The organism is Amycolatopsis australiensis (assembly GCF_900119165.1).
GTDB classification, from domain to species: Bacteria; Actinomycetota; Actinomycetes; order Mycobacteriales; family Pseudonocardiaceae; genus Amycolatopsis; species Amycolatopsis australiensis.
Genome location: NZ_FPJG01000006.1, coordinates 336,330 through 446,634 on the forward strand (window position 1 = coordinate 336,330; position 110,305 = coordinate 446,634).

Consider the following 110,305-nt stretch of genomic DNA (forward strand, 5'->3'; position numbering starts at 1 on the left):
AGGTACGGCATGACTTCCCGCGTCCGTGACGCCGGGCAGAACACCGGCGTGGCGCCGGAGTTCACCGTGGACCCCGCGATGCTCGACGCGATCAGCCCCTCTGGCGACCGCGGCGGCATCGTGCTCGGCTCGGGCCTGAAGGGCGAGCCGCTGACGATCTCGGCGCTGCGCTCGGCCCCGACGCGCATCGTGCTGGTGGGCGGGCTGTACCTGGCCCGCCAGGTGGCCATGCGCGCGATGGCCGTCGGGGCGTGGGTCGTCGTCGCGACCGGCCGCCCGACCGAGTGGCAGGTGCTGTCCCGCGCCGCCGGCAGCCGCGACGGCCGCCCGTCGCCTCTGGTGCAGATCCGCCGGCTCTCGCCGGTCGAGCTGCCGCGGCCGTCGGAGGACGCGCCGCTGCTGGTCGTCACCGACGGCGGCCCGACCCCGCAGGACCTGTTCCCGCCCCGCTCGCCGTGGCAGACGACGGTCTACGTGCTCCCCTACCTGCACCCGCAGGCGGGCGCGACGGCGAACGCGGCCGACCTCGTGCTGATGCAGCGGCTCCCGGCCGGCCAGGCCGAGCTGGCGGCCCGTATCTGGCGCCTGCCGCCCCAGATGATGCGCCAGCTGACGACGTTGAAGGACGACCAGGTCGTCGCACTGGGCCGCAACCTCTGGCGCCCGCTGCGCCTGGTCACCACCGCCAAGGAACAGCAGCTCCTGGGCCCGGTCCGCCGCGGCGACTGACCTGCCCGCGGCAGTGAGTGAGAAACAGGGTCAGCACACTGTTTCTCACTCACGAGCGGCCGGGGAAGTGCGGACGTTGCGGGTTTGCTCGGCGCGAGCGGCCAGCTCGGCGTCCGGCGGGTAGTCCACGCCCAGCAGCGTGAGGCCGTGGGCCGGGGCCACCGCGCTGTCGCGGATGCCGCTCGCCAGCACCTTCGCCGGCCACGCGTCGCTGCGGCGGCCGTCGCCCACCAGGAGCAGCACGCCCACCAGGCTGCGGACCATCGAGTGGCAGAACGCGTCCGCCGACACCCGCACCTCCAGCAGGTGCTCGTCCACCCGCTCCCACTCCAGCCGCTGCAGCTCACGGATCGTCGTGCCCGTGTCACGCTGCTTGCAGTACGCGGCGAAGTCGTGCAGCCCCAGCAGTTCCTCGGCCGCCGCGTTCATCGCGTCCGTCGACAGTGGACGGTTCCACGCCAGGGTGTCGTGGCGGCGCAACGGGTCGACACCCCACGGCGCGTCCGACACCCGATAGCGGTAGTGACGGCGGATCGCCGAGAACCGGGCGTCGAAGCCCGCCGGCGCGACCCGGGCGCCCAGCACGCGGACGTCGCCCGGCAAGAGGCGGTTCCAGCGGCCCGTCATGCGCGTCAGATCCGGGATGCCTTCCGGGGAAACGGGAATCCGGCCGGAAGGGGAAGCCAGCGGCACGACGTCGACGTGCACGACCTGCCCGGTCGCGTGCACTCCGGCGTCCGTGCGGCCCGCCACGACCGCGGACTTGGCCACCGAGGCTCCCGGCGGCTGCCGGTGCAACGCCTCCTCCAGCACGCCCTGGACCGTGCGACGGCCCGGCTGGCGGGCCCACCCCGAGAAGTCCGTGCCGTCGTAGGAGACGTCCAGGCGCAGACGAACGAGCCCGCCCTCCCCGGTGGGGGTGGCGGGCTCGTCCGGTGTCGAATCGGCCGTCAGGACTCAGTCCTTCTTGGCGTCCGCGTCGGTTTCCTCCGAAGCCGGAGCTTCGGTGGTCTCCTCGGCCTTGGCCTCCTCGGCGGCCGGGGCCTCTTCGGCGGCCGGCGCCTCGGTGGTCTCCTCCGCAGCGGGAGCGGCGGCCTTCGGCTCGTCCTTGGCGAACTTCGTCTTCCGAGCGCGCTCGGCTTCCGACGTCACCGTCTTCTCGGCCACCAGCTCGATGACGGCCATGGGCGCGTTGTCACCCTTGCGCGGCATCGTCTTGGTGATCCGGGTGTAGCCACCCGCGCGCTCCGCGAAGTGCGGGCCGATCTCGGCGAACAGCTTGTGCACGACGTCCTTGTCACGGACGACCTTCTGCACCTGACGACGGTTGTGCAGGTCGCCCCGCTTCGCCTTCGTGATCAGCTTCTCGGCCAGCGGACGGACCCGCTTCGCCTTCGCCTCGGTCGTCGTGATCTTGCCGTGCTCGAACAGCTGCGTGGCCAAGTTGGCCAGGATCAGCCGCTCGTGCGCGGACGACCCGCCGAGCCGGGCTCCCTTGGTAGGGGTGGGCATTGGTTCTCCTAGTTCAGCTCACAGCGTCCAGGCACAGGGCCTCAGAGCTGCTCGGTCTCTGCGTAGTCCTGGCCATCGTCGTGGCCGTCCGAAATCCCGTCGGCAATGCCGCCCACACCCTCGGACCAGCCTTCACCGTCGTAGCTGGCGGCAGCCGCGGTCGGGTCGAACCCGGGCGGGCTGTCCTTCAGCGCGAGGCCGAGGCCGACGAGCTTCAGCTTGACCTCGTCGATCGACTTGGCGCCGAAGTTGCGGATGTCGAGCAGGTCCGCCTCGCTGCGCGAGACCAGCTCGCCCACCGTGTGGATGCCCTCGCGCTTGAGGCAGTTGTACGACCGGACGGTGAGGTCCAGGTCCTCGATCGGCATCGCGTAGGCGGCGATGGTGTCCGCCTCCTGCGGCGACGGGCCGATCTCGATGCCCTCGGCGTCGACGTTCAGCTCGCGGGCGAGACCGAACAGCTCCACCAGCGTCTTGCCGGCCGACGCGACGGCGTCGCGCGGCGTGATCGACGGCTTGGTCTCGACGTCCAGGATCAGCTTGTCGAAGTCGGTGCGCTGCTCGACACGGGTGGCCTCGACCTTGTAGGTCACCTTGAGCACCGGCGAGTAGATCGAGTCGACCGGGATCCGGCCGATCTCCGCGCCCGCCTGCTTGTTCTGCAGGGCCGGAACGTACCCGCGGCCGCGCTCGACGACGAGCTCGATCTCGAGCTTGCCCTTGCCGTTCAGCGACGCGATGTGCAGATCCGGGTTGTGCACGGTGACACCCGCCGGCGGCACGATGTCGGCCGCCGTGACCTCACCCGGGCCCTGCTTGCGCAGGTACATGGTGACCGGCTCGTCCTCTTCCGAGGACACCACGAGCTCCTTGAGGTTCAGGATGATGTCGGTGACGTCTTCCTTCACCCCGGGAACGGTGGTGAACTCGTGCAGCACGCCGTCGATGCGGATGCTCGTCACGGCCGCGCCGGGGATGGACGACAGCAGCGTACGACGCAGCGAGTTGCCGAGCGTGTAACCGAAGCCGGGCTCCAGCGGTTCGATGGTGAACCGGGAGCGGGTCTCGTTGACCGTCTCTTCGCCGAGAGCCGGCCGCTGGGAAATCAGCATTCCTTGTTTTCCTTTCCAGACGGCGCCCGCCATATGACGCCGAAGGGATGGCGAGGCGGCGGCGCACTGGGGGCGCCGCCGCCCGTAACTCGATTACTTCGAGTAGAGCTCGACGATCAGCTGTTCCTGAACCGGAACGTCGATCTGCGCGCGCTCCGGCAGCTGGTGGACCAGCACGCGGAGGTTCGACGGGACGACCTGCAGCCACGCCGGGACCGGACGCTCGCCGAAGGACTCCTTCGCCACGACGAAGGGCAGCATCGAGAACGACTTCGGCCGCACGTCGATGATGTCCCACTTCGAGACCTGGAACGATGGGACGTTGACCTTCTTGCCGTTGACCAGGAAGTGGCCGTGGCTCACCAGCTGACGCGCCTGGCGGCGCGTGCGGGCGATGCCGGCGCGGTAGATCACGTTGTCCAGGCGGGACTCGAGGATCTGCAGCAGGTTCTCACCGGTCTTGCCCGGACGCCGGACGGCTTCCTTGTAGTACCGGACGAACTGACGCTCGAGAACGCCGTAGGTGTAGCGAGCCTTCTGCTTCTCCTGCGACTGCAGGAGGTACTCGGACTCCTTGATGCGCCCGCGGCCGTGCTGGCCCGGCGGGTAGGGGCGACGCTCGAAAGCCTGGTCGCCGCCGATGAGGTCAACCTTGAGGCGACGCGAGATACGCGTCGCGGGGCCGGTGTAACGAGCCATTTCTTCTTACTCCTCCCCGTTCCTCAGACCCGGCGCCGCTTGGGCGGGCGGCAGCCGTTGTGAGGCTGCGGGGTCACGTCCTGGATGGTGCCGACCTCGAGGCCGGCCGCCTGCAGCGAGCGGATCGCCGTCTCGCGGCCCGAACCCGGGCCCTTCACGAAGACGTCGACCTTCTTCATGCCGTGCTCGGCGGCCTTGCGCGCGGCGTTCTCGGCGGCCATCTGCGCGGCGAACGGGGTGGACTTGCGCGAGCCCTTGAAGCCCACGTGCCCACTCGACGCCCACGCGATCACGGCACCGGTCGGGTCCGTGATCGAGACGATGGTGTTGTTGAAGGTGCTCTTGATGTGCGCGTGACCGTGCGCAACGTTCTTCTTTTCCTTGCGGCGGACCTTCTTGGCCCCGGCCGCAGTACGAGACTTCGGTGGCATGTTCTGAGGGATCTCCTGTTAGCGCGCGTTCTCTTGGTGAGCGGCGACCGCTTCGGCCTGGCCGCGCCGGATGATCGAACCGGCGTCGGTGTACAGGTTGCGGAGCGCCATCGGGCGGGCGTAGAGCGCCTTGGGCGAGACACAAGCCGAGCCGCGGCGGTGAACGCCACCCATCTGCACGACCTTCTTGCCCTGGACGCTCACTTCTTGCCAGCCTTCTTCTTGCCGGCGACCGTCTTCTTCGGACCCTTGCGGGTGCGGGCGTTCGTCTTGGTGCGCTGACCACGGACGGGAAGCCCGCGGCGCCAGCGAAGACCCTCGTAGCACCCGATCTCGATCTTCCGACGGATGTCGGCGTTCACCTCGCGGCGAAGGTCACCCTCGACCTTGAAGTTCTCTTCGATGTACGTACGCAGCTTGGCGAGATCGTCATCGCTGAGGTCTTTGACGCGGGTGTCCGCGTTGATCTCGGCAGCCTTGATGAGCTGCTTCGAGCGGGTACGGCCGATGCCGTAGATGTACGTAAGCGCGATCTCCACCCGCTTTTCGCGGGGAAGGTCCACGCCAGCGAGTCGTGCCATTGGCGCTGATGCTCCTTCATAGATTTCGTCTTCAGGTCTGCTCCCCGTCCGGTTCCGGGACCGACTCGCCTGTCGTGCCCTCGGCTTGCGCTTCGGGTGTCCCGGCCCCGGCCTGAAGCCCGGGGGTGAACCGGACCGCTTGCGTGGCCCGGCAGGTGCGGGGAGTTGTGTTAGCCGTCAATCACTCTGGTCGAGTGCCGGCGATCAGCCCTGCCGCTGCTTGTGCCGCAGGTTCTCGCAGATCACCATGATCCGGCCGTGGCGGCGGATCACCTTGCACTTGTCGCAGATCTTCTTGACGCTCGGCTGGACCTTCACGTCTTCTGCTCTCCTGCTTCTGAGCTGCTCGTGATCACTTGTAGCGGTAGACGATGCGACCACGAGAGAGGTCGTAGGGCGAGAGCTCCACGACGACCCTGTCCTCCGGCAGGATGCGGATGTAGTGCTGCCGCATCTTGCCGCTGATGTGTGCCAGGACCTTGTGACCGTTCTCCAACTCGACGCGGAACATCGCGTTGGGGAGCGGCTCGACTACGCGGCCTTCGACCTCGATGGCCCCGTCTTTCTTCGCCATGTCCTCCGCATTTCCTTGGTCGACACTGCCTGTCGCTACACTGTGTGATCGAGTCGAGCACTAGTGCTGGGTTGGGTGGTGCGTCGACACACTGGTGCCCGACTCCCAAGACCGTGAATTCACGAGCGCGCAGGATCCGGGCGCGATAAGTGCGCCGACTTGACAGTGTACGCAACCCGTGTCGCGACCCCCAAACCGGGGGTGACCATGGTAGGAGATCACTGCGTTGACCCGGCGCCAACGAACGAAAGCGCAGGTCAGGCGTCTTCGGGGGCGGTGAGCACCCAGGGACCGTCCTCGGTGACCGCCACCGTGTGCTCCCAGTGGGCCGCGCGCGAGCCGTCGGCCGTGACGACCGTCCAGCCGTCGTCCAGCTCACGCGTCTCGCCGCCGCCACCGGTCAGCATCGGCTCGATCGCCAGCGCCATGCCGGGCTTGAGCCGCGGGCCCTTGCCGGGCTTGCCGACGTTCGGCAGGAACGGGTCCATGTGCATCTGGCGGCCGATGCCGTGGCCGCCGTACTCGACGATCATCCCGTAGTCGACGCCGTCGTCCCGGCCCGCGCGTTCGGCGGCCGTCTGGACGGCGTGGGAGATGTCGGTGAGCCGCCCGCCGGCGGTGACCGCCTCGATGCCGGCCCACATCGCCGCCTCGGTGGCCGCGGACAACGCCAGGTCGGCGTCGGAGACCTTGCCGATGGCCAGCGTGACGGCGGAGTCGCCGTGCCAGCCGTCGAGGATCGCGCCGCAGTCGACCGAGATGAGGTCACCGTCGGCGAGGACCTGCGTCTTCGCCGGGATGCCGTGGACGATCTGCTCGTTCACCGACGCGCAGATCGACGCCGGGAAGCCGTGGTAGCCCTTGAACGACGGCACCGCGCCCGCGTCCCGGATCGTCTGCTCGGCCAGCTCGTCGAGCTCGGCGGTGCTGACACCCGGTTTCGCGGTGGCACGGACGGCCGCCAGCGTACGGGCCACGACGAGCCCCGCGGCGCGCATGGCTTCCAGCTCGCCGGGGGTCTTGACCTCGATCATGCGCCCGCGGCGGAGCACTTGCAGAACACGCAACCCTCCGAGATTCACGTGCGGTCGCGCAGCGCTTTCAGCACCCGGCCGGAGATCTCCTCGACGCTGCCGACCCCGTCGACGGTCACCAGGATGCCGGCGTAGTACTCCAGCAGCGGCGCGGTCTCCGACACGTAGATCTGCTGGCGGCGGCGGATGACCTCTTCGGTGTCGTCCGCGCGGCCGCGCGACATGAGCCGGGCGACGACGACGTCCTCCGGGACCTGCAGCTGGATCACCGCGTCGAGCGTGACGTCGGCCTCGCCGAGGATCTCGCCGAGAACCTCGGCCTGCTTGGTGTTGCGGGGGAAGCCGTCGAGCAGGAAGCCGGCCTTCGCGTCCGGCTCCGCCAGGCGCTCGCGGACCATTTCGTTGGTCACCGAGTCGGGCACGAGCTCACCCGAGTCCAGGTAGCGCTTGGCCTCCTGGCCGAGCGGCGTCTCCTGGCCGACGTGGGCGCGGAACAGCTCACCCGTGGAGATGTGCGGGACGCGCAGCTGCTCCGACAGGGCCACCGCCTGCGTACCTTTGCCCGCACCGGGCGGGCCGACGAGAACCAGGCGCGTCACTTCAAGAACCCTTCGTAGTTGCGCTGCATCAGCTGGCTTTCGATCTGCTTCACGGTGTCGAGGCCGACACCGACCATGATCAGCACAGCCGTGCCACCGAACGGGAAGTTCTGGTTGTTCCCGCTACCGGTCACCGACAGGAAGAAGTTCGGAAGGATCGCGATGATGCCCAGGTACAGCGAGCCGGGGAGGGTGATCCGGCCGAGCACGAAGCTCAGGTACTCCGCGGTCGGACGCCCGGGACGGATGCCCGGGATGAACCCGCCGAACTTCTTCATCTCTTCCGCACGCTCGTCCACGTTGAACGTGATCGTGATGTAGAAGTACGTGAAGAAGATGATCAGCGCGAAGTACAGCAGGATGTGGACCCAGTTGCCCTGGTTCACGATGTAGTTCTTGATGAACACCTGCCAGCCGGAGTTGCTGTTCTGGTCGCCGACGAGGCGGCTGATCAGGTCCGGCAGGTACAGCAGGGACGAGGCGAAGATGACCGGGATGACGCCGGCCTGGTTCACCTTGATCGGCAGGTAGGTCGACGTGCCGCCGTACATCCGGCGGCCGATCATGCGCTTGGCGTACTGCACCGGGATCCGGCGCTGCCCCTGCTCGACGAAGATGACGCTCGCGATGATCACGAGCCCGAAGACGCAGATCATCGTCAGCGCGATGCCGCCGCCGTTGGACAGGATGTTCCCGCCCTCGACCGGGATGCGCGCGGCGATGTTCAGGAAGATCAGGACCGACATGCCGTTGCCGACGCCGCGCTCGGTGATCAGCTCGCCCAGCCACATCATGACGGCGGTGCCCGCGGTCATGGTGATGACGATGATCGCCAGCGAGTAGACGCTGTTGTCCGGGATGATCGGCGACTGGCAGTCGGGGAAGAGCTGCTTGCGGTCCGCGAGCGCGACCACGCCGGTGGCCTGCAGGATCGCCAGCGCGATCGTCAGGTACCGGGTGTACTGGGTCAGCTTGCCCTGGCCGGACTGCCCTTCCTTCTTCAGCTCCTCGAACCGCGGGATGACCACGGTGAGCAGCTGGATGATGATACTCGCCGTGATGTACGGCATGATGCCGGTCGAGAAGAGCGACAGCTGCAGCAGCGCACCGCCGCTGAACAGGTTCAGCAGCTGGTAGACGCCCTCCTGCTGCGCCTGGGAGCTACAGGCCTGGACGGCTCCGTACGAGATCCCGGGTGCCGGAATGGTCGCACCGATTCGGTAGACCGCGACGATGGCTAGCGTGAACAGGATCTTCTTGCGTAGATCCGGCGTCGCGAGAGCCGAGCGGAAGGCGCTGAACACGCGGGGGACCTCCTCGGCGTCGTCGGCCGTCCTCAACCGACGATCGGCTTGGCCGGCACGGGGCCGGCGGGAACACACAGCACTACTGGCACGCAAGCCAGGAACGCTTCGGGGCACACTCGTCCCGAAGCGTGTCGCCGACTCTAACAGCTTCACACGGCGTGTCCGCAGTGCGTGTGCGTTTTCCGTACCAAGGTTGCTCCGGCGGGTTGATCCACATCGTCGTCTTGGCTCAGAACCTTGACAGGAAGTGGATCACGCGTTCGACGTCGCGAGCACGCCGGCGAGCCCGACGAGGACCACTCCGGTGCCGCGGTCGACGTTGCGCCGGGCCCGCCGGGTCAGCTCCGCCGACTTCACGGCCGCGCCGACCCCGACGTAGACCGAGCCGGCCAGGAACTCGGCCAGCAGGTAGACCGCGCCCAGCAGTGCGATCTGGGCCGGAAAGGGCCCGTGAGCTGCGTCGATGAACTGCGGGACGAACGCGGTGAAGACGAGGATGGCCTTCGGGTTGGTGATCGCGACGCCGAACTCCTTGCGCGCGACCCGCCAGGCCGTGGTGGGCTCGGCGAGCGGCCGGACCGTGCCGGTTTTGTCCCGGAAAGTCGACCAGAGCAGGCGCACGCCGAGGAAGAGCAGGTAGCCGGCGCCGGCCCACTTGATGATCGTGAGCGCGGTCTCGGACGCGGCCAGCAGCTGCCCCAGCCCGGCCGCGACGGCGGCGATCAGCAGCGTGAAAGCGGTCAGCCTGCCGGCCAGCCCGGCGAGGCCGCGGCGAACACCCTGCGTCATCCCGTGGTGGAGCCCGAGCAGGTTGTTCGCTCCCGGCGTAAGCGCGATGAGCACCGACGCGGAGAAGAAGAGCAGCAGCCAGGACACGTTCCCACGGTAGCGGGCGCCGGCGAGCGATTATTTCGCCGCGCTCACCCGCGAACCGGCCGGGGCGTCCCGGGTAAGCCGGGGCCGCACGGCTGCGGTCATTCGTCGTCGGGCGGCAGGACGGTGATGGCGACGCCGTCGGGCGGGGTCGGGGTGTCGGCGTAGGCGAGGGCCGGGTCGGACCAGTTGTCGCCGGCGTGCCACCACGCGGGCAGGTGGGCCAGGACGGCCGCGGCGGCGGCGAGGACGGCCGCCCCGATCAGCAGCCACATGCCGGTGGCGGTGACGACCTCCAGGTCGATGCCGCCGGAGAGCGCGCCCCACCCGACCCCGCTCATGCCGATGGTGACGACGACACCGGCGGTGAAGAACGCGCCGGCGGAGACGAGCCACCGGGCGAGGCCGCGGCCGGGCCGCGAGAACCCGGCGAACGCGGCGGCGGCCAGCACGACGACGGCGAGGACCACGGGGATCCCGACGGGCGCGGCGGCCTGGTCGATGACCTGCCCGGGCACCTCGGTGTGGGTGGCCCAGGCGGTTTCGGTGACCGTGAGCCGGTCGCCGAAGAAGATCCGCGGGGCGTGCGGGTTCGGCTGCAGCCGGAAGAGCGGCAGGAAACAGCCCCCGACGGCCATCAGGGCGGCCACGGCGGTGAGAAGGGGCGGGAGGAGGCGTGCGGGGCCGGACGGGGCTTCCTGGGCTGGGAAAACGGGGATCTGGGCTGCCTGAGCCGGGGGCGGTGCGGGGTGTCCGGGTAGTTGGGCGACCGGGAACGGCGGGGACTGCGCCTCCGGCCGGGGTGCGGTGCCGTCGGCTGGGAAGGTGGGTGGCTCCGCGGCCTGTGGGCTCGGTGGTGCCTCGGGCCGGAAGGGCGGTGGAGCGGGCGTGGGCTCGGCCGGGAACGCCAGCGGACCGCCCGCCGGCTCAGCCGAGGCGCTCAGCGGCCCCGCGAGAAAGCCAGGCGCCGCCTCGGCCGGGAACGACGGCGACTCCCCCACCTGCCCAGCCGAGGCGCTCGGCGCCCCGGCGCCCGGCTCGACGCCCTCGATCTTCGGCGGTTCGACCGGGAAGCTCAGCGGGGACTCCGGGCCTTCGGGTGGGTCCTGCGACGGTCTGTCCACCTCGTGATCCTCCGTCCGGATCCGCCCCGCGGCAAGGAACCTGTCCGGCCGGGAACGCCGAAGGCCCGCCTGGCAGAGCCAGACGGGCCTTCGTACGTGTACCGCTCAGTTGGTGGTGGCGGAGCCACCGGCCGCTTCGAGCTTCTCCTTGGCGGAGCCGGAGAACGCGTCCGCGGTGACGTCCAGCTTGACGCCGTTCACGTCGCCGTTGCCGAGGACCTTCACCAGCTTGCCCTTGCGGACCAGACCGCCCTTGACGAGTTCCTCGGCGCCGATCTTGCCGCCGTCCGGGAACACGCGGGCGATGTCGCCCACGTTCACCGGCTGGTACTCGGTGCGGAAGCGGTTCTTGAAGCCACGCAGCTTCGGGAGCCGCATGTGGATGGGCATCTGCCCACCCTCGAACCCGGCGGGCACGTTCTTCCGGGCCTTGGTGCCCTTCGTACCGCGACCGGCCGTCTTGCCCTTCGAACCCTCACCACGGCCCACGCGGATCTTGTCGCGCTTGGCGCCCGGAGCCGGACGCAGGTGGTGGATCTTGATGGCCGTCATGCCTGGACCTCCTCGACCTCCACCAGATGGCGGACGGTGTGGATCAGGCCGCGCACCTGGGGGGTGTCTTCACGCACGACGCTCTGGCGGATCTTGCGCAGCCCGAGGGTGCGCAGCGACTCGCGGTGAGCGTGCTTCGTGCCGATTTTGCTCTTGACCTGGGTGACCTTGAGCTGAGCCATGAGATCAGACCCCCTGGCCGGCACGCTGGCGCAGCATCCGGGCCGGGGCGACGTCCTCGAGCGGCAGGCCACGGCGGGCCGCCACCTCCTCCGGACGCTGCAGACCCTTCAGAGCCGCCACGGTCGCGTGCACGATGTTGATGGCGTTGTCGGAGCCGAGCGACTTCGACAGCACGTCGTGGACACCCGCGCACTCCAGCACCGCGCGCACCGGGCCACCGGCGATGACGCCGGTACCGGCCGAAGCCGGACGGAGCAGCACGACACCGGCGGCCTCCTCACCCTGGATCGGGTGCGGGATGGTGCCGCCGACGCGCGGGACGCGGAAGAAGTTCTTCTTCGCTTCCTCGACGCCCTTGGCGATGGCCGCGGGAACTTCCTTGGCCTTGCCGTAGCCGACGCCGACCTGACCGTCGCCGTCACCGACGACCACCAGGGCGGTGAAGCTGAAGCGACGACCGCCCTTGACGACCTTGGCGACGCGGTTGATCGTCACGACCTTCTCGAGGTGCGGGGTCTTGTCCTGGGCCGCCCCGCCACGGCCGCTGTCGCGCCGGTCCCGGCGGTCGCGACGGTCACCGCGGTCGTTGCCGCCCTGCCCGCCGGGTCCGCCCTGGCCGCCGCCGAATTGCCGTGTACGTCCCGGCATCAGGCTGTCCTTCCCTGCTTCTGCAACTGCGTCATTCTCAGAACTCCAACCCCGCCTCGCGGGCGGCGTCGGCGAGCGCGGCGATGCGGCCGTGGTAGGCGTTGCCGCCACGGTCGAACACCACAGCCGAGATCCCGGCGCTCTTGGCACGCGCGGCGACGAGTTCCCCGACCTTGGCGGCCTTGGCCTTCTTGTCGCCCTCGAGCGCCCGGACGTCCGCCTCGAGGGTGGACGCCGACGCCAGGGTGTGACCGGCGAGGTCGTCGATCACCTGCACGGCGATGTGCCGCGAGGACCGCTTGACGACCAGGCGCGGACGCTGGTCCGTGCCCGAGACCTTCTTGCGGAGGCGGAAGTGCCGACGGGCCTTCGCGACGCGGCGGCGGGTCGAGATGTCCTTGCCCACCGGCTTGCGCTTCGTAGTCGTGTCGCTCATGATCACTTACCCGTCTTTCCGACCTTGCGGCGGATCTTCTCACCCTCGTACCGCAGGCCCTTGCCCTTGTACGGGTCCGGGCGCCGCAGCCGGCGGATGACCGCCGAGATCTGGCCGACCTTCTGCTTGTCGATGCCGGAGACCGAGAACCGGGTCGGGCTCTCCACCTTGAAGGTGATGCCTTCCGGGGCCTCGATCTTCACCGGGTGGCTGTAGCCGAGGGCGAACTCGAGGTCCGAGCCCTTGGCCTGCACGCGGTAACCGACGCCGTGGATCTCGAGCTTCTTCTCGTAGCCCGAGGTCACCCCCACGACCAGGTTGTTCACCAGCGTGCGGGTGAGGCCGTGCAGAGCCTTGCTGGTGCGCTCGTCGTCCGGGCGCTTGACCACCAGCGCGCCGTCCTCGCCGCGCTCGACCGTGATCGGCTCGGCGACGGTGTGCTCCAGGGTGCCCTTGGGACCCTTGACCGTGATGTGCTGACCGTCGATGGTCACCTCGACCCCGGAAGGGACGGCGACCGGCAGCTTTCCGATGCGTGACATGCCTGTACCCCCTTCCTTACCAGACGTAGGCGAGGACTTCGCCGCCCACGCTGTTGCGCTTGGCCTGCCGGTCGGTCTGCAGGCCCGAGGACGTCGAAATGATCGCGATGCCCAGGCCGCCGAGCACGGACGGCAGTTCGGTCGATTTGGCGTAGACCCGCAGGCCGGGCTTGGAGACACGCCGGAGGCCGGCGATGCTCCGCTCACGGTTGGGGCCGTACTTGAGCTCGACGACGAGGTTCTTGTGCTTCTCGCCCGGCTCGTCGCGGTAACCCGCGATGTAGCCCTCGCGCTTGAGGATCTCGGCGATGTTCGCCTTGAGCTTCGAGTGCGGGAGCTTGACCTCGTCGTGGTACGCCGAGTTCGCGTTGCGCAGACGCGTCAAGAAGTCTGCGATGGGGTCGGTCATCGTCATGGTGACCTGTCAACCTTTCTCGCCCTGGTTCCCCGCCCGCCGGAGCGGGCGGGGCCTGTGGCGAAGTGGAGTTTTAAAAAGGCTCTTACCAGCTGGACTTGCGGACGCCGGGCAGCTCGCCCGCGTGTGCCATCTCGCGAAGGCAGATCCGGCAGAGCCCGAACTTGCGGAACACGGCGTGCGGGCGGCCGCACCGCTGGCAGCGGGTGTAGGCGCGCACGGCGAACTTCGGCTTCTTCGCGGCCTTGTGGACCAGTGCTTTCTTGGCCATCGGCTCAGTTCTCCTTGAACGGGAAGCCGAGCTTGCGCAGCAGCGCCCGGCCCTCGTCGTCGTTCGTAGCGGTCGTGACGACGGTGACGTCCATGCCGCGCGGGCGGTCGATGGAGTCGGGGTCGATCTCGTGGAACATCGACTGCTCGTTGAGACCGAACGTGTAGTTGCCGTGGCCGTCGAACTGCTTCGGCGAAAGCCCGCGGAAGTCGCGGATACGCGGCAGCGCGATGGTCAGCAGCCGGTCGAGGAACTCCCACATGCGGTCGCCGCGCAGCGTGACGCGCGCGCCGATCGGCTGGCCCTCGCGCAGCTTGAACTGCGCGATGGACTTGCGGGCCTTGCGGACCTCGGGCTTCTGGCCGGTGATCGCGGCGAGGTCGCGGACCGCGCCTTCGATCAGCTTGCTGTCGCGGGCGGCGTCGCCGACGCCCATGTTGACGACGACCTTCACCACGCCCGGGATCTGGTGGACGTTGGCGAAGGAGAACTCCGCCTGCAGCTGGCCCTTGATCTCGTCGCGGTAGCGCACCTTGAGGCGCGGCGCGACCTTCTCTGCGGTGGTCATCAGATGTCCTTACCGTTCCGGCGCGAGATCCGGACCTTCTTGCCGTCCTCGCCGATGCGGTAACCCACCCGGGTCGGCTTGCCGTCCGAGTCGACCACCATCACGTTCGAGACGTGGATCGGCGCCTCCTGCGTGACGATGCCACCGGACTGCGCGCCGCGCTGGGTCTGGGTGATCCGCGTGTGCTTCTTGATCCGGTTCACGCCCTCGACCAGCACCCGCTGACGCTCCGGGTAAGCCTGGATGACCTTGCCCTTGGCGCCCTTGTCCTTGCCGGCGATGACGACGACCGTGTCGCCCTTCTTCACCTTCATCACAGCACCTCCGGCGCGAGCGAAATGATCTTCATGAACTTTCGGTCGCGCAGCTCGCGGCCCACCGGGCCGAAGATGCGGGTGCCCCGGGGCTCGTTGTCGTTCTTGATGAGCACGGCGGCGTTCTCGTCGAACCGGATGTAGGAACCGTCCGGACGACGGCGCTCCTTGACCGTGCGGACGATGACGGCCTTGACGACGTCGCCCTTCTTCACCCCGGCAGCCGGGATGGCGTCCTTCACGGTGGCGACGATGATGTCGCCGATGCCGGCGTAGCGCCGCCCGGAGCCACCGAGAACCCGGATGCAGAGGATTTCCTTCGCACCCGTGTTGTCGGCTACCCGAAGCCGCGACTCCTGCTGGATCACGTCAACTCCTGTATGTCGCGCCGGTTCTCGCCCGCTTGTGAGGTCCACATTGGCGAGCCTTGCGGAACTAAAGACTCCTGAGAGCCCTGCTTACTTGGCCTTCTCCACGATCTGCACCAGGCGCCAGCGCTTCGTCGCCGACAGCGGACGGGTCTCCATCAGGGTGACCCGGTCGCCCACGCCGGCCTCGTTGTTCTCGTCGTGCACCTTCACCTTGGAGGTGGTGCGGACGACCTTCGAGTAGCGGGGGTGCTTCTTGCGGTCCTCGAGCTCGACCACGATCGTCTTGTTCATCTTGTCCGAGACGACGTAGCCCTCACGAACCTTGCGGTAGTTCCGGGCCGTCGCCTCGGTGGTGGGCTCGCTCATGCGGCACCTTCACTCTCGGCGTCGGGGGCAACGGACAGGCCGAGTTCACGCTCGCGCATGACCGTGTAGATCCGCGCGATGTCCGTGCGGACAGTGCGCAGACGGCGGTTGTTGTCGAGCTGCCCGGTCGCCATCTGGAAACGGAGGTTGAACAGCTCCTCCTTGTACTCCTTGAGACGCAGGACGAGCTCTTCCGCGGTGAGCTCACGCAGCTCCGATGCCTGAACGGCTCCGCTCGCCATCAGAACTCACCACCTTCACGGGTCACGATGCGGCACTTCATGGGCAGCTTGTGGATCGCGCGGCGGAGCGCCTCACGGGCGGTCTCCTCGTTCGGGAACGAGATCTCGAACATCACGCGGCCCGGCTTCACGTTGGCGATCCACCACTCGGGCGAACCCTTACCGGAACCCATGCGGGTCTCGGCCGGCTTCTTGGTCAGCGGGCGGTCCGGGTAGATGGTCGTCCACACCTTGCCACCACGCTTGATGTGACGGGTCATGGCGATACGAGCGGACTCGATCTGCCGGTTCGTCACGTAGCTGTGCTCAAGCGCCTGGATGCCGTACTCGCCGAAGTTGACCTTCGTGCCACCCTTGGCGGCGCCGTGGCGCTTCGGGGAGTGCTGCTTCCGGTGCTTGACCCTGCGCGGGATGAGCACGTCTCAGCCCTCCGTCTTTTCTGCGGTCTCGGTGGCCGGGGCCGCCGGGGCCTCGGTCGTGGCGGCAGCGGCCGCACGACCGGCTTCGGTCGAGGTGGCGGTCGTGCCCGAGGCGCCGGAACGACGCGGACGGGACGGCCGGTCGCTGCGGTCGCGGTCGCGACGCGGCGCGCGCTCGGCGGCGTCACGCGCTTCGCGGGCCTTCAGGCCACCGACGAGCTCACCCTTGTAGATCCACACCTTGACGCCGATGCGGCCGAAGGTCGTCTTGGCCTCGAAGAAGCCGTAGTCGATGTCGGCGCGCAGCGTGTGCAGCGGGACCCGGCCGTCGCGGTAGTGCTCGGAACGGGACATCTCGGCGCCGCCGAGACGACCGCCGCACTGCACGCGGATGCCCTTGACCTGCGGCGAGCGCATGGAGGTCTGGATCGCCTTCCGCATCGCGCGGCGGAACGCCACGCGGTTGGACAGCTGCTCCGCGACCGCCTGGGCGACCAGCTGGGCGTCGGCCTCGGGGTTCTTGACCTCGAGGATGTTCAGCTGGACCTGCTTCTTGGTCAGCTTCTCCAGCGCGCCGCGGATCCGGTCGGCCTCCGCGCCGCGGCGGCCGATGACGATGCCCGGCCGGGCGGTGTGGATGTCGACGCGGACGCGGTCACGCGTGCGCTCGATCTCGACCTTGGAGATGCCCGCGCGCTCCATGCCGGTGGCGAGGAGCTTGCGGATCTTGACGTCCTCGGCCACGTACTCGGCGTACTGCTTGTCGGCGTACCAGCGCGACTTCCAGTCCGTGGTGATACCCAGGCGGAAACCGTGCGGGTTGATCTTCTGGCCCACTACCGGCCACCTGCCTTCTTGTTGCTCTTCTTCTCCGCGGGGCGGGACTCGACCACGACGGTGATGTGGCTCGTCCGCTTGCGGATCCGGTAAGCGCGGCCCTGGGCACGCGGACGGATGCGCTTGAGGGTCGGGCCCTCGTCGGCCGTCGCGGACTTGATCCAGAGCGTCTCCGGGTCCAGCTGGAGGTTGTTCTCGGCGTTGGCCGCCGCGCTGGCGATGACCTTCGCGAGCGGGGTGCTGGCCGCCTGCGGCGCGAACCGGAGCACGGCCAGGGCCTCGCTGACGCTACGACCCTTGACGAGCTCGATCACCCGGCGCACCTTGGTCGGCGAATCCCGGACGAAACGAGCCCGCGCGACGGCCGTAGGCAGCTCTTCTGCCGTGGCCGCGTTGGACTGGGCGTTCATCTGCTTCCCTTAACTGTCTCGTGCCCGCTCAGCGGCGGCGCGACTTGCGGTCGTCCTTGATGTGGCCCTTGAAGGTCCGCGTCGGGGCGAACTCGCCCAGCTTGTGACCCACCATCGCCTCGGTGACGAACACCGGGACGTGCTTGCGGCCGTCGTGCACCGCGATCGTGTGACCCAGGAAGTCCGGGATGATCGTGGAGCGGCGGGACCAGGTCTTGATGACCGTCTTCTTGCCCGATTCGTTCAGCGCGTCCACCTTCTTGAGCAGGTGGTCGTCCACGAACGGGCCCTTCTTCAGGCTGCGTGGCATGTGCTTCTACCTCCCTGCTCAGCGCTTCTTGCCGGTACGCCGGCGGCGGACGATGAGGGCGTCGGACGGCTTGCGCCGGCGCGTACGGCCCTCGGGCTTACCGTTCGGGTTGACCGGGTGACGACCACCGGAGGTCTTCCCTTCACCACCACCGTGCGGGTGGTCGACCGGGTTCATGACGACACCGCGGACGGTGGGGCGCTTGCCGCGCCAGCGGTTGCGGCCGGCCTTACCCCAGTTGATGTTCGCGTGCTCGGAGTTGCCCACCTCGCCGACGGTCGCGCGGTTGCGCACGTCGACGTTGCGGATCTCGCCCGACGGCATGCGGAGCTGCGCGTACGGCCCGTCCTTCGCGACCAGCTGGACGCGGGCGCCGGCGGAGCGGGCGATCTTCGCGCCGCCACCGGGGCGGAGCTCGATCGCGTGCACCACGGTGCCGACCGGGATGTTGCGCAGCGGCAGGTTGTTGCCGGGCTTGATGTCGGCGCGCGGACCGTTCTCGATCGTGTCGCCCTGCTTCAGCTTGTCCGGCGCGATGATGTAGCGCTTCTCGCCGTCGGCGTAGTGCAGCAGCGCGATGCGCGCGGTGCGGTTGGGGTCGTACTCGATGTGCGCGACCTTGGCCGGGATGCCGTCCTTGTCATTGCGACGGAAGTCGATGACGCGGTAAGCCCGCTTGTGGCCGCCACCCTTGTGCCGGGTGGTGATCTTGCCGGACGAGTTGCGACCGCCCGAACCGCTCAGCGGACGCAGCAGCGACTTCTCCGGGGTGGAGCGGGTGATCTCGGCGAAGTCCGAGACGCTCGAACCGCGACGACCCGGGGTCGTCGGCTTGTACTTGCGGATGCCCATTGTCAGCTCAGTCCTTTACGCGGTGGGTCCGCCGAAGATCTCGATCGCCTTGCTCTCGGGCGAAAGAGTCACGATGGCGCGCTTGGTGTCCTTGCGCTTGCCGAAGCCGGCGCGAGTCCGCTTCCGCTTGCCCTGGCGGTTGGCCGTGTTGACGCTGACCACCTTGACGCCGAACACCTTCTCGACCGCGATCTTGATCTGGGTCTTGTTGGCGTCCGGGCGGACGATGAACGTGTACTTGTGGTCCTCGAGCAGCCCGTAGGACTTCTCGGAGATGACCGGCGCGAGCAGGATGTCGCGGGGGTCCGGAATGGCGACCGAACTCACTTCTCGTCACTCCCTTCCGTGACCTCGCCCGACCGCGCGGAAGCCTTGACGGCCTTGCCGCGGACGGGGCCGGCGACGAACGCGTCGTACGCGGCCTTGGTGAACACGACGTCGTCGTTGACCAGCACGTCGTAGGTGTTGAGCTGGTCGGCCCAGAGCAGGTGCACCTCGGGCAGGTTGCGCAGCGAAATCCAGCTCAGCTCGTCGGCGCGGTCCAGCACCACCAGCACGCGCTTCGCCTGCGTCACCGCGGCGAGGGCGGCCTTGGCGGCCTTCGTGGACGGCTTCTCGCCGGTCACCAGCTCGGTGACGACGTGCAGCTGGCCGGCGCGCGCCCGGTCGGAGAGAGCGCCACGCAGGGCGGCGGCCTTCATCTTCTTCGGGGTGCGCTGGGTGTAGTCGCGCGGCGTGGGGCCGTGCACGACGCCACCGCCGGCGAACTGCGGCGCGCGGGTCGAACCCTGGCGGGCACGGCCGGTGCCCTTCTGCCGGTACGGCTTCTTGCCGCCACCGGAGACCTCACCGCGGGTCTTCGTGTCGTGCGTGCCCTGGCGCGCGGCGGCCTGCTGGGCCACCACGACCTGGTGCATCAGCGCGACGTTGGCCTGCACGTCGAAGATCTCCTCGGGGAGATCGACCGTGCCGTCGGCTTTACCGGCCGGGGTCTTCAGCTCGACGCTTGTCATTGATCAGTTACCACCCTTCGCGGCGCTGCGCACGAACAGCAGGCCGCCCTTGGGACCGGGCACGGCGCCCTTGATCAGCAGCAGGCCGTCCTCGGCACGCACGGCGTGCACGGTCAGGTTCTGCGTGGTGACCCGGTCGTTGCCCATCCGGCCTGCCATGCGCAGGCCCTTGAAGACGCGGCCGGGGGTGGCGCAGCCACCGATCGAACCCGGCTTGCGGTGCACGGCCTGGGCACCGTGGCTCGCGCCCTGGCCCTTGAAGCCGTGGCGCTTCATGACACCCGCGTAGCCCTTGCCCTTGCTGGTCCCGGTCACGTCGACCTCGGTGCCGGCGGCGAACACCTCGGCGGTGATCTCCTGGCCGACCTCGTAGGTCTCGGCGTCGGTGGTGCGCAGCTCGGCGAGGAACCGCCGCGGGGTCACGCCCGCCTTGTCGAAGTGGCCGGTGCGCGGCTTGTTCACCTTGCGCGGGTCGACCGCGCCGAACGCCAGCTGCACGGCCGCGTAGCCGTCCTTGTCCTGGGTCCGAACCTGGGTGACCACGTTCGGGCCGGCCTTGACGACGGTCACCGGGACGACCCGGTTCTGCTCGTCGAAGACCTGGGTCATGCCGAGCTTGGTGCCCAGGATGCCCTTCACTTGCCTGTCAGACATGAGTCTCTTATCTCCGCCGCTCGCCCAACGCTTACTGGATGTTGACGTCGACGCTCGCCGGCAGGTCGATGCGCATGAGCGCGTCGACCGTCTTCGGCGTCGGGTCGAGGATGTCGATCAGACGCTTGTGCGTGCGCATCTCGAAGTGCTCGCGCGAGTCCTTGTACTTGTGCGGCGAGCGGATGACGCAGTAAACGTTCTTCTCGGTGGGCAGCGGCACCGGCCCGACAACCCGGGCGCCGGTGCGCGTGACCGTCTCCACGATCTTGCGCGCCGAGGTGTCGATCGCCTCGTGGTCGTAGGCCTTGAGCCGGATGCGGATCTTCTGTCCCGCCATGGTGGCTGCTCGTTCCTTGTCGTCTCGTGCCGCTATCTCACAAACCCGGCTGGGTGTTTCCACCCAGGGCGCGGGTTTCCGCAGTTCAACGGCCCTGTCCCCGGTCCACGCGGTCGGGCGTGTCGCGCCCGACGCACAGACGGATCCCGCGGGATCGTCGTCTTGCCTGGTCTTCCTCAACGTGAGGAGGCTATGAGCCGGCTGGACCGTCTCACTGCCCTTGCCCGCTCGCCTGCAACCCGAAGGAAGAGCTCGGCGGACCGTGGCCACTCGCACCGAGGCGGCCGGACCCTCGCAGAGGATCGGCCGCCCCAGGACGAGCAACCTGAATAGTGTCGCACACGTGAGTTGACGCCCCGCACCCGGGGGTGTATTGCCCGGGTGCGGGGCGCCTACGTCACTTGATGATCTTGGTGACCTGGCCCGCGCCGACGGTCCGGCCACCCTCGCGGATGGCGAAGCGCAGACCCTCGTCCATCGCGACCGGCTGGATCAGCTGGACCGAGATGTCGGTGTTGTCGCCCGGCATGACCATCTCGGTGCCCTCGGGGAGGGTCACGACGCCGGTCACGTCGGTGGTGCGGAAGTAGAACTGCGGGCGGTAGTTGTTGAAGAACGGGGTGTGACGGCCACCCTCGTCCTTCGACAGGATGTAGACCCGGCCCTCGAAGTCGGTGTGCGGGGTGGTGGTGCCCGGCTTCACGACGACCTGGCCGCGCTCGACGTCCTCGCGCTTGATGCCGCGGAGCAGGAGGCCGACGTTGTCGCCCGCCTGGCCCGAGTCGAGCAGCTTGCGGAACATCTCGACACCGGTGACGGTGGTCTTGGTCGACTTCTCGCGGATACCCACGATCTCGACCTCTTCGTTCACGTTGATCTGGCCGCGCTCGACGCGACCGGTGACCACGGTGCCGCGGCCGGTGATCGTGAAGACGTCCTCGATCGGCATGAGGAACGGCTTGTCGAGCTCACGCACCGGGTCCGGCACGTTGTCGTCGACGGCGGTCATCAGCTCGAGGACCGACTCGGCCCACTTCTCGTCGCCCTCGAGCGCCTTGAGGCCCGAAACGCGTACGACCGGGGCGTCGTCGCCCGGGAACTCCTGCGAGGACAGCAGCTCGCGGACCTCCAGCTCGACGAGCTCGAGGATCTCCTCGTCGTCGACCATGTCGGCCTTGTTCAGCGCGACCACGATGTAGGGCACGCCGACCTGGCGGGCGAGCAGCACGTGCTCACGGGTCTGCGGCATCGGGCCGTCGGTCGCGGCGACCACCAGGATCGCGCCGTCCATCTGGGCGGCACCGGTGATCATGTTCTTGATGTAGTCCGCGTGACCGGGGGCGTCGACGTGCGCGTAGTGACGCTTCTCGGTCTGGTACTCGACGTGCGAGATGTTGATCGTGATGCCGCGCTGCTTCTCTTCGGGCGCGTTGTCGATCTGGTCGAACGCACGCGACTCGTTGAGGTCCGGGTACTTGTCGTGCAGAACCTTGGTGATCGCCGCGGTCAGCGTGGTCTTGCCGTGGTCGACGTGACCGATGGTCCCGATGTTGACGTGCGGCTTGCTCCGCTCGAACTTCGCCTTCGCCACTGGAATGTCCTCCTGGACTGATTTCGCTTTGTGCTCGCAGGGCGGCGTGGCTGCCGCCCTGCGAATGTTCCTTCGTCGGTGCTGCGGACGTTCAGGAGAGTCCCTTAATGCCCGCGTGCGGTGGGGGTGTTACTCCCCCGTCGCCTTCGCGATGATTTCCTTCGCGACGTTCGCGGGAACCTCGGCGTAGGAGTCGAACACCATGGAGTAGTTCGCCCGGCCCTGGGTGCGGGACCGCAGGTCGCCGACGTAGCCGAACATCTCCGACAGCGGAACCAGTGCCTTCACGACACGGGTACCCGACCGCTCCTCCATGGCCTGGATCTGACCACGGCGGGAGTTGAGGTCACCGATGACGTCACCCATGTAGTCCTCGGGCGTGGTCACCTCGACCGCCATCATCGGCTCCAGGATCACCGGGCCGGCCTTCTTCGCGGCTTCCTTCATCGCCATGGAACCGGCGATCTTGAACGCCATCTCCGAAGAGTCGACCTCGTGGTATGCACCGTCCAACAGGGTGAACTTCAACCCGACGAGCGGGTAGCCGGCCAGCACGCCGTACTGCATCGCGTCCTGGGCGCCCGCGTCGACCGACGGGATGTACTCCCGTGGCACGCGGCCACCGGTCACCTTGTTGTCGAACTCGTAGAGCGCACCGTCCGTCGTCTCGAGCGGCTCCAGCTTCACGATGACCTTCGCGAACTGGCCGGAACCACCGGTCTGCTTCTTGTGCGTGTACTCGAGCTTGTCGACCGTCTTGCGGACGGTCTCGCGGTAGGCCACCTGCGGCTTACCGATGTTCGCCTCGACCTTGTAGTCGGACTTCATCCGGTTGACGAGCACCTCGAGGTGCAGCTCGCCCATGCCGGCGATGATGGTCTGACCGGTCTCCTCGTCCAGCTTGACCTGGAACGTCGGGTCCTCTTCGGCCAGCTTCTGGATCGCCAGGGACAGCTTCTCCTGGTCGGCCTTCGTCTTCGGCTCGATCGCGACCCGGATGACCGGCTCGGGGAACGTCATCGACTCGAGGACGATCGGGTTCTGCGGGTCCGCCAGGGTGTCACCGGTGGTGGTGTCCTTCAGGCCGATGACCGCGTAGATGTGACCGACCTGGGCGTCGTCGACCGGGTTCTCCTTGTTGGAGTGCATCTGGAAGATCTTCCCGATGCGCTCCTTGCGCTCCTTGGTCGCGTTGATGACCTGCGCGCCGGCGGCGACCTTGCCCGAGTACACCCGGATGTAGGTCAGCTTGCCGAAGAACGGGTGCGCGGCGATCTTGAACGCGAGCGCGGCGAACGGCTCGTCGACCGACGCCTTGCGGGTCGCCGGGGTCTCGCCGTCGGGCAGCAGGCCCTCGACGGCCGGGACGTCCAGCGGCGACGGCAGGTAGTCGATGACCGCGTCGAGCATGGGCTGCACGCCCTTGTTCTTGAACGCGGAGCCGGCCAGGACCGGGAACGCCTCGCGGGTGATGACCAGCTTGCGGATCCCGGACTTGATCTCGGCTTCGGTGAGCTCCTCGCCCTCGAGGAACTTCTCCATCAGCGCGTCGTCGGCCTCGGAGACGGCCTCGATCAGCTTCTCGCGGTACTCGGCGGCCTTGTCGGCCAGGTCGGCCGGGATGTCCTCGACCGCGTAGTCCTCGCCCTTCTGGACCTCGCCGCGCCAGACCAGGGCCTTCATGCGGACCAGGTCGATGACGCCTTCGAAGTCGTTCTCGGCGCCGATGGGCAGCTGGATGGCCAGCGGCTTGACGCCGAGGCGCTCCTCGATGGTCTTCAGGGTGTAGTAGAAGTCCGCACCCAGCTTGTCCATCTTGTTGACGAAGCAGATGCGCGGGACGTCGTACTTGTCCGCCTGCCGCCAGACCTGCTCGGACTGCGGCTCGACGCCCTCCTTGCCGTCGAAGACGGCGACCGCGCCGTCGAGCACCCGCAGGTTGCGCTCCACCTCGACGGTGAAGTCGACGTGCCCGGGGGTGTCGATCAGGTTGATCTGGTAGTCGTTCCAGAAGGTGGTGGTCGCAGCCGAGGTGATGGTGATACCCCGCTTCTGCTCCTCCTCCATCCAGTCCATGGTGGCGGCGCCGTCGTGGACTTCGCCGATCTTGTAGTTGATCCCGGTGTAGAACAGGATCCGCTCGGTGGTGGTGGTCTTGCCGGCGTCGATGTGCGCCATGATGCCGATGTTGCGGACCTTGTTCAGGTCGGTCAGCACTTCACGTGCCACGAGAATGTTCCCCTGTCTCAAGCGTGGGGCCCGGCATGGCTTGCATCTGATGCCGGGCGGAAATCACCAGCGGTAGTGCGCGAAGGCCCGGTTGGACTCGGCCATCTTGTGCGTGTCCTCGCGACGCTTCACGGAGGCACCGAGGCCGTTCGAAGCGTCCAGGAGCTCGTTCTGCAGGCGCTCGATCATCGTCTTCTCGCGGCGGGCCTGCGAGAAGGAGACCAGCCAGCGCAGCGCGAGGGTCGTGGAGCGGCCCGGCTTGACCTCGATCGGCACCTGGTAGGTGGCGCCACCGACGCGGCGGCTCTTCACCTCGATGGTCGGGCGCACGTTGTCGAGGGCGCGCTTCAGCGTGACGACCGGGTCGGTGCCCGTCTTCTCGCGAGCGCCTTCGAGCGCGCCGTACACGATGCGCTCGGCCAGGGACCGCTTCCCGTCCTTCAGCACCTTGTTCACCAGCTGGGTGACCAGCGGGGAGGCGTAGACGGGGTCGGAGATCAGCGGCCGCTTCGGGGCCGGACCCTTGCGGGGCATTAGCTCTTCTCCTTCTTCGCGCCGTACCGGCTGCGCGCCTGCTTGCGGTTCTTGACACCCTGGGTGTCGAGCGAACCGCGGATGATCTTGTAACGGACACCCGGAAGGTCCTTCACACGACCACCGCGCACGAGCACCATCGAGTGCTCCTGCAGGTTGTGGCCCTCACCGGGGATGTAGGCGGTGACCTCGATGCCGCTGGTCAGCTTCACACGCGCGACCTTGCGCAGCGCCGAGTTCGGCTTCTTGGGGGTCGTGGTGTACACGCGGGTGCACACGCCACGCCGCTGCGGGCTCCCCTTGAGTGCCGCCGTCTTCTGCTTGGCAGCCTTGTCCTGGCGGCCCTTGCGGACCAGCTGCTGGATCGTGGGCAATGGACCAGCTTCCTGTCGTGATCTGCTTCTTCGTGTCTTCACCGGCCCCCGCGGTCGGGCGTGTCGGCCCGCGTCACGGTCTCGCGACCGGTAACTTCCCGGAGGAATTTTCCGTCGGAACCCCGACCTGCCGAAGCCGGTGACCGGGTGCCTGAGCACCCCGCCCATGCGCACGGCACGCGGAGCGGCCCGACGCCTGCCGGGCACGGTCTCCAAAGATACCCGCCCGGGTCCGGACGGAGCGCGGCGGGGGGTCTGAAGGTCGGCGAACGTCCAGCCTACCCCCGAACACGGTCGGGCCGCGGGATGTTCCAGGGTCCGGTCGCGCCGGACCCGGCGCTTTGTAGAACACCGTGGGCCTCGGGGTTGTTCCCGCTGCGCGGGCTCGGCTGGGGCGCCTCGGGCTGGACCGCTCCGGGCTGGGTGAGGTAGGCCCCGCGGGGCAGCCTGCGGGTCGCGAGTTGGCCCGGCCCGGATGACGTGACCGGCGCGGGCCAGCCCTGCCGGGTGTGGGTCCGCCCGGCCCGGGTGAAATAGCCCGCGCGCGGGCCAGCCCGTCGGCTGCGGCCCGCCCGACTCGGGTGAGGTACCCCGCGCGGGCGAGGTCGCCGACTCGATTCTCACTGGGTCGCGTGGCCCGCCTCACCCGACCGAGGGAGCCGGAGAGCCACCCAGCAGCTGGAACGCCGAAGCCGGGCGCGGCTTCAACCGGCGCCGCGGTCGTACTCCACCCTCACCGGGTGGGCGTGGCCGACACGGACGGGCCGGCCGGTCGACGGCGAACCCGGGCGTGACCATGCCCGTTCGGCGCGGCCCGAACCAGCCCCTCGACGGCGAACCCGGGCGTGGCCCGCCCGGGTCCGGCCGGCTCAGTCCTCGTCCGGCTTCGCGTGGTCCGGCTTGCCGGGGTTCGGGTCACGCGAGAGGTCGATGAGCGGGTGCACGCCCGCCCCCTCCGGGGCCGCGTGGCTGCCCGTCGACTTCGGCTCTTCCGTGGGCCGCTCGGCCCCTTCGCTGCTGGTCATCACGCACTCCTCGCGTTCTTCCCCTGCTTCCCCTTGCGGCCGGAAACCTACCCATTACCCGGTCGGGTGATGCAGTGGGATCGGATCCGGCGTTCCGTGCGTCACACTGTCGCCGAGGGGCCACGACGAGTGGCGGGACGGGGAAGGGATCACGACATGTCGGCCGAGTTCGACCAGCTGGTGACCGAGTTCGAACGGTTCCAGGCGAGCATCCGGAACGTCGACGACCGGTTCGCCGGTGTCGGGGCGATGCGCCAGGAGCTGACCGAGCTGCGGGCGAGCGCGTCCTCGCCGGACGGGGGCGTGACCGTCGTCACCGGGCCCGGCGGTGCGGTCCTCGACGTCAAGTTCACCGACGCGGCCCTCGCGAAGGGCCCGCAGGCGCTCTCGGCGACGCTGCTGACCACCCTGCGCGAGGCCGTCGGCGAGGCCGCGCGGCGGCAGGCGGTGATCGTCCAGGAGCACATGGGCGACGGTCTCGGCCTCGTCGACCAGGTCCTCGAGACCCAGGCCGTGGCGTTCGGAACCAGCGTCGAGGAACTGCGGTCGAAGCTGGCGGAAGCACCGGCGAGCCCGGCGCCACCGGCCGAGGACTTCTCCGAGGAGCGGGTGCTGCGCCAGTCCGACGCGCCACCACCACCGCAGGCGCCGCCCGCGGGCGGCGGGTCCGCCGGCGACCGCTTCCTCCGGAACCTGTTCGACGAGGAGGACTGATGCCCGACGGAGCCGGCGGCTACCGCGTCCAGGTGGACGCCCTGCGCGCCTACGTCGGCGACCTGGCCGCGTACCGGGACCAGGGCGCCAAGATCACCCGAAAGGTGGGTCAGTCCGACGTCGGCGACAAGTCGTGGGGCGTCGTCGGCCTCTTCACCAAGCAGGGGTACGACGAGACCCTGCGGGAGCTGCAGGACCTGCTGCGGTCGATGGCCGACGGCCTGACCTCCGCGCAGGAGAAGTTCACCGACGCGGCCAACGTCTACCAAGGCACCGAAGACGACCACAAGACGTTCTTCGGCCAGGTCGAGGTCCTCCTCGACGGGCCGGGCAAGCCGAAGCACTGAGGGGGCGGCCATGGCCGGAGTGGAAGACGTCGCGAGCGGCATCACCGTCAAGTCCGACGCCCCGGACACGATGGGCAACGCGATCAAGGCGACCCCGTTCGTGGGCGGCGCGGTGACCGTCGGCAAGGACGCCGTCTCGGTGGTCAAGGCGGTGACCGCGCCGCACCCGGACGGCGCCGACATCACCCTGGGCCTCGGCACGATCGCCACCGACACCGCGAGCTTCATCCAGTCGAGCTCCAGCACGATCACCGACATCGCCACCGACCCGCTCGGCTGGCTGGTCGGGCAGGGGCTGAACTTCCTGATCAGCGTGGTCCAGCCGGTGCAGGACGCGATCCACTTCGTCAGCGGTGACGGCCCGGCGCTCGGCGTGGCGGCGGAGAACTTCGGCGCCATCGCGACCGGCCTGGACCAGCTGTCCAAGAACTTCGCCCAGGTGGCCGACGAACGCCTGAAGGACTGGCACGGCGACGCGGCCGACGCGGCCAGGACGTCGCTCGGGGAGTTCGCGCACGGCATCGGCGGCGTGGCGGGCAAGTCCGGCGACCTCGCGCAGATGCTGCAGCTGAACAGCATGCTGATGAGCTTCATCGAGGAGCTGATCAAGGCCATCCTCACCGAGTTCATCACCTGGCTGATCATGCTGTGGGTGCCGGCGCTGGCGGCCGCGGTGCCGACGTGCGGCGCCTCGACGGCGGCGGCGGGCGCGGCCACCGAAGGCGAAGCCGTCGCGACGACCGCGCGGACCACGCAGAAGGTGTCGAAGCTGCGGGAGATCCTGCAGAAGGTCCTCGACTGGCTGAAGCAGCTCAAGGACAAGCTGGCCGCGACGAAGCTCGGCAAGGCGCTGACCGAAGGAAAGACGGCGAAAAAGCTGACGGAGATCGCCGAGAAGAACGAAGGCAAGACGCTGCTCGAGAAGACCATGGGCGAGGACGGCATGCTCGGCAAGCGCTGGGCGAAGGCGTGGGAGAACCCGGTCGAGGACGCGGCGGGCAACATCCAGTACAAGCCGACCATCCTGAAGACCGGCGCCACGGAGGCGCTGAAGAAGGGTGGCGAGGCGGCGGTCAAGGGCGTCCTCGGCTTCAACCCGGCCAACCCCGGCGACAACCCGGCCAAGACGGTGAACGACCACCTCGGCAAGCTGAACAGCCACGTCAAGAACGCCAAGAAGGCGAGCGGCTACGGCGAAACCGGCGAAGACCAGCCGGACGAGCAGACCCGCTCGGAGCTGGACTTCTGACGATGCAGACGGTGCTGGTCGTCGCTGTCCTGGTGGTCGTGGCCGCGGTGGCCGCGGCGATCTGGTGGCGCTCGAACACGAAGTTCGTCGAGAGCCGCGAAGAGCACTGGTTCAAGGCGTTCGCGGCCGAGCGGGGCGGGACGTTCCACAGCGGCGTCGGCGCGGGGCCGGCGCCGACGTTCGGGGTGACCCACCCGTCGGGCCGTCCGCTGGCGGGTAGCGCGCGCACGGCATGGGTGGAGTTCCGCCACCGCGACCACTCGGTGATCGCGATCGACGCGCAGGAGCCCTACCGGCACTTCGACGGCCACACGCAGTTCCGCGACATCCACGTCACGCAGGTCGCCGTGCCGCCGTGCCCGGAGCTGCGGATCGTGCCGGGCAAAGCGCTGTCGATCCCCACCCTGCCGCCGGACTCGCCGCTCGAGGCCGCGCTGGCCCACTGGCTGGCGGCGAACCCACGGTTCGCGCAGCGTCCCGTGGTCGTCGAGCACGGGTCCGCCCGGACCTGGGGGCCCGGCTGCGCGACACGGCAGAACATCGTCGCCGACGCCGACTACCTCGTCGACCTCGCCGGACAGCTGCCCGCCGCGCTGTGGGGCGTCAGCGGCGCCGCGCCGTCAGGTGAGTGAGCCCGGCCGACAGCGCGAACACCAGCCCCAGTCCCACCACGTACGGGCCCGCCAGCAGGGCGAATCCCGCGCCGACGTTGGCGTCGGGCTCGTCGGATCTGGCCTGGAAGCCGATCGCCCCCACCGACAGCAGGATCGCCCCCACCGTGATCAGCAGGACGGCCACCACCGCGAGGCGCTTCGTGACAGTCGTCATTTCCCCATGGTGCCCGGGGCCGGCCGAATTCGCTGGACAGCGTCCCCAGGATGAGGGCGTGGAATGGACCATCACCGAACTGCCCGTCGACCACCCGGACGCCGTCGCGATCATGCGCGAGTACATGGCCGAAGTCGCTTCGCGCTATTTCGGGCGTCCGGTCACCGAAGCGGAGATCACGCACTACGTGGCCGAGGAGCCCGGGACCGACCTGGTGCCGCCCACCGGGGCGTTCCTGCTCGGGCGGCGCGGCGGAGAGCTCGCGGGCTGCGCCGGGACGCGGGTCGTCGCGCCGGGGGTCACCGAGCTGACGAAGGTCTTCGTCAGGCCGGCCCACCGCGGCACCGGCGGCGGTCCCGCGCTGGTGGCGGCCGCCGAGGACGCGGCGCGCCGGCTCGGCTCGCGCCTCATGCGGCTCGACACGCGCCACGACCTCGTCGAGGCCCGCGCGCTCTACGCCAAGACCGGGTACGCCGAGGTCGAGCCGTTCAACGACGAGCAGTTCGCCGAGCACTGGTTCGCGAAGGCGCTCAACTGACGCAGGCGGCGACCTCGCCGGCCGCGGACCGGTGCGCCGACACCACCCGGCCGCCGACCGAGACGCGGCATTCGACCGCGCCGCTGCCCTGGCCGAGCAGCTGGACCGAGCCCGGCGACGGCCACGTGAGCTCCTTCCGCCACGGCAGCGTGACGTTCAGCTCCTGGTGGACCAGGCCCTGCCCGCTCGTGTCGTAGACGACCGTCGCCGTGCCGGTGCCGGTCAGCTCGTACGTCACCTGGTAGCCGGCCGGGGCCGGCGGGGTCGACGTGTACGTCGCCGTCGCCATGATCGTGCGCGGCGGGACCGACGACAGCGACGGCTCCCCCACCACCGCGACCGGCGGCGGGGGCACGGGTGAGCCGTCGTCGCCGAGGACGAAGATGCCGGCGGTCACCGCGGCGATCGCGATCACCGCGATGGCGAGCCTGCCGGCGAGTTGCCGGTTCATGGGGACTCCCCGGGGAAAGCGGCGGCCCCTCGCGCGAGGGGCCGCCGTCGGGTCAGAAGGAGGGCAGGATCTTGCCCGGCACGCCGTTGATCGACTGGATCAGGCCGAGCACCGGGACGCCGAGCGGGGCGAACGTCCAGATGTTGTTCAGGCCGCTGGTGTCCGGCTCGTCGACCACGACGACACCGGGCGCCTCGGCGGCCAGCGCCGGCGCCGCCGCGCCGAAGAGGGCCGCTCCGGCGAGGACCGCGGCACCGGCCGCGCGGGCGAGGTTCTTCTTCATGGTTCGCTCCTTGTCGGTTCGACGGTTCAGGAAACAGCGGTGACGAGGCCGAAGAGCGGCGCGAGCAGGTCGACCGGCTGGCCGAGCGGGCCGAGCACGCTGCCGAGGTCGACGCCGGGGACGAGCCAGACCGAGCCGTCGGTCGGGGCCGCACTGGCGACTCCGCAGGCCAGGCCGGTGAACGCCGTCGCCGCGGCGAGCGGGAGCAGCACGCGGGCAGCAAGACGCTTCATGGATTTTCCTTTCTTCACAAGGGTTTCAGCGGAGAACCGACGTGATCGGCACGATGGTTCCGTCGGGCACCCACTGGCCCGCGTAGTCGCGGTCCATCACCATTCCGGTGGCGTGGGGTTCGGTGGGGTACATCGGCATGGCGTTGACCTGGGCGGCGGCGAAGATCTGCACGTCACCCGCCGGGTGGCCGGCGCCGAGCCAGTTCCGGAAGCCGCCCACCGTCGGGCTTTCGCCGCCGAAGCGGTCGCCGACCGCGACGGCGTACCCGACCGCCGTGGCTTCCCGGGGGTCGAACCGCAGCGGCAGCGACGCGCTCGCCACCGCGTTGACGATCGGCCCGTTCAGCAGCCACGGCGCCAGGTAGAGCCCGTACTGGTGGGTGGGCTGCAGGCGCTGCAGCTCCGCGGCCCGCGTCATCGCCGTGTACCCGGCGGCCCAGCCGGCGACGACGACGAGCGCGGTGTCGGGCCCGGCGTCCGGCCGCACGGCCAAGCCGGCACGCGCCGCGGTGTCGCGTACCAGTTTCGCCGCCGCGACACCCCGCGGTGAGCCGTCCCCGACGAGCGTGATGCCGGACGGCTTCCGCTCGCCGAGGAACTCCACGAGCTTCACCAGCGCGCCGGCGTCCTCCGGCGTCAGCGCGTCGGACGGGCACGACGTCAGCACGTCGGCCCGGCCCGCGACGAGCCCGCCGAGGGCCGCCGACGCGCATTCCGGCGCGTCGGCGTCGGTGATCGGCGGACCCGGTGCGTCGCCGGCGTCGACCTCGACGACCGTCGTCGTGTCACCGCGGCGGATTTCCAGGTCGCTGCGCCCCGGCGGCAGCTCGACGTCGGCCCACGTGCCCTCGGCGCCCGGCCGCGCGACGGCCTTGGTGACGATCCCGCCGCGGACGCCGGCGGCGAGGTCGCCGCCCGCGCTCGCCGGGAAGTGGACGACGTTGTGGCCCGGCCGTTGCGGGCTGACCAGCACGGGAAAGCCCGGCCCGCCGGCCAGCAGCGGCACGCCCGGCACGGGCAGCGGCGGTGGCGCCGGGATGGCGCCGAGCGCGCTCCACGCGAGGAACCCGAGCGCGACGCCGATCGCGCCGAGCCGGTAGGCGCGGTCCCGCCGGACGGCGGCGAGCACGCTCACCGCGACCGGCAGGACCACCAGTGCCACCACCACGACCCCGAAGACCGTCGTGTACAGCCGCCGGTCGAAGCCGAGCCCGGAGAGCCCGGACCGCACCGCGCCGGCCAGGACGAGCAGGCCGCCGAGGGTGATCGCGAGCGGGCCCGGCCGCCACCCGGACGACGGCGGCACGGCCGGTCCGAGCAGCGCGAAGCCGAACCACACCGCGGCCGCGGCGACGAACACCGAGTCGAGCGCGAACTCGACGCCGGTGCCGCCGAGCGACGTCTCCAGGACGACCAGGGCCAGCAGCGCGACCGACGCCCAGCGCCCGGCCCGCGGCCACCGCAGCAGCACGGGCACGGCCACCGCGAGGACGACGTGCACGGCGAGCGCGACGACGTTGACGTCGACCGCGAACGCCGACACCACGGCGAGCAGGGCCGAAAGCCCGCCGAGGCCGGACAGGACGAGCTTCCGCGTGCGTGGAAGCTCGCCCACCAGCGGGCGCAGCAGGCCGCCGCCGGCGAGGAACGCCGTCGGCAACAGCATCGCCAGCCGCAGCAGCACCGCCAGCACGTCCACTGTGGACGAGCCGGTCACCGGGTCGTGGTGGTGGTCCATCGGCCTACCTGACGTCCGCGTCCGCGACCACGAACAGCTCGGAGTGCGGCTTGGCGTTGCCGAAGTCCCCGTGCGGCCACGACTTGCGGTTGAAGTTGATGCCGACCTGGCCGGTGAACTCGTCCCGGAAGTTCTGGTCGACCGACACCCTGCCGTCCGGCCCGAGGTTCAGCAGGTTGACCTTGTGGTCACCGTCCAAACCGGACCGCGCGACGAAGTAGTTCGACACCGCGAGGTGCTGCGGCGACGTGGTTTCGTGGTAGAGGCCGTCGTCGCCGAGCACGAAGTTGTCGTAGGCGCCCCAGTGCGGGCCCGCGCCCGGCGTGCCGGGGTTGATCGGGGCCGCGCCGACGACGGTCGGCAGGTCGCCGCCCCCGCCCTGCTGCGCCTTCGCCTTCGTGTCGATCCGGCCCTCGATGTCCTCGATCCGGTCGCCGGCGTTGACCAGCTTCTGGATGTCGAGCACGTAGACGCCGCCGGTCGTGCCGGGGTCGTCGGCCGACAGAGTGCCTTTCTGCCGCCCGACGATCGCGCGGTAGAGGTACTTGTCGTCCGGGCTGGTCTGGATCCAGCCGCCGTTGGAGCTGGCGCCGTTCGAGTCGTTGTTCGGGTAGATGGCCTTGTTGGCGGCGCCGTCGTCGAACACCTCGATCCAGTGCGGCTCGGCCGCCGTGATGTCCGGGGTGTAGAACACCGCGCCGCCCTGCATGGTCTGGGCGAACGCGCCCTTGTGGCCCGGCAGGTTGGTCACCGTGGTCTCCATGACCGCGCGGCTCTCGGCGTGCAGCGGGTCGGCCGGGTCGGCGCGCGGGCCGTCCTGCAGGTACGACACCGACTTCAGCTTCGGGTGGTTGCGGTCGGAGATGTCCCAGGTCCGCACGGTCGGCCGGCGCAGGTACGGCGACGGCTGCTTCACCGGGTCGAGGATGATGTTGCGCGGCTCGGCGTAGTCGCTCGTGACGAGCGTGTTCAGGTCCTCGCGGGCCTGGATGCCGTGCGGGTTGGCGCAGGTCGGCGTGCCCAGCTGCGGCAGGTTGTCGCACAGCTTCCGGTTGTCGCCCTGCGGCGTCGCCGCGGGCGACTCCGAGAGCACCTGCGCGTTCTGTCCGAAGTGGACGACCTCGCCCGGGCTGCCCGCGAAGCCGTTGCCGATCTGGGTGGAACCGTCGGCGTAGGTGTGCGGGCCGGGCACGACCGGCCCGCCCATGTAGGTGCCGTACGCGGTGCCGTCCTTCAGCACCCAGTAGGCGTCCGGCACCGAGCCGCCGAGCGTGTTGGTCGGCAGGCTGACTCCCTTGAGCTTCAGCTGCGGCAACGCGCTGACGTCGAACGCGTAGGTCGCGGCGGCGAACAGCGCGCCGGCGTAGATGGTGTCGCCCTTGTGCCACACGTACTGCATGTGGTGCGGCTCGTTCTCGACCAGCGGGCCGACGGTCGCGGTGTTGACGACCTTGCCGTACGTCGGCGAACCCTGCGTCGCGTCGATCACGGCGAGGAAGTCCGGGCCGGGCAACGCGTTCTTGATCTTGTTGAGGCCGCCGCCGAGCGTGCCCGGCAGGTTCTTGACGTCCTTGACGAGCGTGTCGGCGATGTTCTCGTCACCGGCCCAGACCAGCAGCCACTTCTTCGGCGTGCCGCCCGCCGAGCGCGCTTCGGCGGCCAGGTCCTTGGTGACCAGGTGGTTCTGCACCCAGTACTGCTTGCCGTCGGACGCGGTCTTCGCGTCGGTGACGGTCTGGACGTCGGCGTAGGCGCCGGTGGCCGAACCGGTGTACGTGACCGCGCCGACGGCGAGGGCGAGCGCCGCGGCACCGGTCACCACCTTTCGCCACCGGCCCGGACGCGACGGATGTGATCGCATGGGTCTCCCTGTTCGTGTGTCGGACGGAAAACGGGCGCGCTGAACCGCCGGTTCACCATGGAACCGTTGGGACACAACGGAAAACGCGGTCAGCTGGCGTCGGCGGAATATTCGCGCCAACCGGGCGGAGCGTCCAGGCGTGATCAAAGAATGAGAATTGACCCGGTCGGGTGAATTTCCCACGACGCGGACCGAGTTGCACGCGCCGATTACACCGAAAGGGTGAATACGACTACGCGCCGACGTCTAGACCAATCGGCTGTGTCACCGTTGGTCACAATGGTGCAGCCCCGGCGCCTGAACGCCGGGGCTGCGCGTTACGAACTCGTTATGAAGTGCCGGGAACTTTCGCCTCAGAGCTTGGTGCCGCAGTCGGAGCAGAACAGCGCTCCCGGCTTGTTGCCGTCGTTCCCGCAGCCGGCGCAGCGGACTTTGCTGGCCAGCGCGGTGCCGCAGGAGGAGCAGAACTTCCCGCCGTCGGCCTTCAGGCCGCAGCCCGGGCACGTGACCTTCGCGCGGGTGTCGATGTCCAGGCCCGAAGTCCAGTCCTTTTCGCGCACCTTGTCCCAGATCTGGTCGCGCTGCGCGGACGCCTGCGCGCGCGAGATCTCCTCGGCGACGCTCGGCGAGCACCGCAGGCACTGGCCGATCTCCTCGTTCCAGCACTGGTCGTGGCACATCCAGTCGCCGCAGCCCCGGCACTGGCGGAAGCTCGGGGTGATCTCCTTGACCGCCGCGGCCAGCGCGCGGTCCTTGGCGGGCGAATTCGTCGCGCGGTCGTAGCGCCACTGGTCGGCCGAGTTGCTCAGGTCCCGCAGCGTCCCGCCGAAGAACGAGCCGACGGCCCGAAGCACGCTTCGCCCGGTCTCGACGTTGTCGCGCTGGAATGCGGACCGATAGCCGTTGCCGCAACGTTCACAGCGGAACTCGAACTGATATCCCTGCGTGTTCGACAGGTCCGAGAAGTTGTCCGTGAAGGGCACAGAGTCAGCCACGGCCCATCTTCGCCAGCGGGTACCGGCGGCGACGACGAGAGATTTGCCGACAACGGCCCGGCTACCGGCCGTCACGAGGGACGAGCAGCACCAGCGGCAGCAGCGCCAGCACCCCGCCGACGACCGCGACGAGCCCGTACCCGCCGCCGGCGAACAGCTGCCCCGAACCGAGCCCGGCCAATGCCGACGCCGACCACACGACCGCGTCGACGGTGCCCTGCATCCGGCTGCGCGTCTCCGGCGCGAGGTCCCGGCTCAGCTGCGCGCTGCCGCCGACGAACACGAGGTTCCACCCGTACCCGAGCAGGAACAACGCCACCGGCAGGCCCGAGGTGTGCGCGGTCGGGGCGGCGAGCGCGGTCGCCGTGGCCACCGCCAGCACGCCGAGCCCCGCGTTGACCGTGACGCGCGGGCCCCACCGGTCGGCGATCCGGCCGGACAGCGGGGCCAGCGCGAACATGCCGATCAGGTGCGCGCCGAGGACCCAGCCGACGACGTCGAGCCCGTGCCCGTGGTTCTGCAGCTGCACCGGCGTCATGGTCATCACCGCGACCATCGTGAGCTGCGCGGCGACCATCGCGACCAGCGGCCGCGCGATCGTGGCCGGCCGCACCGGACCGCGGGCGGCGATCGGCGCCCGCGGTGGCGGGACGTGCCGTGGCAGGAACGCCGCCGCCAGTGCCGCTCCCGCCGTGGCGAGCACGGCGACCGCGACCGGCCCGGACAGGGAGGGCCGGCCGAACCCGGCCGCGACGTCGGCCGCCGGGGCCATCAAGGCCGGGCCCGCGAGCGCGCCGATGGTCCCGCCCCAGACGACGATCGAGAGCGCGCGGCCCCGCTGTTCGTCCGGGAAGAGGTCCGCGGCCAGGTAGCGCGACAGCTGCGCGCCGCCGTTGCCGACGCCGACCAGCAGGATGCCCAGCAGGAGCGGCACCACCGACGTGGCCAGCGCGGCCGCGAATGCGATCAGCGCGCCGGCCAGCGCGACGCCGTACCCACTGGCCAGCACGCGACGGCGGCCGTGACGCGGCAGCAGCAGTCCCGCGCCGAGCGCCCCGGCCGCGGTGCCGAGCACGCTCGCGACGCTCGGCAAACCGCTCCAGCCCGGGCCGCTGCCCGCCGCGACGATCAGCGTCGCCGCGGTGCTCAGGCCGACCGTGGCCGTGTTGAGCAGCGCGACGCCGGCGAACAACGCCGCCATCGACCGGGTCCGGCCAGTCACCGTCAAAGTCCCCATGACCAGCAACGTTAGGGAGTTCCGGCCGCGCTTCGAAGGGACGGCGAACGGGATTTCGGTCGTCCGGGCCGCGCTTCGGCAGGAAGATGGGGCCCATGACCTTTCGTTCGGAAAAGCCGCTGGACGACGTCGACTGGCGGCTGCTGGAGCTGTTGCAGGCCGACGGGCGGCTGTCGTTCAAGGAGCTCGGCCGCCGGATCAGCCTGTCGGCACCGGCGGTGGCCGAGCGCGTGCGGCGGCTGGAGGAGACCGGCGTGATCACGGGCTACCGCGCGCAGGTCGACGCGCGGCGGGCGGGCCAGCCGCTGCAGGCGTTCGTCGAGATGCGGTGCGCGTTGAGCAGCTGCCTGCTGAAGACGTCGAAGTCGGCGGACTACCCGGAGGTGGTGGAGATCCACCGCCTCAGCGGCGACCACTGCACGATGCTGAAGATCCGGGCGGCGTCGCTCGAGCACTTCGAGGGGCTGCTGGAACGGCTGGGGAAGCACGGCGAGCTGCGGTCGTCGGTGGTGCTGTCGACGCAGTACGAAGGACGGCCGGTCCAGCCGCCGCCGGACGACTTCCTCCGCGCGACGAAACCCGACGGCTGGTCGTGACCCGGAAGGCGGCTGCGTCCCCGGTTCCCGGCTGATAGACGAGAAGGTATGCCGATCTTCTCCCGCCGGGTGCGCGGCTGGGCCGTCACCCTCGCCGCGCTGGCCGGCCTGGCCGTCCCCGGCACCGCCGAGGCCACGCCGGCCGCGTCCCGTGCCTTCGTCGCCCTCTCCGACGTCGCGCCGTCGATCCTGCAGGACATCCGGTACGCCACCGACCACAACTTCGTCGGCCGGCGCATCGACGGGTACCTCGAGCCCACCTGCCTCCTGACCCGGCAGGCCGCCGAAGGGCTGCGGAAGGCGCAGGCGCGGCTGCTCAGGCAGGGCTACACGCTCAAGGTGTACGACTGCTACCGCCCGCAGCGGGCCGTCGACCACTTCGTGCGGTGGGCGAAGGACCTCGCGGACGAAAAGATGAAGGCGGAGTTCTACCCGGACGTCGCCAAGGACCGCCTCTTCGCCGACGGGTACATCGCCGCGAAGTCGGGACACAGCCGGGGCAGCACGATGGACCTGACGCTCGTGGCGCTCCCGCCGCGGTTCCAGCGGCCCTACCTCCCCGGCGAGCCGCTGAAGCCGTGCTACGCGCCGCAGCACCAGCGGTTCCCCGACAACATGGTCGACATGGGCACCGGCTTCGACTGCTTCGACCCGCTGGCCCACACCGACAACCCGGCGATCACCGGCGTGGCCCAACGGAACCGGCAGCTGCTGAAGAACACCATGACGGCGGCGGGCTTCCACAACCTGCCGGAGGAGTGGTGGCACTACACGCTGGACGCCGAGCCGTTCCCGGACACGTACTTCGACTTCCCCGTGTCGCGCTGCAGCGTGCGCTGAACCGCACCGGGTCCACAGTGGACCCAGGGCGGTCCGGCGCAGGTCAGGCTTCCCGCCGGCGGCGACGGGAGCCGAGCACCAGGACGCCGCCCAGGAACAGGGCGGTCAGCGCGAGCGCGCCGAGCCCGAGCGCCTCGACGCCGGTGCTCGCCAGGCCGCTGCCGCTGCTTTGCCCGCCACCGGTGCCACCCGTGCCACCCGTCCCGCCGGGTGCACCGGACACCGGGGCCGGCGTGGTGGCGGTGCAGTCCGCCGGGTTGACCGGCACTGCCGGCAGCGGCGCGTCGCCTTCCTCGGCGAGGATCCGGTACGGGTAGTGGTTCTCCGGCGGACCGTAGACGTTGATCCACATCGGGTTCTCGTACTTGACCTTCCAGCCCGCCGGCGGCAGGAAGTACAGGTGGAAGTCCGGCCCCGGCGCCACGTCCAGGAACTCGAAGTGCCCCTTCGCGTCGGTCGTCCGCTCTGCGACAACCGGGCAGTGCTGGTCGGCGACGAGGACGACCTTGACCCCGGCGAGGCCGTCCTTCACCTGGCCCTGGTTGTCGAACGTGCCGACATTGCCCTCGACGACGGCCTTGGCACCCGGCACCGCCGCGCGCGCATCGGCTTGCGCGTGGTGCTCGATGTCGACTTCGCGGTACCCGAAGTCGCAGGAAGCCACGACGATGCCGCGGTTTAAGGCGGCCTCGGGCACCGTCTCGGCCACGTCGAAGGTGCGGGTCTCCCCGGCCGGGATCGTCACGCCGTCCGCGCCGAGGTCGCCCCAGCCCGGGCCGCGTCCACTCAGGATGTGGCCGTCGCCGATGCGGTTGCACCCGGCCACGATGCCGGTGAGCGGGATCGAGCCGGAGTTGGACAGCGTCACGGTGACGTGCGCGGTGTCACCGACCCGGTAGCTGTCCTGGGTGAAGGCCATCGACGCCTTCAGTGCGCCGTTCAGCGGCGGCACACCGCGAACGTCCAGTTCCGTGTGCTCGCCGATCCGAACGGTGTGCCACGGGAACAGCCAGCCGTCGACGACCTCGCCGCCGAGGTAGTAGTCCGCGCCCGGGACGTCGAAGGTGATCTTCCCGCCGGGACCGCTCGTGGCGGTGAGCGTCCGGTTGCCGTTGACGTACCGCAGGGTGAGCTTGGTGCCGGCCAGTTCCTCGCCGGGGTCGAGCTTGCCGTTGCCGTTCTTGTCGCCGTAGACGAGGCCTTCGGCGTGGCCGGGAGCGGGCGTGACCTTCGCGCTCGCGGAGAACTGGCCCACGCCGAAGTGAGTCGCGTCGAACACGACGCCCCGCAGGACGGTGGCGGTCTGGTCGACTTCGCGGATCTTCCCGGTGCCGTGGAGCACGAACGACTTGCCGGGCTCGAGGTCGAGACCGGGATCGTTCCTGAGCGGACCCCAGCCGCCCACGTCCCAGGGAACGACCAGATCGGTCGGCTCACCGATGTCCTGGGAAACCAACAGGCCCTTGGCGGTGGTCGAGCCGATGTTCTTCACCGTGAAGGTGAAGTGGACGTCCTCATCGGTCTGGTAGGTGTCCTTGTCGAGGGACGCCGATACTTCGACTCGAGCGCGCTGCGGAGGCTCGTCCTGCGGTTGCGCCGCCGGCTTGTTCTCCGCTGCGCTCGAACTCGGCACGGCGGACGTCGGCGCAGTGGAGCCGGCCGGCGGCCCCGCCGCGTCCGATGTGGACGGCGCGGTGGAGGCCGGCTCCTCCTCCGCCCTGGCCGGTACGGCGAACACGCTGGTCAGCACGGCCGCGGCCGTGAGCGTCGTCAAACCGCGCGCAAGCATTCTCGCGACCTTGGATATGTTCACGAACAGTCACCCCTGATCACCCGCTGAAACGCGCAAAGCCCCCGAACCGCGTGAACCGGGTAACTTTAGCGAGATCACGAACGGGTTTGGGTGACGTTTGCGAAACGAGGAAGGCCCCCGCCGGAAATCCGGCGGGGGCCTTCTCGTGGTTCAACCTCAGCGGAAGTCGCGGCCGAAGTCGTAGTCGTCCAGCGGGACCGCGGCACCGGTGCCCGTACCGAACACGTCCGGGGTGTAGTAGCCGTCGTCGTAGGACGGGATCGCGTACGCCGCGACCCGGGCCTCTTCCGTCGGCTGCACCTGGATGTTGCGGTACTTGTTGATGCCCGTACCGGCCGGGATCAGCTTACCGATGATCACGTTCTCCTTGAGGCCCACGAGCTTGTCCGAGCGGCCGTTGATCGCCGCGTCGGTCAGGACTCGCGTGGTCTCCTGGAACGACGCCGCCGACAGCCACGAGTCCGTGGTCAGCGACGCCTTCGTGATGCCCATCAGCACCGGGCGGCCCGAAGCCGGCTCGCCGCCTTCGGCGACCGCGGCCCGGTTCGTCGCCTCGAACTTCGTCCGCTCGGGCAGCTCGCCCGGCAGGAAGTCCGTGGACCCGGAGTCGATGATCGTCACCCGGCGCAGCATCTGCCGGACGATGACCTCGATGTGCTTGTCGTGGATGGACACACCCTGCGCCCGATACACCTTCTGGACCTCGTCCACCAGGTGCATCTGCGCCTCGCGCGGCCCCATGACCCGCAGGACCTCGTGCGGGTCCGGCGTGCCCTCGAGCAGCTGCTGACCGACGTGGACGTGGTCACCGTCGCCCAGCGGGCCGTTCGGGGTGTTCGCGAGCCGCTGCCGCTTGGACAGCTTGTCGAAGACGATCTCCTCGCCCCCGTCGTCCGGGATGAGGGTGATCTTCCAGAACCGCTCGCTCTCCTCGATCCGCACGCGGCCGTCGACGTCGGCGATGGGCGCCTTGCCCTTCGGGACGCGGGCCTCGAACAGCTCCTGGACACGCGGCAGACCGGTCGTGATGTCGTCACCGGCGACACCACCCTGGTGGAACGTACGCATCGTCAGCTGCGTACCCGGCTCACCGATCGACTGGGCGGCGACGATACCCACCGCCTCGCCGACGTCGACGAGCTGACCGGTCGCCATCGAGCGGCCGTAGCAGGTCGCGCAGATACCGACGGCCGACTCGCAGGTCAGCACCGAGCGGACCTTGACCTTCGAGATGCCGCTGGAGAGCAGCTTCTCGATCGCCGGGTCGCCCAGGTCGTCGCCGGCGTTGAGCACGACGTTGCCCTTGGCGTCCACCGCGTCGGTCGCGAGGTTCCGCGCGTACACCGAGGTCTCGACGTGCTGGTCGCGCAGCACGCGGCCGTCGCCGAGGTCCTCGCCGATCGGCATCATGATGCCGCGGGTGGTGCCGCAGTCGATCTCGCGGACGATGACGTCCTGCGAGACGTCCACCAGACGCCGGGTCAGGTAACCCGAGTCGGCGGTCCGCAGCGCCGTGTCCGCCAGACCCTTCCGGGCACCGTGCGTCGCGATGAAGTACTCCGCCACCGACAGGCCCTCACGGAAGTTGGCCTTGATCGGACGCGGGATGTACTCACCCTTCGGGTTCGACACCAGGCCACGCATGCCGGCCAGCGACCGGACCTGCGTCATGTTACCGGCGGCGCCCGACTTCACGATCATGGCGATCGGGTTGTCGTCCGGCAGCGCCGTCTCCATGATCTTGTGGACCTCTTCGGTGGCCTGCGTCCACACCTTGACGAGCTCGTTGTTGCGCTCGGCGTGCGACAGCTGACCACGCTGGTAGCGCTTCTCCACCTGGGAGGCCTTGCCCTCGTACTCGTCGAGGATGGCCTTCTTGCCTTCCGGCACCAGGACGTCGGAGATCGCCACGGTGACACCCGACCGGGTCGCCCAGTAGAAGCCGGCGTCCTTCAGCCGGTCCAGGGTCTGCGCGACCTGGGTCATCGAGTACCGCTCCGCGAGGTCGTTGACGATCGCGGCCTGCCGCTTCTTCGGCATCGGCTCGTTGATGAACGGGTAGTCCGCCGGCAGCAGCTCGTTGAACAGCACCCGGCCCAGGGTCGTCTCGGCCAGCCACGGCTTGCCCGGTTCCCAGCCCTTCTCCGCGAGCGCCGCCTCGTCGGCCTTCGCCGGCTGACGGTCGGTGATGCGGATCTTGACCGGGGCGTGCAGGCTCAGCGCCTTGCGGTCGAAGGCCATGATCGCCTCGGCGGGCGACGAGTACGCGTTGCCCGCGCCCTCGGCGTCCTCGGCCAGGCGGGTCAGGTGGAACAGGCCCGTGACCATGTCCAGCCGCGGCATGGCGAGCGGACGGCCCGACGCCGGCGACAGGATGTTGTTCGCCGACAGCATCAGGATCCGGGCCTCGGCCTGCGCCTCGGCCGACAGCGGCAGGTGCACCGCCATCTGGTCACCGTCGAAGTCCGCGTTGAACGCCTCGCAGACCAGCGGGTGCAGCTGGATGGCCTTGCCCTCGACCAGCTGCGGCTCGAAGGCCTGGATGCCGAGGCGGTGCAGCGTCGGCGCGCGGTTCAGCATCACCGGGTGGCCGGTGATGACCTCTTCCAGCACATCCCACACCTGCGGCCGCGAGCGCTCCACCATCCGCTTGGCGGACTTGATGTTCTGCGCGTGGTTCAGGTCGACCAGCCGCTTCATGACGAACGGCTTGAACAGCTCGAGCGCCATGTCCTTCGGCAGGCCGCACTGGTGCAGCTTCAGCTGCGGGCCGACGATGATGACCGAACGGCCCGAGTAGTCGACGCGCTTGCCGAGCAGGTTCTGGCGGAACCGGCCCTGCTTGCCCTTGAGCAGGTCGGACAGCGACTTCAGCGGCCGGTTGCCCGGGCCGGTGACCGGACGCCCGCGGCGGCCGTTGTCGAACAGCGCGTCGACGGCCTCCTGCAGCATCCGCTTCTCGTTGTTGACGATGATCTCGGGCGCGCCGAGGTCGATCAGCCGCTTGAGGCGGTTGTTCCGGTTGATGACCCGGCGGTACAGGTCGTTCAGGTCGGAGGTCGCGAAGCGGCCACCGTCCAGCTGCACCATCGGGCGCAGGTCCGGCGGGATGACCGGGACGGCGTCGAGCACCATGCCGCGCGGGTCGTTGCCGGTGGCCTGGAACGCCGCGACGACCTTGAGCCGCTTCAGCGCGCGGAGCTTCTTCTGCCCCTTGCCGTTGCGGATCGTGTCGCGCAGGCTCTCGGCCTCGGCGTTGACGTCGAACTCGGTGGCCAGCTTCTGGATGGCCTCCGCGCCCATGCCGCCGGTGAAGTACTCGCCGTAGCGGTCGACCAGCTCGCGGTAGAGCAGCTCGTCGGCGATCAGCTGGCGGGTCTCGAGCTTGGTGAAGGTCGTCCAGACCTCCTCGAGCCGGTCCAGCTCGCGGCCCGCGCGGTCGCGGATCTGGCGCATCTCCCGCTCGCCGCCCTCCTTGACCTTGCGGCGAACGTCGGACTTGGCGCCCTCCGCCTCCAGCTCGGCCAGGTCGGCTTCCAGCTTCTGCGCACGGGCCTCGATGTCGGCGTCACGCTTGGTCTCGAGGTTCTTGCGCTCGACGCCGATCTCGTTCTCGAGGGTCGGCAGGTCGTTGTGGCGCAGCTCCGTGTTCACGCCGGTGATGACGTAAGCCGCGAAGTAGATGATCTTCTCGAGGTCCTTCGGCGCCAGGTCCAGCAGGTAGCCCAGGCGGGAGGGAACACCCTTGAAGTACCAGATGTGGGTGACCGGGGCGGCCAGCTCGATGTGGCCCATCCGCTCACGGCGCACCTTGGCGCGGGTCACCTCGACGCCGCAGCGCTCACAGATGATGCCCTTGAAGCGGACGCGCTTGTACTTGCCGCAGTAGCACTCCCAGTCCCGGGTCGGGCCGAAGATCTTCTCGCAGAAGAGGCCGTCCTTCTCGGGCTTGAGCGTCCGGTAGTTGATGGTCTCCGGCTTCTTGACCTCGCCGTACGACCACTGACGGATGTCGTCGGCCGTGGCGAGACCAATGCGGAGCTCATCGAAGAAGTTGACGTCCAGCACGTCTAAGTCCCCTTGGGGTTGTTTCGGCTAGAAGAGGGGGTCGGCGGGCGAGCTGGGCCCCGCGGGAGGTGGGGCCCAGCTCAGCTCGCGATCAGTGCACGACGTCGTCCACCGAGGGCGACTCGTTGCGGGACAGGTTGATGCCGAGGTTCGCCGCGGCGCGCTCGAGGTCCTCGTCGTCGGAGTCGCGCATCTCGATCGCCGCGCCGTCGCTGGAGAGCACCTCGACGTTGAGGCACAGCGACTGGAGCTCCTTGAGGAGCACCTTGAACGACTCCGGGATGCCCGGCTCGGGGATGTTCTCCCCCTTGACGATCGCCTCGTACACCTTGACGCGGCCGACCACGTCGTCCGACTTGATCGTCAGCAGCTCCTGCAGCGTGTAGGCGGCGCCGTACGCCTGCATCGCCCAGCACTCCATCTCACCGAAGCGCTGGCCACCGAACTGCGCCTTACCACCCAGCGGCTGCTGCGTGATCATCGAGTACGGGCCGGTGGAGCGGGCGTGGATCTTGTCGTCGACCAGGTGGTGCAGCTTCAGGATGTACATGTAGCCGACCGACACCGGGTACGGGTACGGCTCGCCGGAGCGGCCGTCGAACAGCGTGGCCTTGCCGTTCTCCTTGACCATGCGCTCGCCGTCGCGGTTCGGCTTGGTGCAGCCGAGCAGGCCGGTGAGCTCCTCCTCCTTCGCGCCGTCGAACACCGGGGTGGCGGTGTTCGTGCCCGGCGCGACGTCGTAGAGCTCCGGCGACAGGTTCTTCGCCCAGTCCGGGTTGCCCTCGATCGTCCAGCCCTGCGACGCCAGCCAGCCCAGGTGCAGCTCGAGGATCTGGCCGATGTTCATCCGGCGCGGCACACCGTGGGTGTTCAGGATGATGTCGACCGGGGTGCCGTCCTCCATGAACGGCATGTCCTCGACCGGCAGGATCTTGCCGATGACACCCTTGTTCCCGTGCCGGCCGGCGAGCTTGTCGCCCGGCTGGATCTTGCGCTTCTGGGCCACGTACACGCGGACCAGCTCGTTGACGCCCGGGGGCAGCTCGTCGTCGTCCTCGCGCGAGAACACGCGGATGCCGATGACCTTGCCGGTCTCGCCGTGCGGCACCTTCAGGGAGGTGTCGCGGACCTCGCGGGCCTTCTCGCCGAAGATCGCGCGGAGCAGGCGCTCCTCCGGGGTCAGCTCGGTCTCGCCCTTCGGCGTGACCTTGCCGACCAGGATGTCGCCGTCGCGGACCTCGGCACCGATGCGGATGATGCCCCGCTCGTCGAGGTCGGCGAGCACCTCCTCGGAGACGTTCGGGATGTCCCGGGTGATCTCCTCGGCGCCCAGCTTCGTGTCGCGGGCGTCGATCTCGTGCTCCTCGATGTGGATCGACGTCAGCACGTCGTCCTGCACCAGGCGCTCGGAGAGGATGATCGCGTCCTCGTAGTTGTGGCCCTCCCACGGCATGACCGCGACGAGCAGGTTCTTGCCGAGCGCCATCTCACCGTTCTCGGTGGACGGGCCGTCGGCGATGACCTGACCCTGCTCGACCCGGTCGCCCTCGTTCACGATCGGGCGGTGGTTGAAGCAGGTCCCGTGGTTGGAGCGGCGGAACTTGTACAGCCCGTAGCTCTTCCGGGTGCCGTCGTCGTGCATGATCGTGATCAGGTCGGCCGAGAGCTCCTCGACGACACCGGCCTGCTCGGCGACGAGCACGTCACCGGCGTCGACCGCAGCGCGCAGCTCCACACCCGTGCCCACGTACGGGGCCTGGTTGCGCAGCAGCGGCACGGCCTGGCGCTGCATGTTCGCGCCCATCAGCGCGCGGTTCGCGTCGTCGTGCTCGAGGAACGGGATCATCGCGGTCGCGACCGAGACCATCTGCCGCGGCGAGACGTCCATGTAGTCGATTTCCATCGGGTCGATCAGCTCGACCTCGCCACCCTTGCGGCGGCCCAGGACCTTCTCCTCGACGAAGTGGCCGTCTTCGGTCAGCGGCGCGTTGGCCTGCGCCTTGACGAAGCGGTCCTCCTCGTCCGCGGTGAGGTAGTCGACCTGGTCGGTGACCTGGCCGTCGACGACCTTGCGGTACGGCGTCTCGATGAAGCCGAACGGGTTGACCCGCGCGTACGAGCAGAGCGAGCCGATCAGGCCGATGTTCGGGCCTTCCGGCGTCTCGATCGGGCACATCCGGCCGTAGTGCGACGGGTGGACGTCCCGGACCTCCATGCCGGCGCGCTCACGGGACAGACCGCCGGGGCCCAGCGCCGAGAGGCGGCGCTTGTGGGTCAGGCCCGACAGCGGGTTGTTCTGGTCCATGAACTGCGACAGCTGCGAGGTGCCGAAGAACTCCTTGATCGCCGCGCCGATCGGGCGGATGTTGATCAGGGTCTGCGGCGTGATCGCCTCGACGTCCTGCGTGGTCATGCGCTCGCGCACGACGCGCTCGGTGCGGGAGAGGCCGACCCGGATCTGGTTCTGGATCAGCTCGCCGACCGTGCGCAGGCGCCGGTTGCCGAAGTGGTCGATGTCGTCGGTCTCGACCGGGATCTCGGTGCCGTTCGCCGCGGTCATCTTGTCCTCGCCGGCGTGCAGCCGGACCAGGTACTCGATGGTGGTGACGATGTCCTCTTCGGTCAGCGTCCCGGTGTCGTACGGCGTCTCGAGGCCCAGCTTCTTGTTGACCTTGTACCGGCCGACCTTGGCCAGGTCGTAGCGCTTCGCCTTGAAGAACAGGTTCTCCAGCAGGGTCTGCGCGCTCTCCTTCGTCGGCGGCTCGCCCGGGCGCAGCTTGCGGTAGATGTCGAGCAGCGCCTCGTCGGTGCCCGCGGTGTGGTCCTTCTCGAGGGTGGCCAGCAGCGTCTCCGAGAAGGAGAAGCGCTCGCGGATCGCCTCGGTGGTCCAGCCGAGCGCCTTCAGCAGCACGGTGACCGGCTGGCGGCGCTTGCGGTCGATGCGGACGCCGACGGTGTCGCGCTTGTCGACGTCGAACTCGAGCCACGCGCCGCGGCTCGGGATCACGCGGACGCTGTAGACGTCCTTGTCGGTCGTCTTGTCGACGTCCTTCGAGTAGTAGACGCCCGGCGAGCGGACCAGCTGGGACACGACGACACGCTCGGTGCCGTTGATGATGAAGGTGCCCTTGTCGGTCATCACCGGGAAGTCACCGAGGAAGACCGTCTGGCTCTTGATCTCACCCGTGTTGTTGTTGACGAACTCCGCCGTCACGAACAGCGGGGCGGCGTAGGTCATGTCCTTGTCCTTGCACTCCTCGATCGAGGCCTTGACCTCGTCGAAGCGCGGAGCGGAGAAGGACAGGGACATCGAGCCGGAGAAGTCCTCGATCGGGGAGATCTCGTTCAGGACCTCTTCGAGGCCGCCGACCGGGTTCTCTTCTCCTTCTTCGACACGGCGTTCGAACCACGCTTCGTCCCCGGTGAACCACTGGAACGACTGGATCTGGACGTCGAGCAGGTTGGGGGTGCTGAGGGGTTCGCGAATCTTTGCGAAGGAAACCCGCTTGGGCGCGCCGGGGATTCCCGAGGCGTGCGCTGACTCCGAGCGAGATTCAGCCGAGGTGGTCGCAGCAGTGGCCTGGTTCGCGGGAGAGACTGCCAAGATGCGTCCTTCCGGGGACAATGAGCGGTGACGGCCGCCATAGCAACAGCTATCAGCGACTGTCAAGGGTGCCGTGTGCCCACTATCCTAACTACCGGCTCCGGGCAGCCTGAAAGAGGGCAGCGCAAAGAGGCAGTCTAGCCCGAACGGCGCGGTCTGTCCAGGGGGCGCTCCCGATGGGGCCCAGCCTGCCTCGCGACGTCTTCAGGTATGCCTCCAGGCGAACCGGTTGTCCCTCCCGCAAGGGCCGCCGGTTTCGCCGTCGGGAGTAAGCGTGAACCCAGCGGGCCCGAGAGTCAAGATGCCACACGGGGGTCCCGCCGGTTGGCGCAGCGTGGAAGAGGGTCAGCGGAGCGTGAGCGGCCGAATATCTTGGCAGTTACCCGCCGGTAGCGCCACTAATAGGGGCTCCACCTGCGGGTTTCCCCCCTGACCGGCTGTGGCGGGGACCACGGGCCCCACCCTGTTTTTTCTGCTTCGTGAAGCCGCGCGGACGGTGCGCCGACGGCCCGGTGCGGCCGCCGGCACAGGCCGCTACCGTGCACGGAGGGAGATCATTCGTGGTCGAGGGGTAACCGAAATGTCCGATCTGTGCGATCTGGTCGAGCGCGTGCGCGCCGGCGGTGACGCGGGCGCCGCGATGGTCGAGGAATTCCGCCGCACCGCCGTGCTGGTCCCGCGGGACCGAGCCGGGCGGCTGGCCGCCGCCGACGCCGGCGGGATCCGCTGGGTCTTCGCCTTCACCGCACCCGCCGAGCTGGCCCGCTGGGCGCTGGCCCGCGGCGGCGACGGCGGCACCGGGCAGGACTACGTCACGATCCTGGGCCGGCGGCTGCTCACCGTGGCCCCGGCGGCCGCGGGCAGGCCGGCCGGCGTCGCGCTCGACGTCGCCGGCGGGCGGCCGATGCTGCTGCCGCCGATGCGGGGCATCGTGCCCGACGACTTCGCCCTGGACGCCTGATGGCCGGCGAAGGGTACGGCCTCGACCCGGCCGCGCTGCACGAGACCGCACAGGGCATCGACGAGGCGATCGGCGAGCTGAAGGCCATCGGGTTCGCCGAGGGCGCCGAGGCCGGGCGCGGGTTCTCGGAGCTGGAGCTGTCCGGGCTCGAGACGGGCCACGCGGGCCTCCAAGACGCCTTCGCGCAGTTCTGCGAGCGCTGGGAGTGGGGTGTGCGCACGCTGGTGCAGGACGGCAACCAGATCGCCGCCCGGCTCGGCCTCGCCGCCGGCCGCTACCACGACATGGAGCAGTACGCGGCCGGCCTGCTCAAGGACGTCGCCGCCGACCTCGGCGGCAACCCGCACCAGAGTGACGAGCAGACCGAGCAGCAGTCCTGGCAGCAGCTGGCGGCCGGCGCGCGCCCGGACTACAGCGCGGACTCGTGGGACAAGGCCGGGCAGCAGATGGCCGCGCAGTGGAAGGCGGAGGGCCGCGACCTCGCCGAGGGCCCGATGGGCCTGGGCAAGGCGGCCGCCGGGCTGGCCGGTGCGGGCGACGAATTCGCGCGCACCGAAGACCACGTGTTCGGCCCGGCCCCCGAGGAGCGCTGATGGGGCTCTGGGAGTTCCTCGACGAGATCGAAGAGGACGCCGAGGACGCGGTGGAGGCCATCGGCCGCGGCGTGGGCGAGGTCGCGGACAAGGCGGCGCACGTCGTCGGTGCCGGTCTGGACGCCATCGGCCTGCACTCGGCGGCCGAGGCCGTCGACGGCCTCGGCGACAGCGTCGCGGACACGCTCGGCGCCCAGGTCGGCGAGGCGCAACTCGGGCAGACCGACGACCCGGTGAAGCTGGTCCACGGCGACGCGGGCGCGTTGCGGACGGCGGCCGGCCACCTGGCGAAGTTCGGCGCGGCGTTCACCAAGACGGCCGACGGGCTCCGCCGGATCGACACGGCCCACTGGACCGGCGACGCGGCCGACAAGTTCCGCGCGGGCTACCACCAGCACCCCACGCAGTGGTCCGACGCGGCGGAGGCGTGTACGCGCGCTTCGGCGGCGTTGACCGCGTACGCCGACGTCGTCCAGTGGGCACAGGGGCAGGCAGCCGAGGCCGCGCGCTTGTTCGCGGCGGCGCAGCGGCAGTCGGCACAGGCGCAAGCCATGCAATCCGGCCCGGCCACCGACCCGGGCGCCGCGGGACGCCAGCGCGCCCAGCAGGTGCTGCGCGACGCCAGGGCGCGACGCGACGCGGAAGGCGACCGCGCGAAGGCGGCGCTGGAGGCGGCGACGGCGAAGGCGCCCGCGGAGCCCCGCTTCACGGACCGGCTCCTGGCGGAGGGCAGCGACCTCTTCCAGCAGGCGGGCGACGGCGTCGTCCACTTCTACGGCGGCATCGTCAAGGGCGCGGGCGGCATCCTGAAGTTCGGCAGGTCCCTGAACCCGCTGGACCCGTACAACATGACCCACCCGGCGGAGTACGTGGCGGGGCTTTCGGGCACGGCGGCCGGGCTGCTGCACACGGTGAACCACCCGCTGGACGTGGTGGAGGGCATGCTCGGCGACGGCTGGGGCAGCGACCCGTTCGAGGCGATGGGCAAGCTGGTCCCGAACGTGGCGCTGGCGGTGGCCTCGGACGGAGCGGGAGCAGCAGGCGAGCGCGTCACGGCAGCGGGCGAGGAAGCAGCGGAGTCGGCGGCGACGGCGGGCCGCGAGGCGAGCGCGGTCGAGCGCCCGTCGGCGGTGGCCGAGCACCCGGTCGAGCCCCCACCGCCGGCCGAGGACTTCGGCCCCGCGGGCCATGACTTCGCCCCGCCGGAGAAGGAGCCGGCGACTCCGGCGGGCTGGTCGACGGAAAACCCGCACGAGGCGGCCTTCGACAAGTCGGAGCTGGTCGAGCACCCGGGCGCCGAGCCGCCCCCGCCGCCGCCCGACCGGATACTGCAGGAACAGATCGACCGGGCACCGAACGTCGGGCTGGCGGACGAAGAGATCCGCGCGCTCGACCGCTACACGGGCATGGCGCACCAGGACATCAACGCGGCGCTGCGGAACGGCGACTTCGGCGCACTGCAGGCCATGGACTCCGAGATCCGCGAGATGGTCTCCGGGCTGGAAAAACTGCCCCCGCACGTCGGCGAGGTGCACCGCGGCATCCAGATCAGCGACATCGACGCCTTCCTGGACCGGTACCAGGTCGGCAACGTGGTCAGGGAACCCGCGTTCACCAGCACGGACGCGGCGGTGCCCTACAGCGGCAACGTCCAGATGACCATCGAGTCGACGACCGGACGCGACATCTCGTGGCTCAAGGACCCGTCGGTCGGGCAGCAGGAGGTGCTGTTCCCGCCGGGCCGCGAGTTCGAAGTGGTGTGGCGAGAACTCGATCCCGCGACCGGGACGTGGCACTTCAAGCTGCGGGAACGGGGGTACTGAAATGCCGTTCGAAGAGGGCGAAACCGTCGAATCGCTGCGCGCCATGGGATTGTCCGACGAGGCGATCGAGCTGCGCCGGAAGCACCACACCCCGCGCAGCATGCTGAGCCCCGAAATCCGGGCGGACATCGAGCGGACCTTTGCCCGGATAGCGGAGCTGCGCCGCAAGGGGCACATCGCGAAACCGCGCGAAGGCGACAACTTCGTCCCCGGGTATCGCGAGGACACCGGCGTCATCCTCGGCTCGAAGCCGGCTTCGCCACCGCCGCCAGTTTCGCTGACGGACGACCACGAGTGGGACGGCGCCACCCTGCGGACCACCTACCACCCGGACGAGCTGCAGCTGCGCGACCGGATCGCCGACGCCGCACGCGACGGGCACTGGGACCGGTTCTTCGAGCTGGTCGGGCCGCGGATCAACCGCGTCCGGCCGGGTGACGCCGAAGGGCTCACCCCGCTGCACCAGGCCGCCCTGCAGGGCGCGCCCGCGCAGGTCGTCCAGGGGCTGATCGAACGCGGCGCCTGGCGATGGCTGGAGACGACATCCGGGCACACCGCCCAGCAGCTGGCCGCCGAACGCAACCACGCCCACCTCGCCAAGCTGCTCCTGCCGCGCAACCGCCGCTCGGTGACCAGGGACGTCCTGCGTGGCCTCGAAGAACAGCTGCACCTGCTCATCCGCGGCCGCGCCGCCGAGCTGGTCCTCAAGTGGCAGCTCCGCCTCCCCCAGCTCGCTCCGCTCACCGAGATGACCGAACCGAAGCTGTGGTTCCCCGTCCCGGAGCTCTACGGCGGCTTCAGCATCGAACTGCACGAGACCGAACTGCAGGTCAAGAGCTGGAACCGGGTCGTCGAAGGCTGGGCGCGCACCCACCGCGTCACCCGCGACACGATCCAGCAGCTCTAAAGCCAGTCCGGCAGCGGCTCGGTCGCCGCCAGCCAGTCCGGCGGTGCCGGGGTGCCGCCTGCCGCCAGTACTCCGCCCACGATCGCGCCCACCGTGTCGACGTCCTCCGCCAGCTGGGCGACCGTCCACAGCGCGTCGGCGAAGCTGTCCCTGTAGCGGGCCGCGATCCACAGCGCCAGCGGGACCGTGTCGTGCGCTGCGATCTCCCGGCCCGTCCCCAGCGCCGCGGCGGCTTCGCGCGGGTCCGTCACCTGGAGCGCCTTCTCCAGCCCGGACCGGACCCAGCCCGGCGGCACCAGCGGAATCACCCCGCGCAGCAGATCGCCTGAAGGCGACGACGCCCGCAACGCCGCTGCCGCCGCGACGGCCACCGCGCCCGCCACGCCTTCGAAGTGCGCGTGCGTGATCTCCGCCGACAGCTCCGCCTGCCGCAGCGCCTGCGGGAGGTCGTCGCAGAACCACGCCCCCAGCGGGGCCACGCGCATCGCCGCGCCGTTGCCCCACGAGCCACGGCCGTTCGTCACGTTCACCGCGCGCCACGGCTGCCCGGCCCGGATCTGGTTCAGCCGCCACTCCGCGCCCGAGCCGTAGCCGCGGGCGGGGTCCATGTGCGCCGCGAACGACGCCGCCAGCGCGTCCTGGTCGATCACGCCGTGGCGGCGCAGGACGGCGAAGACCGAACACGCCATCTCGGTGTCGTCGGTCCAGGCCCACGGCGCGGGCGGCAGCCGCCGTCCGACGACGTCCGGGTGGTCGCCGGGCAGCAGGATCTGCGCGCCGAACGCGTCGCCGGCCGCCAGCCCGGCGAGCGACGCGCTGGCTGCTTCGAGCCCCAACGAACTACTGCTTGCTGACCGACGCCGGCTTCACGACGTAGACGACCCGGTGCTGCACGTCCCCGGGCGGACCGTCGAGCTTGAGGCCGTAGCGCTCGGCCAGCTCGGCGAAGAACTTGCCATCGGAGTCGTCGTCGATGCGCTCCACCGTGCCGCGGACCTCGAGGTACCGGTACGGCTGCTCCGGGTCGTTGATCGACAGCGCGACCTCCGGGTGGGCCGTCACGTTCTTGTACTTCTGCCGGACCGTGGTGTTCGTGAACCGGACGTACTCGCCGTCCCACGCGAACCACATCGGGTTGACCTGCGGCTTCCCGTCGGGCCGGATCGTGGCCAGGTGGGCGTACAGCGGCCGCTCCAACAGATCGCGGTGGCTGTCCGGGATCAAGCTCATCGGTTCCTCTTACTTCGACGGCGACGGGGACGCCGGGGCCGAGGAGGACGGTGCCGGCGTGGCCGCCGGGACCTTCGGCGCGTTGTAGGTGTCCATGTCGGTGATCTTCCACTTGTCGCCCTGGAGCTGGGCGTTCAGGTGGAGCTGGGCGGTGCCCGCGGTCGTCTTCTTCGTGTCCGTGCGGGTCGAGGTCTGGTCGACGAAGACCATCACCTTCGCCAGGTCGCCGTTGAGCATGATCACCGCCGCGCGCGTCACCTTGCACGTGACAATCATCTTCTGCTGCGGGGCCAGCCGCTTCACCTCGCCCATCAGCGAGTTGTACTTGTTCTTGACGTCGTCGTTGGCGAGCAGGTCGTTCGCCGCGTCCTCGGTCTTCTTGATGTTGTTGAAGTCGTAGGAGAACAGCGCCTCCGCCGCCTTCGACACGGCGTCCTTCACCTGCGCCGTCTTCGCGACGTCGAGCAGCGCGGTGTTGCTGGTCGCCGAGGAGATCTTGACCTCCTCCGACTTGAACCAGAACGCCAGCCCGCCGAGGATCAGCGCGACGAGCACCAGCGCGCCCGCGACCAGGTACGGCTTCTGCACCTTCGACGCCGCCGCGGGCTTCGCCGGCTCGTCCGCCGCAGCGACCGGGACCTCGGACTCGTCGGTCGGCTTCGCGATGCCCGTGTCACGCTTCTTCCGCCGTGGCGCCGGCTTCGCGTGGGCTTCTTCTTCCTCGGCCTCGGCGGCGTACGCGTCGGCCTCCGGCTTCTCCTCGGTGCCGACCGCCGCGAAGACCTGCGTGTCCTCCGCGGACGAAGTGTCGAGCTGCCCGCGGTCGGCCTCGAACGGCTCGGGCTTGGCCACCGGGCGCGGCACCGGCCGCGGCGTCGGGCGGGGGCGCGGCTTGCGCGGCTCGGCCGGGACCGCGGGGAGCTGACCGGTCCGCTCGGCGGCGGACTCGTCCACCGAAGGCTTGCGCAGCCCGGCCACGCGGGGACGGCGCACCGGCGGGGTGCTGCGAGGCGGCTGGCGGCGGGAGGGGGGCACTGCAGGCTCCTTCTGGGTGACGCTATTGGCCGGCCGCGACGAGCGGGACGCTGTCGATGCCGGACAGCTTCCACTCGTCGCCCACGCGGGTCATCGACACTTCGAGGCGCAGCGGCTTCGCGCTGCTCTTGTCCCCCTGCGTCACGGTCGTGGCGATGGCCGCGAGGAAGCTGGCCTTGCCTTCGTGGTCGTCCAGCTCCTCGACGGCGATGTCCTGGACGTCCGTGGTGACCTTCGTCTTGGCGTCGGCGAGCGCCTTGCGGAACGTCGGCGCCGACTGGTCGATCTGCTGCGACATCTTGTCGTCCGACACGGCCTTCTGCCGGGCGAAGAAGCCGTCCAGGTCCTGGTAGTCGACCTCGGTGTAGGCCTTCAGCGCGTTGGTCCCCGCCTTGACGACGGCCTCGCGCGAGGCCGCCAGGTCGGCGTTGTCGTCGGTCGCCGCGACCCACCACTGGATGCCGAAGATCGCCGCCGCGATCAGCGCGGCCAGCGCCAGCGCCGCGGCGCCGAGCACCAGGATCCGCGAGGACGACTCCTTCGACGGCGGCACCGCGTCCGAGGCCGGCTCCTCGATGTCGTCCACCGCGGTGGCGGCCGGCTCGTCCGAACTCATAACACTCCAGGGTAGGTAACGGTCATCAAATCCACGTCAGGCGAGCCCGAGCAGCGAGCCCAGGCTGGTCAGGCTGACGCCGGGGCTGCCGACGATGCCCGGGACACCCCGCGTGTCGCGCTCCTCCGCGAGCTCCTCGGCCGGCCGGTTCGCGTTGGCCGCGACGTCGGCGTCGGACGGCGCGACCGGCACCCCGCCGTACGGGGCGTTCTGCGCGCCGCGCACGTTGATCGGGCTGCCCTTCGGTTCGGCACAGTACGCGTTGTCGTCCGCGGGCCGCGGCGACAGGTCGTTGCCGGTGCGGAACTGCGAGTACGGGATGTAGCCCTTGGTGCAGGTCGGCGGGTTGAACAGGTTGAGCACCAGCCCGAGGTGCGCGGTGCCGTCGCCGGGGGCGACGCTGCTGGCCGCGCCGGCCAGCGCCGGATAGGTGACCAGGCCCTGCTCGATCCCGTCGAGCCGGGTCACGGTCAGGTTGGCCGTGGTGAGCAGGTTCGCCGTCAGCGCGCCGAGACCGGGCCCTGACTCCTTCAGCACCTGGCTGACCTGGGCCGCCACCTGCGGCGTGATGCCGATGAGCTTGCGCAGGTCGCCGTCGGAGTTCTTCAGCGTGCCGGTGAGCTCGTTGAGGCTCTTGCTGAACGACGCGAAGTTCGCCGCCTCCGCGTTCTGCGTGTCCAGGACCTTGCCGCCCTGGTCCAGCAGCTGGATCGTCTGCGGCAGGTACTGCTGCGCGGTCGTGGTGAAGCTGCGCGCGGTGTCCAGCAGCTTCTGCAGGTCGCCGCCGGTGCCGCGGAACGCGTCGTAGGACTCGTCGACGACCGTGCGCAGCGAGTCGACCGGGACCGACGCGGCCAGCGTGTCGAGGTCGCCGATCAGGCGGTCGGTGCCGACCGGGGTGGTCGTCTTCGACGCCGGGATGACCGAGCCCGCCGCCAGGTACGGGCCCTTGTCGGCCTTGGGCTTGAGGTCGACGTACTGCTCGCCGACCGCCGACCGGTTGGCGACGACCGCGTCGAGGTCCGCGGGCACCTTCGGCGCCGACGGGTCGATGTTCAGGTCGGCCTCCAGCCCGGTCGGGGTCAGCCGCATCTCGCCCACCCGGCCGATGTTGTAGCCGCGGTAGGTGACCTCGGCGTTGGTGAAGATGCCGCCCGACTCGTTGAGCTGCAGCTTCACCGTGTAGCCGTCGTTGCCGAAGACGCTGCCGAGCCCGGCGAACCGGATCAGCGCGTACACGATCGCGACGACGGAAATGATCGCGAAGGCGATCAGCTGGATCTTCGTCCGGCGCACCAGCATCAGCCCGCACCTCCCGACAGGAGCCCGAAGAGATTGCCGAGGCCCGGCTGCTGCGCTGGCCCGGACTGCGGCCCGGCACCGGGGATCGGCAGCGGCGGCGGCTGGTTGGCCGGGGTGCCGGCGACCCCGCCGGTCAGGCCCGGCAGCGGGATCTGCCCGGCCAGGGGGTTCTGCCTGCTGTTGCCCAGGTTCTCGACGATGGTCTTCAGGTTGAGGTCCACCTTCGCGAACAGGTTGAAGTAGTCGCCCTTGACGTCGTTGACGGCTTGGTCGCTGAACGGGAACGTCAGCAGGATCTCCAGCGCCTTCGGCAGGTCGTTGCCCGCTTCGCCGAGCTTCTGCAGCGTCGGGGTCAGCGCCTTGAGGTCGGCGACGAGGTCCTTCTGCGACTTGTTGATCGTGTCGGTCGCGACGCCGGAGAGGTTCTCCAGCGCCTGCAGCATCGTGACCAGCTGGCCGCGCTGCTGCTCCAGGACGCCGAGGCCGGGCGCGAGGTTGTCGACCGCGCCGACCAGCTTGTCCTTCTGGTCCTTGAGCGTGGAGGACAGCCGGTTCAGCCCGTCGATGGCCCGGGTGATGTTCCTCGACTGCTTGTCGAGGTTCGTCACGAGCTCGTTCGCGTTGTCCAGCAGCGCCTTGATGTCGGGCTCACGGCCGGAGGTGGCGTTGTTGAGCTCCTTGGTGATGGTGTTGAGCTGGTCGACACCACCGCCGTTGAGCAGCAGCGACAGTGCGCCGAGCAGCTCTTCGACCTCGACGCTGCGGTTCGTGCGGGCCAGCGGGATGGTCGCGTTGTCGGCGAGCTTGCCCTGGGCCTGCTCGGCGCCCGGGGAGGCCAGCTCGACGTACTTCTCGCCCAGCAGGCTCGACTGCTTCACGTTGGCGAGCGCGTTGGCCGGCAGCTTGATGTCGCCGTTGACCTTCAGCGTCACCAGCGCGTGCCAGCCGTCCTTGGTCAGGCCGACGTTCTCGACGCGGCCCACCGGCACCTCGTCGACCTTGACCCCGGCCTGCGGGGTCAGGTCGGTCACGTCCCGGAACTCGACGTTCACCGTGTACGGGTGGTCGCCGAGGTCCGCGCCACCGGGCAGCGGCAGGTCGTAGATGCCGTTGAACGCGCAGCCGGACAGCGTCAGCGCCGACACCGTGGCGAGCGCACCGACGGTCAGGAGCTTCTTCACTGGCCACCTCCGTAGAGCTGCCCCGCGATGGGCAGCGGGAGCGGTGGCAGCTGACCGGACTGCAGGGCCTGCACGGTCTGCGCCACCGAAGGCAGCGGGATCACCTTGTCGACCACGCCGGCGATGTTCTCGCAGGCGTTGCCGAGCACGTCCGGGATGCTGTTGGTGCCGACCTGCTTGAGCAGCCGGCAGATCATCACCAGCGGCGGCTGGGTCAGCTCGTTGAGGTTCGGCCGGGCGTCGAGCGTGCCGGACGAGCCGTTGTAGGTGTTGACCAGGTTGCTCAGACCGACCGGCGCGACGTCCAGGATCTCGGCGAGCGAGCTGCGCTGGTCGACGAGCACCTTCGTGATCCCGGCCAGCTTGTCCACATTGGACTTGAGCCGGTCGTGGTTCTGGTCGATGAACGCCTGCACCGACGTCAGCGTGGTGCCCAGCTGCTGCACGGTCGCGGCGAGGTTGTCCTTTTCGGACGCCAGGTAGCCGCTGACGTCGGCGAGCTGGCTTTCGAAGCCGCGGACCTGCTTGTCGGAGTCGGCCAGCGTCTGGGAGAACTTGCCGAGGTTCTCGACGGTGGAGAACAGGTCGTCCTTGTTGCCGGCCAGCGTCCCGGCCGCCTGGCCGAGCTTGGTGATCGTGTCGTGCAGGGCCTGCCCATTGCCGTCGACATTGGCCGCCGCGGTGTTGAGCAGGTTCGACAGCGACCCGTTCTTGTTGGCGCCGTTCGGGCCGAGGGTCTCGCTGACCCGGGCCAGGCTGGCCGCCAGCTGGTCGACCTCGAGGGGCACCTCGGTGCGGTCGAGGCCGATGACCGCGCCGTCGGAGATGCGCGGGCCACCGGTGTAGGCCGGGGCGAGCTGGATGTAGCGGTCCGACACCAGCGACGGCGCCACGATGAGCGCCTTCGCGTCGGCCGGCACGGGCACCGAGCGGTCGTACTCGAAGTCGACCCGCACCTGGTTGCCCATCGGCTGGATCTTGGTGACCGTGCCCATGTCGACGCCGAGCATCCGGACGCTGTTGCCCTCGTACAGGCCGACGGCGCCGGCGAAGTACGCCGTCAGGTGGTTGCGGCCGGCGTCCTTGAGGGTCCACCAGATCCCGCCGGCGACGACGAGCGCCAGGACGATCGCGATGGTGAAGCCCCGGGTCAAGGCTTGGCCGAAGCGGGTGTCACTCATTTCGTGTAGCACCCCTCTTCGTTGATCGGGCCCATCGACGGCAGCAGCAGGCCGCAGATGTAGTTGTCGAACCAGCGGCCGTTGCCGATGGTGTTGGTGAAGACCCGGATGAACGGCGCGAAGTCCTTGATGCCCTGGGCCAGGGAGTCCTGGTTGCGCTGCAGCATCGACGTCAGCTGGTCGAGCTGGGTGAGTACCGGATCGAGCTGCTTGTCGTTGTCGTCGATCAGACCCTGCAGCTGCGTCGCCAGCTCACGGGAGCCGTTGAGCAACGACGTGATCGCGTCCTCCCGCTTGGCCAGCTCGTCGAGCAGCAGGTTGCCGTCGTTGAGCAGCTTCTGCACTTCGGCGTCGCGGTCGACGAGCGTCTGCGAGACCTCGCGGGTGTTGGCGAGCAGGTTCGACAGCTGCTGGTCGCGCGAGGCGATCGTGTCGGACAGCTTCGACAGGCCGGACAGCGCGCCCTTCACGTCCTCCGGCGTGTTGGCGAAGGTCTGCGAGATCGTGTCGAAGCTCTTCGCCAGCTGCTTGGTGTCGATGTTGTCGACCGTCTGCGAGAGCCCGCGGAACGCGTCGAGCACGTCGTAGGGGGCCATCGTGCGGTCACGCGGGATCGCGGTGCCCGGGTTCAGCGAGCCCTGGCCCTGCGGGTCCAGCGACAGGTACTTCTGGCCGAGCAGCGTCTTGATCTTGATCGCTGCGCTCGTCCGGTCGCCCAGCCAGGCGTCCTTGACCTTGAACGACACCTTGACCGACGCGCCGTCGAGCTCGATGTCGCTGACCTTGCCGACCTTGACGCCGGCGATCCGGACGTCGTTGTCCTTCTGCAGCCCGGCGGCCTCGCTGAACTCCGCGGAGTACGTCGTCCCGCCGCCGATCAGCGGCAGGTCGTCGGAGTTCAGCGCGGCGATGAACCCGAGCGCCAGCACGGCGATCCCGACCAGCGCGATCGGCACGGGGTTGCGCTTCTGGAACGACTTCATCCCTTGCACCTCTCCCGGTTGGCCGGCAGGAGGGGCAGCGCGACGTCGTTGATCAGTGGGGGCAAGCTGACGCTCCCGGAGAACTCGCAGGCGTAGAAGTTGAACCAGGAGCCGTAGTCCGCGGTGCGGGTCAGCGTGCTCACCTTGGTGGGCAGGAACTGGATGAAGTGCTCCAGCTCCGGCTCGTTCTTGTTCAGCTCGTTCGTCAGGTTCCCCAGCGCGCTGATGTCGTTCTTCAGCGGCTCACGGACCTGCCCGAGCAGGCCGGACGTCGTCTCGGCCAGGTTGCCGAGGCTCTCGATCGCGTCCCCGATCGGCTTGCGGTCCGCCGACAGCCCGGACACGAGCTGCTGCAGCTTCACGATGAGGTCGTTGAGCTGCGGGGTGTGCGCGTTGACCGTGTCGAGCACCGAGTTGAGGTTGTCGATGACCTCGCCGATCACCTGGTCCTTGTCGGCGATCGTGGTGGCCAGCGACGCCGTGTGCGACAGCAGGCTCTCGACGGTGCCGCCCTCGCCCTGCAGGACCTGGATGACCTCGTAGGACAGCTTGTTGACGTCGTCCGGGTTGAGCGCGGTGAACAGCGGCTTGAAGCCGTTGAACAGCTCGGTCAGGTCGAGTGCCGGCGTGGTCCGCTCCAGCGGGATGGTGCCGCCGGGCGGCAGCGTCTTGCCGGAGCTGTCGGTGCCCTCGCCGAGCGAGACGTAGCGCTGGCCGACGAGGTTGCGGAACTTGATCTGCGCGGTCACCCCGGCCGGCAGCGTCCGCCCGGCGTCGACCTCGAACTCGACCTCGGCCTGGCGCTTGTCGACGATCCGCACGTCCTTGACCTGCCCGACCCGGACGCCGGCGATGCGGACGTCGTCGTTGGGCAGCAGCAGCGTCGCGTCGGTGAAGCGCGCCTTGTAGGCGTTGGTGCTGGTGGTGTTGATGTTGGCGATGCTGATCCCGAGGATCGTCGTGAACAGCACCGTGACGACCACGAAGATGCCGAGCTTGATCAGCGGCGCGAGCAGGCCCCTCACTTGACCGTCACCTCCGCGCCCCGGTACAGCGGGCCGACGAGCAGCGAGCTCCAGCCCGGCACGTCCGCGGCGTCCATGCCCAGCTGCGGGCCGAGCAGGTCGGCCAGGAACCCCTGCTCCGCGGCCGAGTACGCCAGATCACCACCGGGCGCGCCGTTGCCGGCCGCGTCGGCCTTGAACTTGGCCGGGTTGAGGCCCTCGCCGACCGTCTTCGGCGCGGCCTGGTGCTGGGTGCCGTCCTTGAACGCGCCGTCCGGCGGCTCCGACGGGAACGGCTTCGGGATGTCCTTCATGTCGTAGCAGCGCGGGCCACGCTTGTCCTCGAACCGCGGCTCCTCCTTGCCCGGCTGGTAGGGGGCGCGCGGCACGATGATCTCGATGGTCGCGTGCAGGCCGGGCTTGTCGGTGCCCTTGCCCAGCGCCTGGTCGATGAGCGGCACGTTGTCGGCCATCTGGGAGATCACGCAGGGGTACTCCGGCGCGTACTTCGCCAGCAGCTCGGCGGTGGGCCGGGCGGTGCTCGCGAGGGAGATGATGTTGTCCTTGTTGTTCTGCAGGAACGTCTGCAGGTCCACCGCCGCGGTGGTCAGGCCGCCGTAGAGGTTCGCCAGGTTCTGCCGCTCGTCGACCACGGTCCGGGTCGTCGTGCTCAGGTTGTCCAGGCTCTGCACCAGGTCCGGCGCGGCGTCCTTCAGGTGGTCGGAGAACTCCGCGAGCGCCTTCAGGTTGTGCTGCAGCTCCGGCTCGTGCGGGTTCAGCTCGCCGATGTAGCTGCCCAGCTGCGACAGCGTGTCGCCGAGCTGGTCGCCGCGGCCCTGCAGCGCGGTGGAGATCGCGGTGAGCGTCGCCGACAGCTTCTGCGGCTGGACCGCCTGCAGCACCGGCATCAGGTGGGCGAATGCCTGCTCCAGCTCGACCGCGCTGGACGTGCGGTCCTGCGGGATGACATCGCCGTTCGAGAGGGTCTTCGACGACGGCTTGTCCGGGATCTCCAGCGAGACGAACCGCTCCCCGAAGAGCGTCTTGGGCAGGAACCGCGCCGAGACGTTCTCCGGGATCAGCTTCGCCGACTCGGGCTTGAGCGCCAGCGTCAGCTCCGCGCCGTGGTCGGTGGCGACGATGTCCTGCACCGAGCCGACGATCAGCCCGCGCACCTTGACGTCGGACTGCTTGATCAGCTGGTTGCCGATCTTGTCGGCTTGCAGCTTCACCGTGACGACGGGCGTGAAGGCCTTGTCGTAGAGCGCGATGGACAGCGCCACCCCGCCGACCATCACGGCGATGAGCAGCAGGCCGAGCAGCCTGCGTCGGAGCGTCCTCATCCCGCGATCCTTACCGTGACGTCGGTTCCCCAGATGGCGAACCCGATGAAGAAGTTCATGATCGACACCGTGACGATGGACAGGCGCACGGCCTTGCCGACCGCGACGCCGACACCGGCCGGGCCGCCGGTGGCCCGGTACCCGAAGTAGCAGTGCGACAGGATGATCAAGACGCTGAACAGCAGCACCTTGATGAACGAATAGAGCACGTCCTGCGGTGGCAGGAACAGGTCGAAGTAGTGGTCGTAGGTTCCCGCGGACTGGCCGTAGATGTAGATGACGACCAGTCTCGAAGCGAGGTACGAGCTGAGCAGGCCGATGATGTAGAGCGGGATGACCGCGACGAACCCGGCGATGATCCGCGTCGTCACCAGGTACGGCAGGCTCGGCACGCCCATGACCTCGAGGGCGTCGATCTCCTCGGAGATCCGCATCGCGCCGAGCTGGGCGGTGAAGCCGGCGCCGACCGTCGCACTCAGGGCGAGGCCCGCGACCAGCGGCGCGATCTCGCGGGTGTTGAAGAACGCGGTCAGGAAGCCGGTGAAGGCCGACGTCCCGATCGAGTTCAGCGCCGAATAGCCCTGGAGGCCGACGAGGACACCGGTGAACAGCGTCAGGCCGACCATCACGCCGACCGTGCCGCCGATGACCGCCAGCGAGCCGGAGCCGAAGCTGACCTCGGCGAGCAGCCGGAGGACTTCTTTCGTGTAGCGGCGGATGGTCCGCGGCGTCCACAGCAGCGCCCGGCCGTAGAAGGACATCTGGTCACCGAGGGTGTCCAGCGTCTGGAGGGGTCGGTTGGCGACGCGTTTGGCGCCCTGGAGGAACGTCATGGCGCTAGTCCAGCTTTCCGGGCACGATCTGCAGGTAGACCAGGGTGATCACGAAGTTCACGACGAACAGCAGCAGGAACGTGATGACCACGGACTGGTTCACCGCGTCCCCGACACCCTTCGGGCCGCCGGAGGGGTTGAGGCCCCGGTAGGACGCGACGACGGCGGCGATGAACCCGAAGATCAGCGCCTTGAGCTCGCCGACCCAGAGGTCGGGCAGCTGCGCGAGGGCGGAGAAGCTCGCCAGGTACGCGCCCGGCGTCCCGCCCTGCAGCACGACGTTGAAGAAGTAGCCGCCGAGCACGCCGATGACGCTGACCATGCCGTTGAGCAGGAGCGCGACCAGCATCATGGCGAGGGTGCGCGGCACGATCAGCCGCTGCACCGCGGAGACGCCGAGCACCTCCATGGCGGCGATTTCTTCGCGGATGGTCCGCGCGCCGATGTCGGCACAGACGGCGGAGCCGCCCGCGCCCGCCACCAGCAGCGCGGTGACCAGCGGGCTGGCCTGCTGCACGGTGGCGAGCACCGAGCCCGCGCCGGTGTAGGACTGGGCGCCCAGCTGGCGGGCGAGCGAGCCGAACTGCAGCGAGATGACCGCGCCGAACGGGATCGCCACCAGCGCCGTCGGCAGGATGGTCACGCTCGCGATGAACCACGACTGCTGGATGAACTCCCGCAGCTGGAACGGGCGCTGGAACAGGCCACGGACGATGTCCAGGCCGAGAGCGAACAGGTTCCCGGTCTCGCGGAGCATGCCGATCCCGGGAATCTTCGCCTGTGTTGCGGGAGAGCTCACCGGCCACCTGGCCCGTTGTTCGGCGGCATGCGGTGCGTGCCGGGTCTGGGCGGCTGGCCGCCGGGGATGCGCGCGACCTGGTCGGCGGGCAGCTGGCCGTGGTGCTGGTCCGGGACGCCGTCACCCTGCGGGCGCGCGCCGACCTGCTGCGGCTGCCCGCGGTGCGGCCGCACGCCGTAGTGGCGCTGCTCCTCCGGGCTCAGCGACTCGATGATGCTTTCCTGCGCGGCCGGCGGCAGCCGGTGCAGGATCTCCATGACGCGGTCCTTGCGGCGGATGGCACCCATCCGGGTCGGCACGCCCGGCGTCGGCTGCATCTGCGGCGGCACCCCGCTGACGTCCTCGACCCCACCCGCGTGGTGGCCGGCCTCGAACATGGCCCGCTCGGCGGCGATCTGCGCCGAGTCCTTCTCCTCGGACATGCCGATCGGGCCGTCCATCCGGCCGTTGAGGAACTGCTTGACGACCGGCTCCTCGCTGGTCAGCAGCACCTCGCGCGGGCCGAACATGACCAGCTCCTTGCGGAAGAGCATGCCCAGGTTGTCCGGCACGGTGCGGGCCAGGTTGATGTTGTGCGTGACGATCAGGAAGGTCGCGTCGATCTGCGCGTTGACGTCGAGGAACAGCTGCGAGATGTAGGTGGTGCGGACCGGGTCGAGGCCGGAGTCGGGCTCGTCGACCAGGATGATCTCGGGGTCGAGCACCAGGGCGCGGGCCAGGCCGGCGCGCTTGCGCATACCACCGGAGATCTCGCCGGGAAGCTTCTTGTCCGCGCCGGCCAGACCGGTCATCTCGAGCTTTTCGAGGACGATCCGGCGGATTTCGGTCTCGGACTTCTTGGTGTGCTCGCGCAGCGGGAAGGCGACGTTGTCGTAGAGGTTCATCGAGCCGAACAGCGCGCCGTCCTGGAAGAGGACGCCGAAGAGCTTCCGGATCTCGTACAGCTTGTGCTCGGAGCAGGTGACGATGTCGACGCCGTTGATCACGCAGCGGCCGCGGTCGGGCTTGAGCAGCCCGATCATGGACTTGAGGAACACCGACTTGCCGGTTCCCGACGGCCCGAGCATCGCCGACACCTCGCCAGGAGGCAGCGTCAGCGTGACGTCCCGCCAGATGGCCTGCTTACCGAAGGACTTGGTCAGGCCTTCGATGACCACCTCGGCACCCATCGCACCTCCAGGAGCTGTTCCGCGTCATTGCGCCCGCTGCCACACCCATGCCACCCCACGCCGGCGGCGGGTGCGGGCCGATGGCGCCCCATGAACCCGCGTCAACCAGGTGCAACGAGCTGAGTGCGAACAGGTTACTCACCAGTTTTCTTTTCTGGCCAGCCCCGGGCCCATCGTCACCCCGCCGTGATCGGCACTGGAGGCACCGTAGTCCAATCGGGGCAACGACGCAGACCTGCCGGACCCCGAACCCACGATTTAGGGACCCAGGGGCTATTCGGACACCGCTCCTAGGGGTTCGGACGGTCACGCAGCTCAGGAAGTCGTAGACGCGAAACGGGCGGGCACCCGGCTGGGTGCCCGCCCGTTCTGCTGCGGCGCTCGCGCGCCTGGGATCACTTGATGGTGATCTTGGCGCCGGCGGCCTCGAGCTTCTCCTTGGCGGCGTCGGCGGCCTCCTTGTCGACCTTCTCGAGGAGGGCCTTGGGAGCGGCCTCGACCAGCTCCTTGGCCTCCTTCAGGCCCAGGCCGGAGACGACCTCGCGGACGACCTTGATGACCTGGATCTTCTTGTCACCGGCGGACTCGAGGACGACGTCGAACTCGTCCTGCTCCTCGACCGGGGCGGCCGCGCCACCCGCGGCACCCGGGGCGGCGGCGACGACGGCGGCCGGGGCGGCGGCGGTGACGTCGAAGGTCTCCTCGAACTCCTTCACGAACTCGGACAGCTCGAGGAGGGTCAGCTCCTTGAAGGCGTCGATCAGCTCGGCGGTGCTCAGCTTCGCCATGATGGCTTCCTCTCAGAAAAACGAACTAGACGTTCGGGGTGGGGGTGGTTCAGCTCTCGGCGGGTGCTTCGGCTGCTTCGGTACCGGCGGCGTTGCGCTGCTTCTCCTCCAGCGCGGCAGCCAGGCGGGCGACCTGGGACGCCGGCGCCTGGAACAGCGCGGCGGCCTGGGACAGCTTCGCCTTGAACGCGCCCGCCGCCTTGGCGAGCAGGACCTCACGGCTGTCGAGATCGGCGATCCGGGTGATCTCGTCCACGGACAGCGGCTTGCCGTCCATGTAGCCGCCCTTGATGACAAGCGCGTTGTTTTCCTTCGCGAAGTCGCGAAGCGCCTTCGCGGCGTCGACCGGCTCACCCTCGACGAAGGCGATCGCGGTGGCACCGACGAACAGGTCCTCGAGACCCTGGACACCGGCGTCCTCGGCGGCACGCTTGACGAGGGTGTTCTTCGCGACCCGGTACTTGGCACTGGTGCCGAGAGCGCGGCGCAGCTGGGACAGCTGGGACACGGAGAGGCCGGTGTACTGGGTAACGACGGTGGCCGAGCTGTTGCGGAAGCTCTCCGCGATCTCGGCGACGGCCGCCACCTTGTCGGGCTTCGCCATGGTCGCCTCCTCTCTTGGCTAGTGTTTCCACTGGCGGGCGAAGGAGACCCCCGAAACGACGAAACGCCCTCGCGCAAGCAGGCGCGGGGCGTCTTCCGGCGCACACGAGCGGCCGGGCCTCGTTCCTCCTGCGCGGGCCGCCCGGCGAGTGCGGGACCTTCGTTCCCCGTTCGGGACGGGGAAAACCAGCGGTCTTCGGTAGAACCGTCGTCGACTATACCGGGTGGTTCACGCGGGCTCGCCGCCGGGGCCCGCGCTGACCTGCGTTTAGGGCGGCTGGGGGTTCCGAGAGGGGGCCGGCCGGGCATGATGGTGACGTGGCGGAGCAGCGCGATGACGGAAAGCCGGGCTCGGACATCGAACCGGCGGGCTCGAGCACGCCCGCCGGCGGCAACGCACAGACGGGCGGCTTCCCGGCACTGCCCCAGCCCGGCGGCTCTTCGGCGCCCGGCCAGGGATCTCCTGCACTGCCACAGCCCGGCGGCGGCTCCTCTGGGCCCAGCCAGGGATCCCCGGCACTGCCTCAACCCGGCGGCGGTGCCCCGGCGCCCAGCCAGCGGCCCCCGGCACTGCCCCAGCCGTCCGGCACCCCGGCGCAGCCGCCGATCGACCCGGCTGAGCTGGAGCGGTTCCGCCAGTTCCAGCAGTTCCAGGACTACCTGAGGTTCACCCAGGCTCAGCAGGGCAACCAGCCGGCCCCGTACCCGGACGCGGGAATGGTCCAGGCCCCACCGTCCCAGCCCCCGATGATCCCGCCCGGCTACCAGCTGGTCCCGGCCGAGCGCCGCCGGGCGCCGAAGTGGCTGAGCTGGCTGGGCAAGAAGGTCATCGCCTGGGTGCTGGCGATCGTCATCCTCGGCGTCGCGGCGACGTGGCTGTACAACCACTTCTTCCCGAACGACTCGGGCAAGTCGTCCGCCCAGCTGGCCCAGGAGGGCGGCGGGACCTACCACACGAACCACGTGTTCTCGAAGAGTCCGTACGAGGCCGTCCGGATGGTCTACCAGGACATCGCCCAGGGCAGCGTCGAGGACGCGTGCGGCCGGTTCGCCTACGACGCGGGCAAGTACGGCGACATCCAGACCAAGTTCGCCCAGGACCTGGGGCAGAACGACTGCCGCCAGGCCGTCCAGGCGATCCACGCCCAGGTGCAGCCGAAGGACCGCAACGACTACGCCGAATCGGTGCCCTCGTATGTCTCCGAACCGCTGCCGGGCGACGTGGTGACGATCGACTCCTGCTCGTTCCCGATCACCGGCGGCCCCGCGCTGGGTGTCTTCACCGTGACGAAGGTCGAAATGGGCCAGTGGCTCATCACCCGCCACGCGCCCGGCCCCGCGAAGTGCGCCGGTGCCCCCACCACGACGCCGACCAGCTGAATCAGCGCGGGTGCGGCGCGGTCAGGAACGCCACCAGCGCCTCCGCGAACGCCGGCGACATCACCGCCGTCATGTGGTCGCCCGGGATGCGGACCAGGCGGGCGCCCGCGATGGCCGCCGCCAGGCGTTCCGGTTCTGCTGCCAGGGGGTCCTGGTCGCCCGCCAGCACCAACGTCGGCACGCCGATCGCCGACAGGTTCACGCTGCCCTCCTGTGATGCCAGCGCCACCGCTGCCAGCGCCTTGCGGTCGCCGCCCACCGCGTCGGCCAGCAGGCGGAACGGCACCGTTGACGGCGGTACCGTCGACGGGTCCTCGGCCAGCAGCGCCGAAGCGATCTCCGACGGCTTCACCACCCGGAGGTCGACGCCGCCGAAGTCGACGATGCCCGAGCCCACTCCGCCCGTCGCCAGGCAGCGGATGCGCTTGTCCGCCGCCGTTGCCGCCAGTGCGATGATCGCGCCCATCGAGTAGCCGACCAGGGAAACCTCGTCCAGGCTCAACTCGTCGAGCAACGCCGAAATGTCGCGGGCCATGCTGTCGCCCGTGTACGCGGACTCGTCGTGCGGCTTCTCCGAACGGCCGTGGCCGCGCGCGTCCAGCGAGATCACCGTCAGGCCGGCCTTGCGCAGCGCCGCCACCACGCCGGTCGAGATCCAGTTCGCGTTCGTGTCGGCCGCGAAGCCGTGTTGCAGCAGCACCGGGTGGTGGGCGCCGTCGCCCTCCCACACGGTGTAGTTCAACCGGAGCCCGTCGAACGACGCGAAAGTCGGCATGACCTCCATGAGACACGAAGAAAGGGCGCCCCCGCAGCAAGCGGGGACGCCCTTTCTGGTGATCTCAGCCTCAGACGGCCGCGTCCTCGGTGAGGAGGTTGCGGGTTCGCAGCGGGTCGACCGGGATGCCCGGGCCCATCGTCGTGGTGAAGGTGACCTTCTTCAGGTAGCGGCCCTTCGCCGACGACGGCTTGGCGCGGAGGATCTCGTCCAGCGCGGCCGCGTAGTTCTCGACCAGCTTCTCGGTGTCGAAGGAAGCCTTGCCGATCACCAGGTGCAGGTTGGCCTGCTTGTCCACGCGGAAGTTGATCTTGCCGCCCTTGATGTCCTGCACGGCCTTCGCGACCGCGGGGGTCACCGTGCCGGTCTTCGGGTTCGGCATCAGGCCACGCGGGCCGAGGATGCGGGCGATGCGGCCCACCTTGGCCATCTGGTCCGGCGTCGCGATCGCGGCGTCGAAGTCGAGCCAGCCACCCTGGATGCGCTCGATCAGTTCGTCGGTGCCGACCGCGTCCGCGCCGGCGGCTTCGGCCTCGGCGGCCTTGTCGCCGACGGCGAAGACGATGACGCGGGCGGTCTTACCGGTGCCGTGCGGCAGGTTCACGGTGCCGCGGACCATCTGGTCGGCCTTGCGGGGGTCCACACCGAGACGCATCGCGACCTCGACGGTCGCGTCCATCTTGGTCTTGGAGGTCTCCTTCGCCAGCTTCGCGGCCTCGAGCGGCGCGTACAGACGCGTCTTGTCGATGAGCTCCGCAGCCTGGCGGTAAGCCTTGCTGTGCTTGGGCATTTCTTCTGTCCTAACTACTTCTGCGGATCAGTCGTGGTGACGAGCCAGCCCTGGCTCTCCCACGGGTGTTGCTTGGAACGTCAGTCGACGACCGTGATGCCCATCGACCGGGCAGTGCCGGCGATGATCTTCGCGGCCTGGTCGATGTCGTGCGCGTTGAGGTCGGTCTCCTTGGTCTTGGCGATCTCGCGGACCTGGTCCCAGGTGACCTTGGCGACCTTGGTCTTGTGCGGCTCGCCGGAGCCCTTCTCCACGCCTGCGGCCTTCAGCAGCAGCTTGGCGGCCGGCGGCGTCTTCAGCTTGAAGTCGAACGACCGGTCTTCGTACACGGAGATCTCGACCGGGACGACGTCCCCGCGCTGCGACTCGGTCGCGGCGTTGTAGGCCTTGCAGAACTCCATGATGTTGACGCCGTGCTGACCCAGCGCGGGGCCGACCGGCGGCGCGGGGTTGGCCGCACCCGCCTTGATCTGCAGCTTGATGATCGCCGCAAGCTTCTTCTTCTTGGGTGGCATTTCTTTTCCTGTCCTGTACTACGTTCCCCGCGTACCTGCCGTGGACGCGGGGACTGCGGCCGAGAAGGCCGGCCGTCAGATCTTGGAGACCTGGTTGAACGACAGCTCGACCGGGGTCTCCCGGCCGAAGATCGACACCAGGACCTTCAGCTTCTGCCCGTCGACGTTGACCTCGGAGATCGTCGCCGGCAGCGTCGCGAACGGGCCGTCCATGACCGTGACCGACTCGCCGACCTCGAAGTCGACCTCGACGGCCGGGCCGCCCAGCGGGGCCGCGGTCGCGGTGGACTCGCCCTTGCCCGCCTTCGCGGGGGCTTCGCTCTCGACCTTCGGGGCGAGGAACTTCAGGACCTCGTCCACGGTCAGCGGCGACGGCCGCGAGGTGGCGCCGACGAACCCGGTGACACCCGGCGTGTTGCGCACGGCGCTCCACGAGGCGTCGTTCAGGTCCATCCGGACCAGGATGTAGCCGGGCAGCACCTTGCGCTGCACCTGCTTGCGCTGGCCGTTCTTGATCTCGGTGACCTCTTCGGTCGGGACCTCGATCTGGAAGATGTAGTCCTCGACGTCCAGGGTCTGCGTCCGGGTCTCGAGGTTGGTCTTCACCTTGTTCTCGTACCCGGCGTAGGAGTGCACGACGTACCACTCGCCGGGCGCGGCCTGCAGCTCGGCCCGCAGCTTGGCGACCGGGTCCTCGTCTTCGGCTTCGGCGGGCTCGGCGGCCTCGGCCGTCTCCTCGCCGTCTTCGGTCGCGGCGGCTTCGTCGACCTCGTCGGACACCTCGACGGCCTCGAGGTGCGCGGACTCCTCGTCACCGAGTGCCGCGTGCACCTGCTCGTCGGAAAGCTCGGTCAGGTCGTGACCGGCTGATGTGCCGTTGTCGGAGGTCACGTTCCGTCCTCTCAGTTGATCATTGCCGGGGCCAGGCCGGGACCTGAGCCCCATCGGCACCGCGCCGGAGCGCGTCAGCCGAAGATGTGGCCGATGCCCCACTTGAACAGGAGGTCCAGGCCACTCACCAGGGCCACCATGAACACCACGAAGGCCAGCACGACCGCGGTGTAGGTGACCATCTGCTTGCGGTTGGGCCAGATGACCTTGCGCAGCTCCGCCCAGACCTCGCGGATGAAGCGCATCAGCCGCGCGAACACGGACGCCTTCTTCGGCTTCTGGTCCCGCTTCGGGGTCGGCGCGCCCTTCGCGTCGGGGGCGGTCTTCTCCCCCGACTTCCCGGCCGGGCGGGTCTTGTCGTCCGCACGTGCCGCGGACTTGCCCGCCGGACGAGCGGTCGCACGGCGCTCACGCCGGGCAGCGGCTGTGACGGGACGGGACGGGCTCTCGGGCTTCTGCCCGGCGCCGTCCTGCTCCTGCTCGCCGCCGCTGGCGTCGCTGTCGCTCACGACCACTCCTCCGCTCCACCAGTTCCGTTACGCAGGGGTGACAGGACTTGAACCTGCAACCTGCGGTTTTGGAGACCGCTGCTCTGCCAATTGAGCTACACCCCTGTGGAGTCCCGATCACTCGGAGCCCCGGAGGACGCCTTCCAGCGGCCCCACCATCCAGGCGGGGATGACCGTAGTGCGTTCCAAGTCCCGAAGTCTACGGCAAGCCTCGCGGGAGCTCGCAACCACGCCCCCCGATCGTCCGCCGCACCCCGGCCGGCCTGCGGAAAACTCCCCGCGGGCCTGCCGATCATGCCAGGATGTCCGCCATGACCAGCACCCCGGTGAGCGGGACGCGGCTCGGGCTCGCGCTGCCGCAGTACGGCGCCCTCGCCGACCCCGCCGCCGTCGGGCGCTTCGCGGCCGCCGCGGAGCAGCTCGGCTTCGCGTCGCTGTGGGTCGGCGACCGGATCCTCGCGCCACGGGAGCCGTCGGACCTCTACCCGGGCGGCGGCACGCCCGAGCACCCGTATCCCGAGGAGTTCGGGACCTTCGCGGACCCGTTCACGACGCTGGCGACCGCGGCCGCCGTGACCCGCACCGCCCGCATCGGGATGAGCGCGCTGACCGGCCCGGTCTATTCCCCCGTCCTGCTCGCCAGGGCCCTGACCTCGCTCGACCTGGCCAGCGGCGGACGGCTCGACGTCGGCTTCGGGCTCGGCTGGCTGCGCGAGGAGTACTTCGCGACCGGCGTGCCGTGGGCCGGCCGTGGCAAGCGGCTCGACGCGCTGCTGGACGCGCTCGAGGCGCTGTGGACCGGCGATCCGGCCGAGCACGAGGGTCCGCAGTGGCGGATCGCGCCGTCGACCGTCGGCCTGCGCCCGGCGCAGGAGCCGCGGCCGCCCGTGCTGCTCGGCGGGTTCTCGCCGCCGGCGCTGGCCCGGATCGGCCGTCGCGCGGACGGGTGGCTGGCCGGCTGGATGCCGAGGCAGTACCTGAGCGGCCTCTGGTCGGTCGCGGTGGCGGCGGCCGAGCAGGCCGGGCGTGATCCCGCGTCGCTGCGGCAGGTGCTGCGGATCAACCCGCGTGCCGGGACGGGGATCGAGAGCGTCGCCGACGTCCGGCCGTGTCTCGACGTCGCCCGTGAGGAGGGCTTCACCGAGGTGTTCGTCGATCTGCACTACGTCGCCAAGGACGTGGATCACGCGCTGGAGCTGGCCGCCGAGCTGGTGTGACGCCTGCCCGGGGACCGCCGGGCGGTCCCCGGGACGACGTGGTCAGCTCTCGCTGTCGGCGAGGACGGCCAGCGCGTGCGCCTTGGCGGCGTACTTCCAGTTCGCGAGGTCGCGGATGGTCTTGATCTTCAGTTCGGCAAGCAGTTCGTCGTGCTTCGGCGTGAGCCCCTCGAGCGCCGACGGAGGGGCGTCCAGCAGCTCGTTGATCGTCTTGTTCTCGTAGGCCTTGTCCACGAGCTTGTTCAGGTTCAGGCTCACTGCGCTTCCTGCCTTTCCGGAGAGTGACGCGGAACGCGCACCACCCTCGCTGTGGGCTTCGTCTCACGCAACCGCCGGTCCCTCGATCAGGTTCACCCACCCGCCGTGCTCATCCAGTTCTTTCCCCAGTCACCCGGATCGCCGACGTCGGAAGCCTCCTCGCTCCGGTAGGAACGAAGGGTGGCGAAGAACAGCGGGGGCGGCTGCCTCGTCGTCGTACTCGTCGTCGGCCTGCTGGCCTTCGGGTACTACAAGTGGCATCACGGCTCTTCGTCGGCGCCGCCCGACACCGGGGCGGAAACCGGTGATGGCACCGGCCGGTACGTCGCGCTCGGTGACTCCTACACGTCTTCGCCGCACAACGGGCGGCAGGCCGGTCTTCCGGCCGGCTGTCAGCGCTCGCTCGACAACTATCCGCACGTCGTCTCCGCGAAGTTGAAGCCTGCCGAGTTCGTCGACGTCAGCTGCAGCGGGGCTACCACGGCGAATCTCACCTCGCCGCAGAAGACGTCGGATGGGACGAATCCCGCTCAGCTCGATGCCGTCGACTCCAAGACGACCCTGGTGACCTTGGGGATCGGCGGGAACGACGTCGGGTTCATCTCGCTTGCTTCGTCCTGTGCGACCGCGCATCCCTCCGGGTCTCCGTGCCGGGATCGGCTGACCGCCGGTGGGCATGATCAGCTCGCCGAACGGATCGATGCCGCCGCTCCGAAGGTCGGGGCGGTGCTCGATGCCGTCCACGACAAGGCGCCCAAGGCGAAGGTCGTCGTGGTCGGGTATCCGACCGTTCTTCCCGATGGGGACGGGTGCTGGCCCGTTCTTCCCGTGGGGTCCGGGGATGTCGACTACTTCCGCGGGGCACTCGGGAAGCTCAACAAGATGCTCGAGGATCAGGCCGATGCTCACCATGCCGGGTACGCCGATACCGCTACTCCGAGTAAGGGGCATGACGTCTGCTCGGCTTCGGACACCCGGTGGGTCGAGGGCGTTATCCCCACCTCGCGTACCGCTCCTCTTCACCCCAACGTGCGGGGGGAGCAGGGGATGGCTGATGCCGTTCTTGCGGTGTTGAAGCTTCCTTAGGGCCGCCGCCGGCACCCCGAAGCTCGATTCTGACTACGGCTTCGGGGTGCGGGAGGGCTGGGTGCTCGTCGGTGCGTGTTTCGGGGCCCTCGCCGGTTTGTGGCGCTAGACGCGGACCAGTGCTTGTGGCTTGCCAAGGACCGTTTTGTCCTCGAACTTCGCCACCAGGTCGATTCTGGCCGTTCCGTCCTCGTTCAGGGCTCCTACCTTGGCGGTGAACTCCACCCGGGCTCCCTCCGGGGTGTTCGGGACCACCACTGGGCGGGTGAAGCGGGCGCTCAGGTCGATCAGGCGGGCCGGGTCGCCCAGCCAGTCCGTCACCACCCTGGCTGCCAGTGCCATCGTCAGCATTCCGTGGGCGATGACGTCCGGGAGGCCCACCTCCTTCGCGAACGCCTCGTTCCAGTGGATCGGGTTGAAGTCCAGTGACGCTCCCGCGTAGCGGACCAGCTGCTCGCGTGTCACCCGGACCTCGATGCCCGGCAGTTCGTCGCCGACCTTCATGCGTCCTCCCCCCGGACCACCAGCTGGGCTCGGGTCGTCGCGATGTGCTCGCCGTCGCCGTCCGCGATCTCCGCTCGCAGGTTGATGAAGTCGTTGCCCGCTCGGGTCATGATCTTGTCGATGTGCGTTGTCAGCAGCAGTCGGTCGCCCACGCGGACCGGGCGGCTGTACGTGAACTGCTGGTCGCCGTGGACCATTCGCGAGTAGTCCAGCCCCAGCTCCGGGTCGGTGACGATCGCGTTGATGGCGGCCAGGTTCACGATCGTGATGAACGTCGGCGGGGCGATCACGTCCGGGTGTCCCGCGGCGCGGGCCGCCTCCGGATCGCGGTAGGCCGGGTTCGCGTCGCCGATCGCGTCGGCGAACTCGCGGATCTTCTCCCGGCTCACTTCGTAACTGGTCTGCGGCGGGTACACCCGCCCGGTGAACGACTCGTCCAAGGGCACCGGGAGAGGCTACCAACAGCAAAGAGCCGCCCCGGTGCTCCAGGGCGGCTCTTCGAAGCTGGTGAACGCGCTACGTCAGCGGGTTTCCTTGTGCGTCCGGTGCGTACCGCAGTTCGGGCAGAACTTCTTCATCTCCAGGCGATCCGGGTCGTTGCGCCGGTTCTTCTTGGTGATGTAGTTGCGGTGCTTGCACTCTTCGCACGCCAGCGTGATCTTGGGTCGCACGTCGGTGGCAGCCACAGCGTTTCCTTCTCTCTCAGGTCCCGGGGGCCAGCCCCGTCGTTACCGCGTAGCGGTGGCCGGACTTGAACCGGCGACACAGCGATTATGAGCCGCTTGCTCTGCCAACTGAGCTACACCGCCCTATCGTGCCCCACCCCGGGGTCCGGGGGCTTGCCCCCGGCTGGGGTTTGGGGGCTGGGCCCCCAAAGGACACCGCGAAGCGAGCTAAGCCCGGGTTTTCCCCGAGCATAGCTCGCCCACTCGCGGAGCCCCTTTACGGAATCGAACCGTAGACCTTCTCCTTACCATGGAGACGCTCTGCCGACTGAGCTAAAGGGGCCTGCCTCTCGCGAGGACTTGGAAAGATTAGCAAGGGCCGTCACCCGGCCGTGCAACCGGGGTCCCGTAACCGCAAAACCTCAGGTCAGGAGGGTCAGCACGGTCTCCGAGTGCCGACCCGGCGACCGGGCCGTCCGGGCCTGCAGCCACGCCTCCAGGCGGTCCTCCGGCAGCGGCCGCGAGATCAGGTAGCCCTGCGCGACGTCACAGCCCATCGCCTCCAGCTGGTCGCGCGCGACGTCCTCCTCGACGCCCTCGGCGACCACCGTCAGCCCGAGCGAGTGGCCCAGCTCGACGATCGACCGGACCACCGCGAGATCACCCAGATCGGTGCCCATACCCAGGACGAAGCTCTTGTCGATCTTGACCTGGTCGACCGGCAGCTGACGCAGGTACGCCAGCGACGAGTAGCCCGTGCCGAAGTCGTCCACCGCCAGCACGATGCCCAGCGAGTGCAGCTCGCGCAGGATCGGCAGCGCCTTCTGCGGGTCGGACATCACGCCGGACTCGGTCAGCTCGAACGTCAGCAGCTCGGGCGGCACGCCGAAACGCTCCAGCTCGCGGGCCACCTTCTCCGGGAAGTGCTCGTCGCCGAGGTTGCGGACCGACAGGTTGACCGCCACCGAGATCCGCAGGCCCTCGTCGAGCCACTTGCGGCAGCGCTTCAGGGCTTCGCCGAGCACGAACGACGTCAGCACGCCGATCAGGCCGGCCGCCTCGATGGCCGGGACGAACTCGTCGGGGCCGAGCCTGCCGAACTCCGGGTGCACCCAGCGGACCAGCGCCTCGACGCCGGCCACCTGCCGGTTCGGCAGCGTGATCTTCGGCTGGTAGTGGACGCTGACCTGGCCGTCTTCCAGTGACTGCCGGAACTGCGTGACCATCTGGAAGCGGCGCAGGAAGATCTGGCCCATGCTCGGCACGTAGCCGCGGACCTCTTCGCCGCCCTTCGTGGCCCGGACCGCGACGTCCGCGCGTTGCAGCAGGCCTTCGATGTCGACGACATCGCCGGGCTCGTCCGCGGACGTCGTCGCGTAGCCGATCATCGCGTTGGCTTCGACCGAGAGCCGGTCCACCGGGTACGGCGCGGACAGCTCCTGGCGCAGCCGTTCCGCCGCCGCGTGGGCGTCCTCCGGCGGGCAGCCGACGAGCAGCGCCGCGAACGACGCGCCTTCGAGCCGGGCGAGCGGGACGTCCGGGCCGAGCGCGTCGCGGATGCGGCGGCCCGCGGCGATCACCATCCGGTCGGCCCACGCGTAGCCCAGCGCGTCGCTGACCGTCGAGAAGACGTCGAGGTCGATCCGCAGCACCACGGCGTTCGCGAAGTCCCGCAACGGTTCCTTCGCCACCTGCCGGAAGCCCGGCCGGTTGAGGTGCCCGGTGAGCGGGTCGTGGTAGGCGTCGTGGCGCAGGGTGGCGAGCAGCCGCCGGTTGTCCAGCGACGTCGCGAGGTGGCTGGCCATCGTGCCGAGCAGCTGGACGTCGTACTTGCCGAAGCCGCGCCAGCGCGACAGCCGGTCGTGCGCCTCGACGACGCCGAGGAGCTGGTTCGCGCTGCGCAGCGGGACGACGAGTGCCTCCTGCGCGCCGCGGTCGAGCAGCGCCGCGCGGACGTCGGGGTTGGCCTCGGTGATCCGGAAGTGCCGGACGTGCGCGCCGGGCAGCCGCAGCAGCGGGTCGTCGGCGGCCGGGTCGGCGGGCGGCAGGTCGTCGCCCGCGACGACCACGCGCATGGTGTCCTTCGGCTCCAGCCGCAGCCGCAGCACGACGCGGCCCGCGGCGAGCTGGTCCTTGATGCGCTCGGCGATCGTGGCCCATTCGCGGACGTCGACACCGCCGACGAGCTCGTCGGCCCGGCTGGCCGGACGCGCCGCGGCCTGCTGGCCCGACCGCGCCACCATCAGGCTGACGTCCGACAGCGCCTCCATGTCCCGCTGCTCGCGCAGCAGGTCGGAGTACGCCCAGTACAGCGCGGTCAGGCCGAGGAAGACGGCGAGCACCAGCGGCCACGCCTTGGGCGTGTTCGAGATGACCAGGTAGCCGGAGAGGCCGACGGAGGCGTTGACGAAACCGACGACCAGGATCCGCGCGGTGAGCCGCACGGCGGTGCTGACGCGCATGCGGCGGCGCAGGACGCGGACGGCGGCCAGCGCGAGCAGGGTGCTGACCAGCGGCGCGGTGAGCGTGCCTGCCAGCGCGGCGACCCACGGGATCTTGTCGCCGACACCCGCGCCGACGGCGTACTTGACCAGCCCGGCGACCGCGAACGCGCCGGTGATCTCGAGCAGGAACGCGCCCGCGTTGTAGAGGACGCGGCCGGCGACCTTGCGGGCGAGCAGCGTGCCGATGCCGGCGACCAGGTGCGCGGCCAGCACGACCTCGAACGGCGCGATGAAGAACCCGATGACGAGCGGGATCTCGGTGAAGGAGATGGTCCACGAGATGCCGCTGCGGACGTCGACGTTGATGCCGAGCTGCTCGGCGAGCAGGAACGCGACCGCGAGCACCGGCCCGATCCACAGCAGCCGGTTGTCCCAGTGGAACGGCAGCCACGAGCCGACGGCGAACGCGGCGACGAGCCCGAGGCTCAGGACGGCGAACGTGTACGCGCGGAAGCGGCGTTCGTCGGTGCGGGCTTCGGCGGAGACGGGCGGTGTCCCGGAGGCGGCTCCCGGCCCGGGCTGCGCCTGCGCGACGGCGTCGCCGTGGGCGTTCGTGTCCGGCATCCGACCTTCCCTCCCGGCTTGTCCACCGGCGCTGATCCGTGACTTCGGGTGTGGACAAGGGCCATACCGTACCCCGTAGGGCGTACCCGTGTCCCTTTCGAGACAGTAGGAGATCACCCCAGGGTTAACAATGCCTCGATGGCGCTGACCTGCGTGGACCAAGGGGTGAACTGCGCCGGCCCCGGACCGGGGGCTCCCCCACCCTGACCCCCTGGAAGAAGCAGGGGGCGGTGCTCCGCGCACGGCGGCCCGGATAGCGCTTCAATGTGCCCATGCACAGCGACGTGATAGCCACCGAACACGCGGCCCGGCTCGCGGCGGTGGATCCCCTGCTCCCCGGCTCTTCTCCGTTCGAGGCGGCGGAAAACGCCGTGGTGCTGGAGGTGGCGGCCGGCGACTCGGCCGCGTCCGGTCTCGCCTCGCGCATCCAGGTCGACCAGGACGCGCCCAACGCGCCGTGGCGGGCGCTGACCGAGCACCGGCTCGACCTCCAGCTGGCCGGCCCGCACCCGGCGGCCGCCCTCGACGCACTTCTCACCCGATGGGATGAACATCTGCGCGCGGTCGCCGAGCCGGGCGACACGGAGACCGCGGCGATCGTCCCGCGGGCCAGCCGGGACGCCGCCGGCGCGCGCGAAATGCTGCACCACGGCTTCGCGCCGCTGCGGGTCATCGCGGTCCGCCCGGCCGAGCGGATGGTGCCGGCGAGCCCGCGCGGCACGCCGGGGGTCAAGATCCGCCGGGCCGAGCCCGCCGACCTCGACACCGTCGTCGCGCTCGGCATGGAACTGCACTCCTACGACGCCCAGTACGGCACCGTGAACTGGCGCACCGGCGTCGAGGACATCATGGCCAAGGACCTCGCCGAGCAGCTGAACCGGCCGGAGCCGCCGCTGTGGATCGCCGAGCTGTACGGCCGCGCGCTCGGCATGGTGAACGTCCAGCACCCCAGCGAGACCGGCTGGATCCGCGACCGCGTCGCCGCGACCCGCGTCGGCTACCTGTCGTCGCTGGCGGTCGCGGAGGCCGCGCGCTCGTCCGGCGTCGGCACGGCGCTGGCGGCGCACGCCCACCACGTCCTCGACGAGGAAGGCGCCGACGTCGTCCTCCTGCACCACGCGGCGGCGAACCCGCTCTCGACACCGTTCTGGTACGCGCAGGGGTACCGGCCGCTGTGGACGTACTGGCAGCGTCGACCAGCCGTTCGGTGAACGACTGGCGGATTACCGCCGGGCCGGCGTCCTTATAGGCTGGTTCCGCCAGAGCGAGGGGAGCCGGGAAGTGGCCGATCAGCGGGATTCCGCGCCCAGAGCGCCGGAAGGCGTCGACACCGAGAAGCCGTCGGCGGCCCGGATCTACGACTGGTACCTGGGCGGCACGCAGAACTGGGCCGTCGACCGCGAGTTCGGCAGGCGCATGGAGCAGCAGTGGCCGCTGGTGCGCCCCGGCTCCAAGCAGAACCGCGAGTTCATGAACCGCGCGGTGCGGGCGGCCCTGCGAGCCGGGATCCGGCAGTTCATCGACCTCGGCTCGGGCGTGCCGACGGCCGGGAACGTGCACGAGGTCGTCGAGGCCGAGCTGCCGGAGGACCACGACGCGAAGGTCGTCTACGTCGACTACGAGCCGGTCGCGGTCGCGCACGCGACGCTGATCCTCGAGGAAAGCGTGGCGACCGAGTGGGCGGGGATCGTCCAGGCCGACATGCGGGACGCGAAGGCGGTGCTGCAGGCTGCCGAGACGCAGCGGCTGATCGACTTCTCGCGGCCGGTCTGCCTGATCATGGCGGCGGTGCTGCACTTCGTCGGGCCGGACGACGACCCCGAGGGCCTGCTGGAGGCGTACCGGGACGCGCTCGCGCCGGGCAGCTGGCTGGCGATCTCGCAGATGAGCGAGGGCGACGGCGAGGGCCCGCACCTGGCGGGGCTGCGCTGGTTCGTCGAGCAGTACCGGAAGACGAGCAACCCGGTGTGGCTGCGCGACCGGGAGGAGATCGAGCCGCTGTTCGGCGACTGGACCATCCTCGAGCCGGGCATCGTCCACCTGCCGGACTGGCGGCCGGACCGGAAGATCAACGCGCTGGAGGCGGAGGCCCGCCCGTTCGCGTGGTGCGCCGTGGCGGAGAAGCCGGGCGCATGAGCGAAACCGCGCCGGTCGCGCCCGCCGGGGTCGACATCGAGAAACCGTCCGCGGCGCGCGTCTACGACTGGTACCTCGGTGGGTCGCACCACTGGGCGGTCGACCGCGAGTTCGGCCGCCGCGTCGAAAAGCTGTGGCCGCTGATCCGGCCGATCTCGCGGCAGAACCGGGCGTTCATGAACCGGGTCGTGTCGGCCGCCATGGACGCCGGCATCCGCCAGTTCGTCGACCTCGGCTCCGGCGTGCCGACGGCCGGGAACGTGCACGAGATCGTCCGCGACCGGCTCCCGTCCGGTGAGCGGGCGTCGGTGGTGTACGTCGACTACGAGCCGGTGGCGGCCGCGCACTCGCGGCTCATTCTGGAGCGTGAAGGCGCGTCGGACTGGGCCGGCCTGGTGGAGAAGGACATCCGGCGGCCGGCGGAGATCTTCGCGGATCCGGTGACGACGTCGCTGATCGACTGGTCGCGGCCGGTGTGCCTGCTGATGATCACGGTCATGCACTTCATCGGCCCGTCCGACGAGCCGGACGAGCTGATGGCGACGTACCGCTCCCGCCTGGCGCCGGGCAGCTGGCTCGCGTTGACGCACGGAACGTGCCGCGACGACGCCCCGCCGGACCGCGCGGCCGAGGTGCGCCGCTTCATCGAGGCGTACCAGGACACTTCGAACCCGGCGTGGCTGCGCTCGGCGGAGGACCTGCTCCCCTGGTTCGGCGGCTGGCCGCTGCTCCCGCCGGGGATGACGTCCCTGCCGGACTGGCGTCCGGAAACACCGCCGACGCCGATCGACGCCGAGACGCGGCCCTTCGCGTGGTGTGCCGTCGCACGTCGTCCAGCGCCCTGACCTGCGCTTTTCGTGATCGCTGTGGGCGAACGCACTCCGGGAAACAAACACACCCATCGGAGAGTTGAGCAAGGCAGACTCAACTACACGAGGAGTGCACATGTCCGACACCCGCCTCCTGCCCGTGCTCCCGCTCGATGACGACGTCGTGCTCCCGGGCATGGTCGTCCCGCTCGACCTGACCGACACCGAGACGCGGGCAGCGGTGGAGTCCGCCCAGGCCAAGACGCCGAGCCAGGCGTCCTTCCCCGGCATCCGGTCTTCCGCGGCCGCGAAGGCCGAAGTCCTGATCGTCCCGCGCGTCCACGGCGAGTACGCCGAGTTCGGCACCGTCGCCACGGTCGAGCGCATCGGCCGCGTGCCCGGCGGCAAGGCCGCCGTCCTGCTGCGCGCCACCGGCCGCGCGCTCGTCGGCCGGATCGCCGACGGCCCCGGCGCCGCCCGCTGGGTGCACGCCGAGGACGCCCCCGAGACCACGAACGACCAGACCGCCAAGCTCGCGGCCGAGTACAAGGCCGTCGTCATCTCGATCCTCCAGCAGCGCGGCGGCTGGCAGCTGATCGACGCCGTCCAGCAGGTCGAAGACGCTTCCGCGGTCGCCGACCTGTCCGGCAACGCGCCGTACCTGTCCGCCGAGCAGAAGCTCGAGCTGCTCACGACGCTCGACGTCACCGCGCGCCTGGAGAAGGCGCTGGAGTGGAGCAAGGAGTACCTGGCCGAGCTCGAGGTGACCGACACGATCCGCAAGGACGTCGCCGAGGGCATGGAGAAGCAGCAGAAGGAGTTCCTGCTGCGCCGCCAGCTCGAGGCCATCCGCAAGGAGCTCGGCGAGCTCGACGGCACCGCCGACGAGACGGACTACCGCGCCCGCGTCGAGGCCGCCGACCTGCCCGAGCACGTCAAGAAGGCCGCGCTGGCCGAGGTGGACAAGCTGGACCGCACGTCCGAGCAGTCCCCCGAGGGCGGCTGGATCCGCACGTGGCTGGACACCGTACTGGAGCTGCCCTGGAACGAGCGCACCGAGGATGTCTACGACATCGCGGCGGCGCGGGCGGTGCTCGACGCCGACCACGCCGGGCTCGACGACGTCAAGGAACGGATCATCGAGTACCTGGCCGTGCGCAAGCGCCGTGCGGAATCGGGCCTCGGCCCGGTCGGCGGACGCCGTTCGGGCGCCGTGCTGGCCCTCGCGGGCCCTCCCGGGGTAGGCAAGACGTCGCTGGGTGAGTCCGTCGCGAAGGCCATGGGCCGCAAGTTCGTCCGCGTGGCGCTGGGCGGCATCCGCGACGAGGCGGAGATCCGCGGTCACCGCCGCACGTACGTCGGGGCGCTGCCCGGCCGGATCGTCCGCGCCATCAAGGAAGCCGGCTCGATGAACCCGGTCGTGCTGCTCGACGAGATCGACAAGGTCGGCGCCGACTACCGCGGCGACCCGACCGCGGCGCTGCTCGAAGTGCTGGACCCGGAGCAGAACCACACGTTCCGCGACCACTACCTCGAGGTCGAGCTGGACCTGTCCGACGTCGTGTTCCTGGCGACGGCCAACGCGCTGGAGACGATCCCCGGCCCGCTGCTGGACCGCATGGAGCTGGTCACGCTGGACGGCTACACCGAGCACGAGAAGGTCACCATCGCCCGCGACCACCTGCTCCCGCGCGAGCTGGAGCGCGCCGGCCTGGGCGCTTCGGACGTCGTCTTCACGGACGCCGCGTTCAGCCGCATCGCGGCCGAGTACACCCGCGAGGCGGGCGTGCGCGACGCGAACCGCACGATCGCGAAGGTGCTGCGGAAGATCGCGACGAAGGTGGCACTGGACGAGGTGTCGCTGCCGCTCTCGATCGACGCCGCGGACCTGGAGACCTACCTGGGCCGGCCACGGCACTTGCCGGAGTCGTCGCTCCCGGCGTCGACCCAGCGCACGGCGACCCCGGGCGTGGCGACGGGCCTGGCGGTGACCGGCGCGGGCGGTGACGTCCTGTACATCGAGGCGTCGCTGGCGGACGAGGAGTCCGGCGCGTCGGGTCTGCAGCTGACCGGCCAGCTCGGCGACGTGATGAAGGAGTCGGTCCAGATCGCGCTGTCGTACCTGCGTTCCCACGGCGCGGAGCTGGAGCTGCCGGTGGGCGACCTGCGCAAGCGCGGAATCCACGTCCACGTCCCGGCGGGCGCGGTCCCGAAGGACGGGCCATCGGCGGGCATCACGATGACGACGGCGCTGGCATCGCTGCTGTCGGGCCGGGTGGTCCGCGCGGACGTGGCGATGACGGGCGAGGTGTCCCTGACGGGCCGGGTGCTCCCGATCGGCGGCGTGAAGCAGAAGCTCCTGGCAGCGCACCGTGCGGGCATGAAGACGGTGATCATCCCCCAGCGCAACGAGCCGGACCTGGACGACGTCCCGGCAGAGGTGCTGGCCGAGCTGGACGTCCACGCGGTGGCGAACGTCCGCGAGGTCCTGGAGCTGGCCCTGACCCCGGCGGCAACGCCGGTCTCCCAGGCGGCGTAACCCCGAGCGCCGCCACCTGAAGAACGGCCGGTTTCCCCTCACCCCAGGGGAAACCGGCCGTTCGCCTTGCGTCGAGAGCCGGTGCCCGGCGATGAGGTAGCCGGTGCCGAGCGGGCGGTTTTCGTGTCGCGCCGGTCAAGCGGCGAGAGCGTGTCCTGCGGCTGCGACCGGGCCCGCCGTGGGCGAACGGCTTTTCTTCGATATTCCCGACGGAAAAATCCGCGGCTTCCCCGTGTTGCCGTTTCCCGGTTGAACCTCGTCCGGCTCGCGTCGTTGATCGCCTCCGGCGGCAGTTGTCGGCAAACGCGACTTCCCTGAAAAGGCCGTCGTGCCGGAGGATCGTCCCATGAAGTTCCGACCGCCGTTCCCCCACGCGCTGCCCGACCCGAAGTCGCTCGGCTACCCGGTGGCCGTCGAAACGTACGCGATGCGCCTGCGCAGCTTCTACAACTCGCGCGCCACCTGGCACCGCCGGTTCTTCCGGCTCAGCGGCATCACGGTGATCGTCGTCGGCGCCAGCCTGCCACTGCTGGCGACCCTGGACTTCCCGGGCACGAAGCTGGCCGTGTCGGTGGCGGGTGTCGTGGTCGCCGGCGTCACCGCCCTGCGGGCGTTCTACCGCTGGGACCAGTCCTGGATCCTCCTGCGCAACACCGAGCGGGCGATCACCGAAGCGTGGTGGGACTGGCACGGCGATCTGGACAACACGGCGAACGGCGACAGCGCACCCGATCCCCGTCAGATCGAAGTCACCAGGGAGTTCGCGCGGAAGCTGATCGACATCCGCAAGCGGGAAGCGGATAGCTTCTTCGCCGACTTGGCCTTTCCGGCCCACAACGTGCACGACCGCAACGGAAACGCACGCGATCAGGCGCGGGTCCCCGGCACGAATCCGGAAAAGAAATAGCCGTCGGCAAGCCGCGAAGCCCGGTCGGCCTCCTCGGGGGAGTGCGCGGTGTAGGCGATCACCGGGCGGCGGGCGGTGCGCCAGAACGTCACGAAGGGATCCGGCAGCGCGGCCAGCTCGTAGGCGAGGTAGTCGGGCCGCATGACGGCGTTCGTCAGCATCATCCGCCCCAGGAGGGCCTTCACCGGGCCGGCGGACGGGAGAGACCCGGACGCCTGGCCGACAGCGCGATCCGGCACCAGCCGCCGGAACCGCCCGACGGCGACCGGGTCGAAGGACTGGACGACGGCGGCGTCGGGGTAGCCACGCAGGCGCTCGGTAACGGCGCGTTCAAGCGCCGACGAGCGGTCGAAACCCCAGCGGCGCACGTCGACCACGACCGGCACCCGGCCGTTCACCAGCTCCAGCACGTCGTCGAGCCGCGGGACGCGCTCCTCCGCGGCGCCGATCCGCAGCTCGCCGATCCGCGCCCAGTCCAGTTCCCGGACCGGCCCGGAGCCGTTGACGGCCATCCTGGAAAAGTCGGCGTCGTGCAGCACGACGGGAACGCCGTCCCGGCTCAGCTGGACGTCGAACTCGAAAGGGACGTCCGCTTCGAGGGCGCGTGCGAAGGCGGGCATCGTGTTTTCGGGTGCTTCCGCGCCGTCGCCGTGCAGACCGCGATGGGCGATCGGCGACGAGGTCAGCCAGCCGGGTGCTGCCAAGGGTCACCGTACCTTCGTCACATAAACGAAATCAGCCTGGCGACGGATCACCAGGCTGATTCTCGTGGGTGGCAGGTGAGGGATTCGAACCCCCGTAGGCTGAGCCGTCTGATTTACAGTCAGATCCCTTTGGCCACTTGGGTAACCTGCCCAGGCCGGTCTCACCGGCCGGGGAGAAGCTTACCCAACGGCTCCCGGCGGGGGTCAACCGGGATACCCAGGACTAGGCTGGGTGGCCCCTGACAAGCGAGTACGAGGTGTGAGGACACGTGGCGGATCCCTCTTTCGACGTCGTGAGCAAGGTCGACCGCCAGGAGGTGGACAACGCGCTGAACCAGGCCGGCAAGGAGCTCGGCACGCGGTTCGACTTCCGCGGCACCGGCACGACGATCAGCTGGGCCGGCGAGGAGGCGATCACGATCGAGTCCGAGACGGAGGAGCGCGCGCTGGCCGCGGTCGAGGTGTTCAAGGAGAAGCTGATCAAGCGCGGCATCTCCCTGAAGGCCTTCGAGGCGGGCGAGCCCGCGCTGTCGGGCAAGAGCTACAAGATCTCGGGCAAGATCCTCCAGGGCATCGCCTCGGACAAGGCGAAGCAGATCGCGAAGTTCATCCGTGACGAAGGCCCGAAGGGCGTGCAGGCCCAGATCCAGGGCGACCAGCTGCGGGTGTCGGGCAAGAAGAAGGACCAGCTCCAGGAGGTCATCGCCCTGCTGAAGGGCAAGGACTTCGAGATCGCGTTGCAGTTCACCAACTACCGGTGACGCGCCGCGGGCACCCGGCTGCCGGGTGCCCGCGACCCTCGGTGAGCACGTCACCCGGCAGTGCACATCAAACCCCTCGAACGCGCTAAACGCCCGCGTGACCGCCCCCACCAGTCCGGTTCCGCGTGCTGTAATCGCGCCGTCACTGCGTGGAGAGGGTCCGGATGCGCCGCTTGCTCGCCTTCGTCTTGTCACTCTGCGTGGTCGTAACAACACCCATACCCGCCCGCGCTGCTGAGCGTAAGCAGCTTCTGCCCGGATTTGGCTCCTACGCCCGGCTGATCCGGCTGGAGCACTCCGTCGTCGGACGCGGACGGATCGTCGCCTCGCTCACCAGTGAAGACTCCGGTGGCAAGTTCGCTCCGATCATGGAAAGCACCGACGAGGGCGAGTCCTTCCACCAGATCGGCGCCATCCGCGATCCCGACGGCCGGCTCGGGCTGTGCTGCGGCACGCTCTACGAACTGCCGCAGCGCGTTGGACGGCTTCGGGCCGGCACGCTGCTCTGGGCCGCCTCCTACCGGCAGGACGGCGGGGCCGAGCGTCGCGTCGGGATCAAGGTCTGGGCCAGCAAGGACGGCGGGCGCTCGTGGACCTTCCTCGCCGAGGCCGCCCGGTCGCACAACATCGACGGCATCTGGGAGCCCGAGTTCACCGTCGACGCCGGCGGCACCCTCTGGCTCCACTTCGCCGACGAGACGCAGGCGCCGCAGTACGCGCAGGTGCTCAACCGGGTCGCCTCCACCGACGGCATCAGCTGGGGCACCAAGCAGCTCACCATGGCGATCCCGCCGGACCGGGTGCGGCCCGGCATGCCGATCATCCGGCGGCTGCCCGACGGCCGCTACTACTTCGCCTACGAGATCTGCAACTTCCGCGACCGTTACTGCGACCCCTACTTCAAGATCTCGCCCGACGGCGCCAACTGGGGCGACCCGGCCGATCCCGGCACCCGCGTCACCACCGCGAACGGCAACTACTTCCAGCACGCGCAGACGATCACCCTGTTCCCCGGCGGCCCGAACGGCGTCCGGATCGTCATGGTCGGGCAGATCTACACCAACGCCAAGGGCGAGCCGCAGCCGAACAACGGGCAGGTGCTGCTGGCCAACGACGACTTCGGCAGCGGCGACTGGTACGAACTGCCCGCGCCCGTGCACATCACCGGCATCTACAACAACTTCTGCCCCAACTACTCCTCGACGCTGCTGCCGGTCGACGACGGCCAGAACGTGCTGGAGATCGCGACCGAGTACGACTCCGGCTGCAAGGCCTTCTTCGGCAAGGGACCGGCCTTCTAGTGCTTCCCGATCGGCCCGTCCACCCGGCCCCGTAGGGTGGACGGGTCGTGACCACGGACAGGGAGGCAGCCGGATGAAGGGCATCGTGCTGGCCGGAGGCAGCGGGACACGCCTGCACCCGATCACCCAGGCGGTGTCGAAGCAGCTGCTGCCCGTCTACGACAAGCCGATGGTCTACTACCCGATCTCGGTGCTGATGCTGGCCGGCATCCGGGAGATCCTGATCATCTCCACCCCCGCCGACCTGCCGAACTTCCGCAAGCTGCTCGGCAACGGCGACCAGTTCGGCGTCTCGTTCTCCTACGCCGAGCAGCCGAGCCCCAACGGGCTGGCCGAGGCCTTCCTGATCGGCGCGGACTTCATCGGCGGCGACGACGTCGCGCTCGTGCTCGGCGACAACATCTTCTACGGCCAGGGCTTCTCCGGCCGGCTGCAGGCCGCGGTCCGCGACCTCGACGGCTGTGTGCTGTTCGGCTACCCGGTCAAGGACCCCCAGCGCTACGGCGTCGGCGAGGTCGACGCGGACGGCAAGCTGCTGACCATCGAGGAGAAGCCGGCCAAGCCGCGGTCGAACAAGGCGATCACCGGGCTGTACTTCTACGACAACCAGGTCGTCGACATCGCCCGTTCGCTGACGCCGTCGGCGCGCGGCGAGCTGGAGATCACCGACGTCAACCTCGCGTACGTCCGCCAGGACCGCGCGTCGCTGGTCGACCTCGGGCGCGGGTTCGCCTGGCTCGACACCGGCACGCACGACTCGCTGCTCGAAGCCGGCCAGTTCGTGCAGGTGCTGGAGCACCGCACCGGCGTGCGCATCGCGTGCCTGGAGGAGATCGCGCTGCGGATGGGCTTCATCGACGCCGACGAGTGCTACGCGCTGGGCGAGAAGCTGGCGAAGTCCGGCTACGGCGACTACGTGAAGGCAGTCGCCGTAGCCGCGGGCGCTTCGGCCTAGAACAGCTGCTCGCGCAGCGTCGTCCCGGTGTACTCGGTGCGGAACACGCCGCGCTCCTGCAGCAGCGGCACGACCTTCTCGACGAACTCGTCGAGCCCGGTGGGCGTCAGGTGCGGCACCAGGACGAACCCGTCGGCCGCGTCGGACTGCACGTACTCGTCGATCGTCGAAGCGATCGTCGACGGGGTTCCGACGAACTGCTGGCGCGCGGTGACCTCGATCACCAGCTCGCGGATCGACAGCTTCTTCTCCTCGGCGATCGCCCGCCAGCGCTGCGCCACGGCCAGGGGGTCCTTCTCGTGCCGGACGCGGCCCCAGGTCAGCGGCTCGGCGTCCGGGTCGGGGTCGATCTCGGGCAGCGGCCCGTCCACGTCGTAGTCCGAGAGGTCGCGGCTCCACACCTGCTCCAGGAACTGGATCGCGGTGGCCGGGCGGACCTGCTGGAGCCGGATCTCGCGCGCGCGTTCCTCGGCTTCGGCGTCGGTGTCGCCGAGGACGAACGTCGCGGCCGGCATGATCAGCAGGTCGCCGTACTCGCGGCCGTACGTCGCCAGCCGGCGCTTGACGTCGTGGAAGAACGCCTGGCCGTCCTCGAGGGTGCCGTGCCTGCTGAAGATAACGTCGGCGGCCTTCGCGGCGAACTCGCGGCCTTCGTCGGAGTCGCCGGCCTGGATGACGATCGGCTGTCCCTGCGGGGTCCGCGGCAGCGTGAACTCGCCGTGGATGTCGAACTGCGGTCCCCGGTGGACGAACTTGCCGGGGTCGCGGGCGAAGACGCCGTTCTCCTTGTCCCCCACCAGCGTGCCCGGCTGCCAGCTGTCCCACAGCTCGCGCACGGTGGCCAGGAACTCCTCGGCGCGGGCGTACCGGTCCTCCCGCTTGAGGAAGCCGCCGCGCCGGAAGTTCTGGCCGGTCCAGGCGTCCGGCGACGTCACGACGTTCCACGCCGCGCGCCCGCCGGAGAGGTGGTCGATGGTCGCGACCTGGCGGGCGACCTCGTAGGGCTCGTTGAACGTCGACGAGAGCGTCCCGGCCAGGCCGAGGTGGGTGGTGACGGCGGACAGCGCGGCCAGCACGGTGGTCGTGTTGGGCCGCCCGACGACGTCGGAGTCGAGGATCTTGCCCGCGTGCTCGCGCAGGCGGAGGCCCTCGGCGAGGAAGAGGAAGTCGAACTTGCCGCGCTCGGCGGTGCGCGCCAGGTGCTCGAAGGACGCGAAGTCGATCTGGCTGCCCGACGCCGGGTCGCTCCACACCGTCGTGTTGTTGACGCCGGGGAAGTGCGCGGCGAGCTTGATCTGCTTGGTCATCTCAGGCTCCCGGGGTGACGGCGTAGGAGTTGACGGCCCGGCCCAGCCCGAGGTGCTCCCGCAGCGTCGCGCCACGGTAGCCGTCCCGGAACGCGCCGGCCGCGCGCAGCAGCGGGACGACCTCGCCGGCGAGCAGGTCGAGGTCGTCCGGCAGGACGGCGGGCCGCAGGTGGAAGCCGGCGACGCCGGTTTCGGCCGCCCAGCGCGGCAGCTCGGCCGCCAGCTGGGCGGGTGTGCCGGTGAAGGAGAGCCCGGCGGGCTCGAACGACGTCAGCGCGTCGAGCCGGCGCCGGCGGTCGCGGGCGCTCTGCTCGGTCTCGGCCAGCACGATCGACACCGTCGCGAGGACCTTCGCGCCGGGGAACCGGGTGACCGCGGCGCCCACCGCGTCCAGGTGGTCCGCCCGCGTGATGACCACGTCGGCGCCGACCGCGTGCGGCGAGTCGCCGTAGACGGCGGTCACCGGGTGTCCCTGCGGCGGCCGCGGCGTGATCGACGGGCCCTTGACGCTGAAGAAGCGCCCCTCGAAGTCGACGTAGTGCAGCTTTTCCCGGTCGATGAACCGGCCGGTGGCGGCGTCGCGGATGATCGCGTCGTCCTCCCAGCTGTCCCACAACCGGGTGATGACGTCGAGGACCTCGGCGGTCTCGGCCTCGCCGTCCTCCGGCGAAGGAGCCGGGCGACGGCCGAAGTGCGCGGCCTCGGCGTCGGTCAGGGACGGGACCGCCAGCACGCCGGCGCGGCCGCGGCTCGCGTAGTCCAGGGTGGCGACCGACGTCGAGACGTGGAACGGCTCGGTGTGCGTGGTGGTGACCGTCGGCACCAGGCCGATCCGGCTGGTCACCGGTGCGACGGCGGACAGCGTGAGCAGCGCGTCGAGACGCCCGCGCACGACCTCCTCCCCGCCGGACTGCAGCGCCAGGGAGTCGTCGAGAGTGACGAAGTCCAGCGAGGCCGCTTCGGCGAGCTTCGCGTACTTCAGGTAGTGGCCGGAGGTGAACAGCGCGGCGGGCTCGACCGCGGAGACACGCCACGCGGCCGGGTGGTACCCGGCCCCGTCGATGGCGACGCCCAGGTGCAGCTGTGCGGAAACCATGCCGGGAAAACTCCCGCGCCGGAATCCGGATTCCCGCTCCCAGCTGGTGGGATCAGAAGCCGCGGCGGGCTATCTCCTCGAGCCGAGCGATGCGGTCGGCGATCGGCGGGTGCGTCGAGAACAGCCGGCTCAGGCCCTCGCCGGGCCGGAACGGGTTCGCGATCATCAGGTGCGACTGCGACACCAGCTGCGGCTCCGCGACCAGCGGCGCCGCCCGCGTCCCGGCCTCCAGCTTCCGCAGCGCCGAGGCCAGGCCCAGCGGGTCGCCGGTCAGCTCGGCGCCCGACGCGTCGGCCTGGTACTCCCGCGAACGGCTGACCCCCATCCGGATCACCGCCGCCGCGATCGGGCCGACGAGGACCAGCAGCAAGCTGACCAGCGGGTTCCCGTCGCGGTTGTTGCCGCCGAAGAACAGCGCGATGTTCGCCAGCACGCTGATCACACTGGCCAGCGCGCCGGCGACGCACGAGATCAGGATGTCTCGGTTGTAGACGTGGGACAGCTCGTGGCCGAGCACGGCACGTAGCTCGCGCTCGTTCAGCAGGTCGAGGATGCCGGTGGTGCAGCAGACGGCCGCGTGCCGCGGGTTGCGGCCGGTCGCGAACGCGTTCGGCGCGACGGTCGGGCTCAGGTAGAGCTGCGGCATCGGCTGGCGGGCGGTCTGCGCCAGCTCGCGCACGATCCGGTACATCGCGGGCTGCTCCACCTCGGACACCGGCCGCGCCCGCATCGCGCGCAGCGCCATCTTGTCCGAGTTGAAGTAGGCGAAGCCGTTCATCCCCAGTGCGACGACCAGGCCGATGACCAGGGCGCCGCGGCCGAAGAGCCCGCTGATCGCGATGATGATCGCGGACAGCAGGCCGAGCAGGACCGCCGTCTTGAGTCCGTTCTGGTGCCCGTGCACGCGCGCTCGCCTCCGTCCGCTCTCGAAGTGGGTTACCCAGTGGAAACAACGCGATCGGGGGACGCGAAGTTCCTTCAGGTGATGATGGCGCGGGTTAGGCTCGGAAGGCGAGTTGATCACGAGCGGAGGCGCCGATGCGAGGTCGCCCGATACGCCGGCGGGCCGTCTTCGCCCTGGTCACGGCGGGTGCCGGGACGCTGGCCCTGCCCGGGGTGGCGCGCGCCGCGGACGTCCGGTCGATCGACCTCGGCGGGGCGCCGGCCGCGGTCGCGGTGAACCCGGTCACCGGGCTCGCGTACGTCACGGATCCGGAGTCCGGGACGGTCTCGGTGATCGACCCGCGCGGTGCCGCGGCGAGTGCGGTGATCACCGTCGGCGGCGCGCCGGGCGACGTCGCGGTCGACGCGCGGACGAACCGGGTCTACGTCGCGAACCCGCGGGCCGGGACGGTCGTGGTGCTGGACGGCCGGACCCGCGACCTGGTGAGCGTGATCGGCGCGGGCGTGGGGGCGTCCGCGCTGGCCGTGGACGAGCAGGCTGACCGCGTCTACGCGGCCAGCGGCACCACCGGCACGCTCGCCGTGCTCGACGGCGTGAGCTGCACGCTCGCGGCGCTGGTGCCGGGCCCGAAGCCGAGCCTCGGCGGCATCGCCGTCGACCCCGGCCGCAAGCTGGCCTACTGCGCGAGCACCGGCACGGACTCGGTCGAGGTGTTCTCGATCGACAGCGGGAAGTTCGTCGCTTCGGTGAAGGTCGGGGCCAAGCCGACGGCCGTCGCGGTGCACCACGCGAGCGGCACGGTGTACGTGGCGAACTCCGGCATCCATCACATGTCCATTGTGGACGCGGTGACCCACGCCGAGCGCAAGACGGTCTTGCTGCGCAGCGAAGCGTCGGCGCTGACGGTGCACCAGGGCACGAACACGGTGTACACGAACGGCGGACAGAACGGGATCAGCCGCGTCGACGGCGGCACCGGCACGCTGACCGGCGACCTGGCACTGGGCGTCAACCCGGGCGAGGTGGCGATCGACGAGCGCACACGCACGGTGTACGTCACCGATCCCGTGCACGGCCGGGTGTTCCTCGTCCGGGACTTTTGACCGGGCGGCTGGGGCAACTCCAGGTATACCGTCGGAAACCATGAAACTCGGACTGCAGATTCCCGACTTCACCTGGCCGAACGGCGCCTCCGCACTGGGCGCCGACCTGGCCGCCGTCGTCCGCACGGCCGACCAGGCGGGCTTCGACTCCATCGCCGTGATGGACCACTTCTTCCAGATCGGCGCGGTGGGCCCGGTCGAAAACGACATGCTCGAGGCGTACACGACGCTGGGCTTCATCGCGGCGCACACCGAGCGCGCCAAGCTGCTGACGGTGGTCACCGGCGTGCTGTACCGCCACCCGGGCCTGCTGGCGAAGGCGATCACGACGCTGGACGTGCTGTCCGGCGGCCGCGCGATCCTCGGCATCGGCGCGGGCTGGAACGAGGAGGAGTCCCGCGGGCTCGGCTTCCCGTTCCCGCCGGTGGCGGAGCGTTTCGAGCTGCTGGAGGAGAACCTCCAGTACGTGCTGCAGATGTGGGCGGACGGCGACGGCCCGTTCAAGAGCGAGCACTTCGACGCGACCCGGCTGCTGAACGTGCCGCAGGCCCTGACGAAACCGCACCCCCCGATCATGATCGGCGGCGGCGGCGAGAAGAAGACGCTGCGGCTGGTGGCGAAGTACGCCGACCAGTGCAACCTGTTCAACGGCCCGGAGCTGGAACACAAGCTCGAGGTGCTGAAGCGGCATTGCGAGAACGAAGGCCGCGACTACGGCTCGATCACCAAGACGGTGTACCACATCCTGGACATCGGCGAGGACGGCGCGAAGTCGGCCGAGCTGGTGGCGGAGCTGGAGCGGCTGAACGGGCTGGGCATCGACGTCGCGCTGGGCGCGGTCCCGCACGTCCACAAGCCGGCGGTACTCGAGAAGTTCGGCAACGAGGTCATCCCGGCGGCGGAGAAGATCTGACCTGCCGTCTTGCGCGAGACTCGGCGGCTGAGCGGCGGGTGATCGATTCGTAACTCAGCCGTCCTTGGCGAAGCGCCTGGTCAGCGCCGCGACGCCGATGCCGGCGACCGCCAGCACGACCCCGAGGACCACCCAGCCCACCAACGCCAGCACCACCCCGGTCGCCGCGAACAACGCGAACTCCACCAGGAACCGCGCCGGCTCCGGGAGGCGGCGGCGGGCGCGCGGGGCGATGAACAGGCCCCAGATCGCCGCCGCCGCCACGGGCAGCAGGACCGCGTCGACGATCGCCAGTGCCACGCCGCCGCCGAGCTGGGTGCCCGCCAGCGCCAGGCCGCCCAGCAGGGCCAGCTCCGTCAGGAAGCGGACCGTCAGCACCACGCCCGCCACGCCGGTCAGGCGGGGCCCCGTCTCCGAAGTCATCCGGCCAGCCTAGGGCCGAGGTCCACTGTGGACGTTACGGGTCCGGGCGAACACGGCGAGTGATGTTCGCCACATTATCCCACCTCAGGTTGCGGTTCCGAATCGGTCCACCAGGCCGCCACGCGTCGCTGTAACGACGATCCGCCCCTGCTCGACGTGTTAAGCGCACATCGCGACCGCGAGCCAAGGAGCCTGGTAGATGACCACATGTCGACTCTGCGGTTCGACGAACACGGCCGGTGTTGTCGACCTGGGCGCGACTCCGCCCTGTGAGCGTTTCCTCACCGCCGAGCAGCTCGACGAGCCGGAAGCCACCTTCCCGCTTCACCTCAGAGTGTGCACCGACTGCTGGCTCGCCCAGATCCCGCCGCTGATCGACCCCGACGACACCTTCACCGAGTACGCCTACTTCTCGTCCTTCTCGACGTCGTGGGTCGAGCACGCGAAGCGCTTCGTCGACGGCGCGGTCGAACGACTCGGGCTCGGCGAGAAGTCCTTCGTCGTCGAGGTCGCGAGCAACGACGGGTACCTGCTCAAGCACGTCGTCGGGCACGGGATCCGGTGTCTCGGCGTGGAACCTTCGGTGAACGTCGGGCAGGCGGCGCGTGACGCCGGCGTGCCCACCCTGACGGCGTTCCTCTCCGAGGAAACCGGCCTGAAAGTGCGCGAGGAGCACGGGCCGGCCGACCTCGTCGCCGCGAACAACGTCTACGCGCACATCCCCGACGTCCTCGGCTTCACCAAGGGCCTGCGGGCCCTCGTCGCCGACGACGGCTGGGTCTCCATCGAGGTCCAGCACCTGCTCACGCTGATCGAGAAGAACCAGTACGACACGATCTACCACGAGCACTTCCAGTACTACACGGTCGAATCCGCGCGCCGGGCCCTCGCGACCGGCGGCCTGACCGTGGTCGACGTCGAACTGCTGCCGACGCACGGCGGGTCGATCCGGCTGTGGGCGCGTCCCGCTGAGGCTTTCGAGGGGTTCCGGGCGGCGGAGCCCCCAGCCCGTGGCGAAGCCCCGGTTGTCACAGCGGGCGAGCCCAGCCAGCGGATGACCGACGTGCTCGCGCGGGAGAAGGCGGCCGGGCTGCACGAGCTGTCCGGGTACACCGAGTTCGCCGAGCGCGTCACCCGCGTGCGGCTGGACCTGCTGAAGTTCCTGATCGAGGCGCGGGGCGACGGCAAGACCGTCGTCGGCTACGGCGCGCCGGGCAAGGGCAACACGCTGCTCAACCACTGCGGGATCCGCACGGACCTGCTGGCCTACACCGTCGATCGCAACCCCTACAAGCACGGCCGGTTCACCCCGGGCACCCGGATCCCGGTGCTGCCCCCGGAGCGCATCGAAGCCGACCGGCCCGACTACGTCCTCGTCCTCCCGTGGAACCTCCGGGAGGAGCTGACCGGACAGCTCTCCTACATCGGTGCGTGGGGCGGAAAGCTCGTGTTCCCCATTCCCCACCTGGAAATCGTCGAGGTGCAGTGAAGTGAAGGTCGTCCTCTTCTGCGGTGGCTACGGGATGCGGATGCGCAACGGCGCCGCCGACGACGTCCCGAAGCCGATGGCGATGGTCGGTCCGAGACCGCTCATCTGGCACGTGATGCGCTACTACGCGCATTTCGGCCACACCGAATTCATCCTCTGCCTCGGCTACGGCGCGTCGCACATCAAGAACTTCTTCCTGAACTACGAGGAAACGGCGTCGAACGACTTCGTCCTCCGCAACGGCAAGCCGGAGCTGCTGTCGACGGACATCGCGGACTGGACGATCACCTTCGTGCAGACCGGGATCGAGTCGCCGATCGGCGAGCGGCTGCGCCGGGTCCGGCACTACCTCGACGGCGACGAGATGTTCCTCGCCAACTACGCCGACGTCCTTTCCGACGTGCCGCTGCCGGACATGATCGAGCGGTTCTCGAACTCCGACGCGGGCGCGTCGATGATGGTCGTCCCGCCGCAGTCGTCGTTCCACTGCGTCGAAATGGACGAAGGCGGCTTGGTCGGCTCGATCACCGCGGTCAGCGAAATGCCGCTGTGGGAAAACGGCGGCTATTTCGTGCTGCGGCAGGAAGTGTTCGACCACATCCCGGAAAACGGCGACCTGGTCGCCGACGGCTGCGCCGAACTGGCCAAGCGCGGCCGGCTGCTCGCCTACCCGTACCGCGGTTTCTGGAAGCCGACGGACACGGTCAAGGAGCGGGCGGCCCTCGACAACGCCTACACCCACGGCGAGCGGCCCTGGGCATTGTGGGAGCACCAGCCAGCGGCGAGCATCGCGTGATCGGGCTGCGGCCGGGACGGCTCGGCGGCGTCGTCGCCCTCGGCGCGCATTGCGACGACATCGCGATCGGCGCCGGCGGCACGCTGCTGACGCTCTGCGCTTCCCGGCCGGGACTGAAGGTCGACGCGCTGGTCCTCTCCGGCGGCGGCACCCCGCGTGAAGACGAGGAGCGCGCCGCGCTGGCGGCGTTCTGCCCGGGCGCGGACCTCGACGTCACGGTGCTGAAGCTGCCGGACGGCCGGTTCCCGGCGCACTGGGAAGAGGCCAAGAACGCCCTGGAAGAACTGCGGCGGCGGACCGACCCGGACGTCATCCTGGCGCCGCGCACCGACGACGCCCACCAGGACCACCGCGGGCTGGCCAAGCTGGTGCCGACCGCGTTCCGCGACCACCTCGCGCTGGGCTACGAGATCGTCAAGTGGGACGGCGACCTCGGCAGCCCGTCGGTCTACCAGCCGCTGGACGACGACGTCGCGGAGCAGAAGGTCCGGCTGCTGCAGGAGCACTACGCGTCCCAGCGGCACCGCCCCTGGTACGACCGCGAAGCGTTCCTCGGGCTCGCCCGGATCCGCGGGATCGAAGCCGCCGCGAAGTACGCCGAAGCGTTCTTCGTCAAGAAACTCACTCTCGACCTGAAGGGCTGAATCCGATGCGGGTGTTGCTGACGGGGCACAAGGGCTATCTGGGGACGGTGATGGCCCCGGTGCTCGCCGCCGCCGGCCACGAGGTCGTCGGCCTCGACTCCGGGCTGTTCGAGGACTGCCTGCTCGGGCCCGCCCCCGCCGACCCGGCCGGGCACGTCGTCGACCTGCGGGACGTCACCGCTGAGCACGTCTCCGGGTTCGACGCGGTGATCCACCTGGCCGCGCTGTCGAACGACCCGCTCGGCTCGCTCGCGCCGGAGCTGACCTACGACATCAACCACCACGCGTCGGTGAGACTCGCGAAGCTGGCGAAGGACGCCGGCGTGAAGCGGTACCTGTACGCGTCGACCTGCTCGGTGTACGGCGCTTCGGGCGGCGACGGCCTGGTGGACGAGGACGCGCCGCTGAAGCCGGTGACGCCGTACGCGGAGTCGAAGGTGCGCGTGGAGGACGACGTCCACGAGCTCGCCGACGACGACTTCACGCCGGTGTACATGCGCAACGCGACGGCGTTCGGCTACTCGCCCCGGCTGCGCGGCGACATCGTGCTGAACAACCTGACCGCGCACGCGCACCTGTCCGGCGAGGTGCTGGTGCTCTCCGACGGCACGCCGTGGCGGCCGCTGGTGCACGCCCAGGACATCGCGCGCGCGTTCACGGCGGCTCTGACGGCGCCGAAGGAAGCCGTGCACAACAAGGCGTTCAACATCGGCACCGAGGAGAACAACGTCACCGTCGCCGAGATCGCCCAGGAGGTCGTCGAGGCCGTGCCGGGCTCGACGCTGAACATCACCGGCGAGGCGGGCGCCGACCCGCGCTCCTACCGCGTCGACTTCTCGCGGTTCCGCGAAGCGATCCCCGGGTTCGCCTGCGAATGGTCGGTCAAGGACGGCGCCGTCGAGCTCATCGAGGCCTACCGCAAGTTCGGGCTGACCCGCGAGTCGTTCCAGCAGCTGTTCACCCGGCTCGCCTGGCTGAAGAGCGAGGGCGAAGCCGGCCGCGTCGACGACACCCTGCGGCGGAAGTAGTGGCGGGCCCGCAGCTGCGGACGGGGGCGGAGCTGCACGCCCTGGTCGAGCGGCTGTACCCGATCTGCCGCAGCATCACCGGCGACGGCGTGCGGCAGACCATGGACGTCATCGGCGAGCACATCGCGCTCCAGCGGCACGAAGTCCCGACCGGCACCGCGGTGCTGGACTGGACGATCCCGCAGGAGTGGAACATCCGCGACGCCTACGTCGCCACTCCGTCCGGTGAGCGGGTGATCGACTTCCAGGAGCTGAACCTGCACGTCGTCGGGTACAGCGTCCCGGTGTCGCGGCGGATGCCGCTGAGCGAGCTGCGGGAGCACCTGCACACGCTGCCGGACCAGCCGTCGTGGGTGCCCTACCGGACCAGCTACTACGCGCCGGCCTGGGGTTTCTGCCTCGCGCAGGAGAAGCTCGACGCCCTGCCCGACGGCGAGTACGACGTCGTCATCGACTCGACCCTCGAAGACGGCTCGCTGACCTACGCCGAGCACGTCGTCCCTGGCCGCGTCACCGACGAGGTCATCGTGTCCTGCCACGTGTGCCACCCGTCGCTGGCCAACGACAACCTCGCCGGCATCGCGGTGGCGATCTCACTGGCCCAGCAGCTGGCGCTTTCGCAGCCGCACTACACCTACCGGTTCCTGTTCATGCCGGGCACCATCGGCTCGATCACGTGGCTGGCGCGCAACTCCGGCCGGATCGACAAGGTGAAGCACGGGCTGGTGCTGGCGTGCGCGGGCGACCCGGGACCGCTGACGTACAAGAAGTCCCGACGCGGCGACGCGGAGATCGACCGCGTCGTCCAGCACGTGCTGCGTTCGCACGAGCACCGCGTTGTCGACTTCTCGCCGTATGGCTACGACGAGCGCCAGTTCTGCTCGCCGGGCTTCAACCTCGGCGTCGGCTCGCTGACGCGCACGCCGTACGCGGGCTACCCCGAGTACCACACCTCCGCGGACAATCCGGGCTTCGTCTCGCCTGCGGCCATGGAGGACACGCTCGGTGCCCTTCGCGACGCCTTCGGCGTCCTCGACCGCAACCGCCGCTACGTCAACCTCAGCCCGTACGGCGAGCCGCAGCTCGGCAAGCGCGGGCTGTACGACTCCCTCGGCGGCCGCAGCGACGCCAAGCAGGCCCAGATGGCGATGCTGTGGGTGCTCAACCTCTCCGACGGCGAGCACAGCCTCCTCGACATCGCCGAACGGGCCGGGCTGGACTTCGACATCGTCGACGTCGCCGCCCGCGCCCTGCACGACGCCGGCCTGGTCAAGGAGTGAGCGACGTGGCCAGGCATCGCCGTGCCCCGCGCTCGATCCTCCGGTCCGGCGCCGTGCGCGCCATGGCCGGACGGCTCAGCTGGGGCCTCGGCGACCAGGCGGTGTCCAGCCTGACCAACTTCGCCGTCGGGTTGTACGTGGCTCGCTCGCTCGGCACGTTCGCCTTCGGCATCTTCAGCCTCGTCTGGGTCACCTACGGCGTGGTGCTCAACGTGTCCCGCGGCCTGGCCACGGACCCGCTGATGGTCCGGTTCAGCGCCGTGCCGGAAGCGCGCTGGCGCCTGGGGGTCGCCAGCGCGTCCGGCACGGCCATCGGCGTCGGCTGCGCGACGGGCGTGGTCAGCCTGGTCGCCGGGCTGGCCGCGGGCGGTCCGCTCGGCAACGCGTTCGTCGCGCTCGCCGTCGTGCTGCCCGGCCTGCTGCTGCAGGACGCCTGGCGGTTCGCCTTCTTCGCGCGCGGCGAGGGCAAGAAGGCGTTCCTGAACGACCTCGCGTGCGGCGTCGCGCTGATCCCGGCCCTGTTCGCCGCGGCCCGGGTCGGGACGGTCGTCGCCTTCGTGCTGGCCTGGGGCGTCGCGGCCGCGCTCGCCGCGGTCTTCGGCTGGTTCCAGACCGGGATCCTCCCGCACCCGCGCGAACTGGCCGGCTGGCTCCGGACGCAACGCGACCTGAGCGTCCGCTACCTGGTCGAGAACGTCAGCAACAGCGGCGCGTCCCAGCTGCGGGCGTACGGTCTCGGCGCCATCGCGGGCATCACCGCCGTCGGCGCGGTCCGCGGCGCCGAACAGCTTCTCGGCCCCTTCCTGGCCCTGCTCATGGGCCTGTCCCTGGTCACCGTCGCCGAGGGCGCGCGGGTGCTTCAGCGGGCGCCGCACCGGCTGAAGCACTTCTGCGTGATCCTCGGTGGCGGCCAAGCCGCCGCCGCGCTGTGCTGGGGCCTCGGCCTGCTGCTCCTCGTGCCCGACGGCGCCGGCCGCTGGGTGATGGGCTCGGTGTGGGACTCGTCGTCCCCGCTGATCCTCCCGGTCACCCTCGCCGTGGTCGGCGCGAGCTTCGCCACCGGCGCGGCGGCCGGCCTGCGAGCGCTGGGCGCGGCCAAGCGGAGCCTGCGCTCGCAGCTGGTCGCCTCGCTGTTCTACGTCACCTTCGGCATCGTGGGCGCCTTCCTCGGCGACGCCGCGGGGTCCGCATGGGGCGTCGCGACGGCCACCCTCAGCGGGTCCGTCGTGTGGTGGCTGCAGCTGCGGGTCGGGCTGCGCGAGTACGTGCCGCCGGGGGCCGACGAGCCGACCGTGGTGTTCGAGCCGATCAAAGAGCCGATCAAGGAATGAGGACTCCATGACCACCGTCCCGCGGCTGAGCCTCGGCCTCCCGGTGTACAACGGCGAGGAGTACCTCGCCGAGTCGCTGGACGCCCTGCTCGGCCAGACCTTCGAAGACTTCGAGCTGATCATCTCCGACAACGCCTCCACCGACGGCACCGACGAGATCTGCCGCCAGTACGCCGAGAAGGACTCCCGGATCCGCTACGTCCGCCAGCCGAAGAACATCGGCGCGACGCCGAACCACAATTTCGTGTTCGACGTCTCCCGCACCGAGCTGTTCAAGTGGGTCTCGCACGACGACCTCTACGCCCGCGACCTGCTCAAGCGGTGCGTCGAGGCCCTCGACGAGCGCCCGGACGTCATCCTGGCCCACTGCGACCAGGCGATCATCGACGGCGACGGCCGCATCGTCCAGCGGCTCGAGTACACGTTGGACACCGGCTCCGCGCACGCGCCGGACCGCTTCCGCAGCATCCTGTTCGAGCCCGGCGGCGACGACTTCTACGGCGTCATCCGCGCCGACGTCCTCCGCCGCGTCAAGCCGCTCGACAGCTACCACCACGCCGACCGGACGTACTCCGCCGAGATGGTCCTGCACGGCCGGTTCTACCAGGTGCCCGAGCTGCTCTACTTCCGCCGTGACCACCCCGGCCGCGCGGAACGGGCCAACCCGACCATCCGGAGCCGGTGCGCGAATCTGGACCCGCGGCGCGCGAACCGGCTCCGGAATCCGACCGTCCGCCTGCTCGGCGAGTACGTCTACGGGTTCGCGGACCTGATCCGCCGCGCGCCGATCTCGGCCGCCGACAAGCGCGAGTGCTTCGGGCACCTCGCCGCCTGGCTGACCAACCGCGCGAAGTCCCGCTCCGGCGAGCGCGTCGAAGACCGCGCGCCGACCGCTTCCGACGTCGCCACGGTCAACGCGATCGTGGCCGGCCGGGAAGGCAGGCTCGCGTGAAGCGTGCCCCCCGCGTCGGCGTGTTCGGCCTCCTCGGCTCGGGGAACCTCGGCAACGACGGCTCCCTCGAAGCCGTGCTCGGCTACCTCCGCGCCGAGTACCCGGACGCCGTGCTCGGCGCCCTGGTCGGCGGCCCGGAGATCGTCCGCGAGCGGTACGGCCTCGACGCGACGCCGCTGCACTGGAACCAGTCCGAGTACGAGACGGCGTCCGGCCTCCGTTCGATCGCCCTCAAGGGCTTCGGCAAGCTGGTCGACATCGCGCGCACCGCGGCCTGGGTCCGGAAGCAGGACGTCGTCATCGTGCCCGGCATGGGCGTGCTCGAAGCGACGCTTCCGTTGCGTCCCTGGGGGTTCCCGTATTCGCTCTTCCTCCTTTCCGCCACCGGCCGGCTCTTCGGCACGAAGGTGGCGCTCGTGTGCGTCGGCGCGAACCACATCAGCGCCCGCGCGACGCGGACGCTGGTCCGCTTGGCGGGCCGGCTCGCCGCCTACCGCTCCTACCGCGACGCCATTTCGCGTGACGCCATGCGCGCGATGGGCGTCGACACCAGCCGCGACGAGGTGTACCCGGACCTCGCGTTCGCCCTCCCCACTCCGGACGCGGACCCGAAACCGGGCACGGTCGGCGTCGGCGTGATGGCCTACTACGGCGGCAACGACGACCGCGCCGACGGCGACCGCATCTACCGCCACTACGTGGACACGATGAACCGCTTCGTCGCGTGGCTCGTGGACCAGGGCAGAGAAGTCCGGCTGTTCATCGGCGACCGGATCGACCGGCAGGTCGTCGACGAGATCATCGAGAAGACCGCTTCCCCGCTGGTGACGGCGGCTTCGGCGGAGACCCTGGACGAGCTGATGCACGAGATGGCGGCGGTCGACAGCGTGGTGGCCACGCGCTACCACAACGTGCTCTGCGCCCTGAAGGTCGCGAAGCCGGCCGTGGCGATCGGTTACGCGCCGAAGAACGACGTGCTGATGGCGGAGATGGGGCTCGACGGTTTCACCCAGCGGGCGAAGGACGTCACCTTCGACAAGCTCGTCGAGCAGTTCACCGAACTGGAGAACCGCTCGGCGGAACTGCGCCAGACGCTCCTCGAACGGAACGAGATGAACGCGCAACGGCTCAAGGACCAGTTCGCCGCCCTTTCGGCGGCCCTCTTCGGGGGTGGGCGATGAAGGCCATTCCGGTGCCCGAGATCCAGGGCGCGTACCTCTTCGAACCGACACCGCACGTGGACCGGCGCGGGTTCTTCAGCCGCACGTTCGACCGGGACGTCGTCGCGTCGGCGGGGATCGACCCGGACGGCTTCGTCCAGGACAGTCTTTCCCGTTCCCGCAAAGGTGTCGTCCGCGGGATGCACCTGCGCGGCGGGGCCGGCGAGGCGAAGCTCGTCCGGTGCTCGTACGGTGCCGTCTTCGACGTGGTGGTGGATCTCCGACCGGATTCGCCGACATTCCGGAACATCAAGACATTCGAACTTTCCGGTGAGACGCAGGTTTCCGTGTACATCCCGGCCGGGTGCGCCCACGGATTCCAGTCACTCACCGACCCCTCCGACGTCGCGTACCGTATCGATCGCGCCCACGACCCGGCCGAGGACATTACAATCTCGTACAAAGATCCCGAATTGGACATTTCGTGGCCACTGCCGGTCACAATGGTCAGTGACCGAGACGAACGCGCGCCGTCTCTCGGAGAGGCGTTGAAACCAACGAGGTGAGCCACATCATGGGAACGAACTTGCCCCGCTCCACGATGGCGGACGAGCGGCTGCACCGGGTCGTCCCGGGGGGAGCGCACACCTACGCCAAGGGCTCGGACCAGTATCCCGCCGGGATGGCCCCGGTCATCTCCCACGGCCTCGGCGGCCACGTCTGGGACATCGACGGCAACGAGTACGTCGAGTACGGCGCGGGCCTGAGAGCGGTCAGCCTCGGCCACGCCCACCCGCGGGTCCTCGAAGCGGTCCGGGCCGAACTCGGCAAGGGCAGCAACTTCATCCGTCCGTCGATCATCGAGGCCGAAGCCGCCGAGCGGTTCCTCGAGAACGTGCCGACCGCCGACATGGTGAAGTTCACCAAGAACGGCTCGGACGCCACGACCGCCGCGGTCCGGCTGGCCCGCGCCGCGACCGGCCGCAAGCTCGTCGCCAGGTGCGCCGACCACGCCTTCTTCTCCACCGACGACTGGTTCATCGGCACCACGCCGATGGACGCGGGCATCCCGGCGGAGACGACCGAGCTGACGGTGTCCTTCCCGTACGGCGACCTGCAGGCCGCGGAGGAGCTGCTGCAGCGCCACGAGGGCGAGATCGCGTGCATGATCCTTGAGGCGGCCGCGGCGGTCGAGCCGCCGCCGGGGTATCTGCAGGGGCTGCGCGAGCTCACCACCCGCCACGGCGTCGTGCTCGTCTTCGACGAGATGATCACTGGCTTCCGCTGGTCCGCGCACGGCGCCCAGGGGCTCTACGGCGTGACGCCGGACCTCTCGACGTTCGGCAAGGCCCTCGGCAACGGCTTCGCCATCTCCGCGCTCGCCGGCAAGCGGGAGCTGATGGAGCTCGGCGGGCTGCGCAGCGGCCGCGAACGCGTCTTCCTGCTCTCCACCACGCACGGCGCCGAAACCCATTCGCTCGCCGCCGCGATGGCGGTGATGGACGTCTACCGCGACGAGGATGTCATCGCCAGGCTGCACGCCCTCGGCGACCGGCTCGCCGCCGGGGTCCGCGAGGTGGCGGCCGGGATCGGCGTCGAGGACCACGTGGTCGTCCGCGGGCGCGCCAGCAACCTCGTGTTCGGCACGCTCGACGAAGAGCTCAAGCCGTCGCAGCCGTACCGGACGCTGTTCCTGCGCGAGCTGATCAGCGGTGGCGTGCTCGGGCCGTCCTTCGTGGTCAGTGCCGCGCTCACCGAGGCCGACATCGACAAGACCGTCGACGTCGTCGCCCAGGCCTGCACGGTGTACCGGAAGGCCCTCGACGCCGGCGACCCGGCGCCGTGGATGGGCGGGCGCCCGGTGCAGCCCGTGTTCCGCAAGTTCGGCTGATCCCCGCACCGGCGGGCCGGATTCACTCCTTGGGTCCGACGAGGACACTTGAGGGTGACTGTTTTCCGGCCCGTTCGTGCGTAGCGTCCTGCCATGGGCAGATCTCGTGCGGTTCTCGTCGTTGCTTGCTCGCTCCTGATCGCCGTGGCTTGCCCGGCTGTCGCGGGCGCCGCCGACGGGCCCGGGCCGGTGTGCGACCACCAGCCCGCGGAGCACCAGGAACCACCTCCCGGGGCCGTCTCCGTCGATCCGGGCGTCGACGGGGACCTCTCGGCCAAGACGGCGGCGAACCCGCCGCGCACGACGTTCTGGCTCCGCCCCGGCACCCACACGCTCGGCAGCGACGAGTTCGGCCAGGTCGTCCCGAAGGACGGCGACGTGTACCTCGGCGCGCCGGGCGCGGTCGTCGACGGCCGCGGCGTCAACCGCGCGGCCTTCACCCAGCAGGCCCGCGACGTCGAGATCCACGGGCTGACCATCCGCGGGTTCGCGGCCTTGCAGGACCAGGGCGTGGTCAACCACGACTCCGGCGACGGCTGGCTCATCGAGAACACCACCATCGAAGACAACGCCGGCGCGGGGTTGATGGCCGGCGCGCGCCAGGTCGTCCGGCACAGCTGCCTGCGCAACAACGGCCAGTACGGGCTCAACGCCTACCAGGCGGGCGACGGCATCACCGGGCTGGTGCTGGAAGGCAACGAGATCACCGGCAACAACACGGGCGACTGGGAGGCGAAGGTGCCGGGCTGCGGCTGCAGCGGCGGCGCCAAGTTCTGGGCCGTGAACGGCGCGGACATCCGCGGCAACTGGGTGCACGGCAACCACGGCGCCGGCTTGTGGGCCGACACGAACAACAACGACTTCCTCGTCGAGGACAACCTCTTCGAGGGCAACGACGCCGAGGCGCTGTTCTACGAGACCAGCTACAACCTCGTGCTGCGCGGCAACACGTTCCGCGGCAATACCCTGGTGCAGGGCCGCGCGTTCGCCGCGCGCGGCGACAACTTCCCGACGGCGACGGTGTACCTGTCGGAGTCGGGTGGCGAGCCTCGCGTGAAGGCGCGCACGTCGTCGATCGACATCAGCGGCAACGTCTTCGACAACAACTGGGCCGGAATCACGTTGTGGGAGAACGCGGACCGCTTCTGCAACAGCCCCGCGAACACGTCTTCGGGCTACTGCACCAAGGTGGCTCAGAAGTCTTCGTGCGCGGCGGGCGCGATCGACAAGCCGCCGGCGTACGACGACTGCCGCTGGAAGACCCAGCGTGTGGAAATCCACGGGAACACCTTCCGGTTCGATCCCGGGCGGGTGGGCTGCACGAGCCTGTGCGGGCGGATGGCGCTCCTGTCGAACTACGGGACCTTCCCGGACTGGTCTCCCTACAAGGGAGCCGTGGTCGAGGAAGCGATCACCTTCCGGCAGGGCAACCGGTGGCACGACAACTCCTATGCCGGGCCGTGGACCTTCGTCGCGCATGACACCTCCAGGACGGTCGACGCTGCGGGCTGGCGGGCGGCGCCCTACTCGCAGGACGAGTGCTCTTCGTTCGACGGCGGGACCGCCGGCTGCTGATCGGAAGCTTGCCGACGGGGTCCGACAATTTCTGGCACAACCCACGTCACTGAGCTCGTTTTCCCTTGGTACCAAAGGGAGAAATCGCGAACGGAGAATTTCGGACAGCGGGCACATCACCCGTTCCAGCGATGGCGCTCGCACGCATGTTCGGTACCGTCGGAGACATGTCCGCCATCCCCGCACCCCTCAACCGCGACGCGATCGACGTCGTTCTGTTCGACGCGATGGGGGTCCTCTACGCGTCCGCCGACGATGTCGGCGAGCTGCTCGTCCCCTATCTCCGCACGCACGGCTGTGTGCTGCGCCGAGAAGAAATCGAGCAGCTGTACGAGGAATGCACGGGGCCACCGGTGTACGGCTCCGCTGCCTGAGCAACGACGTCAGCGAGTGGGCCAAGCTGCTGCGTGAGCGGTTCGGCCTCGGCGAATACCTCACCGACTGGTTCGTCAGCGGCGACCTCGGCGTCCGCAAGCCCGCTCCCGAGGTGTTCGCGACCGTGTGCCGCCGGCTCGACGTGGTGCCGGACCGCATCCTGCTCATCGGCGACCGCGCGGCGAACGTCGAGGCCGCGCGGTCGGCCGGGCTGCAGGCGTTGCGGTTCGGCAGTCCGCACTTGTCCACAATGGACCAGCTCCGGAAGGAACTCAGACCGTGGTGAAGCGCGCGCTCGGCTCGCCCCGAAGACGGCCCGCCGGCAGCCGCCGGTTGCACAGCACCAGCAGCAGGTCCTGGGCCGGCCCGGTGACCGGGGTCCCGGTGCCGTACGACCAGTCGAGGTCGTCGGCGCGAAGACAGACGCCGGACAGGTCGGTGCCGAAGTACTTGACCTGTTTCGGCTTGATCCCGCTGAGGACCACTCCCAGCCGTTCCGCGGGCACACGGCGCTCCAATCCGAGCGCGGTGGTGATGTCCAGACCGTGGATCACATCGTGGCTCAGGGCCCCTTCCGGCCCACCGCCCGGCGGCCGCCACGGGTGGTCCGCGTTGTTCCGCAGCGAGGCCACCAGCGCCTCGCGCGACAGCTCGGCCGCCTCCCGGCGAGCCACGCGGTCGGCCATCCGGTTGAAGCGCCCGGCGGACTTGAGCAGCTCACGGACGAACTGGCCGGTCGAGAACCGGAAGGGCATGGTCATGTGGGCGACGACGTCGGCCACACACCACCCGGCGCACAAGGTCGGCGACCTCCAAGAATCGGCCGGCAGCTCATCGAGCAGCGCAGCAAGCTCACGCCGTTCGGCGGCGATCAGGTCCTGGATCATCGGTCTCTCCTTCGCGGGTAGGTCACCCCACCGACGAGCAGAAGCCCGGCGAACCGACAGGTGGCCCGCACCAAGAACACAGACGATCCCCGGCGACGTCCCGACCCCAGCAGACCCGCGCCGGACGTCTCGGTCGAGCCGGTGGCCTGGCCAGTGCCCCGGCGCCGCCCATGCCGTACCCCTGCCGGTCAAGCGCGCCCGGCCGGACCCGCGCCCCCTTCCGGCCGGAGCGTCACAGCCGGTCGGCGACGCGATCCACCAGCAACGCCATCCCCGGCACCACGGCCAGCGCCACGCAGAACCCGCCGAGCGCGTCCGTCGGATAGTGCGCGCCCAAAGCCACCTCGGCCCAGCCCATCGCGGCCCCGGCGACCACGGCCAGTCCCAAGACCAGTACCACCGCGACCGACCGGCCGAGCCCCAGCCGGTCGGTCAGCACGAACGCGATGACCAGAGCCAACGCCGTCGCCAGCGCCGTGTGCCCGCTCGGATAGGAGAGGAACTCGCCGTGGATGGTGCGGCCGACGATCGGCTTGCCCACCGTCGTCACCGCCACCGTGGCGGCGACCCCGACCACTGTCAGCACGGCTGCCCGGACGCGCCGGACCAGGAAACATGCCACAGCCATCAGGCCGATCAGGATCATGGAGCCCACCGGTTCGCCGCCGAAGTCGAACACCAAGGCGACATATCGCCACGGTGGCCGGACCCCGTCGATCGACGGGAGCAGGGCCGCGTCGATCCCCGTCAAGCCCGCGTCATGGAAATGGAGGATGCCGAGGGCCACGACCACCGCCGTCGCCAGGGCACCCGTGAGCGCCAGCGGGCCACGCAGCATCGCCGGCAGGGCCGCGGGCGCCGTCCGGACCAGCTCCCTCACGCCTCGATCGCCGCCTCGTACCCGGCGATCAGCCGGTCCAGCCCGACCGCCGGGGTGAAGTCCTTCTCGTACCGGACGCGGGCCGCGTCCCCCATTTCGCGGTTGCGGTCGCCGACCACCGCCCGAAGCCGGTCCGACAGCGAGGCCTCGTCGTTCGGCTCGTGCAGGAGGCCCGTCACGCCGTCGTGGACAAGCTCCGGGAACGCACCGTGGGCAGCCGCGACCGTCGGCACGCCTGCGGCCATCGCCTCGACGACCACCAGGCCGAACGCCTCCAGCCACGTCGACGGCGCCACCACCGCCGCCGCGTCGGCAGTCAGCGCACGGCATTCCGCCTTGTTCTGCAGGCCCACGTACGACACGTCCGGCCGGCTGGCCGCCCACGTCGCGACCTCGTCCTGCATCGGGCCCGTGCCCGCGATCACCAGCGGCACCCCCAGGGCGCCGCCGAGGCGGTCCCACGCCCGCATCAGCAGGCCGACCCCCTTCTCCTCGGTGACGCGGCCGAGGAACAGCACGTGCTTCCCATCGCCGGTGCGGCGGACGCCGGGGTCGGTGACGAAGTTGTGCTTCACCGCCATCCGCTCGCCGGGCATCCCGGCCGACACCAGGAGGTCACGTTGAGCCGCCGAAATGCAGAAAAACCGCGAAACGCCCGTCCACCACCGGCGGCGGTTCGCGAGCGTGCTCGCCGCCATCGGGAGCGTCGCCACGCGTGAACCGCGGTAACAGCCGTGCTTCACCGCCGGCACCGGCGGCCCGCCGACGCACTCGGTGCAGATGCGGCCGTCGCGGTGCAGCGTGCCGGGCGGGCAGACCATCCCGTAGTTGTGCAGCGTCGCGACGGCGGGGACTCCCGCGTCGGCGCAGGCCGCGACCACCGACGGCGACAGCAGCGGGAACGTGTTGTGGATGTGCACGACGTCCGGGCGCCACGACCGTAGCCGGGCGGCGAGCTCCTTCCGCACGGCGGCGTTCCACGGCACCATCAGCGGCACCGCGGCCTTGCGGGGCAGCGGCATGGACGCGATGTCGTCGCTGCGGCGCTCGAACAGCGAGACGTCGTGCCCGCCGTCGGCGAGTAGCGTCACCTCGGCGTCGACGACGTTGTTCTCGCCGCTCGGCTGCTCGGACCGGTACCGGTTGTGCACCACGAGCACCTTCACGCGCCTGTCCCCTTCGCCGGGATGAATGCTTGTTCGTCGGTCTGCGGCACCCCGCGGACGAGCAGGGACGCGGCGACCGCCAGGTGCAGCAGATACGGCGACGCGTCGCCCAGACCCGCTTCGGTATAGGAGGCCGACACGCAGTAGGTGATCAGGAAGATCGCGCACGCCCTCGCCAGCGACGGCGGGCGCAGGACCGCGACGACCATCAACGTCAGGAGGAAGGCCGCCACCAGACCGATGCCCACGAAACCCTGCTCGTGATAGATCGCGAGCCAGCTGTTGTCGATCGGCAGGCCGTCGTAGGACTTGTCCGTCAGGCCGACCCCGAAGATGTACTCCGACGTCGTCCGCGGGGCCTCCAGCAGCGCGTCCCAGACCTTCGCGCGGCCGGTCAGGCTGGAGAAGTTGTCCGCGCTCTGCCCGCGGAGGAACCACGTCTGCAGCGCGCCCGCGAGTGCGACACCGGCGACTCCGCCGAGGCCGACGGTCCACGCGAATACCTTCCGCGCACGTGCGCTCGTCAACAGCATCGAGAGGAACGCCACGGCGAGCCCGGCGATCAGGCCGAGCGTGGCGGTGCGGGTGTGCGTGAGCATGAGCAGCGCCAGCACCGGCGCCACGATGAACACCGCGCTGCGCCACGTAGTGCGGCGCCCGAACCAGAGGAGCAGTGTGAGCCCGGAGATGACCGCCGCGTACTGGCCGATCTGCGGCGGCGTGAGCGGCCAGACCGCGCCGGAGAGCCGGCCACCGTAGATGTCCGGCATCGCGTTGCCCGGGGAGATCACCAGGCCGATCGCGACCGACGCGAGGACGACCCCGTAGGCGCGGATGTGGTAGCGGACGAAGCTGAACCCGCCGTCCCACCAGCGGGTCAGCAGCCACAGCGTGGACACGAACACGGCGAGCCGGAAGCACCGGAACAGCGCGCCGGCGCCTTCCTGCAGGTCGGCGCTGGAGAGGATGCTCGACACGAGCAGCAACGTCAGCAACAGCAGATAGGCGCTCGGCCGGATCCGCAGGTGCTTGTTCAGCACCAGCGCGATGACGAACGCCGTCATCAACGCACCCATGGTGACCAGCTGGCTGACCGACCGCGGCAGCGGGATGACCGTCTTTGCGCCGGTCGAACCGAGCGTGTTGAGGATCAGCAGCGCCCACGCCACGCCCGCCCACTTCGGCGTCGCCGACGCGGGTTCGGCCGCGGCGTCGCCGCGGATGTCCGCGATGCCCGTGTGCGCGGCCACGTCAGCCCCCGGCCTGTGCGGTGTACGTGCTGCCGGTGTCCTGCGAGTACGGCGCGCCTTCCCACTCGCCGATCTCGAGGACGCGGTCGGTCGTGTAGGCGATGAAGGTCCACGGACCGGCGTAGCTGTTGTCGTGCCAGCGGTTGTCCTGCTTGAACGTGACCGCCTGCTGGACGGTGTCGCCCTTGTACGGCGACCACTCCGGGTAGGTGCCGAAATTGGACAGCAGGCCCATCCGCCCGCACGACGCCTGGCAGCCGACCACCGCGGG

The 110,305-nt window shown here is 69.8% G+C and carries 125 protein-coding genes and 4 tRNA genes (2 of these 129 only partly in view); 39 read left to right on the forward strand and 90 right to left on the reverse strand.

Annotation, left to right across the window (positions count from 1 at the left end):
- Window positions 1–13, forward strand: the 3' portion of a protein-coding gene (gene eccE / locus BT341_RS02620) for a type VII secretion protein EccE (protein ID WP_072474745.1). It extends 1,223 nt beyond the left edge of the window; 13 of the gene's 1,236 nt are visible here — the last part of the coding sequence; the start codon falls outside the window, past its left edge; the stop codon is at window positions 11–13.
- On the forward strand, window positions 10–729 hold the full coding sequence (locus tag BT341_RS02625) for a hypothetical protein (protein WP_072474746.1): 720 nt from the start codon (window positions 10–12) through the stop codon (window positions 727–729). The genes eccE and BT341_RS02625 overlap by 4 nt, the downstream gene beginning before the upstream one ends.
- Window positions 730–774: 45 nt before the next feature.
- Here BT341_RS02625 and truA read toward each other — a convergent pair whose 3' ends face one another.
- The 40 genes from truA to BT341_RS44075 form a co-directional block, all read right to left on the reverse strand.
- Window positions 775–1,614, reverse strand: coding sequence for a tRNA pseudouridine(38-40) synthase TruA (gene truA / locus BT341_RS02630; protein WP_143168462.1), 840 nt, complete (start codon window positions 1,612–1,614; stop codon window positions 775–777).
- Window positions 1,615–1,686: 72 nt separating this feature from the next.
- The gene (gene rplQ, locus BT341_RS02635; RefSeq protein ID WP_072474748.1) at window positions 1,687–2,241 is read right to left on the reverse strand and encodes a 50S ribosomal protein L17; all 555 of its coding nucleotides are present in this window, start codon (window positions 2,239–2,241) and stop codon (window positions 1,687–1,689) included.
- 41 nt (window positions 2,242–2,282) lie between these two features.
- Window positions 2,283–3,353, reverse strand: coding sequence for a DNA-directed RNA polymerase subunit alpha (locus BT341_RS02640; protein ID WP_004558887.1), 1,071 nt, complete (start codon window positions 3,351–3,353; stop codon window positions 2,283–2,285).
- 93 nt (window positions 3,354–3,446) lie between these two features.
- The gene (gene rpsD / locus BT341_RS02645; RefSeq protein ID WP_072474749.1) at window positions 3,447–4,052 is read right to left on the reverse strand and encodes a 30S ribosomal protein S4; all 606 of its coding nucleotides are present in this window, start codon (window positions 4,050–4,052) and stop codon (window positions 3,447–3,449) included.
- Window positions 4,053–4,075: 23 nt separating this feature from the next.
- A complete protein-coding gene (rpsK, locus tag BT341_RS02650; RefSeq protein WP_004558885.1) occupies window positions 4,076–4,483 on the reverse strand; it encodes a 30S ribosomal protein S11 in 408 nt (135 codons plus the stop codon).
- An 18-nt stretch (window positions 4,484–4,501) separates the two neighbouring features.
- Window positions 4,502–4,687, reverse strand: a complete 186-nt coding sequence (locus tag BT341_RS02655; RefSeq protein ID WP_004558884.1) for a hypothetical protein — start codon at window positions 4,685–4,687, stop codon at window positions 4,502–4,504.
- Window positions 4,684–5,064: a 30S ribosomal protein S13 gene (gene rpsM / locus BT341_RS02660; protein ID WP_072474750.1), complete on the reverse strand. Its 381-nt coding sequence runs from the start codon at window positions 5,062–5,064 to the stop codon at window positions 4,684–4,686. Before rpsM ends, BT341_RS02655 begins: the two co-directional genes overlap by 4 nt.
- Window positions 5,065–5,268: 204 nt before the next feature.
- Window positions 5,269–5,382: a 50S ribosomal protein L36 gene (rpmJ, locus tag BT341_RS02665; RefSeq protein ID WP_004558882.1), complete on the reverse strand. Its 114-nt coding sequence runs from the start codon at window positions 5,380–5,382 to the stop codon at window positions 5,269–5,271.
- Window positions 5,383–5,416: 34 nt separating this feature from the next.
- Entirely contained in the window at window positions 5,417–5,638 is a 222-nt protein-coding gene (gene infA, locus BT341_RS02670; RefSeq protein ID WP_004558881.1) for a translation initiation factor IF-1, read from the reverse strand.
- Between the two features lie 257 nt (window positions 5,639–5,895).
- Window positions 5,896–6,672 (reverse strand): type I methionyl aminopeptidase, encoded by a 777-nt coding sequence (map, locus tag BT341_RS02675; RefSeq protein WP_072474751.1) that lies wholly within the window; start codon window positions 6,670–6,672, stop codon window positions 5,896–5,898.
- A 44-nt stretch (window positions 6,673–6,716) separates the two neighbouring features.
- On the reverse strand, window positions 6,717–7,271 hold the full coding sequence (locus tag BT341_RS02680) for an adenylate kinase (protein WP_072474752.1): 555 nt from the start codon (window positions 7,269–7,271) through the stop codon (window positions 6,717–6,719).
- Window positions 7,268–8,575: a preprotein translocase subunit SecY gene (gene secY, locus BT341_RS02685; RefSeq protein WP_072481747.1), complete on the reverse strand. Its 1,308-nt coding sequence runs from the start codon at window positions 8,573–8,575 to the stop codon at window positions 7,268–7,270. The genes BT341_RS02680 and secY overlap by 4 nt, the downstream gene beginning before the upstream one ends.
- A gap of 255 nt (window positions 8,576–8,830) precedes the next feature.
- Complete coding sequence (locus BT341_RS02690; protein ID WP_245804871.1) at window positions 8,831–9,454, reverse strand: LysE family translocator; 624 nt, start codon at window positions 9,452–9,454, stop codon at window positions 8,831–8,833.
- Between the two features lie 98 nt (window positions 9,455–9,552).
- On the reverse strand, window positions 9,553–10,101 hold the full coding sequence (locus BT341_RS02695; RefSeq protein WP_245804872.1) for a hypothetical protein: 549 nt from the start codon (window positions 10,099–10,101) through the stop codon (window positions 9,553–9,555).
- 579 nt (window positions 10,102–10,680) lie between these two features.
- Complete coding sequence (rplO, locus tag BT341_RS02700; RefSeq protein WP_072474754.1) at window positions 10,681–11,127, reverse strand: 50S ribosomal protein L15; 447 nt, start codon at window positions 11,125–11,127, stop codon at window positions 10,681–10,683.
- Window positions 11,124–11,309 (reverse strand): 50S ribosomal protein L30, encoded by a 186-nt coding sequence (rpmD, locus tag BT341_RS02705; RefSeq protein WP_004558875.1) that lies wholly within the window; start codon window positions 11,307–11,309, stop codon window positions 11,124–11,126. Before rpmD ends, rplO begins: the two co-directional genes overlap by 4 nt.
- A 4-nt stretch (window positions 11,310–11,313) precedes the next feature.
- The gene (rpsE, locus tag BT341_RS02710) at window positions 11,314–11,958 is read right to left on the reverse strand and encodes a 30S ribosomal protein S5 (protein ID WP_004558874.1); all 645 of its coding nucleotides are present in this window, start codon (window positions 11,956–11,958) and stop codon (window positions 11,314–11,316) included.
- 37 nt (window positions 11,959–11,995) lie between these two features.
- On the reverse strand, window positions 11,996–12,394 hold the full coding sequence (gene rplR, locus BT341_RS02715) for a 50S ribosomal protein L18 (protein WP_072474755.1): 399 nt from the start codon (window positions 12,392–12,394) through the stop codon (window positions 11,996–11,998).
- Window positions 12,395–12,396: 2 nt separating this feature from the next.
- Complete coding sequence (rplF, locus tag BT341_RS02720) at window positions 12,397–12,936, reverse strand: 50S ribosomal protein L6 (RefSeq protein WP_072474756.1); 540 nt, start codon at window positions 12,934–12,936, stop codon at window positions 12,397–12,399.
- 16 nt (window positions 12,937–12,952) lie between these two features.
- Complete coding sequence (gene rpsH / locus BT341_RS02725; protein WP_072474757.1) at window positions 12,953–13,351, reverse strand: 30S ribosomal protein S8; 399 nt, start codon at window positions 13,349–13,351, stop codon at window positions 12,953–12,955.
- Between the two features lie 85 nt (window positions 13,352–13,436).
- Window positions 13,437–13,622, reverse strand: coding sequence for a type Z 30S ribosomal protein S14 (locus BT341_RS02730; RefSeq protein ID WP_004558870.1), 186 nt, complete (start codon window positions 13,620–13,622; stop codon window positions 13,437–13,439).
- Between the two features lie 4 nt (window positions 13,623–13,626).
- A complete protein-coding gene (gene rplE, locus BT341_RS02735; protein ID WP_072474758.1) occupies window positions 13,627–14,190 on the reverse strand; it encodes a 50S ribosomal protein L5 in 564 nt (187 codons plus the stop codon).
- Entirely contained in the window at window positions 14,190–14,504 is a 315-nt protein-coding gene (gene rplX / locus BT341_RS02740) for a 50S ribosomal protein L24 (RefSeq protein WP_072474759.1), read from the reverse strand. Before rplX ends, rplE begins: the two co-directional genes overlap by 1 nt.
- Window positions 14,504–14,872 carry a 50S ribosomal protein L14 gene (rplN, locus tag BT341_RS02745; protein WP_004558867.1) on the reverse strand — a complete coding sequence of 123 codons (369 nt, stop codon included), beginning with the start codon at window positions 14,870–14,872 and terminating at the stop codon, window positions 14,504–14,506. Before rplN ends, rplX begins: the two co-directional genes overlap by 1 nt.
- 90 nt (window positions 14,873–14,962) lie before the next feature.
- Window positions 14,963–15,241, reverse strand: coding sequence for a 30S ribosomal protein S17 (gene rpsQ / locus BT341_RS02750; RefSeq protein WP_072474760.1), 279 nt, complete (start codon window positions 15,239–15,241; stop codon window positions 14,963–14,965).
- Window positions 15,238–15,483, reverse strand: a complete 246-nt coding sequence (rpmC, locus tag BT341_RS02755; RefSeq protein WP_033291188.1) for a 50S ribosomal protein L29 — start codon at window positions 15,481–15,483, stop codon at window positions 15,238–15,240. The genes rpsQ and rpmC overlap by 4 nt, the downstream gene beginning before the upstream one ends.
- Window positions 15,483–15,902: a 50S ribosomal protein L16 gene (rplP, locus tag BT341_RS02760; protein ID WP_005166782.1), complete on the reverse strand. Its 420-nt coding sequence runs from the start codon at window positions 15,900–15,902 to the stop codon at window positions 15,483–15,485. Before rplP ends, rpmC begins: the two co-directional genes overlap by 1 nt.
- Before the next feature lie 3 nt (window positions 15,903–15,905).
- Window positions 15,906–16,739 (reverse strand): 30S ribosomal protein S3, encoded by an 834-nt coding sequence (gene rpsC, locus BT341_RS02765; protein ID WP_072474761.1) that lies wholly within the window; start codon window positions 16,737–16,739, stop codon window positions 15,906–15,908.
- Window positions 16,739–17,149 carry a 50S ribosomal protein L22 gene (gene rplV / locus BT341_RS02770; protein ID WP_072474762.1) on the reverse strand — a complete coding sequence of 137 codons (411 nt, stop codon included), beginning with the start codon at window positions 17,147–17,149 and terminating at the stop codon, window positions 16,739–16,741. The genes rpsC and rplV overlap by 1 nt, the downstream gene beginning before the upstream one ends.
- Window positions 17,150–17,177: 28 nt before the next feature.
- Window positions 17,178–17,459, reverse strand: a complete 282-nt coding sequence (gene rpsS / locus BT341_RS02775; RefSeq protein WP_003102083.1) for a 30S ribosomal protein S19 — start codon at window positions 17,457–17,459, stop codon at window positions 17,178–17,180.
- Between the two features lie 18 nt (window positions 17,460–17,477).
- Window positions 17,478–18,311, reverse strand: coding sequence for a 50S ribosomal protein L2 (gene rplB / locus BT341_RS02780; protein WP_072474763.1), 834 nt, complete (start codon window positions 18,309–18,311; stop codon window positions 17,478–17,480).
- A 15-nt stretch (window positions 18,312–18,326) separates the two neighbouring features.
- Window positions 18,327–18,638 (reverse strand): 50S ribosomal protein L23, encoded by a 312-nt coding sequence (gene rplW, locus BT341_RS02785; protein WP_003102087.1) that lies wholly within the window; start codon window positions 18,636–18,638, stop codon window positions 18,327–18,329.
- A complete protein-coding gene (gene rplD, locus BT341_RS02790) occupies window positions 18,635–19,324 on the reverse strand; it encodes a 50S ribosomal protein L4 (protein ID WP_072474764.1) in 690 nt (229 codons plus the stop codon). Before rplD ends, rplW begins: the two co-directional genes overlap by 4 nt.
- Window positions 19,325–19,327: 3 nt before the next feature.
- A complete protein-coding gene (gene rplC, locus BT341_RS02795; protein WP_072474765.1) occupies window positions 19,328–19,978 on the reverse strand; it encodes a 50S ribosomal protein L3 in 651 nt (216 codons plus the stop codon).
- Between the two features lie 31 nt (window positions 19,979–20,009).
- On the reverse strand, window positions 20,010–20,315 hold the full coding sequence (gene rpsJ / locus BT341_RS02800) for a 30S ribosomal protein S10 (protein ID WP_003102098.1): 306 nt from the start codon (window positions 20,313–20,315) through the stop codon (window positions 20,010–20,012).
- A 397-nt stretch (window positions 20,316–20,712) separates the two neighbouring features.
- A complete protein-coding gene (gene tuf, locus BT341_RS02805; protein WP_072474766.1) occupies window positions 20,713–21,906 on the reverse strand; it encodes an elongation factor Tu in 1,194 nt (397 codons plus the stop codon).
- Window positions 21,907–22,035: 129 nt separating this feature from the next.
- Window positions 22,036–24,135, reverse strand: coding sequence for an elongation factor G (fusA, locus tag BT341_RS02810; protein WP_072474767.1), 2,100 nt, complete (start codon window positions 24,133–24,135; stop codon window positions 22,036–22,038).
- A 63-nt stretch (window positions 24,136–24,198) separates the two neighbouring features.
- Window positions 24,199–24,669: a 30S ribosomal protein S7 gene (gene rpsG / locus BT341_RS02815; RefSeq protein ID WP_072474768.1), complete on the reverse strand. Its 471-nt coding sequence runs from the start codon at window positions 24,667–24,669 to the stop codon at window positions 24,199–24,201.
- On the reverse strand, window positions 24,669–25,043 hold the full coding sequence (gene rpsL, locus BT341_RS02820; RefSeq protein ID WP_003102113.1) for a 30S ribosomal protein S12: 375 nt from the start codon (window positions 25,041–25,043) through the stop codon (window positions 24,669–24,671). Before rpsL ends, rpsG begins: the two co-directional genes overlap by 1 nt.
- Before the next feature lie 869 nt (window positions 25,044–25,912).
- Window positions 25,913–26,068, reverse strand: coding sequence for a hypothetical protein (locus tag BT341_RS44075; protein ID WP_143168465.1), 156 nt, complete (start codon window positions 26,066–26,068; stop codon window positions 25,913–25,915).
- Between the two features lie 156 nt (window positions 26,069–26,224).
- Here BT341_RS44075 and BT341_RS02825 point away from each other — a divergent pair, with 156 nt between their 5' ends.
- Genes BT341_RS02825 through BT341_RS46250 form a run of 4 tightly spaced genes read left to right on the forward strand, consistent with a single transcriptional unit; the run spans window position 26,225 to window position 29,010 of the window.
- Entirely contained in the window at window positions 26,225–26,782 is a 558-nt protein-coding gene (locus BT341_RS02825; RefSeq protein ID WP_072474770.1) for a YbaB/EbfC family nucleoid-associated protein, read from the forward strand.
- Window positions 26,782–27,129 (forward strand): hypothetical protein, encoded by a 348-nt coding sequence (locus BT341_RS02830; RefSeq protein ID WP_072474771.1) that lies wholly within the window; start codon window positions 26,782–26,784, stop codon window positions 27,127–27,129. The genes BT341_RS02825 and BT341_RS02830 overlap by 1 nt, the downstream gene beginning before the upstream one ends.
- Window positions 27,130–27,139: 10 nt before the next feature.
- Window positions 27,140–28,378 (forward strand): hypothetical protein, encoded by a 1,239-nt coding sequence (locus BT341_RS02835; protein WP_072474772.1) that lies wholly within the window; start codon window positions 27,140–27,142, stop codon window positions 28,376–28,378.
- Between the two features lie 2 nt (window positions 28,379–28,380).
- Window positions 28,381–29,010 (forward strand): hypothetical protein, encoded by a 630-nt coding sequence (locus tag BT341_RS46250; RefSeq protein WP_245804873.1) that lies wholly within the window; start codon window positions 28,381–28,383, stop codon window positions 29,008–29,010.
- Here BT341_RS46250 and BT341_RS02845 read toward each other — a convergent pair.
- Window positions 28,982–29,206, reverse strand: coding sequence for a hypothetical protein (locus BT341_RS02845; RefSeq protein WP_072474773.1), 225 nt, complete (start codon window positions 29,204–29,206; stop codon window positions 28,982–28,984). The genes BT341_RS46250 and BT341_RS02845 overlap by 29 nt on opposite strands.
- A 58-nt stretch (window positions 29,207–29,264) precedes the next feature.
- On the opposite strand from BT341_RS02845, the gene BT341_RS02850 reads away from it, so the two are divergent.
- Window positions 29,265–29,744, forward strand: coding sequence for a GNAT family N-acetyltransferase (locus BT341_RS02850; protein WP_072474774.1), 480 nt, complete (start codon window positions 29,265–29,267; stop codon window positions 29,742–29,744).
- On the opposite strand, the gene BT341_RS02855 is transcribed toward BT341_RS02850, so the two are convergent.
- From BT341_RS02855 to BT341_RS02885, 7 genes are all read right to left on the reverse strand, one after another.
- Window positions 29,737–30,195, reverse strand: a complete 459-nt coding sequence (locus tag BT341_RS02855; RefSeq protein WP_072474775.1) for a hypothetical protein — start codon at window positions 30,193–30,195, stop codon at window positions 29,737–29,739. The genes BT341_RS02850 and BT341_RS02855 overlap by 8 nt on opposite strands.
- A 52-nt stretch (window positions 30,196–30,247) precedes the next feature.
- Complete coding sequence (locus BT341_RS02860; RefSeq protein WP_072474776.1) at window positions 30,248–30,478, reverse strand: hypothetical protein; 231 nt, start codon at window positions 30,476–30,478, stop codon at window positions 30,248–30,250.
- Between the two features lie 26 nt (window positions 30,479–30,504).
- Complete coding sequence (locus BT341_RS02865; protein WP_072474777.1) at window positions 30,505–30,711, reverse strand: hypothetical protein; 207 nt, start codon at window positions 30,709–30,711, stop codon at window positions 30,505–30,507.
- Between the two features lie 25 nt (window positions 30,712–30,736).
- Window positions 30,737–32,449, reverse strand: coding sequence for a hypothetical protein (locus tag BT341_RS02870; RefSeq protein WP_072474778.1), 1,713 nt, complete (start codon window positions 32,447–32,449; stop codon window positions 30,737–30,739).
- A 4-nt stretch (window positions 32,450–32,453) separates the two neighbouring features.
- Window positions 32,454–34,310, reverse strand: coding sequence for a hypothetical protein (locus BT341_RS02875; RefSeq protein ID WP_072474779.1), 1,857 nt, complete (start codon window positions 34,308–34,310; stop codon window positions 32,454–32,456).
- A gap of 353 nt (window positions 34,311–34,663) precedes the next feature.
- The gene (locus BT341_RS02880; RefSeq protein ID WP_245804874.1) at window positions 34,664–35,305 is read right to left on the reverse strand and encodes a zinc ribbon domain-containing protein; all 642 of its coding nucleotides are present in this window, start codon (window positions 35,303–35,305) and stop codon (window positions 34,664–34,666) included.
- Window positions 35,306–35,366: 61 nt separating this feature from the next.
- The gene (locus BT341_RS02885; protein ID WP_072474781.1) at window positions 35,367–36,542 is read right to left on the reverse strand and encodes an MFS transporter; all 1,176 of its coding nucleotides are present in this window, start codon (window positions 36,540–36,542) and stop codon (window positions 35,367–35,369) included.
- A 95-nt stretch (window positions 36,543–36,637) separates the two neighbouring features.
- Between BT341_RS02885 and BT341_RS02890 the strand changes: the two genes are divergently transcribed.
- Both BT341_RS02890 and BT341_RS02895 read left to right on the forward strand, forming a co-directional pair.
- Window positions 36,638–37,138, forward strand: a complete 501-nt coding sequence (locus BT341_RS02890; protein ID WP_072474782.1) for an Lrp/AsnC family transcriptional regulator — start codon at window positions 36,638–36,640, stop codon at window positions 37,136–37,138.
- A 48-nt stretch (window positions 37,139–37,186) separates the two neighbouring features.
- Window positions 37,187–37,978 (forward strand): M15 family metallopeptidase, encoded by a 792-nt coding sequence (locus tag BT341_RS02895; protein WP_084742726.1) that lies wholly within the window; start codon window positions 37,187–37,189, stop codon window positions 37,976–37,978.
- Between the two features lie 43 nt (window positions 37,979–38,021).
- On the opposite strand, the gene BT341_RS02900 is transcribed toward BT341_RS02895, so the two are convergent.
- From BT341_RS02900 to rpoB, 3 genes are all read right to left on the reverse strand, one after another.
- On the reverse strand, window positions 38,022–39,767 hold the full coding sequence (locus BT341_RS02900) for a hypothetical protein (protein WP_245804875.1): 1,746 nt from the start codon (window positions 39,765–39,767) through the stop codon (window positions 38,022–38,024).
- A 180-nt stretch (window positions 39,768–39,947) separates the two neighbouring features.
- Entirely contained in the window at window positions 39,948–43,859 is a 3,912-nt protein-coding gene (locus BT341_RS02905; protein WP_072474783.1) for a DNA-directed RNA polymerase subunit beta', read from the reverse strand.
- A gap of 91 nt (window positions 43,860–43,950) precedes the next feature.
- On the reverse strand, window positions 43,951–47,463 hold the full coding sequence (rpoB, locus tag BT341_RS02910) for a DNA-directed RNA polymerase subunit beta (RefSeq protein ID WP_072474784.1): 3,513 nt from the start codon (window positions 47,461–47,463) through the stop codon (window positions 43,951–43,953).
- Window positions 47,464–48,043: 580 nt separating this feature from the next.
- Between rpoB and BT341_RS02915 the strand changes: the two genes are divergently transcribed.
- Genes BT341_RS02915 through BT341_RS02930 form a run of 4 tightly spaced genes read left to right on the forward strand, consistent with a single transcriptional unit; the run spans window position 48,044 to window position 51,747 of the window.
- Complete coding sequence (locus BT341_RS02915) at window positions 48,044–48,424, forward strand: SseB family protein (protein WP_072474785.1); 381 nt, start codon at window positions 48,044–48,046, stop codon at window positions 48,422–48,424.
- Window positions 48,424–49,017, forward strand: coding sequence for a hypothetical protein (locus BT341_RS02920; protein WP_072474786.1), 594 nt, complete (start codon window positions 48,424–48,426; stop codon window positions 49,015–49,017). The genes BT341_RS02915 and BT341_RS02920 overlap by 1 nt, the downstream gene beginning before the upstream one ends.
- Entirely contained in the window at window positions 49,017–50,840 is a 1,824-nt protein-coding gene (locus BT341_RS47245) for a putative T7SS-secreted protein (protein WP_072474787.1), read from the forward strand. The genes BT341_RS02920 and BT341_RS47245 overlap by 1 nt, the downstream gene beginning before the upstream one ends.
- 1 nt (window position 50,841) lies before the next feature.
- Entirely contained in the window at window positions 50,842–51,747 is a 906-nt protein-coding gene (locus BT341_RS02930; RefSeq protein WP_084742729.1) for an ankyrin repeat domain-containing protein, read from the forward strand.
- On the opposite strand, the gene BT341_RS02935 is transcribed toward BT341_RS02930, so the two are convergent.
- From BT341_RS02935 to rplJ, 15 genes are all read right to left on the reverse strand, one after another.
- Window positions 51,744–52,583, reverse strand: a complete 840-nt coding sequence (locus tag BT341_RS02935; RefSeq protein ID WP_072474788.1) for an ADP-ribosylglycohydrolase family protein — start codon at window positions 52,581–52,583, stop codon at window positions 51,744–51,746. The genes BT341_RS02930 and BT341_RS02935 overlap by 4 nt on opposite strands.
- Window positions 52,584–52,587: 4 nt before the next feature.
- Entirely contained in the window at window positions 52,588–52,977 is a 390-nt protein-coding gene (locus BT341_RS02940; protein WP_072474789.1) for a PPOX class F420-dependent oxidoreductase, read from the reverse strand.
- 9 nt (window positions 52,978–52,986) lie between these two features.
- Window positions 52,987–53,955 carry a hypothetical protein gene (locus BT341_RS02945; RefSeq protein ID WP_072474790.1) on the reverse strand — a complete coding sequence of 323 codons (969 nt, stop codon included), beginning with the start codon at window positions 53,953–53,955 and terminating at the stop codon, window positions 52,987–52,989.
- Between the two features lie 79 nt (window positions 53,956–54,034).
- Window positions 54,035–54,628: a hypothetical protein gene (locus tag BT341_RS02950; protein ID WP_072474791.1), complete on the reverse strand. Its 594-nt coding sequence runs from the start codon at window positions 54,626–54,628 to the stop codon at window positions 54,035–54,037.
- A 36-nt stretch (window positions 54,629–54,664) separates the two neighbouring features.
- On the reverse strand, window positions 54,665–55,930 hold the full coding sequence (locus BT341_RS02955) for an MCE family protein (RefSeq protein WP_072474792.1): 1,266 nt from the start codon (window positions 55,928–55,930) through the stop codon (window positions 54,665–54,667).
- On the reverse strand, window positions 55,930–57,111 hold the full coding sequence (locus BT341_RS02960) for an MCE family protein (RefSeq protein WP_072474793.1): 1,182 nt from the start codon (window positions 57,109–57,111) through the stop codon (window positions 55,930–55,932). The genes BT341_RS02955 and BT341_RS02960 overlap by 1 nt, the downstream gene beginning before the upstream one ends.
- Window positions 57,108–58,292, reverse strand: coding sequence for an MCE family protein (locus tag BT341_RS02965; protein WP_072474794.1), 1,185 nt, complete (start codon window positions 58,290–58,292; stop codon window positions 57,108–57,110). The genes BT341_RS02960 and BT341_RS02965 overlap by 4 nt, the downstream gene beginning before the upstream one ends.
- On the reverse strand, window positions 58,289–59,275 hold the full coding sequence (locus BT341_RS02970; protein ID WP_072474795.1) for an MCE family protein: 987 nt from the start codon (window positions 59,273–59,275) through the stop codon (window positions 58,289–58,291). The genes BT341_RS02965 and BT341_RS02970 overlap by 4 nt, the downstream gene beginning before the upstream one ends.
- Window positions 59,272–60,300: an MCE family protein gene (locus tag BT341_RS02975; protein WP_072474796.1), complete on the reverse strand. Its 1,029-nt coding sequence runs from the start codon at window positions 60,298–60,300 to the stop codon at window positions 59,272–59,274. The genes BT341_RS02970 and BT341_RS02975 overlap by 4 nt, the downstream gene beginning before the upstream one ends.
- The gene (locus BT341_RS02980) at window positions 60,297–61,622 is read right to left on the reverse strand and encodes an MCE family protein (protein WP_072474797.1); all 1,326 of its coding nucleotides are present in this window, start codon (window positions 61,620–61,622) and stop codon (window positions 60,297–60,299) included. The genes BT341_RS02975 and BT341_RS02980 overlap by 4 nt, the downstream gene beginning before the upstream one ends.
- Window positions 61,619–62,455: an MlaE family ABC transporter permease gene (locus BT341_RS02985; protein ID WP_072474798.1), complete on the reverse strand. Its 837-nt coding sequence runs from the start codon at window positions 62,453–62,455 to the stop codon at window positions 61,619–61,621. The genes BT341_RS02980 and BT341_RS02985 overlap by 4 nt, the downstream gene beginning before the upstream one ends.
- Before the next feature lie 4 nt (window positions 62,456–62,459).
- The gene (locus BT341_RS02990; protein ID WP_143168832.1) at window positions 62,460–63,212 is read right to left on the reverse strand and encodes an MlaE family ABC transporter permease; all 753 of its coding nucleotides are present in this window, start codon (window positions 63,210–63,212) and stop codon (window positions 62,460–62,462) included.
- Between the two features lie 38 nt (window positions 63,213–63,250).
- Complete coding sequence (locus BT341_RS02995; RefSeq protein WP_072474800.1) at window positions 63,251–64,423, reverse strand: ABC transporter ATP-binding protein; 1,173 nt, start codon at window positions 64,421–64,423, stop codon at window positions 63,251–63,253.
- A gap of 395 nt (window positions 64,424–64,818) precedes the next feature.
- Window positions 64,819–65,211 carry a 50S ribosomal protein L7/L12 gene (rplL, locus tag BT341_RS03000; protein ID WP_072474801.1) on the reverse strand — a complete coding sequence of 131 codons (393 nt, stop codon included), beginning with the start codon at window positions 65,209–65,211 and terminating at the stop codon, window positions 64,819–64,821.
- Between the two features lie 49 nt (window positions 65,212–65,260).
- Complete coding sequence (gene rplJ, locus BT341_RS03005) at window positions 65,261–65,815, reverse strand: 50S ribosomal protein L10 (RefSeq protein WP_072474802.1); 555 nt, start codon at window positions 65,813–65,815, stop codon at window positions 65,261–65,263.
- Window positions 65,816–66,132: 317 nt separating this feature from the next.
- Here rplJ and BT341_RS03010 point away from each other — a divergent pair, with 317 nt between their 5' ends.
- A complete protein-coding gene (locus BT341_RS03010; RefSeq protein WP_143168466.1) occupies window positions 66,133–67,194 on the forward strand; it encodes a hypothetical protein in 1,062 nt (353 codons plus the stop codon).
- Window position 67,195: 1 nt separating this feature from the next.
- On the opposite strand, the gene BT341_RS03015 is transcribed toward BT341_RS03010, so the two are convergent.
- The 6 genes from BT341_RS03015 to BT341_RS03040 all read right to left on the reverse strand — a co-directional run bounded on the left by BT341_RS03015 (window position 67,196) and on the right by BT341_RS03040 (window position 70,779).
- Window positions 67,196–67,969: an alpha/beta fold hydrolase gene (locus BT341_RS03015; RefSeq protein ID WP_072474803.1), complete on the reverse strand. Its 774-nt coding sequence runs from the start codon at window positions 67,967–67,969 to the stop codon at window positions 67,196–67,198.
- 70 nt (window positions 67,970–68,039) lie between these two features.
- Window positions 68,040–68,759: a 50S ribosomal protein L1 gene (rplA, locus tag BT341_RS03020; protein ID WP_072474804.1), complete on the reverse strand. Its 720-nt coding sequence runs from the start codon at window positions 68,757–68,759 to the stop codon at window positions 68,040–68,042.
- A gap of 80 nt (window positions 68,760–68,839) precedes the next feature.
- On the reverse strand, window positions 68,840–69,274 hold the full coding sequence (gene rplK, locus BT341_RS03025) for a 50S ribosomal protein L11 (RefSeq protein WP_013222525.1): 435 nt from the start codon (window positions 69,272–69,274) through the stop codon (window positions 68,840–68,842).
- Between the two features lie 75 nt (window positions 69,275–69,349).
- Window positions 69,350–70,165 (reverse strand): transcription termination/antitermination protein NusG, encoded by an 816-nt coding sequence (gene nusG / locus BT341_RS03030; RefSeq protein ID WP_072474805.1) that lies wholly within the window; start codon window positions 70,163–70,165, stop codon window positions 69,350–69,352.
- Window positions 70,166–70,239: 74 nt separating this feature from the next.
- Window positions 70,240–70,680, reverse strand: a complete 441-nt coding sequence (gene secE, locus BT341_RS03035; protein WP_072474806.1) for a preprotein translocase subunit SecE — start codon at window positions 70,678–70,680, stop codon at window positions 70,240–70,242.
- A 26-nt stretch (window positions 70,681–70,706) separates the two neighbouring features.
- A tRNA-Trp gene (locus BT341_RS03040) sits at window positions 70,707–70,779 on the reverse strand.
- 206 nt (window positions 70,780–70,985) lie between these two features.
- Here BT341_RS03040 and BT341_RS03045 point away from each other — a divergent pair.
- Window positions 70,986–71,891, forward strand: a complete 906-nt coding sequence (locus BT341_RS03045; RefSeq protein WP_072474807.1) for a TIGR03619 family F420-dependent LLM class oxidoreductase — start codon at window positions 70,986–70,988, stop codon at window positions 71,889–71,891.
- Between the two features lie 42 nt (window positions 71,892–71,933).
- Here BT341_RS03045 and BT341_RS03050 read toward each other — a convergent pair whose 3' ends face one another.
- A complete protein-coding gene (locus tag BT341_RS03050) occupies window positions 71,934–72,149 on the reverse strand; it encodes a hypothetical protein (RefSeq protein ID WP_072474808.1) in 216 nt (71 codons plus the stop codon).
- 180 nt (window positions 72,150–72,329) lie between these two features.
- Between BT341_RS03050 and BT341_RS03055 the strand changes: the two genes are divergently transcribed.
- Window positions 72,330–73,235 carry an SGNH/GDSL hydrolase family protein gene (locus BT341_RS03055; protein ID WP_072474809.1) on the forward strand — a complete coding sequence of 302 codons (906 nt, stop codon included), beginning with the start codon at window positions 72,330–72,332 and terminating at the stop codon, window positions 73,233–73,235.
- Between the two features lie 105 nt (window positions 73,236–73,340).
- On the opposite strand, the gene BT341_RS03060 is transcribed toward BT341_RS03055, so the two are convergent.
- The 6 genes from BT341_RS03060 to BT341_RS03085 all read right to left on the reverse strand — a co-directional run bounded on the left by BT341_RS03060 (window position 73,341) and on the right by BT341_RS03085 (window position 77,472).
- Window positions 73,341–73,739: a MaoC family dehydratase gene (locus BT341_RS03060; protein ID WP_072474810.1), complete on the reverse strand. Its 399-nt coding sequence runs from the start codon at window positions 73,737–73,739 to the stop codon at window positions 73,341–73,343.
- The gene (locus tag BT341_RS03065) at window positions 73,736–74,185 is read right to left on the reverse strand and encodes a MaoC family dehydratase N-terminal domain-containing protein (RefSeq protein ID WP_072474811.1); all 450 of its coding nucleotides are present in this window, start codon (window positions 74,183–74,185) and stop codon (window positions 73,736–73,738) included. Before BT341_RS03065 ends, BT341_RS03060 begins: the two co-directional genes overlap by 4 nt.
- Window positions 74,186–74,260: 75 nt before the next feature.
- Window positions 74,261–74,425 (reverse strand): 50S ribosomal protein L33, encoded by a 165-nt coding sequence (gene rpmG / locus BT341_RS03070; RefSeq protein ID WP_020668467.1) that lies wholly within the window; start codon window positions 74,423–74,425, stop codon window positions 74,261–74,263.
- Between the two features lie 50 nt (window positions 74,426–74,475).
- A tRNA-Met gene (locus tag BT341_RS03075) sits at window positions 74,476–74,548 on the reverse strand.
- A gap of 126 nt (window positions 74,549–74,674) precedes the next feature.
- Window positions 74,675–74,747 (reverse strand) — tRNA-Thr (locus tag BT341_RS03080).
- Window positions 74,748–74,826: 79 nt separating this feature from the next.
- A complete protein-coding gene (locus BT341_RS03085) occupies window positions 74,827–77,472 on the reverse strand; it encodes a putative bifunctional diguanylate cyclase/phosphodiesterase (protein WP_072474812.1) in 2,646 nt (881 codons plus the stop codon).
- A 272-nt stretch (window positions 77,473–77,744) separates the two neighbouring features.
- On the opposite strand from BT341_RS03085, the gene BT341_RS03090 reads away from it, so the two are divergent.
- The 5 genes from BT341_RS03090 (at window position 77,745) to BT341_RS03110 (ending at window position 83,863) form a co-directional block, all read left to right on the forward strand.
- Complete coding sequence (locus tag BT341_RS03090; protein ID WP_072474813.1) at window positions 77,745–78,683, forward strand: GNAT family N-acetyltransferase; 939 nt, start codon at window positions 77,745–77,747, stop codon at window positions 78,681–78,683.
- Window positions 78,684–78,753: 70 nt separating this feature from the next.
- Window positions 78,754–79,608: an SAM-dependent methyltransferase gene (locus tag BT341_RS03095; protein WP_072474814.1), complete on the forward strand. Its 855-nt coding sequence runs from the start codon at window positions 78,754–78,756 to the stop codon at window positions 79,606–79,608.
- A complete protein-coding gene (locus BT341_RS03100; RefSeq protein ID WP_072474815.1) occupies window positions 79,605–80,453 on the forward strand; it encodes an SAM-dependent methyltransferase in 849 nt (282 codons plus the stop codon). Before BT341_RS03095 ends, BT341_RS03100 begins: the two co-directional genes overlap by 4 nt.
- A gap of 100 nt (window positions 80,454–80,553) precedes the next feature.
- Window positions 80,554–82,956 (forward strand): endopeptidase La, encoded by a 2,403-nt coding sequence (gene lon, locus BT341_RS03105; RefSeq protein ID WP_072474816.1) that lies wholly within the window; start codon window positions 80,554–80,556, stop codon window positions 82,954–82,956.
- 346 nt (window positions 82,957–83,302) lie between these two features.
- Window positions 83,303–83,863, forward strand: a complete 561-nt coding sequence (locus BT341_RS03110) for a DUF4231 domain-containing protein (RefSeq protein ID WP_072474817.1) — start codon at window positions 83,303–83,305, stop codon at window positions 83,861–83,863.
- Here the strand turns inward: BT341_RS03110 and BT341_RS03115 are convergent.
- Together BT341_RS03115 and BT341_RS03120 are read right to left on the reverse strand one after the other, a co-directional pair.
- On the reverse strand, window positions 83,824–84,567 hold the full coding sequence (locus BT341_RS03115) for a glycerophosphodiester phosphodiesterase family protein (protein ID WP_072474818.1): 744 nt from the start codon (window positions 84,565–84,567) through the stop codon (window positions 83,824–83,826). The genes BT341_RS03110 and BT341_RS03115 overlap by 40 nt on opposite strands.
- A gap of 69 nt (window positions 84,568–84,636) precedes the next feature.
- A tRNA-Tyr gene (locus tag BT341_RS03120) sits at window positions 84,637–84,718 on the reverse strand.
- Between the two features lie 118 nt (window positions 84,719–84,836).
- On the opposite strand from BT341_RS03120, the gene BT341_RS03125 reads away from it, so the two are divergent.
- The 3 genes from BT341_RS03125 to rfbA all read left to right on the forward strand — a co-directional run bounded on the left by BT341_RS03125 (window position 84,837) and on the right by rfbA (window position 87,584).
- Window positions 84,837–85,328, forward strand: a complete 492-nt coding sequence (locus BT341_RS03125) for a YajQ family cyclic di-GMP-binding protein (protein WP_072474819.1) — start codon at window positions 84,837–84,839, stop codon at window positions 85,326–85,328.
- Window positions 85,329–85,492: 164 nt separating this feature from the next.
- On the forward strand, window positions 85,493–86,629 hold the full coding sequence (locus BT341_RS03130) for a sialidase family protein (RefSeq protein ID WP_072474820.1): 1,137 nt from the start codon (window positions 85,493–85,495) through the stop codon (window positions 86,627–86,629).
- 73 nt (window positions 86,630–86,702) lie between these two features.
- Window positions 86,703–87,584, forward strand: a complete 882-nt coding sequence (gene rfbA / locus BT341_RS03135; RefSeq protein WP_072474821.1) for a glucose-1-phosphate thymidylyltransferase RfbA — start codon at window positions 86,703–86,705, stop codon at window positions 87,582–87,584.
- Here rfbA and BT341_RS03140 read toward each other — a convergent pair.
- The 3 genes from BT341_RS03140 to htpX are packed head-to-tail and all read right to left on the reverse strand — an operon-like array spanning window position 87,581 to window position 90,891.
- A complete protein-coding gene (locus tag BT341_RS03140) occupies window positions 87,581–88,891 on the reverse strand; it encodes an NtaA/DmoA family FMN-dependent monooxygenase (protein WP_072474822.1) in 1,311 nt (436 codons plus the stop codon). The genes rfbA and BT341_RS03140 overlap by 4 nt on opposite strands.
- A gap of 1 nt (window position 88,892) precedes the next feature.
- Window positions 88,893–89,987, reverse strand: a complete 1,095-nt coding sequence (locus BT341_RS03145) for an LLM class flavin-dependent oxidoreductase (RefSeq protein ID WP_072474823.1) — start codon at window positions 89,985–89,987, stop codon at window positions 88,893–88,895.
- Window positions 89,988–90,039: 52 nt separating this feature from the next.
- Window positions 90,040–90,891, reverse strand: coding sequence for a zinc metalloprotease HtpX (gene htpX, locus BT341_RS03150; RefSeq protein ID WP_072474824.1), 852 nt, complete (start codon window positions 90,889–90,891; stop codon window positions 90,040–90,042).
- Between the two features lie 134 nt (window positions 90,892–91,025).
- Between htpX and BT341_RS03155 the strand changes: the two genes are divergently transcribed.
- Both BT341_RS03155 and BT341_RS03160 read left to right on the forward strand, forming a co-directional pair.
- On the forward strand, window positions 91,026–91,994 hold the full coding sequence (locus BT341_RS03155; protein WP_072474825.1) for a YncE family protein: 969 nt from the start codon (window positions 91,026–91,028) through the stop codon (window positions 91,992–91,994).
- A 40-nt stretch (window positions 91,995–92,034) separates the two neighbouring features.
- Window positions 92,035–92,907, forward strand: coding sequence for an LLM class F420-dependent oxidoreductase (locus BT341_RS03160; RefSeq protein ID WP_072474826.1), 873 nt, complete (start codon window positions 92,035–92,037; stop codon window positions 92,905–92,907).
- A gap of 54 nt (window positions 92,908–92,961) precedes the next feature.
- Here BT341_RS03160 and BT341_RS03165 read toward each other — a convergent pair whose 3' ends face one another.
- Window positions 92,962–93,330: a YrdB family protein gene (locus BT341_RS03165; RefSeq protein WP_072474827.1), complete on the reverse strand. Its 369-nt coding sequence runs from the start codon at window positions 93,328–93,330 to the stop codon at window positions 92,962–92,964.
- Between the two features lie 199 nt (window positions 93,331–93,529).
- On the opposite strand from BT341_RS03165, the gene BT341_RS03170 reads away from it, so the two are divergent.
- From BT341_RS03170 to BT341_RS44080, 13 genes are all read left to right on the forward strand, one after another.
- On the forward strand, window positions 93,530–94,819 hold the full coding sequence (locus tag BT341_RS03170) for a class I SAM-dependent methyltransferase (RefSeq protein WP_072474828.1): 1,290 nt from the start codon (window positions 93,530–93,532) through the stop codon (window positions 94,817–94,819).
- A 1-nt stretch (window position 94,820) separates the two neighbouring features.
- Window positions 94,821–95,615, forward strand: coding sequence for a glycosyltransferase family protein (locus BT341_RS03175; RefSeq protein WP_072474829.1), 795 nt, complete (start codon window positions 94,821–94,823; stop codon window positions 95,613–95,615).
- Complete coding sequence (locus BT341_RS03180; protein ID WP_072474830.1) at window positions 95,612–96,259, forward strand: PIG-L deacetylase family protein; 648 nt, start codon at window positions 95,612–95,614, stop codon at window positions 96,257–96,259. Before BT341_RS03175 ends, BT341_RS03180 begins: the two co-directional genes overlap by 4 nt.
- Window positions 96,260–96,264: 5 nt before the next feature.
- Window positions 96,265–97,287: an NAD-dependent epimerase/dehydratase family protein gene (locus tag BT341_RS03185; protein ID WP_072474831.1), complete on the forward strand. Its 1,023-nt coding sequence runs from the start codon at window positions 96,265–96,267 to the stop codon at window positions 97,285–97,287.
- Window positions 97,287–98,567, forward strand: coding sequence for a DUF4910 domain-containing protein (locus BT341_RS03190; protein ID WP_072474832.1), 1,281 nt, complete (start codon window positions 97,287–97,289; stop codon window positions 98,565–98,567). Before BT341_RS03185 ends, BT341_RS03190 begins: the two co-directional genes overlap by 1 nt.
- A gap of 5 nt (window positions 98,568–98,572) precedes the next feature.
- Window positions 98,573–99,898 (forward strand): MATE family efflux transporter, encoded by a 1,326-nt coding sequence (locus BT341_RS03195; protein WP_072474833.1) that lies wholly within the window; start codon window positions 98,573–98,575, stop codon window positions 99,896–99,898.
- Between the two features lie 7 nt (window positions 99,899–99,905).
- Window positions 99,906–100,850 (forward strand): glycosyltransferase family 2 protein, encoded by a 945-nt coding sequence (locus BT341_RS03200; RefSeq protein ID WP_072474834.1) that lies wholly within the window; start codon window positions 99,906–99,908, stop codon window positions 100,848–100,850.
- Window positions 100,847–102,031: a polysaccharide pyruvyl transferase family protein gene (locus tag BT341_RS03205; RefSeq protein ID WP_072474835.1), complete on the forward strand. Its 1,185-nt coding sequence runs from the start codon at window positions 100,847–100,849 to the stop codon at window positions 102,029–102,031. The genes BT341_RS03200 and BT341_RS03205 overlap by 4 nt, the downstream gene beginning before the upstream one ends.
- Window positions 102,028–102,576 carry a dTDP-4-dehydrorhamnose 3,5-epimerase family protein gene (locus tag BT341_RS03210; protein ID WP_072474836.1) on the forward strand — a complete coding sequence of 183 codons (549 nt, stop codon included), beginning with the start codon at window positions 102,028–102,030 and terminating at the stop codon, window positions 102,574–102,576. Before BT341_RS03205 ends, BT341_RS03210 begins: the two co-directional genes overlap by 4 nt.
- A gap of 8 nt (window positions 102,577–102,584) precedes the next feature.
- A complete protein-coding gene (locus tag BT341_RS03215) occupies window positions 102,585–103,901 on the forward strand; it encodes a glutamate-1-semialdehyde 2,1-aminomutase (RefSeq protein WP_072474837.1) in 1,317 nt (438 codons plus the stop codon).
- Window positions 103,902–103,994: 93 nt separating this feature from the next.
- Window positions 103,995–105,476 (forward strand): right-handed parallel beta-helix repeat-containing protein, encoded by a 1,482-nt coding sequence (locus BT341_RS03220; protein WP_072474838.1) that lies wholly within the window; start codon window positions 103,995–103,997, stop codon window positions 105,474–105,476.
- Between the two features lie 167 nt (window positions 105,477–105,643).
- The gene (locus tag BT341_RS45150) at window positions 105,644–105,850 is read left to right on the forward strand and encodes a hypothetical protein (protein WP_177328723.1); all 207 of its coding nucleotides are present in this window, start codon (window positions 105,644–105,646) and stop codon (window positions 105,848–105,850) included.
- A complete protein-coding gene (locus BT341_RS44080) occupies window positions 105,814–106,137 on the forward strand; it encodes an HAD family hydrolase (RefSeq protein WP_072474840.1) in 324 nt (107 codons plus the stop codon). The genes BT341_RS45150 and BT341_RS44080 overlap by 37 nt, the downstream gene beginning before the upstream one ends.
- Here BT341_RS44080 and BT341_RS03235 read toward each other — a convergent pair.
- The 5 genes from BT341_RS03235 to BT341_RS03255 form a co-directional block, all read right to left on the reverse strand.
- Window positions 106,124–106,738: a maleylpyruvate isomerase family mycothiol-dependent enzyme gene (locus BT341_RS03235; protein ID WP_072474841.1), complete on the reverse strand. Its 615-nt coding sequence runs from the start codon at window positions 106,736–106,738 to the stop codon at window positions 106,124–106,126. The two genes, BT341_RS44080 and BT341_RS03235, sit on opposite strands and share 14 nt — an antisense overlap.
- A gap of 232 nt (window positions 106,739–106,970) precedes the next feature.
- Entirely contained in the window at window positions 106,971–107,618 is a 648-nt protein-coding gene (locus tag BT341_RS03240) for a phosphatase PAP2 family protein (RefSeq protein ID WP_072474842.1), read from the reverse strand.
- Window positions 107,615–108,784, reverse strand: coding sequence for a glycosyltransferase family 4 protein (locus BT341_RS03245; RefSeq protein WP_072474843.1), 1,170 nt, complete (start codon window positions 108,782–108,784; stop codon window positions 107,615–107,617). Before BT341_RS03245 ends, BT341_RS03240 begins: the two co-directional genes overlap by 4 nt.
- Window positions 108,781–110,034, reverse strand: coding sequence for an O-antigen ligase family protein (locus BT341_RS03250; RefSeq protein WP_425426277.1), 1,254 nt, complete (start codon window positions 110,032–110,034; stop codon window positions 108,781–108,783). Before BT341_RS03250 ends, BT341_RS03245 begins: the two co-directional genes overlap by 4 nt.
- Before the next feature lies 1 nt (window position 110,035).
- Window positions 110,036–110,305, reverse strand: partial view of a right-handed parallel beta-helix repeat-containing protein gene (locus tag BT341_RS03255; protein ID WP_072474844.1) — the final stretch only. 1,254 nt of this gene lie beyond the right edge of the window; only the last 270 of its 1,524 coding nucleotides appear in the window; the start codon falls outside the window, past its right edge; the stop codon is at window positions 110,036–110,038.

Bases quoted from the DNA above. Each gene is read 5' to 3' on its own strand.
- BT341_RS02990 (WP_143168832.1), bottom strand. From the start codon at position 63,212: ATGCTCCGCGAGACCGGGAACCTGTTCGCTCTCGGCCTGGACATCGTC.
- BT341_RS03200 (WP_072474834.1), top strand. From the start codon at position 99,906: ATGACCACCGTCCCGCGGCTGAGCCTCGGCCTCCCGGTGTACAACGGC.
- BT341_RS45150 (WP_177328723.1), top strand. From the start codon at position 105,644: ATGTCCGCCATCCCCGCACCCCTCAACCGCGACGCGATCGACGTCGTT.
- BT341_RS02835 (WP_072474772.1), top strand. From the start codon at position 27,140: ATGGCCGGAGTGGAAGACGTCGCGAGCGGCATCACCGTCAAGTCCGAC.
- infA (WP_004558881.1), bottom strand. From the start codon at position 5,638: ATGGCGAAGAAAGACGGGGCCATCGAGGTCGAAGGCCGCGTAGTCGAG.
- BT341_RS03130 (WP_072474820.1), top strand. From the start codon at position 85,493: ATGCGCCGCTTGCTCGCCTTCGTCTTGTCACTCTGCGTGGTCGTAACA.
- BT341_RS02940 (WP_072474789.1), bottom strand. From the start codon at position 52,977: ATGAGCTTGATCCCGGACAGCCACCGCGATCTGTTGGAGCGGCCGCTG.
- BT341_RS02915 (WP_072474785.1), top strand. From the start codon at position 48,044: ATGTCCGATCTGTGCGATCTGGTCGAGCGCGTGCGCGCCGGCGGTGAC.
- rpsD (WP_072474749.1), bottom strand. From the start codon at position 4,052: ATGGCTCGTTACACCGGCCCCGCGACGCGTATCTCGCGTCGCCTCAAG.
- BT341_RS02875 (WP_072474779.1), bottom strand. From the start codon at position 34,310: ATGCGATCACATCCGTCGCGTCCGGGCCGGTGGCGAAAGGTGGTGACC.
- BT341_RS02985 (WP_072474798.1), bottom strand. From the start codon at position 62,455: ATGACGTTCCTCCAGGGCGCCAAACGCGTCGCCAACCGACCCCTCCAG.
- BT341_RS02870 (WP_072474778.1), bottom strand. From the start codon at position 32,449: ATGGACCACCACCACGACCCGGTGACCGGCTCGTCCACAGTGGACGTG.
- BT341_RS02855 (WP_072474775.1), bottom strand. From the start codon at position 30,195: ATGAACCGGCAACTCGCCGGCAGGCTCGCCATCGCGGTGATCGCGATC.
- BT341_RS03220 (WP_072474838.1), top strand. From the start codon at position 103,995: ATGGGCAGATCTCGTGCGGTTCTCGTCGTTGCTTGCTCGCTCCTGATC.
- BT341_RS02970 (WP_072474795.1), bottom strand. From the start codon at position 59,275: ATGAAGTCGTTCCAGAAGCGCAACCCCGTGCCGATCGCGCTGGTCGGG.
- BT341_RS02900 (WP_245804875.1), bottom strand. From the start codon at position 39,767: ATGCTTGCGCGCGGTTTGACGACGCTCACGGCCGCGGCCGTGCTGACC.
- BT341_RS03160 (WP_072474826.1), top strand. From the start codon at position 92,035: ATGAAACTCGGACTGCAGATTCCCGACTTCACCTGGCCGAACGGCGCC.
- rplX (WP_072474759.1), bottom strand. From the start codon at position 14,504: ATGAAGGTGAAGAAGGGCGACACGGTCGTCGTCATCGCCGGCAAGGAC.
- BT341_RS02730 (WP_004558870.1), bottom strand. From the start codon at position 13,622: ATGGCCAAGAAAGCACTGGTCCACAAGGCCGCGAAGAAGCCGAAGTTC.
- BT341_RS03045 (WP_072474807.1), top strand. From the start codon at position 70,986: ATGACCAGCACCCCGGTGAGCGGGACGCGGCTCGGGCTCGCGCTGCCG.
- rplR (WP_072474755.1), bottom strand. From the start codon at position 12,394: ATGAGCGACACGACTACGAAGCGCAAGCCGGTGGGCAAGGACATCTCG.
- BT341_RS02865 (WP_072474777.1), bottom strand. From the start codon at position 30,711: ATGAAGCGTCTTGCTGCCCGCGTGCTGCTCCCGCTCGCCGCGGCGACG.
- BT341_RS02890 (WP_072474782.1), top strand. From the start codon at position 36,638: ATGACCTTTCGTTCGGAAAAGCCGCTGGACGACGTCGACTGGCGGCTG.
- rpsG (WP_072474768.1), bottom strand. From the start codon at position 24,669: ATGCCCCGCAAGGGTCCGGCCCCGAAGCGGCCGCTGATCTCCGACCCC.
- map (WP_072474751.1), bottom strand. From the start codon at position 6,672: ATGATCGAGGTCAAGACCCCCGGCGAGCTGGAAGCCATGCGCGCCGCG.
- BT341_RS03185 (WP_072474831.1), top strand. From the start codon at position 96,265: ATGCGGGTGTTGCTGACGGGGCACAAGGGCTATCTGGGGACGGTGATG.
- rplF (WP_072474756.1), bottom strand. From the start codon at position 12,936: ATGTCACGCATCGGAAAGCTGCCGGTCGCCGTCCCTTCCGGGGTCGAG.
- BT341_RS44075 (WP_143168465.1), bottom strand. From the start codon at position 26,068: ATGACCAGCAGCGAAGGGGCCGAGCGGCCCACGGAAGAGCCGAAGTCG.
- BT341_RS03215 (WP_072474837.1), top strand. From the start codon at position 102,585: ATGGGAACGAACTTGCCCCGCTCCACGATGGCGGACGAGCGGCTGCAC.
- BT341_RS03165 (WP_072474827.1), bottom strand. From the start codon at position 93,330: ATGACTTCGGAGACGGGGCCCCGCCTGACCGGCGTGGCGGGCGTGGTG.
- rpsS (WP_003102083.1), bottom strand. From the start codon at position 17,459: ATGCCACGCAGCCTGAAGAAGGGCCCGTTCGTGGACGACCACCTGCTC.
- rplO (WP_072474754.1), bottom strand. From the start codon at position 11,127: ATGACGGCCATCAAGATCCACCACCTGCGTCCGGCTCCGGGCGCCAAG.
- BT341_RS47245 (WP_072474787.1), top strand. From the start codon at position 49,017: ATGGGGCTCTGGGAGTTCCTCGACGAGATCGAAGAGGACGCCGAGGAC.
- rplJ (WP_072474802.1), bottom strand. From the start codon at position 65,815: ATGGCGAAGCCCGACAAGGTGGCGGCCGTCGCCGAGATCGCGGAGAGC.
- BT341_RS02930 (WP_084742729.1), top strand. From the start codon at position 50,842: ATGCCGTTCGAAGAGGGCGAAACCGTCGAATCGCTGCGCGCCATGGGA.
- rplB (WP_072474763.1), bottom strand. From the start codon at position 18,311: ATGGGCATCCGCAAGTACAAGCCGACGACCCCGGGTCGTCGCGGTTCG.
- rplL (WP_072474801.1), bottom strand. From the start codon at position 65,211: ATGGCGAAGCTGAGCACCGCCGAGCTGATCGACGCCTTCAAGGAGCTG.
- BT341_RS02965 (WP_072474794.1), bottom strand. From the start codon at position 58,292: ATGAGTGACACCCGCTTCGGCCAAGCCTTGACCCGGGGCTTCACCATC.
- BT341_RS02625 (WP_072474746.1), top strand. From the start codon at position 10: ATGACTTCCCGCGTCCGTGACGCCGGGCAGAACACCGGCGTGGCGCCG.
- BT341_RS03100 (WP_072474815.1), top strand. From the start codon at position 79,605: ATGAGCGAAACCGCGCCGGTCGCGCCCGCCGGGGTCGACATCGAGAAA.
- rplC (WP_072474765.1), bottom strand. From the start codon at position 19,978: ATGTCTGACAGGCAAGTGAAGGGCATCCTGGGCACCAAGCTCGGCATG.
- BT341_RS02995 (WP_072474800.1), bottom strand. From the start codon at position 64,423: ATGGGTGCCGAGGTGGTCATCGAAGGCCTGACCAAGTCCTTCGGTAAG.
- BT341_RS02825 (WP_072474770.1), top strand. From the start codon at position 26,225: ATGTCGGCCGAGTTCGACCAGCTGGTGACCGAGTTCGAACGGTTCCAG.
- BT341_RS46250 (WP_245804873.1), top strand. From the start codon at position 28,381: ATGCAGACGGTGCTGGTCGTCGCTGTCCTGGTGGTCGTGGCCGCGGTG.
- BT341_RS02895 (WP_084742726.1), top strand. From the start codon at position 37,187: ATGCCGATCTTCTCCCGCCGGGTGCGCGGCTGGGCCGTCACCCTCGCC.
- BT341_RS03110 (WP_072474817.1), top strand. From the start codon at position 83,303: ATGAAGTTCCGACCGCCGTTCCCCCACGCGCTGCCCGACCCGAAGTCG.
- BT341_RS02950 (WP_072474791.1), bottom strand. From the start codon at position 54,628: ATGAGTTCGGACGAGCCGGCCGCCACCGCGGTGGACGACATCGAGGAG.
- rpsE (WP_004558874.1), bottom strand. From the start codon at position 11,958: ATGCCGGGACGTACACGGCAATTCGGCGGCGGCCAGGGCGGACCCGGC.
- BT341_RS44080 (WP_072474840.1), top strand. From the start codon at position 105,814: ATGCACGGGGCCACCGGTGTACGGCTCCGCTGCCTGAGCAACGACGTC.
- BT341_RS03155 (WP_072474825.1), top strand. From the start codon at position 91,026: ATGCGAGGTCGCCCGATACGCCGGCGGGCCGTCTTCGCCCTGGTCACG.
- BT341_RS02830 (WP_072474771.1), top strand. From the start codon at position 26,782: ATGCCCGACGGAGCCGGCGGCTACCGCGTCCAGGTGGACGCCCTGCGC.
- BT341_RS02955 (WP_072474792.1), bottom strand. From the start codon at position 55,930: ATGCTGGTGCGCCGGACGAAGATCCAGCTGATCGCCTTCGCGATCATT.
- BT341_RS03235 (WP_072474841.1), bottom strand. From the start codon at position 106,738: ATGATCCAGGACCTGATCGCCGCCGAACGGCGTGAGCTTGCTGCGCTG.
- BT341_RS03145 (WP_072474823.1), bottom strand. From the start codon at position 89,987: ATGGTTTCCGCACAGCTGCACCTGGGCGTCGCCATCGACGGGGCCGGG.
- rpsH (WP_072474757.1), bottom strand. From the start codon at position 13,351: ATGACGATGACCGACCCCATCGCAGACTTCTTGACGCGTCTGCGCAAC.
- BT341_RS03060 (WP_072474810.1), bottom strand. From the start codon at position 73,739: ATGAAGGTCGGCGACGAACTGCCGGGCATCGAGGTCCGGGTGACACGC.
- rplA (WP_072474804.1), bottom strand. From the start codon at position 68,759: ATGCCCAAGCACAGCAAGGCTTACCGCCAGGCTGCGGAGCTCATCGAC.
- BT341_RS02845 (WP_072474773.1), bottom strand. From the start codon at position 29,206: ATGACGACTGTCACGAAGCGCCTCGCGGTGGTGGCCGTCCTGCTGATC.
- rfbA (WP_072474821.1), top strand. From the start codon at position 86,703: ATGAAGGGCATCGTGCTGGCCGGAGGCAGCGGGACACGCCTGCACCCG.
- BT341_RS03085 (WP_072474812.1), bottom strand. From the start codon at position 77,472: ATGCCGGACACGAACGCCCACGGCGACGCCGTCGCGCAGGCGCAGCCC.
- BT341_RS03170 (WP_072474828.1), top strand. From the start codon at position 93,530: ATGACCACATGTCGACTCTGCGGTTCGACGAACACGGCCGGTGTTGTC.
- BT341_RS02640 (WP_004558887.1), bottom strand. From the start codon at position 3,353: ATGCTGATTTCCCAGCGGCCGGCTCTCGGCGAAGAGACGGTCAACGAG.
- rplD (WP_072474764.1), bottom strand. From the start codon at position 19,324: ATGACAAGCGTCGAGCTGAAGACCCCGGCCGGTAAAGCCGACGGCACG.
- BT341_RS02980 (WP_072474797.1), bottom strand. From the start codon at position 61,622: ATGAGGACGCTCCGACGCAGGCTGCTCGGCCTGCTGCTCATCGCCGTG.
- rplE (WP_072474758.1), bottom strand. From the start codon at position 14,190: ATGACCACCGCAGAGAAGGTCGCGCCGCGCCTCAAGGTGCGCTACCGC.
- BT341_RS02920 (WP_072474786.1), top strand. From the start codon at position 48,424: ATGGCCGGCGAAGGGTACGGCCTCGACCCGGCCGCGCTGCACGAGACC.
- BT341_RS03140 (WP_072474822.1), bottom strand. From the start codon at position 88,891: ATGACCAAGCAGATCAAGCTCGCCGCGCACTTCCCCGGCGTCAACAAC.
- BT341_RS03090 (WP_072474813.1), top strand. From the start codon at position 77,745: ATGCACAGCGACGTGATAGCCACCGAACACGCGGCCCGGCTCGCGGCG.
- BT341_RS02860 (WP_072474776.1), bottom strand. From the start codon at position 30,478: ATGAAGAAGAACCTCGCCCGCGCGGCCGGTGCCGCGGTCCTCGCCGGA.
- rplV (WP_072474762.1), bottom strand. From the start codon at position 17,149: ATGAACGCCCAGTCCAACGCGGCCACGGCAGAAGAGCTGCCTACGGCC.
- rpsK (WP_004558885.1), bottom strand. From the start codon at position 4,483: ATGCCACCGAAGTCTCGTACTGCGGCCGGGGCCAAGAAGGTCCGCCGC.
- rplK (WP_013222525.1), bottom strand. From the start codon at position 69,274: ATGCCACCCAAGAAGAAGAAGCTTGCGGCGATCATCAAGCTGCAGATC.
- BT341_RS03210 (WP_072474836.1), top strand. From the start codon at position 102,028: ATGAAGGCCATTCCGGTGCCCGAGATCCAGGGCGCGTACCTCTTCGAA.
- lon (WP_072474816.1), top strand. From the start codon at position 80,554: ATGTCCGACACCCGCCTCCTGCCCGTGCTCCCGCTCGATGACGACGTC.
- rplQ (WP_072474748.1), bottom strand. From the start codon at position 2,241: ATGCCCACCCCTACCAAGGGAGCCCGGCTCGGCGGGTCGTCCGCGCAC.
- BT341_RS02885 (WP_072474781.1), bottom strand. From the start codon at position 36,542: ATGGGGACTTTGACGGTGACTGGCCGGACCCGGTCGATGGCGGCGTTG.
- rpsM (WP_072474750.1), bottom strand. From the start codon at position 5,064: ATGGCACGACTCGCTGGCGTGGACCTTCCCCGCGAAAAGCGGGTGGAG.
- rpsQ (WP_072474760.1), bottom strand. From the start codon at position 15,241: ATGAGCGAGCCCACCACCGAGGCGACGGCCCGGAACTACCGCAAGGTT.
- BT341_RS03015 (WP_072474803.1), bottom strand. From the start codon at position 67,969: ATGCCGACTTTCGCGTCGTTCGACGGGCTCCGGTTGAACTACACCGTG.
- rpsJ (WP_003102098.1), bottom strand. From the start codon at position 20,315: ATGGCGGGACAGAAGATCCGCATCCGGCTCAAGGCCTACGACCACGAG.
- rpmC (WP_033291188.1), bottom strand. From the start codon at position 15,483: ATGGCGAGCGGAGCCGTTCAGGCATCGGAGCTGCGTGAGCTCACCGCG.
- rpmD (WP_004558875.1), bottom strand. From the start codon at position 11,309: ATGGCTCAGCTCAAGGTCACCCAGGTCAAGAGCAAAATCGGCACGAAG.